This is a genomic window from Pseudomonas psychrophila HA-4, assembly GCF_000282975.1.
In the GTDB taxonomy this organism is placed as follows: Bacteria; Pseudomonadota; Gammaproteobacteria; order Pseudomonadales; family Pseudomonadaceae; genus Aquipseudomonas; species Aquipseudomonas psychrophila_A.
The window spans coordinates 230,687-344,370 of sequence record NZ_ALJC01000075.1 but is presented as its reverse complement, the minus strand read 5'-3'; the positions used below and the strand labels follow the sequence as shown (position 1 = coordinate 344,370).

At 55.7% G+C, this 113,684-nt stretch carries 89 protein-coding genes, 2 pseudogenes and 1 riboswitch (1 of these 92 cut by a window edge); of the genes and pseudogenes, 41 read left to right on the top strand and 50 right to left on the bottom strand.

What is annotated here, in order from left to right; translation table 11 throughout:
* A partial coding sequence (locus B347_RS24880) for a GGDEF domain-containing protein (protein WP_019409725.1) occupies positions 1-666 on the top strand: 666 nt, incomplete at its 5' end.
* Positions 667-1,663: 997 nt separating this feature from the next.
* Here B347_RS24880 and B347_RS0110750 read toward each other — a convergent pair.
* On the bottom strand, positions 1,664-2,581 hold the full coding sequence (locus B347_RS0110750) for a LysR family transcriptional regulator (RefSeq protein ID WP_019409724.1): 918 nt from the start codon (positions 2,579-2,581) through the stop codon (positions 1,664-1,666).
* Positions 2,582-2,713: 132 nt separating this feature from the next.
* Between B347_RS0110750 and B347_RS0110745 the strand changes: the two genes are divergently transcribed.
* The 7 genes from B347_RS0110745 to B347_RS0110720 all read left to right on the top strand — a co-directional run bounded on the left by B347_RS0110745 (position 2,714) and on the right by B347_RS0110720 (position 7,829).
* Complete coding sequence (locus B347_RS0110745; protein ID WP_026014112.1) at positions 2,714-2,989, top strand: DUF2798 domain-containing protein; 276 nt, start codon at positions 2,714-2,716, stop codon at positions 2,987-2,989.
* Between the two features lie 312 nt (positions 2,990-3,301).
* Complete coding sequence (locus tag B347_RS0110740; RefSeq protein WP_019409722.1) at positions 3,302-3,655, top strand: hypothetical protein; 354 nt, start codon at positions 3,302-3,304, stop codon at positions 3,653-3,655.
* 185 nt (positions 3,656-3,840) lie between these two features.
* On the top strand, positions 3,841-4,878 hold the full coding sequence (locus tag B347_RS0110735) for a zinc-dependent alcohol dehydrogenase family protein (RefSeq protein ID WP_019409721.1): 1,038 nt from the start codon (positions 3,841-3,843) through the stop codon (positions 4,876-4,878).
* Positions 4,879-5,163: 285 nt separating this feature from the next.
* A complete protein-coding gene (hdeA, locus tag B347_RS0110730; protein ID WP_019409720.1) occupies positions 5,164-5,478 on the top strand; it encodes an acid-activated periplasmic chaperone HdeA in 315 nt (104 codons plus the stop codon).
* 195 nt (positions 5,479-5,673) lie between these two features.
* On the top strand, positions 5,674-6,186 hold the full coding sequence (locus tag B347_RS0110725; protein WP_019409719.1) for a hypothetical protein: 513 nt from the start codon (positions 5,674-5,676) through the stop codon (positions 6,184-6,186).
* A gap of 105 nt (positions 6,187-6,291) precedes the next feature.
* Complete coding sequence (locus B347_RS26565; RefSeq protein ID WP_157786884.1) at positions 6,292-6,663, top strand: hypothetical protein; 372 nt, start codon at positions 6,292-6,294, stop codon at positions 6,661-6,663.
* Positions 6,664-6,680: 17 nt separating this feature from the next.
* Positions 6,681-7,829, top strand: coding sequence for a PQQ-dependent sugar dehydrogenase (locus B347_RS0110720; RefSeq protein ID WP_019409718.1), 1,149 nt, complete (start codon positions 6,681-6,683; stop codon positions 7,827-7,829).
* A 54-nt stretch (positions 7,830-7,883) separates the two neighbouring features.
* Here the strand turns inward: B347_RS0110720 and eco are convergent, their stop codons facing one another.
* Positions 7,884-8,366 carry a serine protease inhibitor ecotin gene (gene eco, locus B347_RS0110715; RefSeq protein WP_019409717.1) on the bottom strand — a complete coding sequence of 161 codons (483 nt, stop codon included), beginning with the start codon at positions 8,364-8,366 and terminating at the stop codon, positions 7,884-7,886.
* 236 nt (positions 8,367-8,602) lie between these two features.
* Between eco and pgm the strand changes: the two genes are divergently transcribed.
* On the top strand, positions 8,603-10,243 hold the full coding sequence (gene pgm, locus B347_RS0110710; RefSeq protein WP_019409716.1) for a phosphoglucomutase (alpha-D-glucose-1,6-bisphosphate-dependent): 1,641 nt from the start codon (positions 8,603-8,605) through the stop codon (positions 10,241-10,243).
* 67 nt (positions 10,244-10,310) lie between these two features.
* On the opposite strand, the gene B347_RS0110705 is transcribed toward pgm, so the two are convergent.
* The 3 genes from B347_RS0110705 to B347_RS0110695 all read right to left on the bottom strand — a co-directional run bounded on the left by B347_RS0110705 (position 10,311) and on the right by B347_RS0110695 (position 12,235).
* Entirely contained in the window at positions 10,311-10,793 is a 483-nt protein-coding gene (locus B347_RS0110705) for a YbaK/EbsC family protein (RefSeq protein ID WP_019409715.1), read from the bottom strand.
* Positions 10,794-10,874: 81 nt separating this feature from the next.
* Positions 10,875-11,885: a zinc-dependent alcohol dehydrogenase family protein gene (locus B347_RS0110700; RefSeq protein WP_019409714.1), complete on the bottom strand. Its 1,011-nt coding sequence runs from the start codon at positions 11,883-11,885 to the stop codon at positions 10,875-10,877.
* A gap of 53 nt (positions 11,886-11,938) precedes the next feature.
* Entirely contained in the window at positions 11,939-12,235 is a 297-nt protein-coding gene (locus B347_RS0110695) for an ArsR/SmtB family transcription factor (protein WP_019409713.1), read from the bottom strand.
* Between the two features lie 207 nt (positions 12,236-12,442).
* Between B347_RS0110695 and hemB the strand changes: the two genes are divergently transcribed.
* Entirely contained in the window at positions 12,443-13,417 is a 975-nt protein-coding gene (gene hemB / locus B347_RS0110690) for a porphobilinogen synthase (RefSeq protein WP_019409712.1), read from the top strand.
* An 87-nt stretch (positions 13,418-13,504) separates the two neighbouring features.
* Positions 13,505-14,280: pseudogene (gene surE / locus B347_RS25440) on the top strand (5'/3'-nucleotidase SurE).
* On the opposite strand, the gene B347_RS0110680 reads toward surE, so the two are convergent.
* Positions 14,277-15,212, bottom strand: coding sequence for a LysR family transcriptional regulator (locus B347_RS0110680; protein ID WP_019409711.1), 936 nt, complete (start codon positions 15,210-15,212; stop codon positions 14,277-14,279). The pseudogene surE and the gene B347_RS0110680 sit on opposite strands and share 4 nt — an antisense overlap.
* Positions 15,213-15,533: 321 nt before the next feature.
* On the opposite strand from B347_RS0110680, the gene B347_RS0110670 reads away from it, so the two are divergent.
* Positions 15,534-16,826, top strand: coding sequence for a Wzz/FepE/Etk N-terminal domain-containing protein (locus B347_RS0110670; protein ID WP_019409709.1), 1,293 nt, complete (start codon positions 15,534-15,536; stop codon positions 16,824-16,826).
* Here the strand turns inward: B347_RS0110670 and modC are convergent.
* The 6 genes from modC to B347_RS0110640 all read right to left on the bottom strand — a co-directional run bounded on the left by modC (position 16,818) and on the right by B347_RS0110640 (position 20,646).
* Positions 16,818-17,906, bottom strand: coding sequence for a molybdenum ABC transporter ATP-binding protein (modC, locus tag B347_RS0110665; RefSeq protein WP_019409708.1), 1,089 nt, complete (start codon positions 17,904-17,906; stop codon positions 16,818-16,820). The two genes, B347_RS0110670 and modC, sit on opposite strands and share 9 nt — an antisense overlap.
* 2 nt (positions 17,907-17,908) lie before the next feature.
* A complete protein-coding gene (gene modB, locus B347_RS0110660; RefSeq protein WP_019409707.1) occupies positions 17,909-18,589 on the bottom strand; it encodes a molybdate ABC transporter permease subunit in 681 nt (226 codons plus the stop codon).
* Positions 18,590-19,357, bottom strand: a complete 768-nt coding sequence (modA, locus tag B347_RS0110655; protein ID WP_019409706.1) for a molybdate ABC transporter substrate-binding protein — start codon at positions 19,355-19,357, stop codon at positions 18,590-18,592.
* A gap of 110 nt (positions 19,358-19,467) precedes the next feature.
* Complete coding sequence (alkB, locus tag B347_RS0110650) at positions 19,468-20,124, bottom strand: DNA oxidative demethylase AlkB (RefSeq protein WP_019409705.1); 657 nt, start codon at positions 20,122-20,124, stop codon at positions 19,468-19,470.
* 6 nt (positions 20,125-20,130) lie between these two features.
* The gene (locus tag B347_RS26685; protein ID WP_019409704.1) at positions 20,131-20,307 is read right to left on the bottom strand and encodes a hypothetical protein; all 177 of its coding nucleotides are present in this window, start codon (positions 20,305-20,307) and stop codon (positions 20,131-20,133) included.
* 36 nt (positions 20,308-20,343) lie between these two features.
* Positions 20,344-20,646, bottom strand: a complete 303-nt coding sequence (locus tag B347_RS0110640; RefSeq protein WP_016780934.1) for a DUF1883 domain-containing protein — start codon at positions 20,644-20,646, stop codon at positions 20,344-20,346.
* A gap of 190 nt (positions 20,647-20,836) precedes the next feature.
* Here B347_RS0110640 and B347_RS0110635 point away from each other — a divergent pair, with 190 nt between their 5' ends.
* Positions 20,837-21,190 (top strand): hypothetical protein, encoded by a 354-nt coding sequence (locus tag B347_RS0110635; RefSeq protein ID WP_019409703.1) that lies wholly within the window; start codon positions 20,837-20,839, stop codon positions 21,188-21,190.
* A 115-nt stretch (positions 21,191-21,305) separates the two neighbouring features.
* A pseudogene (locus B347_RS26435) lies at positions 21,306-21,461 on the top strand (c-type cytochrome); the annotation flags it as partial.
* Between the two features lie 125 nt (positions 21,462-21,586).
* Here B347_RS26435 and B347_RS0110625 read toward each other — a convergent pair.
* The gene (locus tag B347_RS0110625) at positions 21,587-21,868 is read right to left on the bottom strand and encodes a hypothetical protein (RefSeq protein ID WP_019409701.1); all 282 of its coding nucleotides are present in this window, start codon (positions 21,866-21,868) and stop codon (positions 21,587-21,589) included.
* A gap of 26 nt (positions 21,869-21,894) precedes the next feature.
* Positions 21,895-22,083: a hypothetical protein gene (locus B347_RS0110620; RefSeq protein ID WP_019409700.1), complete on the bottom strand. Its 189-nt coding sequence runs from the start codon at positions 22,081-22,083 to the stop codon at positions 21,895-21,897.
* Between the two features lie 284 nt (positions 22,084-22,367).
* On the opposite strand from B347_RS0110620, the gene galU reads away from it, so the two are divergent.
* Positions 22,368-23,207, top strand: a complete 840-nt coding sequence (gene galU / locus B347_RS0110615) for a UTP--glucose-1-phosphate uridylyltransferase GalU (RefSeq protein ID WP_019409699.1) — start codon at positions 22,368-22,370, stop codon at positions 23,205-23,207.
* Between the two features lie 135 nt (positions 23,208-23,342).
* Positions 23,343-24,701: a glutathione-disulfide reductase gene (gorA, locus tag B347_RS0110610; protein WP_019409698.1), complete on the top strand. Its 1,359-nt coding sequence runs from the start codon at positions 23,343-23,345 to the stop codon at positions 24,699-24,701.
* 54 nt (positions 24,702-24,755) lie between these two features.
* On the opposite strand, the gene metH is transcribed toward gorA, so the two are convergent.
* Positions 24,756-28,466, bottom strand: a complete 3,711-nt coding sequence (gene metH / locus B347_RS0110605; RefSeq protein WP_019409697.1) for a methionine synthase — start codon at positions 28,464-28,466, stop codon at positions 24,756-24,758.
* 153 nt (positions 28,467-28,619) lie between these two features.
* Here metH and B347_RS0110600 point away from each other — a divergent pair, with 153 nt between their 5' ends.
* Both B347_RS0110600 and nfuA read left to right on the top strand, forming a co-directional pair.
* Complete coding sequence (locus B347_RS0110600; RefSeq protein ID WP_019409696.1) at positions 28,620-30,917, top strand: fatty acid cis/trans isomerase; 2,298 nt, start codon at positions 28,620-28,622, stop codon at positions 30,915-30,917.
* Positions 30,918-31,027: 110 nt separating this feature from the next.
* Positions 31,028-31,612 carry a Fe-S biogenesis protein NfuA gene (nfuA, locus tag B347_RS0110595; RefSeq protein WP_019409695.1) on the top strand — a complete coding sequence of 195 codons (585 nt, stop codon included), beginning with the start codon at positions 31,028-31,030 and terminating at the stop codon, positions 31,610-31,612.
* A gap of 94 nt (positions 31,613-31,706) precedes the next feature.
* Here nfuA and cobM read toward each other — a convergent pair whose 3' ends face one another.
* The 3 genes from cobM to B347_RS0110580 all read right to left on the bottom strand — a co-directional run bounded on the left by cobM (position 31,707) and on the right by B347_RS0110580 (position 33,440).
* Positions 31,707-32,453: a precorrin-4 C(11)-methyltransferase gene (cobM, locus tag B347_RS0110590; protein ID WP_019409694.1), complete on the bottom strand. Its 747-nt coding sequence runs from the start codon at positions 32,451-32,453 to the stop codon at positions 31,707-31,709.
* Between the two features lie 64 nt (positions 32,454-32,517).
* The gene (locus tag B347_RS0110585; RefSeq protein WP_019409693.1) at positions 32,518-32,943 is read right to left on the bottom strand and encodes a cobalamin biosynthesis protein; all 426 of its coding nucleotides are present in this window, start codon (positions 32,941-32,943) and stop codon (positions 32,518-32,520) included.
* A 110-nt stretch (positions 32,944-33,053) separates the two neighbouring features.
* Entirely contained in the window at positions 33,054-33,440 is a 387-nt protein-coding gene (locus B347_RS0110580; protein ID WP_026014111.1) for a response regulator, read from the bottom strand.
* A 187-nt stretch (positions 33,441-33,627) separates the two neighbouring features.
* Between B347_RS0110580 and B347_RS0110575 the strand changes: the two genes are divergently transcribed.
* The 5 genes from B347_RS0110575 to B347_RS0110555 all read left to right on the top strand — a co-directional run bounded on the left by B347_RS0110575 (position 33,628) and on the right by B347_RS0110555 (position 40,150).
* The gene (locus B347_RS0110575; RefSeq protein WP_019409691.1) at positions 33,628-37,098 is read left to right on the top strand and encodes a response regulator; all 3,471 of its coding nucleotides are present in this window, start codon (positions 33,628-33,630) and stop codon (positions 37,096-37,098) included.
* Entirely contained in the window at positions 37,099-37,914 is an 816-nt protein-coding gene (locus tag B347_RS0110570; RefSeq protein ID WP_019409690.1) for a CheR family methyltransferase, read from the top strand.
* Positions 37,911-38,519, top strand: coding sequence for a chemotaxis protein CheB (locus B347_RS0110565; RefSeq protein ID WP_019409689.1), 609 nt, complete (start codon positions 37,911-37,913; stop codon positions 38,517-38,519). The genes B347_RS0110570 and B347_RS0110565 overlap by 4 nt, the downstream gene beginning before the upstream one ends.
* Positions 38,510-39,706 (top strand): hybrid sensor histidine kinase/response regulator, encoded by a 1,197-nt coding sequence (locus B347_RS0110560; RefSeq protein WP_019409688.1) that lies wholly within the window; start codon positions 38,510-38,512, stop codon positions 39,704-39,706. The genes B347_RS0110565 and B347_RS0110560 overlap by 10 nt, the downstream gene beginning before the upstream one ends.
* Positions 39,707-39,772: 66 nt before the next feature.
* Positions 39,773-40,150, top strand: a complete 378-nt coding sequence (locus B347_RS0110555; RefSeq protein ID WP_019409687.1) for a response regulator — start codon at positions 39,773-39,775, stop codon at positions 40,148-40,150.
* Positions 40,151-40,176: 26 nt separating this feature from the next.
* Here B347_RS0110555 and B347_RS0110550 read toward each other — a convergent pair whose 3' ends face one another.
* The 4 genes from B347_RS0110550 to mexE form a co-directional block, all read right to left on the bottom strand.
* A complete protein-coding gene (locus B347_RS0110550) occupies positions 40,177-41,232 on the bottom strand; it encodes a HEAT repeat domain-containing protein (RefSeq protein WP_019409686.1) in 1,056 nt (351 codons plus the stop codon).
* Positions 41,233-41,464: 232 nt separating this feature from the next.
* Complete coding sequence (locus B347_RS0110545) at positions 41,465-42,874, bottom strand: efflux transporter outer membrane subunit (RefSeq protein ID WP_019409685.1); 1,410 nt, start codon at positions 42,872-42,874, stop codon at positions 41,465-41,467.
* Positions 42,871-46,050, bottom strand: a complete 3,180-nt coding sequence (locus tag B347_RS0110540) for an efflux RND transporter permease subunit (protein ID WP_019409684.1) — start codon at positions 46,048-46,050, stop codon at positions 42,871-42,873. Before B347_RS0110540 ends, B347_RS0110545 begins: the two co-directional genes overlap by 4 nt.
* A gap of 15 nt (positions 46,051-46,065) precedes the next feature.
* The gene (gene mexE / locus B347_RS0110535; RefSeq protein ID WP_019409683.1) at positions 46,066-47,310 is read right to left on the bottom strand and encodes a multidrug efflux RND transporter periplasmic adaptor subunit MexE; all 1,245 of its coding nucleotides are present in this window, start codon (positions 47,308-47,310) and stop codon (positions 46,066-46,068) included.
* Positions 47,311-47,680: 370 nt separating this feature from the next.
* Here mexE and B347_RS0110525 point away from each other — a divergent pair, with 370 nt between their 5' ends.
* A complete protein-coding gene (locus B347_RS0110525) occupies positions 47,681-50,611 on the top strand; it encodes an RHS repeat-associated core domain-containing protein (RefSeq protein WP_026014109.1) in 2,931 nt (976 codons plus the stop codon).
* Between the two features lie 87 nt (positions 50,612-50,698).
* On the opposite strand, the gene B347_RS0110520 is transcribed toward B347_RS0110525, so the two are convergent.
* The 4 genes from B347_RS0110520 to B347_RS0110505 all read right to left on the bottom strand — a co-directional run bounded on the left by B347_RS0110520 (position 50,699) and on the right by B347_RS0110505 (position 65,100).
* The gene (locus B347_RS0110520; RefSeq protein WP_019409680.1) at positions 50,699-55,048 is read right to left on the bottom strand and encodes a SpvB/TcaC N-terminal domain-containing protein; all 4,350 of its coding nucleotides are present in this window, start codon (positions 55,046-55,048) and stop codon (positions 50,699-50,701) included.
* Entirely contained in the window at positions 55,045-59,844 is a 4,800-nt protein-coding gene (locus B347_RS0110515) for a neuraminidase-like domain-containing protein (protein ID WP_237719117.1), read from the bottom strand. The genes B347_RS0110520 and B347_RS0110515 overlap by 4 nt, the downstream gene beginning before the upstream one ends.
* 28 nt (positions 59,845-59,872) lie before the next feature.
* Positions 59,873-62,776 (bottom strand): Tc toxin subunit A, encoded by a 2,904-nt coding sequence (locus B347_RS0110510; protein WP_019409678.1) that lies wholly within the window; start codon positions 62,774-62,776, stop codon positions 59,873-59,875.
* A 134-nt stretch (positions 62,777-62,910) separates the two neighbouring features.
* Positions 62,911-65,100: a TonB-dependent siderophore receptor gene (locus B347_RS0110505; RefSeq protein WP_019409677.1), complete on the bottom strand. Its 2,190-nt coding sequence runs from the start codon at positions 65,098-65,100 to the stop codon at positions 62,911-62,913.
* Positions 65,101-65,698: 598 nt separating this feature from the next.
* Between B347_RS0110505 and mtlD the strand changes: the two genes are divergently transcribed.
* Positions 65,699-67,840: a bifunctional mannitol-1-phosphate dehydrogenase/phosphatase gene (mtlD, locus tag B347_RS0110500; RefSeq protein ID WP_019409676.1), complete on the top strand. Its 2,142-nt coding sequence runs from the start codon at positions 65,699-65,701 to the stop codon at positions 67,838-67,840.
* A gap of 38 nt (positions 67,841-67,878) precedes the next feature.
* Here the strand turns inward: mtlD and B347_RS0110495 are convergent, their stop codons facing one another.
* Together B347_RS0110495 and B347_RS0110490 are read right to left on the bottom strand one after the other, a co-directional pair.
* Positions 67,879-69,264, bottom strand: coding sequence for an ATP-binding protein (locus tag B347_RS0110495; protein ID WP_026014107.1), 1,386 nt, complete (start codon positions 69,262-69,264; stop codon positions 67,879-67,881).
* Positions 69,261-69,971: a response regulator gene (locus B347_RS0110490; protein WP_019409674.1), complete on the bottom strand. Its 711-nt coding sequence runs from the start codon at positions 69,969-69,971 to the stop codon at positions 69,261-69,263. The genes B347_RS0110495 and B347_RS0110490 overlap by 4 nt, the downstream gene beginning before the upstream one ends.
* Before the next feature lie 311 nt (positions 69,972-70,282).
* Between B347_RS0110490 and B347_RS0110480 the strand changes: the two genes are divergently transcribed.
* The 3 genes from B347_RS0110480 to B347_RS0110470 are packed head-to-tail and all read left to right on the top strand — an operon-like array spanning position 70,283 to position 73,199.
* The gene (locus B347_RS0110480) at positions 70,283-71,368 is read left to right on the top strand and encodes an ABC transporter substrate-binding protein (RefSeq protein WP_050997500.1); all 1,086 of its coding nucleotides are present in this window, start codon (positions 70,283-70,285) and stop codon (positions 71,366-71,368) included.
* Positions 71,365-72,426, top strand: coding sequence for a FecCD family ABC transporter permease (locus B347_RS0110475; protein ID WP_019409671.1), 1,062 nt, complete (start codon positions 71,365-71,367; stop codon positions 72,424-72,426). Before B347_RS0110480 ends, B347_RS0110475 begins: the two co-directional genes overlap by 4 nt.
* Positions 72,423-73,199, top strand: a complete 777-nt coding sequence (locus B347_RS0110470) for an ABC transporter ATP-binding protein (protein ID WP_019409670.1) — start codon at positions 72,423-72,425, stop codon at positions 73,197-73,199. The genes B347_RS0110475 and B347_RS0110470 overlap by 4 nt, the downstream gene beginning before the upstream one ends.
* A 41-nt stretch (positions 73,200-73,240) precedes the next feature.
* Here the strand turns inward: B347_RS0110470 and B347_RS0110465 are convergent, their stop codons facing one another.
* The 3 genes from B347_RS0110465 to B347_RS0110455 form a co-directional block, all read right to left on the bottom strand.
* Positions 73,241-73,627 carry a cupin domain-containing protein gene (locus B347_RS0110465; protein ID WP_019409669.1) on the bottom strand — a complete coding sequence of 129 codons (387 nt, stop codon included), beginning with the start codon at positions 73,625-73,627 and terminating at the stop codon, positions 73,241-73,243.
* 25 nt (positions 73,628-73,652) lie between these two features.
* Positions 73,653-74,522: an AraC family transcriptional regulator gene (locus B347_RS0110460; RefSeq protein WP_019409668.1), complete on the bottom strand. Its 870-nt coding sequence runs from the start codon at positions 74,520-74,522 to the stop codon at positions 73,653-73,655.
* 166 nt (positions 74,523-74,688) lie between these two features.
* Complete coding sequence (locus B347_RS0110455; protein ID WP_019409667.1) at positions 74,689-75,408, bottom strand: murein L,D-transpeptidase catalytic domain family protein; 720 nt, start codon at positions 75,406-75,408, stop codon at positions 74,689-74,691.
* A 142-nt stretch (positions 75,409-75,550) separates the two neighbouring features.
* Between B347_RS0110455 and B347_RS0110450 the strand changes: the two genes are divergently transcribed.
* Together B347_RS0110450 and B347_RS0110445 are read left to right on the top strand one after the other, a co-directional pair.
* Complete coding sequence (locus tag B347_RS0110450) at positions 75,551-77,107, top strand: L,D-transpeptidase family protein (RefSeq protein ID WP_019409666.1); 1,557 nt, start codon at positions 75,551-75,553, stop codon at positions 77,105-77,107.
* Between the two features lie 42 nt (positions 77,108-77,149).
* Positions 77,150-78,235, top strand: coding sequence for an NAD(P)H-dependent flavin oxidoreductase (locus tag B347_RS0110445; RefSeq protein WP_019409665.1), 1,086 nt, complete (start codon positions 77,150-77,152; stop codon positions 78,233-78,235).
* 58 nt (positions 78,236-78,293) lie between these two features.
* On the opposite strand, the gene B347_RS0110440 is transcribed toward B347_RS0110445, so the two are convergent.
* From B347_RS0110440 to efeU, 12 genes are all read right to left on the bottom strand, one after another.
* Positions 78,294-79,901, bottom strand: coding sequence for an ArnT family glycosyltransferase (locus tag B347_RS0110440; protein WP_019409664.1), 1,608 nt, complete (start codon positions 79,899-79,901; stop codon positions 78,294-78,296).
* Positions 79,902-80,064: 163 nt separating this feature from the next.
* Positions 80,065-81,429 (bottom strand): UDP-glucose dehydrogenase family protein, encoded by a 1,365-nt coding sequence (locus tag B347_RS0110435; protein ID WP_019409663.1) that lies wholly within the window; start codon positions 81,427-81,429, stop codon positions 80,065-80,067.
* On the bottom strand, positions 81,426-81,833 hold the full coding sequence (gene arnF, locus B347_RS0110430; RefSeq protein WP_019409662.1) for a 4-amino-4-deoxy-L-arabinose-phosphoundecaprenol flippase subunit ArnF: 408 nt from the start codon (positions 81,831-81,833) through the stop codon (positions 81,426-81,428). The genes B347_RS0110435 and arnF overlap by 4 nt, the downstream gene beginning before the upstream one ends.
* A complete protein-coding gene (gene arnE / locus B347_RS0110425; RefSeq protein ID WP_019409661.1) occupies positions 81,830-82,174 on the bottom strand; it encodes a 4-amino-4-deoxy-L-arabinose-phosphoundecaprenol flippase subunit ArnE in 345 nt (114 codons plus the stop codon). Before arnE ends, arnF begins: the two co-directional genes overlap by 4 nt.
* Positions 82,171-83,820 (bottom strand): lipid IV(A) 4-amino-4-deoxy-L-arabinosyltransferase, encoded by a 1,650-nt coding sequence (gene arnT, locus B347_RS0110420; RefSeq protein ID WP_019409660.1) that lies wholly within the window; start codon positions 83,818-83,820, stop codon positions 82,171-82,173. Before arnT ends, arnE begins: the two co-directional genes overlap by 4 nt.
* Entirely contained in the window at positions 83,817-84,701 is an 885-nt protein-coding gene (arnD, locus tag B347_RS0110415; RefSeq protein WP_019409659.1) for a 4-deoxy-4-formamido-L-arabinose-phosphoundecaprenol deformylase, read from the bottom strand. Before arnD ends, arnT begins: the two co-directional genes overlap by 4 nt.
* The gene (gene arnA / locus B347_RS0110410; RefSeq protein ID WP_019409658.1) at positions 84,701-86,692 is read right to left on the bottom strand and encodes a bifunctional UDP-4-amino-4-deoxy-L-arabinose formyltransferase/UDP-glucuronic acid oxidase ArnA; all 1,992 of its coding nucleotides are present in this window, start codon (positions 86,690-86,692) and stop codon (positions 84,701-84,703) included. The genes arnD and arnA overlap by 1 nt, the downstream gene beginning before the upstream one ends.
* Positions 86,689-87,720 carry an undecaprenyl-phosphate 4-deoxy-4-formamido-L-arabinose transferase gene (arnC, locus tag B347_RS0110405; RefSeq protein ID WP_019409657.1) on the bottom strand — a complete coding sequence of 344 codons (1,032 nt, stop codon included), beginning with the start codon at positions 87,718-87,720 and terminating at the stop codon, positions 86,689-86,691. Before arnC ends, arnA begins: the two co-directional genes overlap by 4 nt.
* A 569-nt stretch (positions 87,721-88,289) precedes the next feature.
* Complete coding sequence (gene efeO, locus B347_RS0110400; protein WP_019409656.1) at positions 88,290-89,114, bottom strand: iron uptake system protein EfeO; 825 nt, start codon at positions 89,112-89,114, stop codon at positions 88,290-88,292.
* 43 nt (positions 89,115-89,157) lie between these two features.
* Positions 89,158-90,477, bottom strand: coding sequence for an iron uptake transporter deferrochelatase/peroxidase subunit (gene efeB / locus B347_RS0110395; protein WP_019409655.1), 1,320 nt, complete (start codon positions 90,475-90,477; stop codon positions 89,158-89,160).
* Positions 90,478-90,494: 17 nt separating this feature from the next.
* A complete protein-coding gene (gene efeO, locus B347_RS0110390; protein WP_019409654.1) occupies positions 90,495-91,688 on the bottom strand; it encodes an iron uptake system protein EfeO in 1,194 nt (397 codons plus the stop codon).
* Between the two features lie 8 nt (positions 91,689-91,696).
* Positions 91,697-92,539, bottom strand: a complete 843-nt coding sequence (efeU, locus tag B347_RS0110385) for an iron uptake transporter permease EfeU (RefSeq protein ID WP_019409653.1) — start codon at positions 92,537-92,539, stop codon at positions 91,697-91,699.
* Between the two features lie 174 nt (positions 92,540-92,713).
* Positions 92,714-92,912: riboswitch (cobalamin riboswitch) on the top strand.
* Positions 92,913-93,006: 94 nt separating this feature from the next.
* On the opposite strand from efeU, the gene cobW reads away from it, so the two are divergent.
* The 4 genes from cobW (at position 93,007) to B347_RS0110360 (ending at position 99,572) form a co-directional block, all read left to right on the top strand.
* Positions 93,007-94,077, top strand: coding sequence for a cobalamin biosynthesis protein CobW (cobW, locus tag B347_RS0110375; protein WP_019409651.1), 1,071 nt, complete (start codon positions 93,007-93,009; stop codon positions 94,075-94,077).
* Between the two features lie 3 nt (positions 94,078-94,080).
* On the top strand, positions 94,081-97,851 hold the full coding sequence (gene cobN, locus B347_RS0110370) for a cobaltochelatase subunit CobN (protein ID WP_019409650.1): 3,771 nt from the start codon (positions 94,081-94,083) through the stop codon (positions 97,849-97,851).
* Positions 97,852-97,914: 63 nt separating this feature from the next.
* On the top strand, positions 97,915-98,919 hold the full coding sequence (locus B347_RS0110365) for an ATP-binding protein (RefSeq protein WP_026014105.1): 1,005 nt from the start codon (positions 97,915-97,917) through the stop codon (positions 98,917-98,919).
* A gap of 110 nt (positions 98,920-99,029) precedes the next feature.
* Entirely contained in the window at positions 99,030-99,572 is a 543-nt protein-coding gene (locus B347_RS0110360; protein WP_019409648.1) for a VWA domain-containing protein, read from the top strand.
* Positions 99,573-99,647: 75 nt separating this feature from the next.
* Here B347_RS0110360 and B347_RS0110355 read toward each other — a convergent pair whose 3' ends face one another.
* Complete coding sequence (locus B347_RS0110355; RefSeq protein WP_019409647.1) at positions 99,648-99,914, bottom strand: hypothetical protein; 267 nt, start codon at positions 99,912-99,914, stop codon at positions 99,648-99,650.
* A 351-nt stretch (positions 99,915-100,265) separates the two neighbouring features.
* Between B347_RS0110355 and B347_RS0110345 the strand changes: the two genes are divergently transcribed.
* Complete coding sequence (locus tag B347_RS0110345) at positions 100,266-101,582, top strand: sigma-54 dependent transcriptional regulator (protein WP_019409645.1); 1,317 nt, start codon at positions 100,266-100,268, stop codon at positions 101,580-101,582.
* 412 nt (positions 101,583-101,994) lie between these two features.
* Here the strand turns inward: B347_RS0110345 and B347_RS0110340 are convergent, their stop codons facing one another.
* From B347_RS0110340 to B347_RS0110320, 5 genes are all read right to left on the bottom strand, one after another.
* Positions 101,995-102,516, bottom strand: coding sequence for an AAA family ATPase (locus tag B347_RS0110340; protein ID WP_019409644.1), 522 nt, complete (start codon positions 102,514-102,516; stop codon positions 101,995-101,997).
* Positions 102,513-103,076, bottom strand: a complete 564-nt coding sequence (pnuC, locus tag B347_RS0110335; protein ID WP_019409643.1) for a nicotinamide riboside transporter PnuC — start codon at positions 103,074-103,076, stop codon at positions 102,513-102,515. The genes B347_RS0110340 and pnuC overlap by 4 nt, the downstream gene beginning before the upstream one ends.
* Before the next feature lie 137 nt (positions 103,077-103,213).
* Entirely contained in the window at positions 103,214-104,428 is a 1,215-nt protein-coding gene (locus tag B347_RS0110330; protein ID WP_019409642.1) for a pyridoxal phosphate-dependent aminotransferase, read from the bottom strand.
* Positions 104,428-105,090, bottom strand: a complete 663-nt coding sequence (locus tag B347_RS0110325; protein ID WP_026014104.1) for an RraA family protein — start codon at positions 105,088-105,090, stop codon at positions 104,428-104,430. Before B347_RS0110325 ends, B347_RS0110330 begins: the two co-directional genes overlap by 1 nt.
* Positions 105,090-105,755 carry an RraA family protein gene (locus B347_RS0110320; protein ID WP_019409640.1) on the bottom strand — a complete coding sequence of 222 codons (666 nt, stop codon included), beginning with the start codon at positions 105,753-105,755 and terminating at the stop codon, positions 105,090-105,092. The genes B347_RS0110325 and B347_RS0110320 overlap by 1 nt, the downstream gene beginning before the upstream one ends.
* A gap of 105 nt (positions 105,756-105,860) precedes the next feature.
* Between B347_RS0110320 and B347_RS0110315 the strand changes: the two genes are divergently transcribed.
* Complete coding sequence (locus B347_RS0110315; protein ID WP_019409639.1) at positions 105,861-106,760, top strand: LysR family transcriptional regulator; 900 nt, start codon at positions 105,861-105,863, stop codon at positions 106,758-106,760.
* 111 nt (positions 106,761-106,871) lie between these two features.
* Positions 106,872-107,672, top strand: coding sequence for an alpha/beta fold hydrolase (locus B347_RS0110310; RefSeq protein WP_019409638.1), 801 nt, complete (start codon positions 106,872-106,874; stop codon positions 107,670-107,672).
* Between the two features lie 30 nt (positions 107,673-107,702).
* On the opposite strand, the gene B347_RS0110305 is transcribed toward B347_RS0110310, so the two are convergent.
* The gene (locus tag B347_RS0110305) at positions 107,703-108,014 is read right to left on the bottom strand and encodes a hypothetical protein (protein ID WP_019409637.1); all 312 of its coding nucleotides are present in this window, start codon (positions 108,012-108,014) and stop codon (positions 107,703-107,705) included.
* Between the two features lie 217 nt (positions 108,015-108,231).
* Here B347_RS0110305 and B347_RS0110300 point away from each other — a divergent pair, with 217 nt between their 5' ends.
* The 4 genes from B347_RS0110300 to B347_RS0110285 form a co-directional block, all read left to right on the top strand.
* Positions 108,232-108,888, top strand: a complete 657-nt coding sequence (locus B347_RS0110300; protein ID WP_019409636.1) for an STN domain-containing protein — start codon at positions 108,232-108,234, stop codon at positions 108,886-108,888.
* Complete coding sequence (locus tag B347_RS0110295) at positions 108,885-109,430, top strand: RNA polymerase sigma factor (RefSeq protein ID WP_019409635.1); 546 nt, start codon at positions 108,885-108,887, stop codon at positions 109,428-109,430. The genes B347_RS0110300 and B347_RS0110295 overlap by 4 nt, the downstream gene beginning before the upstream one ends.
* Positions 109,431-109,467: 37 nt before the next feature.
* On the top strand, positions 109,468-110,397 hold the full coding sequence (locus B347_RS0110290) for a FecR family protein (RefSeq protein ID WP_026014102.1): 930 nt from the start codon (positions 109,468-109,470) through the stop codon (positions 110,395-110,397).
* A gap of 183 nt (positions 110,398-110,580) precedes the next feature.
* A protein-coding gene (locus B347_RS0110285; RefSeq protein ID WP_019409633.1) for a filamentous hemagglutinin family protein crosses the window boundary here: on the top strand, positions 110,581-113,684 show its 5' end (the start). The gene runs 9,205 nt beyond the window's last position; the window shows 3,104 of its 12,309 coding nt (coding positions 1-3,104); it begins with the start codon at positions 110,581-110,583; the stop codon falls past the right edge of the window.

Sequence of the window (113,684 nt, the reverse complement as noted above, 5' to 3'; positions counted from 1 at the left end):
TTTAACAGGGAGTTGGTGTCCGGTTTTGTAGGGGCAAGTCCAGGTCCCAAGGAACCGATCTGGTTTGAAGGGCGCATCCAGGCCTTGGGTTTTCTGGTGAACGATGAGGAAGTAGTGCTCTGGGTCGCGAGTAATATTTCAGCCCGACACCACCTGGAAGTAAAACTGAGGGAGCTAAGTGATACCGATCAGCTAACCGGCCTTTATAACCGAAGAAAACTTGAGCACGACCTGGCGCTTCACTACGAATCATTAGCGCGGTTTTACATACCGACTTCTATCTGTATGTTTGATCTGGATAACCTCAAGCAAATCAACGACACAAAGGGGCATCACGTAGGGGATGAGATGATCCAAGCTGTCGCCAATATTTGTCGTTCTTCGCTGCGCATAAGTGATACCGCATGCCGCGTCGGGGGGGATGAGTTTGTGGTTGCTCTGCCCAATACTGCGCATGAGCAGGCTCTGCAGTTCGCCAAGCGTATGCATGATCGTTTTAATCAAGAGCTCTGCCAGTTTTCACTGGAAGGTACCGCCATCACTGCGAGCATTGGTGTAACAACAATGATGCTGGAAGACCAATCCTATGAGGATGCACTCAAACGGGCCGATCTTGCCCTGTATAAGGCTAAACACTTGGGCAAGAACAGAATTGTTTCGACCTGACGCGTTGAGCGTTAGCGTGTTTTGAACTGGGCTATTTTTTTGTGACGTTTTCAATGTATAGGGCTGAGACTTTAATGCGCTATTGACGACTACTGTTGGGGCAAGAGTCGTTTTTGGATAGTTATATTTCTTGATTTCGGTCTCATGCGGCTGACTCGACGTGCCGTCCTTAGAGCAACTAATAAGTGTGTGCTTACTAAAAGTTATAAAACAAAAAAGGTAGGTGTTTAGCCAGTGAGAGGGTGGGTCGCCTCCAACTCGCTCTCGGCCAGGTTCAACGCGTTATTGCGTTGCGGTTTGTGTTTGCGCCTTTAGCGTTGTGCTGTTAAATAATTGTTCAGAAAGTGTGCATGTGTTGGCGTGTGCTCTTTATTAGGGCAGTGCACTAACTAGTGTCCTTGATAGTGTTTTCAACCAAGAAGCGTCGAGCGTTAAAACGTAGATTTTTCACCGGTAAGCTGCAGGAACGGGCTAGGCACGGCCATGGGGCGGCATATTCTTTAATGGTGCCGATAGACGTGTGTCTATGCCTTTACATGGGGGGGATGGCCGGTTTTATTAGCGTTTAGCGACGGATACGGATTTTCTGCCAACTAATGTTGCTGTGAAATGTTCCGGTATCGCCTCTCAAAACAAACCGTGTCGCTCTGTAAAAGGCGGTAAATCTAGAACATTGTAAGCCGCGGATTTTGCGGTAGGCCCATACCCAACCGCGTTTAGGTTTGTTTTGCATTCTATCCGTCTCACAAGGGGATTGTCGTCTGTTCTTATGCTAGCGCCGGAAGATTACACTTACTAGTGTGTATCTAAACAAACTTGATCTATTTTTTCTGAGGGGATGTGAGTGCTGTGTTATATATTGTCTGGCTTTTTATGTGGCAACTAGTTTGGGCTGTTAGTTGCACTTATCTTAAATGCTATTAGTCGTAACCAATATGTGAGATTTCAGCGGGTTAAGGCGTAACTGAACTGAGCGTTAAGGTGGCGTCAAAATAGGTTAGCCAGGCCAGCGCAGGTTCAGGTGCTCGGTCAGGTAGTTGATGAATGCGTTCACTTTTGGGGTCATGGCTGCGCGGTCTTGAACGCAGACATAGATGTCTAGAGGCTCAGCCCCGGATTCTGTTGGCGCATGGCTGTGCAGCAGAGGGATCAGTTGGCCGGATTCAATGTACGGCGCTGCGATGTATTCAGCCAAGCGTGCAATGCCTGCACCGTGTGCAGCCATCTGTGCGAGCGCATCAATGTCGTCGCTGATAGCCGTTATGTTGAGTGCCGCGTAATAGTGTTGTCCATTGTTGAAAAAGCCCCAGCGAAGAAAGCGCCCGTCCAGTGGGTAGCGAAATCCTAGGCAGGCGTGTTGTTGCAGTTCTTCGGGTGCGGTTGGCCAGCCTGCGCGTTCGAGGTAAGCGGGGGAGGCGCAGACGATAAACGGTACTGATGCAATTTTGCGCGCAATAATGCCGTCTTCCAGTTGTGACTTGATGCGCAGGCTCAGGTCTAAGCCGTCCTGAATGTGATTGATTTTATTGTCGGTGGTGCTGAGTTCGAGAGTCAGGCGTGGGTAGCGTGTCGCGAAGCCTGCAATGAGAGGGGCCAGAACGTGCCGGCCAAAAGCTGAAGTCGATGCAATGCACAGTCGCCCTTGAAACTCGGCATCGGTGTGGCTAATGGCTCTGTGCGCTGACGCCAAGTCCGAAGTGATGCGCTGCACTTTTGCGTAATACACCGCCCCGTTTTCGGTGAGCGCCATACTTCGGGTGGTTCGTTGCAACAAGCGCGTGCCCAGGTGTGCTTCTAGGCGATGGAGGGTCTGGCTGACGGCAGCGGCACTGATGCCCAGGTTTTTCGCTGCGCCTGCGATAGAGCCAGCTTCAACCACTTTGATAAAACTGGTAATTGCCGCGAACAGATCCATGTGTTGATCCCGAAATGCAGGTATTCGTAAGATCTGCTTTATAAACAAACTTGAAACGGCCGTCTAGTTGAGTGTTTTGGTTCTTGTTACTGTGGGACTTCCCCGAAAAACAAAGACCTAGAAAGGCCCGAGATGGACTCTAAAAACACGTCAAACACTCTGTTTTCTAACCGGCCAAGGCTTAGTGCTCGCACATCCCCGTATGTGTTTGCGTTTTACATGTCCGCGATCATGGCCTTTTTGATGTCGCTGGTCATTACGGCCGCCAACACCGGAATTGATGCGGATTACCTAAGTAATACGTTGAATGCCTATCGACTGGCGATGCCTGTCGCATTTGTCTGCGTCCTTGTGGTGCGCCCCATCGTCGTCAGGCTCGTAGCCATGACGGTTCATCCGCATCCTTAACGTGCGGCGTGGTTGGACCAAGGGGAGTCAGGGACTCCGAAGGCAAGCACGCAACTGGCACGCTTATTTGGAGCCTGTTTGTTCGCGGGCGGGTTTAAATCAATCGTTTCAGGTTGCATTGCAACTCTTTACCCTCGGGGAAGGTCCGATAGAAGCGACCCATATGAGTGGTTTCTCGCCAGAACTGCTGCCGGCGGCAAGAGAAATAGTTGCGTTGTAGTGCAAGAGGGCGTCGGCTCAGTGATTGTTCTGGCTCGAGGCACAGAGATTTATTGGTAATAACGCGGCTTACAGCCGTTTCAAGGAGTGAATATGCCGTTTAAGGCAAAGCAACACGTTGGGCTATTTAGTCTGCTTGTAGCCGCTGCTGTTTTGGCAGGTTGCGCGCACAACACGCAATTCAGTGGCCAGTCAGTGACGGACCCCTTACTGCGCAAGGATGTTTACGCCACGGTTGAGAATCTGTTCTCGGCAATGACGCAATGCCGCTCAATCAGCGAGGTTAACTCCCGTATTGAAAGCATTGATCAGTCACCTGCAGGCGCTGTACAGAAAGCCACTGAGACGTGGCAAGTGTCCGGTTGCGGGAACACCAAGTCTTACAAGGTGGTGATGAAGGCCGATGCCAAGGGAGAGACTGACTTCTCAGTTTCGCCACAAAGCTAAACCCCCTAGTTGCTGTTGATTCAATAACGCCCTGTTGCCTGTCGGTTACAGGGCGTTTTTTGATCTGCAACAAGAGTGCTCAGGTAAAAGGCTGCTTAACTGCTTCAAGTAATTTGAGGGCTGCTGGTCGCGGAGTACTGATTGGCAGCCGCTGCTTATTCTTGAACTCTCAAAGGAAGGCTGTCATGAAAGCGCTTACCTATCAGGGCCCCGGTAAAAAAGACTGGGCCGAGATTCCAAAGCCCGTTATCGATAAACCGACTGACGCCATTATCCGTATTTTGCACACCACTATTTGCGGCACTGATCTGCATATTCTTAAGGGCGATGTGCCTGAGGTCACGGCGGGTAGGGTTTTAGGGCATGAAGGTGTTGGGGTCGTGGAGGAGGTGGGCTCTGCGGTTCGCAACTTTAAACCGGGCGACCATGTGCTGATTTCTTGCATCACCTCGTGCGGCAGTTGTGCCAATTGTCGCCGTCAAATGTATTCACACTGCGCCGACGGCGGCTGGATTTTGGGGCATCTGATCGACGGCACCCAAGCCCAATACGTACGCATTCCTCACGCGGACAACAGCTTGTACCCGGTCCCTGCGGGTGCTGATGAAGAAGCGCTGGTTATGTTGAGCGATATTTTGCCAACCGGTTTTGAGATTGGCGTTCTCGCTGGCAAGGTCAAACCGGGCGACAGTGTGGTGATTGTGGGGGCGGGGCCGGTAGGCATGGCTGCTTTATTGACAGCACAGTTTTACTCGCCAGCCATCCTCATCGTGGTGGACGGTGACGCCAACCGGCTTGAAGTGGCTAAGCGCTTTGGGGCCACGCATGTCGTCGATATCAATACAGAGAGTGCCGTAGAGCGGATTTTCGAGTTGACTGACGGGGTGGGCGTCGATGTGGCTATTGAGGCGGTGGGCATTCCCGCCTCCTTTGATACGTGCCAGTCGGTGATTGCTCCAGGCGGCAATATTGCCAACGTCGGTGTGCATGGCAAAAGCGTTGAACTGCACCTTGAAAAACTATGGATCCAGAACGTCAATATCTCGACAGGTCTGGTCAATACCAACACCACACCCATGCTGTTGAAGACACTGCAGTCGGGCAGGATTGATGCGGGGCAACTGATCACGCATCGCTTTGAGTTGAACGACATTCTCAAGGCGTACGAAGTCTTTGGTAATGCGGCCAAGGAAAAAGCCATGAAGGTGATTCTGACTCAATAACTCTTCAGGTTTGCGCCTTCATTAGTGCTTGGTTTTGATAGTGAAGGTGTGAGCCTGAAGCGTTTTGTTCGCCGTTTAATTGTTAAAGCGGGTGATGTGTTAGTTGCCAGCGTACGTGTGCATAGCCATTTCAATGGATTGCATTGTCGACGTTCCAAGGCTTTGATTTGCTTAGTCTTTGGCGGCCTTAATGGTCTGCGGTTTGACAGATCCGGTATCGCTATCTATGGTTTTCGGCGGCAGAACACACGTAACTTTCATCGTTGAAAATAGGGAAATGTTCATATGAAAAAGCACATTCTGATAATTGGCGCAGCAGGTTTGTTGGCGATGTCGACGCTGGCTCAGGCAGATACCAAGAAACCAGTATCGCAGTGGACTTGCGAAGATTTTCTATCCGTCGATGAAAGCTTTCGACCTACCGCTGTTGGCGTGGGCGAAGCCGTCAATAAAAGCGGCAAGGTAGAAGATGCTGTGCTGGACGTTGATGGCGTGGCCAAAATCACCCCGCTGGTGGTGACTGCTTGCGAGAAAGATAAGAGCACAGGCTTTGTGCAAAAGCTGAAAGACGAGTGGAGCAAGGTCAAAAAAGACGTGTGACATCCTCTCAGCCTGTACTTGCCTCAAGTACAGGCTCCTCCCTCTGTCGGCCTGATCGCTCGCTCGAGCAAAAACATCGGCACCTTTCTTGAATTTCCTGCGCTGCTCGCCCTCTACATAAAGACCTGCCCGCATTGTGCGGCCGGGTGACGTAGTAAACTGCCTTCGTTTTATCTCTTTTTGTTGGGGAATTTTATGTTAATCAGGTCATTGGCAGAGCTTGATCGCATTCGTGACGAATGTAAGTCCATGGTCACCAAACGCTCGGCCGTTTCGGCTGGGGCTGCGGCTATCCCGTTGCCAGGCCTTGATCTGGGCACTGACGTGGCGCTGCTCGTAGAGATGCTGCCCGCGATCAACAGCAAATTCGGTCTGACCCCGCACCAAATCGAGCAGATGGACTCGCGCTCAAAGCGCTTGATTGTGGTGGCGGTCAGTAGCATCGGCAGTGAGGTGATCGGCAAGTTCATCAGCCGGACGCTTGTCATGTCCTTAGTGAAAAAAATGGGCACCAAAGTGGCGACCAAGTCAGTGGTCCGCTTCGTCCCGTTTGTGGGGCAGGCTGTGGCTGCGACCATCAGCTTTGGGGTGATGAGAATGGTCGGTAACGGGCATATCGAGGACTGTTATCAGGTGTGCCGCCAAGCTTTGCTGGAGGAGGCCAGGCAGTCGACCGTGATAGTCATCGGACCTGAAACCGACGCTTAGTACTCATTAATCTCCCCGCTTATTGTGTGCTCGCTGAATTAAAAACGAACCGGATTGGCAAACTGCACTCCAAGCGTTACAGGTTTTATGAAAATGGAGCATGTGATGATCCGCTCGAAATTCAGTGTTTTAGGGGGGTTAGTGCTGTCTGGCTTGGCCGCTCACGCAGCGGCCCAAGCGCAACCAGACGCTTTCACAGGCGAGCATGACCGCTTACCGGCCACAGCATTGCTCGCGCAGAACTCGCTAACGCCCAGCGCAACGCCAAACGACAATGCCATTCGGCGCATAAACCCCAGCAGTCGTCAGGGCACCGGCCCGGATCCGGCCACAATGCCTGGATTACCTACCGAGCCACGTGCGGCCAGGCCTTCTATCGAAAATGGGCAAATCGGTAATGGTTACCCACGAAATCCGCCGATTCCCAAAACCCTTCAGCCCACTGCACCCTCGCTACAGCCTAGGGATCAGCGTTAATCGAAAAGGACAATCGGATGTTGAAAAAAACGCTTCTGGCCACGTTACTGGCGTCTTCATGTTTAACGCTCACGGCTCACGCCCAGACAGGGGCTGAGCAGTCATTCAAATCGGACCTCGGAACCGTTACCGCCACCAGGGTGGCTCAAGGACTTGATCATCCTTGGGCATTGGCTTTTTTGCCTGACAACCAGGGCATATTGATCACTGAGCGCCCCGGCAACCTGCGCTGGGTGAGCCCGCAAGGCAAAGTGTCTGCGCCTTTGTCGGGTGTGCCTCAGGTCTGGGCGCAAGGTCAAGGTGGTTTGCTGGATGTGGTCTTGTCCCCGGACTTTGCTGAAGACCGGATGGTGTATGTGTCATTTGCCGAAGGCGGTAAAGAGGGTAAGGCCGGAACGGCCGTTGGCCGGGGGCGTTTATCTGCCGACTTGAGCAAACTGAACGACTTTGAAGTGATCTTCCGCCAAGAACCCAAACTCTCGACCGGCAACCATTTTGGCTCTCGTTTGGTATTTGATCGCGATGGTTACCTGTTTATCGTCTTGGGTGAAAACAACCAGCGGGCGACCTCCCAAGACCTCGACAAACTGCAGGGCAAAGTGGTGCGGATTTACCCGGACGGGCGTGTTCCGGATGACAACCCTTTTGTCGGTCAGGCAAATGTGAGGCCTGAGATTTGGTCGTATGGTCATCGCAATCAGCAGGGTGCGGCCTTGAATCCTTGGACTGGCACGCTCTGGACGCATGAGCATGGACCCAAGGGCGGCGATGAAATCAACCTGATCGAGCGCGGCAAAAACTACGGCTGGCCGCTTGCCACTCATGGCATTGATTATTCCTCAGCGCCTATCCCGGAAGCCAAGGGTAAAGTGGTTGAAGGCACTGTCGGCCCCCATCATGTCTGGGAGAAGTCGCCGGGTATCAGCGGGATGACTTTCTACGATGCAGAGCGTTTCAAACCTTGGCAGCACAGCCTGTTTATCGGTGCCTTGGCTGATAAAGATCTGATTCGGCTACAACTGGATGGGGACAAGGTGGTGCATGAAGAACGCTTATTAGGCGGCTTGAACGCGCGCATTCGCGATGTTCGCCAAAGCCCGGACGGGTATGTGTATGTGCTGACCGATGAAGATAATGGCGAGCTGTATCGTATTGGCTTGCAATAGCGGGTGCTGAAAGCGGCCAGACTGTTGTCTGGCCGCCCACTGTTTTTACACGGGTTATTCGCGAGCGGCCTGTTTGACCTGCTTGGAAGCCGACCAGACCCGATAGCGCACTTCAATGTCCTTAGGCACATAGAGCACTATCGGCAACTTGCTGTTGTAACGCAGCATAAAACCATCACCGACCACCGGTACAAAATCCGGGTGTGGCTTACCATCCGGGCAGGCCATCTTGGTGCTTAAAGGCCCGCTTACTTTATTCAGGCGGTACATCGGGTAGCCCCAGCCCTTGAGGGTTTTTTCTTCTAGCTTGCCGCTCAAACGCTGCTGATTGCAGTCAACCTGGAGCGTTTTGCCCGCAATAATCTGGACCTTGTAGTCGTCTTCATTCTTTTGCGAGGGCAGGTGAATAACCTGGCGGCTGAAACCCGCCTCGGCTTTAGGGTAGGGCGCCACATCTTCCAGTTTGGCGGCGTTGGCCACGCTGCACAGCGTACTCAACGAGAGCGTCAGGGCCGCGCTGATAACGAGTGGTTTCATGCTGCTTCCTTTTCCAGAGCTTAAAAATATGCATCCTTTGAATCTTTGCAGACGCACTAAATTGACGCATTTTTGCCATGGGCGGGAACAGGATGCAAATTCCGCCGTCAGACAAGTTAGAAATTTCTGACACGAATCAATTGATACGTAGTGTCAGGACATTTGCTTCGCGCCAATCTCAAAGTGCCAGTAAACTGCTTTTTTTCCTCCGAATCATTTATTTCCCGAGGTTTTGCATGACACTCAGTCCTCTTGCGGGCAAACCGGCTCCAGCACAATTGCTGGTAGACATTCCGCGACTGGTGACCGCTTATTACACCGGTCAACCCGATGCAGCGGTCACCACTCAGCGTGTCGCCTTTGGTACCTCCGGGCATCGTGGCACTTCGTTTGAGCTGAGTTTCAATGAGTGGCATGTGCTGGCTATTAGTCAGGCCATTTGCCTGTACCGACAGTCCAAGGGTATCAATGGTCCATTGTTTATTGGCATCGATACCCACGCACTGTCGACACCGGCGGGCGCGAGTGCGCTGGAAGTGTTTGCCGCCAATGGCGTGGACACCATGATTGCCGCAAACGACGAATACACCCCGACTCCGGCCGTTTCTCACGCGATTATCTGCTACAACCGTGGCCGCACGTCTGGGCTAGCCGATGGCGTGGTGATTACCCCGTCGCATAACCCGCCGGAAAGCGGTGGCTTTAAGTACAACCCGCCGAATGGTGGCCCGGCAGATACCGATGTCACCAAATGGATCGAAGCCAAGGCTAACGAACTGTTGGCGGCAAAGCTTGCCGGGGTCAAGCGCATAAGCTACGAGCAGGCGTTGAAAGCCAGCACTACGCATCGCCACGACTACCTGAACACTTACGTTGCTGACCTGAAAAACGTGATCGACATGGACACCCTGCGCGGTGCCAACTTGCGCCTGGGTGTTGACCCACTGGGCGGTGCGGGCGTGCGTTACTGGTCTGCGATTGGCGAGCAATACGGCCTGAATCTGGAAGTGGTGAACACCTCGGTCGATCCTACCTTCCGCTTCATGTGCATGGATTGGGATGGACGCATCCGAATGGACCCGTCCTCCAGCTATGCGATGCAAGGGCTTATTGGTCTTAAGGATCGTTTCGACGTGGCGTTTGCCTGCGACCCCGATCACGATCGCCACGGCATTGTGACGCCATCTGGCGGCCTGTTGGCGCCGAACAACTACCTGGCGCTGTCGATCGACTACCTGTTCCAAAATCGTCCGCACTGGCGCGCTGATGCGGCCGTGGGCAAAACTGTGGTCAGCAGTGGTTTGATTGACCGTGTTGCTGCGCGTTTGGGCCGTCGCTTGTACGAAGTGCCGGTGGGTTTCAAATGGTTTGCCGACGGTCTGTTCGACGGTTCACTGGGTTTTGGTGGCGAAGAAAGCGCTGGCGCCTCGTTCCTGCGTCTGGACGGCAGCGTTTGGTCGACTGATAAGGACGGCTTGATCCCGTCGCTGCTGGCCGCAGAAATGACTGCGCGCACAGGCCGTGATCCTTCGCAGCTGTATCAGAGCATGACCGAAGAGCTGGGCCTGCCATTCTCGACCCGCGTTGATGCCAAGGCCACCGCGCAGCAGAAAGCCTTGCTTGGCAAGTTGTCGCCGGAGCAAGTCAAGTCGACGACGCTGGCGGGTGAAGCGATTACCCAAATCCTCAGCCATGCGCCGGGCAATAACCAAGCGATTGGCGGGCTTAAGGTCATGACTGAAAACGGTTGGTTTGCTGCTCGCCCTTCGGGCACCGAAGACATCTACAAAATCTACGCCGAGAGCTTTATCGGCGACGAGCACCTCGGCCGTCTGGTTGAAGAAGCTCAAGTGTTGGTCGATAAAGCCATCAGCTAAGGCAGCGCGTTATAAAAGGCTGGCCCCGCAATGGGGCCAGTCTGGCTTTATCCCATTGAGGCTCGCGCTACACCGCGCACGGGGCTTCGATTTCCTGACATGCATCCACCCACTGCGCATTGACCAGTTCTGCCATGCGTATCGGACAAATGCGTACCGCGGTGTGAGTGTCGCCCGCGGCGGGCATCACTTGCGTAAAGGCTTGCAGGGAAATATCGCAATACACCGGCAGGTCAGTGGCCAAACCAAAGGGGCAGACACCCCCGACCGGGTGGCTGGTCAGGGCGACTACAGTCTCGGCATCGAGCATCTTGGCTTTGCTGCCTAGCGCGTTTTTAATCTTCTTGTTATCAATGCGCGCATCGCCGCGCGCCACCAGCAGCACATTGCGCTCACCGACTCGAAAGGCCAGGGTTTTGGCGATTTGACCGGGCTCAACCCCATGCGCTTCAGCCGCCAAGGCAACGGTAGCGGTGCTGGTAGTCAATTCGATGATGTGCAAATCAGGGGCGTTGGCGTTGAAGAATGCGCGTACCGACTCAAGGCTCATTGGATTCTGCTCGCTGGGCAAAACCTTGAATTTAGTAAAGCTGACGGCGCACTGTCAATGCGCCATCGGTTGGGGACAGGTTTAGATGTCCAGTACGATCTTGCCGAAATGCTGATTGGTTTCTTGGTATTGGAAAGCCGCAACCATCTCGGTCAGCGGGAAGTGACGATCAATGACCGGGCGCATGCCAGTGGCATTGATGGCACGCACCATGTCTTGTTGCTGGGTGCGGCTGCCGACCAATACGCCTTGCAGGCGTACTTGCTTGATCAATGCAGGGACGAAGTTCATTTCGCCCGCCACGCCGCTCAAAATGCCAATGATCGAAATATGCCCGGCTACGCGCACGGCAATCATCGACTGTTCGAGCGTCGAAGGGCCGCCGACTTCAATCACATGGTCCACTCCACGGCCGCCCGTCAATGCGCGCGCAGTCTCGCCCCAGTTCGTGTCTTTGCGGTAGTTGATCACCTGATCAGCGCCCAGCGCTTTCAGACGCTCGAGTTTTTCGTCGCTGGAGGAGGTGGCGATGACCGTTGCACCGGCCATTTTGGCGAACTGCAACGCGAAAATCGACACACCGCCAGTGCCTTGAACCAGAACAGTATCACCCGGCTTGAGCGCGTCATCGGACATCAGCGCACGCCAGGCGGTCAGGCCGGCCGTGGTCAGCGTAGCGGCTTCAGCGTGGCTGTAACCGGTTGGCGATAAAGTGAAAGACGTGGCCTTAGCAGTTACGTGCTCACGGGCGTAGCCGTCAATGCCGTCGCCCGGAACGGTGCCAAAACCTTCGACCAACGGAGTGCCATCGATCCACTCCGGGAAGAAGGTGCTGACCACCGAATCACCGACCTTGAATTCGCTGACCTCGGCGCCCACTGCAATCACTTCACCCGCGCCGTCGGCCATGGGAATACGCTGCTCAGTCGGGCCCCACATGCCGCTCACGACAGCAAAGTCATGGTAATTAAGCGAGTTGGCGTGTAGGCGCACAGTGATCTCGCCACTCGCCGGGGCACGTACGTCGCTGTTACCAACCAGAACATTGTTATAGCCGCCGCCGGGCTGGACGAAGATGGTTTTAGTGCTCATGGGATCCCTCATATTTTTACATTGCGCGAAATAACGAAATGATTGATTAAAAATTACAACTCGATTTTCAGCCTAGCGGCAAAGTCAGCGATCGCCTGTTCATTACGTCGGTAGTACGTCCACTTACCGATGCGCGTCGTCATCACGAAGCCAGCACGTTGCAAAATGGCCAGGTGTGCAGACGCGGTAGAAGGGGATAGCCCGGCTTTGTGCTGCAAATGGGTCACGCACACGCCAATCGCTGGATCACCGTGATCCTGAGGCGGGAAATGAGTGAGCGGGTCTTTGAGCCACTCCATCATTTGCATGCGAGTGTCATTACCCAGTGCTTTGAGCTGTTCAAGAATCATGGGCGGCGATATTACGCTTTTTAACGAAATGATCAACGTGCGATGCGACTGGATTCTTTGTCGCTGCTGCCCGCGACAACCCGCCGCAGGCGGGCCGCAAGTTTTGCAATTGTAGGATCAATCCTGTATTTGTGGCGCCATTGAGCCTGGGTCAAGGCTCGTCTGCTTATGCCGTTCGTTTTATGAACCTGCCCATCAGGAACCATGATGCCTAACCAGTTCCCCTCCGTTCGTCCCCGCCGTCTGCGCCGTACCCAAACATTGCGCGACATGTTCCAGGAAACCGAATTCAGCCTGAATGACCTGGTATTGCCGATTTTCGTTGAAGAAGAAATTGACGATTTTGTGCCTATTACCAGCATGCCGGGTGTGATGCGAATTCCTGAGTCGAAGCTGGCTGGCGAAATTGAGCGTTATGCCCGCGCCGGCATCAAATCGGTCATGGCGTTCGGTGTGTCGCATCATCTGGACGCGACCGGTAGCGACTCATGGCGTGAAGACGGGTTGGTGTCGCGCATGGCCCGCATCTGCAAAGATACTGCCCCAGAAATGATCGTGATGAGCGACACCTGTTTCTGTGAATACACCTCTCACGGCCATTGCGGCGTGATGCATGACCATGGCGTGGACAATGACGCAACCCTGATCAACCTGGGCAAGCAAGCAGTGGCTGCGGCGGCGGCGGGCGCGGATTTCATTTCGCCATCAGCGGCCATGGACGGTCAGGTGCAAGCGATCCGCAGCGCCCTGGACGCCGCCGGGTTTATCGACACCTCGATCATGGCGTACTCCACCAAGTTTGCTTCGGCGCTCTACGGACCGTTTCGCGAAGCGGGCGGCAGCGCACTCAAAGGTGATCGCAAGTCGTACCAAATGAACCCGATGAATCGCCGCGAAGCCATCCGCGAGTCGTTGCTCGACGAGCAGGAAGGTGCTGACGTGCTGATGGTCAAGCCCGCTGGCGCGTATCTAGACATCATTCGTGATGTGCGCGAAGCCTCGCGCTTGCCATTGGCGGCGTATCAGGTGAGCGGTGAGTACGCGATGATTAAGTTCGGCGCATTGGCCGGGGCCATCGACGAGGGCCGTGTGGTACGAGAAAGCCTGGGTTCGATCAAGCGCGCTGGCGCTGACATGATCCTGACGTATTTTGCGATGGACCTTGCCCTGCAAGGGATTTGAAATCAGCAGCACGCGTCTAACCGTTTAGCAGTATCCATGGCGCTGCGGTGTGAGTCGTAGCGCAATCCCTAAACAAGGAGATTAGGCATGCACGGCGCTCGACTCGAACGTATTTTGATCACCAATGACGATGGCATTGATGCGCCAGGCCTCGAAGCGCTTGAGGCCGTGGCGCGTGAACTGGCGGACGAAGTCTGGGTGGTTGCACCCGATCATGACCAGAGCGGGATTTCCACGGCCATCAGCATTCATCACCCATTGCGGGTCACGGCGCGCGGCGCGCGGCGCTTTTCAGTCTCCGGAACACCGGCCGATTGTGTCGCTGTTGCCTTACGCCAACTGATGGATGCACCGCCACAATTGTTGCTGTCGGGCATAAACAAAGGCGCCAATCTGGGGGTTGAAACACTGTTCTCCGGAACCGTGGGGGCCGCAATGACCGGCCTGTTGATGGGGATTCCGTCAATCGCCCTCAGCCAGTTTTTTACCCGCCAGACTCCGTGCGCTGGGACACGGCGCGTACGCTGGCACCCGGCGTTATTCGTCAGTTGCTGGGCAAAGGCTGGGAGCAATCGGCCTGCCTGAACATCAATTTTCCAGACGTGCCGGCAGCCGATGCTGGGCCCTTGCAAATAACACGTCAGGGTATTGGTCGTATGGACGGGGTGAATGTACATGAGCGCGAGGACTATCGAGAGGCCTACTACTATTGGCTCAGCATCACTCGCCATGGCCATCCCGAAGCCCAGGACACTGAAACCCAGGTGGTCACCCAAGGCGGTATTTCAGTGACACCCTTGGAGTTTGATCGCACCGCATTGAGCGTGCGCGAGCAGTTGCAACAGGCCATTGCGCCTGACTAGGCCCAGTGCGCCGGGTCATCTGCAATGGCCTGGTGCTCTTCTAGCATTAGCGGGATTTCGGTTTTCAGGAATTCGACCCAGGTTCTGACCTTGGCATCCAGAAAGCGGCGTGAAGGGTAGAGCGCATAGATGCTTTTTTCATGCAGGCGGTGATGCGGCAACAGGCGCACGAGCGCGCCGCTCAAATAAGATCCCATGGCCACATAATCAGGCATTAGGCACACGCCAAGCCCCGACTCTGCTGCTTTGGCCATGGCCTCGGCAACATTGACGCGAAATACCTCGCCCGGACGAATCGATTGCTCGCCTTGTTCGTTGCGAAACGTCCAACTGTCCGTGAATAACGGGTCAACTAGATGCAGGCAGCGGTGCGCGTTTAGCTCTTCTGGTGTGAGCGGTATTCCGTGCTTTTTCAGATACGAAGGGGCTGCACTGATCACGCTGTAAATACTGCCCAGTTGCTGGCCTACCAACTCAGAGTCGGGGAGTTGGGCAGACAGTGTTATCACCACATCATGGCCTTCTTCCAGTAAATCGGGCTGGCGCTGAGACAGGGTCAAGTCGACGTTCACTTGAGGGTACAGGTCCGAGTACTTGGCTATCAGGGGTGCCAACAACTGAATACCGATACCCGTAGTGGATTGCACCCGCAAATGACCGCGTGGAATTAGGTGTGCGCCACCGGCTTCAGCGTTGGCGTCATCGACTTCTCCCAGAATCAGGCGGCAACGCTCCAGATAACGCATGCCGACTTCGGTCAGTGCCAAACGGCGTGTGCTGCGTTGCAACAACCGCGCTTGCAGTGAAGATTCCAATTCAGACAGTAAGCGCGAGGTTTGGGCAGTGGAGTATCCCAGCGCTTGGGCGGCTGCGGTAAAACTACCCGTTTCGACCACACGCACGAAAACCCGCATTGCCTGGAAAATGTCCATGCTTGTTATGACTCCACACGTCAGCGTGTTGTTTTGTGAGGGCGATGATTACACAGACCGTAGAAACGCCATGATTATTCTTTTACTTTTTGTATTGATATTCATGGAAAACAACAGGTTGAAGCTGTTTTAGGGCCAAATCAGCGTTACACATTGATCAAGATGCCTTGATTTTGTCATCGTATGTGCTTGATTCTTAAGTGCCGGGATCTTTTCCTACATTAATCTGTCAAAAATCTACCCTAAGTTGGTCAGTGTATTAACCTCAAGCAGTGTCAGAGGGCAATTGGCCAGATGTTCAACTTATAAGGCGTCTATTTTTTGAAAAGCAGTGAACATCCACAGTCCAGTCCTGCCAGCCCGGAAATTGATCTGGTAGATCTGTTTCACTCACTTTGGCAACAAAAAAAGCTAATTCTCGGAACCTCGGCGGTCGTAGGCGCCATTGCCTTGGGCTACGTGTTGATTAAGCAACCCACTTACCAAGCCAGCACGGTATTGCGCCCTGCGGAAATTAACGAGTTGGATGCACTGAATCGCTCCGAGGTTTACAAGCTGCCGCCAGCAGAAGCTTTGCTGAAAGTGGGTGCAGCGCTCGATTCTTATGGGATTCGACTCGATTTCTTTCGCAGCCATCAGGAGTTGTTTAAGCCGCTGGAAAGAAGTGGTCTGTCACCAGAGCAAAGCTTTGAGTTGTTTAACCGCGACTCGATCAACTTGACTCAAATCGACCTCAAACAACCGGATGCTTTAAGCCCGTCTCTCAGGTTAGAACTGACCTACCCGGGCTCAGTCAACGGGGTCGAGATCATCAATGGTTTTGTTGATTATGTGATCAATAACCAGCGCGCACAGATCAGCTCTGACCTCAAGACCATCATTAATAATCGTCAGAAGGAGCTCAAACAAAAAATCAATGCTGCGCGGTTAGGGTATCAGTCAGACAAAGAGGCCAAAATCGCCACGCTGGTGGAAGCTGACGCTTTGCAGCGCGTTAATTTGACGGATGAGTTACAGGCGTTGCGCCTGCAACTTAAAGCCGCACGAGAGGCGCGTATTGATGAGCTTAACGAAGCGATCACTATTGCCAGTTCATTGGGTATCACCCGTCCGACAACACCTTCTGCGATGGGAGATGATCGTTCAGGGTCTAACCGTGTCATCCGCACCGAAATAACCTCGCAAGATACGCCGTTGTACTTTTTGGGTACTCAGGCCCTTCAAGCTGAGCGTGCGGTGCTGTTAGCGCGAACGTCTGACGACTTTACCGATAAAAGGGTTCAGACGATCAACAAAAAGCTCAAATTGCTTGAGGTCAATCGCCAGGTTGAAATGCTGGGCAAGCGCGCTAACGAAGACGTTTATCTCAAGAACATCGAGCCTTTGCGTGCGGAAATAGTGCGCCTGGACAATTTGAACACCGACATGAGTCAACTCGGCTTGGTCAGTATTGATCGCAAGGCCCAGACCCCAATCAGCCCAATCAAGCCTAAAAAGACCCTGACTGTGGTGCTGGGCCTGTTCTTGGGCGGTTTGCTGGGGCTGAGCATTGCCACCGTGCGTTACTTTAATAGTCGACGCCGTGAAATCACTCAGGCCAAGCGCTCAAGCTAAAACAGCGACTGATTTGATCTGCAGCCAAATGGTTTGTCCGGGCTGCAGGTCTAGCTGGTCACGTGAGTAGCGGGTGATACGGGCCAGTAAGGCTGTGCCGGCGATGTCGAGGCGAACCAGCACATGGGCTTGATTATCTGCCGCTGTTTCACCGATCACAGTGGCCTGTAGGCTGTTGAGGATGCTGCTGTGCTCATTGCGGTTGAGGCTTAGGCTGATGTCGCGGGCCTGTACTTTCACGCGCAAGGTCTTACCGATTGCCAACGGAGCATGGGCAACCCTTATGCGTTGAGCGCTGTGCGGCAGTTGCAGGGTCAACAAGTGGTAACGCGCATCGTAGTCACAGACCTCGCCCTGTATCACCACGCCCGCGTCGTCACCTTGCGACAATGGTAAGTCCAACCTAGCCAGGGTTTCGCCGATGGGGCCGCTCGCCAGCACCTTCCCCTCGCTCAGCAACACAATATGGTCTGCCAGCCGCGCCACTTCATCTTGTGAATGGCTGACATACAACACCGGAATATCCAGTTCTGCGTGCAGTCGCTCTAGATACGGCAGGATTTCAGCCTTGCGCTGACTGTCCAGCGCGGCCAATGGTTCGTCCATCAGCAATAGTTTTGGGCTGGTCAGCAAGGCGCGGGCGATACCGACCCGCTGGCGTTCACCGCCTGACAAATGATTAGGCGCGCGTTCCAGCAGATGAGTAATGCCAAGCAAGTCCGCGGCGTGCGCGAGCTCAACACGTCGCTGTTCACGCAGGATACGTCGCAGTCCGAACTCAAGGTTTGCGCGCACCGATAAATGAGGGAACAGGCTCGCCTCTTGGAAGATGTAACCCAATGAGCGTTTATGAACCGGGACAAACAGATTGCTTTGGCTGTCTTGCCAGACTTCGTCATTGATCTGTACGAATGCTTGATTCGCGCGCTCCAGGCCGGCAATGCAGCGCAAACAGGTGGTTTTGCCCGATCCAGAATGGCCAAACAGCGCTGTCACGCCTTTGCCAGGCAACTGCACGTCCAGGTCCAGTGAAAAACCGGAATAACTGAGCTGCAGCCGAACATTGATCTGCGCACTCATCTTCAACTCCATGTGCTTTGAGATTTACGGCTTGAGTACAGTGCCAACAGCACCAGAAATGAAAACACCACCATTGCGCCTGCCAGCCAATGTGCTTGCGCGTATTCGAGTGCTTCAACGTGATCGTATATTTGCACCGATACCACGCGTGTTTTTTCCGGAATGTTGCCGCCGATCATCAGCACTACCCCAAACTCTCCGACGGTATGGGCAAAACCCAGAATCGCAGCGGTGATGAAGCCAGGGCGTGCCAGCGGTAGGACCACGGTAAAAAAACAGTCCCAGGGGTTGGCCCGTAACGTGGCCGCGACTTCAAGGGGTCTTGGGCCTATGGCAGTGAATGCGTTTTGCAAAGGCTGTACGACAAAAGGCATTGAATAAATCACCGAGCCGATCACCAGCCCGGCAAAGCTGAAGGTCAGCGTACCTAAGCCCATAGCTTGGGTCAGTTGGCCGACATAACCATGTGGCCCCATCGCCAGCAGCAGATAAAAGCCAATCACCGTAGGGGGCAACACCAGTGGCAGCGCCACGATGGCCCCGATGGGACCGCGCAACCGCGAACGGGTATGCGCGAGCCACAGGGCAATCGGAGTGCCGATCACCAACAAAATAACCGTTGTCAGCGATGCCAGTTTGAAGGTCAGCCAGATGGCGGCAAAGTCAGCACTCGAGAGCGGCATTTACAGCTGATAACCGTACGATTTGATGATTGCAGCGGCCTTCGGGCCTTTGAGGTATTCGACCAGCGCCTTGGCAGCAGGGTTGTTCTCGCCTTTTTTGAGAATCACCGCATCTTGCTTGATCGGATCGTGCATGGCCTCTGGGACGATCCAGGCGGAGCCGCTGGTGAGTTTGCCGTCTTTGTAGATTTGCGACAGGGCCACAAAGCCCAGTTCGGCGTTACCTGTAGAGACAAACTGGTAGGCCTGAGTAATGTTCTGACCCTCAACGATCTTGTCTTTGACCTTGTCGGTCAACCCCAGCTTTGCCAGTACTTGGGTGGCTGCTAGGCCATACGGTGCAGCTTTGGGGTTGGCGATGGACAGGTGCTTGAACTGGTTTTCCTTCAGAACCTTATCAGTATCGTTGATGTAGCCATCGTTGGCCGACCACAACGCCAGGGTGCCGATGGCGTAGGTGAAGCGAGAACCAGGGACAATGTCGCCTTCTTTTTCGAGCTTTTCGGGCGTGGTGTCATCAGCGGCTAAAAAAACTTCAAACGGAGCGCCGTTTTTAATCTGGGTGTAAAACTGGCCAGTGGCGCCGTACGCGGCGATCAGCTTGTGGCCGGTGTCTTTTTCAAAGTCGCTGGCGATCGCCTGAATAGGCGCTGTGAAGTTGGCTGCGACAGCCACTTGCACGTCATCAGCCTGAGCCGCAGTAAAAGCAAAGCATCCGACCAGTGCTGCGAGCGCGGAAGGGGCAAAGTGTCGAGCGCGAAGATTCATGGCGTAACTCCATTTCCATTAGAAGCGAGGGCTGCCCGTCTTTATTGATTAACTGTTGGCCGGGCGCTAGGAAGATAGTCGGTATATAAAAAAATATACAGCCCTTTACCTCAACCTGCTTTGCGCAAGGTGATGTTGATCCGTTGCTCGCCCAGTACAGGGTGTTGCCCCGGTTTTATAGGGAGCACGCCATGGAAGCGTAGGCGGTCAAGGCCGCCCCAGACCACGACATCGCCATGAAACAGGGAAATACGTTGTGCCGGGTCACTGCGCTCAAAGCCGCCAAACTGGAAAATGGCGGGTAGCCCAAGCGAAATTGAGACGATAGGGGCATCGTAGTCGCGTTCGTTTTTATCTTGATGCAACGACATTTTTGCGCCGGGCGCATAGGTATTGATCAGTCCTGCATCCGGCACGAACCCCTTGAAGCCGGCAGCACTGGCGGCCGCTTCGGCTACTGCCAGAAAAGCGGCCGGCATGCGAGGCCAGGGCGCGGCGCTCAATGGATCAATGGCGCTGTAACGGTAACCGTTGCTGTCAGAGGTCCAACCCAAATCACCGCAACTGCTTAAACGCGCCGACATGGTAAAGCCGCCGGGTGTCTGCATGTGTCGAAAGGGTGACTGGATCAAAAGGGTGTTTAAGGCAGTTAACAGGGCCTCAGCCCAAGGCAGGGCAAACCCGCGAAGCACGAACGTCTGGGTGCAGATACGTTCTACCCGGGCGGGTTGTTGCAGGTCTTCTTCGCCAAACAGATCGAGCGTCATGGAGGCTTAAAGCGCTTTACTGACCTTGATGTCGGTGATGACATCACGCTCATCATGAAGCTTGGCAAGCGCCGCTCGCGCTTCCTCTACGGAGTCGGTTTGCAGTTGGGCAAACTCAAAGCGCCGTACGCCGTCGAGCTTGTAATTGATGACGTATTTAGTGGTATTGCATGTAGTGTCCACAATAATTCCTGTCTGTGAGAGTCGCAGGCGTCCGGCTTAGCGCAGTTTGGAGCTTGAACGACGCACGATCTTGATGGTCGGTTTGAAGGACGGCTTGCGGGTCACGCTGATGGCGCGCGTGGTCACGGTATCGATAGTGATATTCCAGAAACCGGTGCTTGGCGCAGTAATGCGGGCTGGGAAGTCTTTGAATGCGCCACCGTGGTAGGAGTGACGGCCGCCATTTTTGAAGCTGCGAAAGTGTGCATCGCTCATCAGGCGGATGTTGCAGGGCTGGGAGCATTCGATCACGACAATGTCGTCTTCGTTCAGGTGCTCGCGCTGGTGGATAAACTTCATGGGTGCTCCAAAAGGGGGGCTTTTGCTAAAAAATCAGCAAGATAGCATGTGCTTGGCCGGCTATTATGCCGTCATGCAGGTGAGTCTGACGTAAAAGGCAGATAATTCGCCACTATTGAATATTTATTCCCTCTGATCGGGGAGAAATCTTGGAGATCTACTGTCGTAGGATCTTTAGCGGAGGAATTGTATGAAGTGGGGCGTTTTGGTGGCGATGCTGGTTTTGGGCGGCTGTGCTTCAGTGACAGATATTGAAAAGACTCTGCCGACCCTGAGTGTCATCTCGGGCAAGAAACCTGATGCCTACGCGCAATGCTTGGTGGAACAACTGTCCAAGACTCGAAAAGCGCCACAGATCGAGCCGCATAAAGATGGCTTGAGGATCATCGTTCCGCAAAAGTTGACGTCTAATCCAACGGCGGTCATTGACATTGAAGAGCGCTCTGGTGGCAGCAGCATCAAGGTATTCGAAAGCATGTCCAATGTGCCTGTTCGTCCGGGAGACATTCGCAAGGCCGCAACACACTGTATTTCGGGTGAATAGCGCAACGATTTAGCGTACAGGCGCAAACCTCTGCCAACATCTACCTGCGGGGCGGGGCACAACCGGGAGCACTCGCCTGCGTGGCTTGCCACGGGGCAGCCCGATGATGCAGCAGCTGGGCAAAGCCAACAGTTTGAACGATGGGCAAGATTGGGATGTCGCGGCGTATATCAATACCCATGAGCGGCCTCAGGACTCGCGCCTGACAGAGGGCTCTATTGAGAAAACCCAAGCTAATTTTCATGCCAATGATGGCGTAAATGCGTACTGACAAACCATTGATGGCGTGCTGATTGGGGTCGGGACCCCTTAATAAAGACCTGTGGGGGGCGAGCTTGCCTCGTGATCTTTTATAAAGATCGCGAGGCACGCTCCGGTAGTTGTAAGTCGCCAGTATTACTTGCAGACGACGGTGATGGTCCTGCTGTTGAAATTTCCAACATCCACGCCCAGTGTCTTATCGCGGTCCATTACCGCAGTTGAGCCATTAGAACCTACGATGGAGTAACCCGTTCCGGCACAAGAAGCGTCAGCCTTTTCGTAGCACTTATCCCATGACATGGCTTCGCCAGAACAGTCTATGCTCAGTCCCTGCTGGCCATCAGCCAAATAGGTATTGGACGCTGTGGCACAGCCACCCAGTGCCAGAAGTGCAAGCAAAGCTAGGTATTTGTTCATGCGGGCAGTCTTCGCGAAGTTGAGAATCAGGATTTACTGTTACGACGACGCGCAGGAGGTTCAGGTTGGTCCTGAAAAACCGAAGCGACTTCGATCGCGGCGTGTTCTGAAGTGAAAGAGCCGGCCACTTTTTCTCCTGATGAATCGACAATCCACCATTCGCTAGGGCTGACATTTTTTATCAGATAACCGTTGATACTGTTTTCGGCTGACATCGAAAGTGAAACCTTAGTAATTGAAAAACGGCGGCAATAATAACGTCAATCAAGGTCTTTAGGCTTGTGAAGTGGCAGTTTGCCTTAATCTATTCAGAAGACAGGCAGACGCATTAATAGGTTCATTTGAGTCGTCAGGTAGTTGAAAAATACGTAATTAATGAACTTGTTGGCTAAAAATTTATCTAGGTTGGCATCAGTTTGCTATCTGGGGCATTGTAAGCTCGATGCCGCCTGATTAGACTGCGCCAAAATTCGAACGTACAGCCCTTTTAAGGACTCATATGATCAAGAAATGCTTGTTCCCAGCAGCCGGTTACGGCACTCGCTTTTTGCCAGCGACCAAGGCCATGCCAAAAGAAATGCTGCCGGTGGTGAACAAGCCACTGATCCAGTACGGCGTTGAAGAAGCACTGGATGCTGGCTTGACCGAAATTTCTATTGTTACCGGACGGGGCAAGCGCGCGCTGGAAGACCATTTCGATATCAGCTATGAACTGGAAAACCAGATCAAGGGCACGGACAAGGAAAAATACCTGGTCGGTATTCGTCGCCTGCTGAGCGAGTGCTCGTTCTCCTACACCCGTCAAACCGAAATGAAAGGCTTGGGCCACGCTATTTTGACTGGCCGCCCACTGATCGGCGACGAGCCGTTTGCTGTAGTTCTTGCAGACGACCTGTGCGTCAACCTGGACGGCGACGGTGTGCTAATGCAAATGGTAAAACTGTACAACCAGTACCGTTGCACCATCATCGCGATCCAGGAAGTTGACCCACAAGAAACTAACAAGTACGGCGTAATCGCTGGCGACCTAATTGGTGACGACCTGTACCGCGTGCGCAACATGGTTGAGAAGCCAGCACCGGAAGATGCGCCTTCGAACCTGGCCATCATTGGGCGCTACATCCTGACCCCGGATATTTTCGACCTGATCAAGCAGACCGAACCGGGCAAAGGTGGCGAGATCCAGATCACTGACGCGCTGATGAAGCAAGCTCAGAACGGCTGCGTCATTGCATACAAATTCAAAGGCAAGCGCTTTGACTGCGGCGGTGCTGAAGGCTACATCGAAGCCACTAACTTCTGCTTCGAAAACTTCTACAAAACTGGCAAGGCTTACTAAATAGAGCCAGTTGTTAGAACGCTTAAAGAGAAAGCCACCTTCGGGTGGCTTTTTCGTTTTTTGCCCTCAGCACGTTGTTGGCGCTGGTCAATCGCGCTGGAGCGATTATGCTGTTGGCCTGCCTAGGAGAGAGAAATGGCCTACGAATTTGATTTGTTTGTGATTGGTGCGGGGTCGGGTGGCGTGCGCGCTGCACGCTTTGCTGCGGGCTTTGGTGCCAACGTCGCGGTAGCTGAAAGCCGTTACTTGGGTGGTACCTGCGTCAACGTGGGTTGTGTGCCTAAAAAGCTGTTGGTGTATGGCGCGCACTTTGCCGAAGACTTCGAGCAAGCGTCTGGTTTTGGCTGGAGCCTAGGTGAAGCGAATTTTGACTGGGCGACTCTGATCGCCAACAAGGACCGCGAGATAAATCGCCTGAATGGCATTTACCGCAACCTGCTGGTTAACAGCGGTGTGACGCTCATAGAGGGGCATGCCAAGCTGACCGGGCCCCACGAAGTTGAAATTAATGGTCAGCGTCATACGGCCAAACACATCTTGATTGCCACGGGTGGCTGGCCGCAGATCCCTGAAATCCCTGGCCACGAGCACGCGATCAGTTCCAACGAAGCGTTCTTTCTCAACGAGTTGCCAAAGCGTGTACTGGTAGTCGGTGGGGGTTACATCGCGGTGGAGTTCGCCGGGATTTTCCACGGCCTAGGTGCCCAGACCTCTCTGTTGTATCGCGGTGACATGTTCTTGCGTGGCTTCGATGGTGCGGTGCGCAAGCATCTGCATGAGGAACTGACCAAGCGCGGCATGGACGTGCAGTTCAACGCCGATATTGCGCGCATCGACAAACAAGCAGATGGCAGCTTGAAAGCCACGCTCAAGGACGGTCGCGAGCTGATCGCTGACTGCGTGTTCTACGCCACAGGTCGCCGCCCAATGCTCGACAACTTGGGACTGGAAAATACCGACGTCAAACTCGATAAGCGTGGTTTTGTTGAAGTCGATGATCTGTACCAGAGTGCCGAGCCGTCGATTCTGGCGATTGGCGATGTGATTGGTCGCGTGCAACTGACGCCAGTGGCCCTGGCTGAAGGCATGGCTGTCGCGCGTCGCTTGTTCAAGCCTGAGCACTATCGCCCGGTCGACTACCGCATGATCCCAACAGCCGTATTCAGCTTGCCAAACATCGGTACGGTCGGGTTAAGCGAAGAGCAGGCGATTGAAGACGGGCACACGGTGCAGATTTTCGAAAGCAGCTTCCGTCCCATGAAGCTGACGCTCACGGAGTGTCAGGAACGCACGCTGATGAAGCTGGTGGTCGATGCCGACACCGACAAAGTGCTGGGCTGTCACATGGTCGGTCCAGAGGCGGGAGAAATCGTGCAGGGGCTGGCAATTGCCTTGAAGGCAGGCGCAACCAAACAGCATTTTGACGAAACCATTGGTGTGCACCCAACGGCGGCAGAAGAATTCGTCACCCTGCGTACCCCCGTAAAACGCTAACAAAACCTTGTAGCCGCAGCCTGCGGCAGCGGCTACAAGGGAGGGGTGTATCACTCAGTTGTCGTAACCCAGATTTGGCGCCAACCAGCGCTCTGTCACGCTCAGTTCTTGGCCTTTGCGAGCGGTATAGCTGTCGACCTGATCCTTGTCGATCTTGCCTACGGCAAAGTATTGCGCTTGTGGGTGCGCGAAATACCAGCCGCTCACCGCGGCTGCCGGGAACATGGCATAGCTTTCCGTTAGGAACACTCCACTTTTGCCCGCCCGCATTTCTTCGGCTTCAGGGTCGAGCAACTTGAACAGCGTTGCCTTCTCGGTATGGTCAGGACAGGCCGGATAACCGGGAGCAGGGCGGATACCGCTGTACTGCTCTTTGATCAGGTCTTCGTTGCTAAGGTGCTCGTCCTTGGCATAACCCCAGTAGTTCGTCCGCACTTGTTGGTGCAGCCATTCGGCACATGCCTCGGCCAAGCGGTCAGCCAGCGCTTTGACCATGATTGAGTTGTAGTCGTCACCCGCATCCTGATAAGCCTTGGCCACTTCTTCAGCGCCGATACCTGCGGTGGTGATAAATCCACCCACGTAGTCGGTGATACCGCTGTCTTTTGGCGCGACAAAGTCGGCCAGAGAGAAATTGGGCTTGCCGTCAGTCTTGATGATTTGCTGGCGCAAGTGATGCAATCGGGCTAACGGCTTGCCGTCATCACCGTACAGTTCCAGATCGTCATCGTTCACTTGGTGGGTAGGCCAGAAGCCGAAGACTGCCCGTGCACTGATCAGTTTTTCGTCAATGAGCTTTTTGAGCATTTCCTGTGCGTCGGCGTACAGCGCGGTAGCTGCTTCGCCTACCACGTCGTCGGTCAGAATTCGCGGAAACTTGCCAGCCAAATCCCACGATATAAAGAACGGCGTCCAGTCGATGTACTCGGCCAGCACCTTGAGGTCGATGTTGTCCAGCACCTTGGTCCCGGTAAACGCCGGTTTGACAGGTTGGTAGCTGGCCCAGTCGAACTGTGGCTTTTTGGCAATCGCCGCTGCGTAGCTCAAGCGCTCGGTACGGGCACTGCGGTTTGCGGTACGTTCGCGCACCTCGATGTATTCCAGACGGGTTTTCTCGACAAACCCGGCTTTCAGTTCCTTGGACAACAACTGCGTAGCCACACCCACGGCGCGTGAGGCGTCGGTAACGTAGATCACAGCATCATTCTGATACTTGGGCTCGATTTTCACCGCCGTGTGCGCCTTGGACGTTGTGGCGCCGCCGATCATCAGTGGCAAGTGGAAGTCCTGACGCTGCATTTCACGGGCCACGTGAACCATTTCATCCAGCGAGGGCGTAATCAGGCCGGAGAGGCCGATGATGTCGCACTTCTGTTCTTTGGCCACTTGCAGGATCTTCTCTGCAGGCACCATCACGCCTAGGTCGACGATGTCATAACCGTTACAGCCCAGCACCACGCCCACAATGTTTTTGCCGATGTCGTGAACGTCGCCTTTAACGGTGGCCATGAGGATCTTGCCCTTGGCCTCTGGTTTGTCGCCTTTTTCCAGCTCGATAAACGGAATCAAGTGCGCCACGGCCTGTTTCATCACGCGGGCGGACTTCACGACCTGAGGCAAGAACATTTTGCCTGCGCCAAACAGGTCGCCAACGATATTCATGCCCGACATCAGCGGGCCTTCGATCACTTCAATCGGGCGGCTGAACGAGAGGCGCGAGGCTTCAGTGTCTTCAACGATGTGGGTGGTAATGCCCTTAACCAGCGCGTGTTCAAGGCGCTTGTTGACTTCCCAGCCACGCCATTCTTCAGTCTCGGCTTCCTTGACGCTGCCATCACCCTTGTACTTATCGGCAATCGCCAGCAGGTTGTCGGTGGCGTCAGGCGTGCGGTTTAGCACCACATCCTCTACGGCATCACGCAGTTCGGTCGGGATTTGGTCATAAATCTCCAACTGCCCGGCGTTAACGATACCCATGGTCAGGCCGTTACGAATGGCGTACAGCAGGAACACCGAGTGAATGGCCTCACGCACCGGGTTGTTGCCACGGAACGAGAACGACACGTTTGATACGCCGCCCGAGGTCAGGGCATACGGCAGTTCATCGCGGATGTAAGCGCAGGCATTGATGAAGTCCACAGCATAATTGTTGTGCTCTTCAATACCCGTGGCCACGGCGAAGATGTTCGGGTCGAAGATGATGTCTTGCGGCGGAAAGCCAACTTCATTGACCAAAATGTCATAGGAGCGTTTGCAGATTTCTTTTTTGCGCGCTTCGGTATCCGCCTGGCCAGCTTCGTCGAAGGCCATCACCACGACAGCCGCGCCGTAACGTTTGCACAGCTTGGCGTGGTGAATGAACTGCTCGACACCTTCTTTCATGCTGATCGAGTTAACGATGCCCTTGCCCTGGATACACTTGAGGCCGGCTTCGATCACGTCCCATTTCGAGGAGTCGATCATGATTGGCACACGCGAGATGTCCGGCTCACCGGCAATCAGGTTGAGGAAGGTAACCATCGCCTTCTTCGAGTCCAACATGCCTTCGTCCATGTTGATGTCGATGATTTGCGCACCGGCTTCAACTTGTTGCAGGGCTACTTCTAAGGCTTCAGTGTAATTGTCCTCGCGAATCAGGCGGGCGAAGCGGGCCGAACCGGTGATGTTGGTTCGTTCGCCGACGTTCACAAACAATGAACTGCGATCAATGGTAAACGGCTCAAGGCCCGACAAACGGCAAGCTTTGGGAATGTCCGGGATCTGGCGCGGCGCATAAGGCGCAACGGCCTGGGCAATGGCGTAGATGTGATCCGGGGTGGTGCCGCAACAGCCGCCGACAATGTTGAGGAAGCCGCTTTGAGCGAACTCTTCAATGACTTTGGCTGTTTCGCTAGGCAGTTCGTCGTATTCACCGAATTCGTTAGGCAAGCCAGCGTTAGGGTGAGCAGAAACAAACGTGTCGGCCTTGTTCGACAGCTCTTCGAGGTACGGGCGCAAATCACTGGCACCGAGTGCGCAGTTGAGGCCGACCGAAATCGGTTTGGCGTGGCTGACGGAGTTCCAAAACGCTTCTGTGGTCTGGCCCGACAGTGTGCGGCCGGAGGCGTCGGTGATGGTGCCGGAAATCATGATCGGCAACTCAACGCCCAGCGCTTCAAAAACGCCTTGTACGGCAAAAATCGCAGCCTTGGCGTTCAAGGTGTCGAAAATGGTCTCGATCAGAATCAGGTCAGCACCGCCTTCGATCAGGCCTTTGGTGGCCTCGGTGTAGTTCTCAACCAGTTCGTCGAAGGTGACGTTACGGTAGCCAGGGTTGTTTACATCTGGGGACAGCGAACAGGTCCGGCTGGTAGGGCCAAGCACGCCCGCTACAAAACGAGGTTTATCTGGTGTTTCAAGGGTCTTGGCGTCGGCCACCTTGCGCGCTAGGCGAGCGCCTTCTACGTTTAATTCGTAAGCAAGGGCCTGCATGCCGTAGTCAGCTTGTGAAACTTGTGTGGCGTTGAAGGTGTTGGTTTCAAGAATGTCGGCGCCGGCATCTAAGTAGGCTTTTTCAATAGAGCCGATCACGTCTGGCCGGGTCAGGATCAGAAGGTCGTTGTTGCCTTTGACGTCGCTCGGCCAATCAGCAAAACGTGTGCCACGATAGTCGTGTTCCTCCAGGCGGTAGCTTTGGATCATAGTGCCCATGCCGCCATCGAGAATCAGGATGCGCTCTTTGAGGGCTTGCTGAAGTGCTTGGATACGAGCGCTGCGGTCAGACATAGGACTACCTGTTAGAGCCATGCAAAAGATGGCAAATCATAACAAACCTGCGCCTAATTTGAGTGCTGGAAGATTTGCATGAATTCAGCTCATGTTGAAAGGCGTGTAGCACGGGTAGAATCGCGGCATTTTTTAATATCAGGACAATGGCACATGTTTTTTCGCCTACTCACCGGCGCCGTGACGCTGGTGGTGTGTACTACAGCGCTGGGCCAAACCCCGCTGGCGAGTTCGGCTATATCCTACACACGTGATATACAGCCGATCCTTACCGAAAAATGCGTCGCCTGCCATGCCTGCAACGACGCCGCCTGCCAGCTCAACCTGGGGAGCGCCGAGGGCACGACCCGTGGCGCCAGTAAAGTGCCTGTCTATAAAGGTGACCGAACGACTGCGGTAGAACCGACGCGGATTTTCTACGATGCCAGCGGCCCTGCTGAATGGCGCCGCAAAGGTTTTTATTCAGTGCTGGACGCGCAAGGTGCACAAGCGGCCTTGATGGAACGGATGCTTGAGCTGGGTCATAACACCCCACTGACGCCCAATGCCAAGTTACCTGCTGAAATCGTCCTGGGTCTGAACAGAGAGAACGCTTGCCCGGCGCCGGGTGAGTTCGATGCTTACGCACAAAAGCACCCCAAGGAAGGCATGCCGCTGGCCGTGACCGGCCTCACCGACACGCAATACCAAACCGTGCAAACCTGGCTCAAGCAAGGTGCTCCGGTTGATCAGAACGCCATCAAACCAAGTGCAGGCGAAGCCGCGCAGATAGCTGAATGGGAAGCGCTGCTCAATCGTCTGGGCTCAACTGAGGCCTTGGTGGGTCGTTGGTTATACGAACACTTGTACCTGGCCCACACCTATTTCGATAACGGTGTTCCAGGGCATTTCTTCCAGTGGGTGCGTTCGCGTACTCCGAGCGGGCAGCCGATTGACCTGATCGCCACCCGCCGTCCGAATGATGATCCGGGCACCACGTTCTATTACCGGCTGATGCCGGTCCAAGGCGTGATCGTGCATAAAACCCACATCACCTACCCGATGGGCAAGCAAAAGCTGGAGCGCGTCAAGCAGCTGTTCTATAGCGGCGACTGGCATGCCACTTCGTTGCCGGGTTACGGGCCGCGCAGCCGTGCCAACCCGTTTGAAACGTTTGAAGCGATCCCGGCAGTCGCGCGCTACCAGTTCATGCTCGATAACGCCGAGTATTTTGTACGCACCTTTATTCGCGGGCCGGTGTGCCGTGGGCAAATTGCCACGGACGTGATTCGTGATAACTTCTGGGCCCTGTTCCAGGAGCCTGCGCATGATCGCTATATCACCGATGCTGCCTATCGAGGCGAGGCCACGCCGTTGCTGGCGATGCCGGGGCAGAATGATGACGTCGGCAGTATTCTTTCGCTGTGGCACAGCTTTCGCGACAAGCGCAATGACTACGTAAAACTCCGTCAGGACACCTACGCCGATATGCCGCCGCCGAGTTGGGCAACCCTGTGGGCGGGCAATGACAACGCATTGCTGACCATTTTTCGACACTTTGACAGCGCCAGCGTGACCAAGGGCTTGATCGGCGAAGTGCCGCAGACGATGTGGCTGTTCGACTTCCCGTTGCTGGAGCGCACCTACTATCAGTTGGCGGTCAATTTTGATGTATTCGGCAACGTCTCGCATCAGGCCCAAACGCGCTTGTATTTTGACTTGATCCGCAACGGCGCTGAGGCCAACTTTTTGCGCCTGATGCCAGCAGACTCGCGCTCCAGCATCCTCAGTGACTGGTACCAGAACAGCGGCAAGCTGAAGCTGTGGCTGGACTATCAAAAAATCGACACCAGCACGCCGACAGGGATGATCCTAGACCCGGTTAACCCTACGCGTGACTTTGCCCTCAAGTTGATTGAGCGGGCTGGCACCCTGAATGCGAACCCGGATCCGATCAACCGCTGCACCGGCGCCTATTGCTCGCGGACCACTATTGCTCAGGAGTTCCAGTTCGCCGAACAAGCGCTGAGCCGCCTAACTGCGCGTCCGGCAGCGGGGTTGGCTGTTATCAGTCAATTGCCAGAAGCAACCATGCTGCGCATTGAAGGCAACAACGGTAAGCGTGAGATGTACAGCATGTTGCGCAACCGTGCCCACAGCAACGTGGCCTTTATGCTCGGCGAGGCGTACCGACTGCAACCTGGGCTGGATACACTGACTATTTTCCCGGGTGTACTTAGCAGTTACCCGAACTTCATGTTCAACATTCCGACGGCTGAAGTTGAGGCGTTTGTCGAAGCGATGGAGCAGAGCAAGGATCAACAAGCCTTCGACACGATTGTCGAGCGTTGGGGTGTTCGGCGCAGCAACCCGCAGTTTTGGCAGTACTTCCATGACATCAACCAGTACATCAACGAAACCGATCCGGTTGAAGCGGGCGTTCTGGACATGAACCGCTACGAAAACCTGTAGGGGGCCAGGAATTTTGAATAAGAAAGGGCAGCTTTCCTGACAAAAATACTAGGACTTTGTCAGGCGCGCCGATTGGCGTAAACTGCCCCACATGTCTGCGAGGAGATTCCATGAGCGCCATAACCATTACCGACGCCGCCCACGATTACCTGGCTGATCTGCTGTCCAAGCAGAACACGCCGGGCATCGGCATCCGCGTCTTTATCACCCAGCCCGGCACCCAGTATGCTGAAACGTGCATAGCCTACTGCAAGCCGAATGAAGTGAAACCTGAAGATACTGCCATCGGCCTAAAAAGCTTTACGGCCTGGATCGATTCGTTCAGCGAAGCGTTCCTGGAAGATGCAGTTGTGGATTACGCCACTGATCGCATGGGTGGTCAGTTGACCATCAAGGCGCCCAACGCAAAAGTGCCGATGGTCAATGCTGATAGCCCGATTAACGAGCGCATCAATTACTACCTGCAAACCGAGATCAACCCCGGTTTGGCCAGCCACGGAGGTCAGGTCAGTCTGATCGAAGTGGTTGAGGACGGCATCGCCGTGCTCAAATTCGGTGGTGGTTGCCAAGGCTGCGGTCAGGCCGACGTGACACTGCGCGAAGGCATTGAACGCACGCTGCTGGAGCGCGTGCCGGAACTCAAGGGTGTACGTGACGTGACCGACCACTCGCAGAAAGAAAACGCCTACTACTGAGTCATCAGTAACAGGGTGTTCACTGCGCAGTGAATAAAAAAACGGTGCCCCGTGAGCACCGTTTTTTTATGCCTGCACTTTGTCGCGAGCTGGCTCAAGGCCGATACAAATGCGCATGCCCGGCGTGATACAGCGATGATTCCGAAAACGTATCACTGGCCAGCACCCGACCCACCAAAATCAGCGCTGTACGCTTGAAACCCTTGGTCTGAACTTTTTCCAAAATATCCCCCAACGTGCCTTGCACCCAATCTTGGTCCGGCCAGCTAGCGCGATGGATCACCGCAATCGGGCAATCGCTGCCGTAATGCGGAGTCAGTTCGCGAATGATGTTTTCAAGGTTTTTAACCCCTAAGTGAATTGCCATGGTCGCTTTGTGCTGCGCGAGGCTGGCCAGTTCCTCACCCGCAGGCATGACGGTTTTTTCCGCATAACGGGTCAGGATCACCGTTTGTGAGATGTCTGGCAGGGTCAGCTCTGCCCCCAAAATGGCCGCGCAAGCCGCGGTGGCGGTTACTCCGGGGATGATCTCAAACGCGATGTTTAGCTCACGTAGGCAGCGGATCTGTTCGCCAATCGCGCCATAGAGGCTTGGATCGCCGGAGTGCACGCGGGCAACGTCCTGGCCTTTATCCTCAGCGCTTTTAATCAGTTCGATGATTTGCTCAAGGTGCAACTCGGCACTGTTAACCACCTGTTCCGCTTGATGGCCTTCCAATACGGCTGTGGGGACCAACGAGCCGGCATAAATAATGACTGGGCAACTGCGGATCAAGCGCTGACCTTTGACAGTAATCAACTCTGGATCGCCGGGCCCGGCGCCGATGAAGTAAACAGTCATGGCAGTCTCTGGAAAAAGTCTAATTAGAGCGGTTCTTGAAAAGCGCTCATAGTGAAGCGAGGGATTATCGCGTTACTAACCCGCCGCAAGCCAATGCAAAGGTTGCTACTGACGACTTTTGTCGTGTTATCAGTAATCGTGCAGGTTCATTGCCAAGTTGTTCGGCCATAGCCAATGCAGCACTTTCAGCGACACCCCAGCAACCTGAGTGTTCGAATGCGATGGCCGAACGGTGACTGAGGCGGGGCTCATAGGCCATCAGTTGATCGGCGCGAAATACTGCTAACGGTAGGCTTAAATGCGCCGCTAACTGAATCAGTCCCGGCTCGTTTTGCTTGATATCAAGGCTGGCCAGCGCTCGAACATCGCTTAATACCAGCCCCGCGCTCGTCAGTGAAGAGGTAATCAGTGCCAATAGGTCGTTGCAGCTAGATCCTCGTCGGCAGCCCAAGCCAATCACCAGGATTGGCGCTGTGCGGGTGAGCGTCATGCTGAGTAAAAACCTGCAGATTTACGGCAGACAGGCACAACGACGCAGTCATTAGGGGGAGTGGACATAGCCTTGCCTATGAATTAACGGTGGGCATTTTAAACCCAAGGTCAATTTACGGCTACGGTAGAGGGCGTCGCGCGAAGCAGGTTGTTTACCTTTTCGCGAAGTTGATCGATAGAAAAGGGCTTGCCAATGACTTCCATACCGTCAGCGACCTCAAGGGTTTCGGCGTAGCCGCTGGCAAACAGGATTGGCAGATGTTGATGCAGCTCACGGGCTTTTTGCGCCAATGCCCGGCCGTCCATATCTGGCAACCCGACATCAGTCATTAGCAGGTCAATGCGCTGGCTCTTGTCTTCAAGCAATTCCAGTGCGCGTTCGCTGCCTTCGGCTTCAAGTACGTTGAACTCCAGCTCTTCCAGAACGTCAACGATAAGCATACGAACAATGGCATCGTCTTCGACCACAAGGATGGTGGAGGGTGTTGCGGACATAATCATGCTCTCGCTAAAAATTTAAACCTGCGCTCAATAACACCTGCGCCAGCGGGTAAGGATAGCGTTGCGCTACTTTTGTGTGCGTATTTTTGTAAGAAAAATCTTCATTACGTGCAAGAAAATACAACTATTGCGCTGGATTCCTTCAAACTCCAGACATTTATGACGTCCACAGGCCAGAAATATGAACTCACCTGCATCCATTGATGAGCGAAGTTTTCGCAAGCTACTGACTCGCAACGTTGGCTTGCCCTTGGCTGTCGGTGTGCTAAGTGCCGTGTTGTTTGTGGTCATGATCAGCTACTTGCTATCAGTTATTAAGTGGGTTGAGCACAGTGATCGAGTGATCAGCAATACCAATGATGCGGTGAGGCTGACGGTCGATCTAGAAACGGGCATGCGCGGCTTTTTGATTACCGGTGACGAGCATTTTCTGGACCCGTATGCAGTGGCCAAGCCGCAAGTCATGGCTCAGCTTCAGGGTTTGCAAGCTCTGGTCAGTGATAACCCGCAACAGGTTGATCGGCTCAAGCGTATTGAAGCTTTGCAAAACGAATGGGCGACGTATGCTCAGACGATGGTCGATATGCGCCGTCAAGCTGGCGATTACCGTGAAGCGGTGCAGTCTGGGCGTGGCAAGAACCTCACTGACCAAATTCGTCAGCAATATGACGACTTCATACAACTGGAGCAGCAACTGCGAGTTGCCCGCAACAAAGAGGCCAGCACCACGACGATTTTCTGTGTCGGGCTCTATCTGCTTTTTGTCTTAGGTTTGAGCGGCTTTTTGGCATTTGTGGGGCGACGGGATTTAATAAGCCTTTCAAAAAGTTATCAGCATAACTTCGAGTTGCAGTTGAAGGCGGCGCAGCACCTGGAACGCCAGGCATGGCTGCGTAACGGGCAGACCGAACTGGCAGAGCAGGTGCTCGGTCGTCTGACCCTCAACATGCTGGGACGCAATATCCTGCAGTTTTGCGCCCAATACCTAGGCTCGGTGGTCGCTGCGATGTATGTCCGTGAGGACCACGGGGGGCTAAGACGTATTGCCAGCTATGGGGCTTCGCGCGAACAAGAAGCACGTAATGAGTTGATTCACGATAACGAAGGCATAGTTGGGCAAGCTGCTCAGCAAGAGCAGATGATTCGTCTAGACAATGTGCCTTCGGACTACCTCTTTAAAGTCAGCTCTGGGTTGGGCGAGGGAGCACCGAACAGCGTGCTGGTGATACCGACCAGCGACGATGAACGGGTTAACGGGGTGATTGAACTGGGCTTTCTCAGGCCGCTTGAAGACCGTGACATTGAGTTGTTCGAGCTGATTGCCGACAACATCGGGACCTCCATCGAGGCCGCACGTTATCGCCAACGTTTGCAAGAGGTGCTGGCTGAAACCCAGCAACTCAATGAAGAGCTGCAAGTTCAGCAAGAAGAGCTCAAAACGGCCAACGAAGAGCTTGAAGAGCAGTCGCGGGTTCTTAAAGAGTCGCAGACTAGCCTTGAGGCCCAACAGGCGGAGCTTGAGCAGACCAATGAAGCGCTGGAGGATCAGCGCGATGCGATGACTCGCAAGAACAGCGAGCTTAATCAGGTTCGGGTGCAACTTGAAGAGCGTGCCGAAGAGCTACAGCGTTCTAGCAAGTACAAGTCTGAATTCCTCGCCAATATGTCCCATGAGCTGCGCACGCCGCTGAACAGTTCGTTGATTTTGGCCAAACTGCTGTCAGAAAACCCGCAACAAAACCTGACAGGCGAGCAGGTCAAGTTTGCCGAGTCAATTTACTCAGCGGGCAATGATTTGCTCAACTTGATCAACGACATTCTGGACATTTCCAAGGTTGAGGCCGGCAAGCTTGAGGTACGCCCTGCGAACACCAGCGTGGCGCGCATGATCGACGGGTTACGTGCTCTGTTCCAGCCTCTGGCGATCGATAAATCGCTGGCTTTAAATGTCGAGTTGCAGCCAGGCACCCCATCCTTGATCTATACCGATAGTCAGCGTTTGGAGCAGGTGCTTAAAAACCTGCTATCCAACGCGATCAAGTTCACCGAAAAAGGCCAGGTAAGCCTCACGGTTTCGGGTCATCCGGGCAATGCGATAGCGTTCACGGTGGCCGATTCTGGGATTGGTATTGCGCCCGAACAACAGGAAAGTATTTTCGAAGCCTTCCGTCAGGCAGATGGCACCACCAATCGTCGATATGGCGGAACCGGGCTTGGCTTGTCGATCTCGCGGGATCTGGCGACCTTGCTCGGGGGCTCCATCAGCGTCAGCAGCGTACCGGGACAGGGCAGCATCTTTACCCTAATCGTGCCGGAGCAGTTTGTAGAAGATGCCGAACCCCACGCACCGCTACCGGCCAGTGCTGCAACACCTCCTGTTGCAGCCAAGCCGCTCGCATTGCTGCCACCTGATGCACCGTTGGCTATACCGCGTTTTGCAGATGATCGGGAAAAAGCCCCTTTCGCTACGCGTTGTATTTTGGTGATTGAAGATGAGCCCAACTTTGCGCACATCCTCTTCGATCTGGCCCATGAGTTGGGTTATCACTGCTTGGTCGCCCATGGTGCGGACGAAGGTTTCAGTCTGGCTGCGCAGTTTATTCCCGATGCCATTTTGCTCGATATGCGCCTGCCCGATCATTCCGGGTTGACGGTGCTACAGCGCTTGAAGGCGTTGGCGCCGACCCGGCACATCCCGGTGCATGTGATTTCTGTTGAAGACCGAGTTGAAGCCGCGATGCACATGGGCGCCATCGGGTATGCGGTTAAACCAACCACCCGTGAAGAGCTCAAGGCAGTCTTTGCGCGCCTGGAAGCCAAACTCACACAGAAGGTCAAGCGCGTCCTGTTGGTTGAGGACGATGACTTGCAGCGCGACAGCATTGCCCGCTTGATCGGCGACGATGACATTGAAATCACGGCCGTGGGCTTTGCTCAAGAGGCGCTTGACCTGCTGCGCAGCAATATTTACGACTGCATGATCATCGACCTCAAACTGCCAGACATGCTGGGCAACGATTTGCTCAAGCGCATGTCGACCGAAGACATTTGCTCGTTCCCGCCGGTCATCGTCTATACCGGGCGCAACCTGACCCGCGATGAAGAGACTGAACTGCGCAAGTATTCGCGCTCGATCATTATCAAGGGCGCGCGCTCGCCGGAGCGTTTGCTGGACGAAGTGACATTATTTCTGCACAAAGTTGAATCTCAGTTGTCCCATGAGCGCCAAACGATGCTTAAGACCGCCCGCAGCCGCGACAAGGTCTTTGAGGGCCGCAAGATACTGCTGGTGGATGACGATGTACGTAATATTTTCGCCCTTACCAGCGCCCTAGAGCACAAAGGCGCGATTGTGGTTATTGGGCGAAACGGGCGAGAGGCAATCGAGCGTTTAAACGAAGTGCCAGATATTGATCTGGTGTTAATGGACGTGATGATGCCCGAGATGGATGGCTACGAAGCCACTGTCGAAATTCGCAAGAACCCGCGCTGGCGCAAGCTGCCGATTATCGCGGTCACGGCCAAGGCGATGAAAGACGATCAGGAGCGCTGCCTGCAAGCTGGCTCGAATGATTACCTGGCGAAACCGATTGATCTGGATCGACTGTTTTCACTGATCCGGGTTTGGCTACCGAAAATGGAACGACTTTAAGTGCAACGAAACACCGACATCGAGTTACGGCTACTGATCGAAGCGATCTATCTCAAGTACAGCTATGACTTTAGGGATTACTCCGGCGCCTCGATCAAGCGCCGGGTGCAGCATGCTTTGCGCCAATTCGACTGCAAGACCATTTCGGCCTTGCAGGAGCGGGTGCTGCATGACCCGTTGGCTTTTATGCAGTTGTTGCAATTGCTGACGATTCCGGTGAGTGAAATGTTTCGCGATCCAGAGCACTTTTTGGCGATTCGTCAGGAGGTGGTGCCGATTCTCAAGACCTACCCGTCGTTGAAAATCTGGGTCGCTGGGTGCAGCACCGGCGAAGAAGTGTACTCAATGGCCATTTTGCTGCGCGAAGAAGGGTTGCTTGACCGCAGCATTATCTATGCCACCGACATTAATCCGCGCTCGCTGGAAAAGGCCAAGCAAGGGATTTTCTCGATGGAAAATATTCGCGCCTACACCCACAACTATCAAAAGTCAGGTGGCCAGCGCTCGTTTGCCGATTACTACACGGCGGCTTATGACTACGCGATTTTTGACAAGAGCCTGAGCGATAACGTGACCTTCGCGGATCACAGCCTGGCAACCGATAGTGTGTTTTCAGAAACTCATTTGATATCGTGTCGTAACGTACTGATTTACTTCAATAAAACTCTGCAAAACAGAGCATTTGGGCTATTTCATGAATCGTTGTGCCATCGCGGTTTCCTAATGCTGGGAAGTAAGGAAACTCTGGATTTCTCGGATTACAGCAAACAGTTTTCGCCTTTGCTCCAGCAAGAACGGATCTATCGAAAGCTATGACAGTCAAAGACGTTGATATCACCAGTTTGCGGCCCGTGAACGCCATCGTTGTAGGCGCTTCTGCGGGAGGTGTTGAGGCATTGTTGACGATTTTTGCTGCTCTGAAGCCGGGTTATCGACTGCCCATTATTGTGGTGTTGCACTTGCCGGACGAGCGTCGAAGTCAGTTGGCCGCCGTGTTTGCCCGGCGTCTGCCGATACCGGTCAAGGAAGTCGATGACAAAGAGCCGATTGTGCCGGGTACCTTGTATTTTGCGCCTCCCGGCTACCATGTTTCCGTGGAGCGCGATCGCAGTTTTTCGTTGAGTCGGGAGGAAAGGGTGCATTACTCGCGCCCCTCGATTGATTACCTTTTTGAATCCGCAGCCGACGTGTACCAACACGCACTGGCTGCGATCTTACTGACGGGTGCCAATCAGGACGGTGCGCAGGGGTTGGACACGGTCAAGCAGCAAGGCGGTTTGACCATCGTCCAAGACCCTGACGAAGCGTTGGTATCGACCATGCCGCAAGCGGCGCTGGATCGCTTCCAACCCGATTGCATCCTTCCTTTGCACGGTATCGCCCGTTTGCTCGTTGAGCTGGAAAGAATCGAATGCAACTAAGTGATATTCAAGCCAAGCTGCTGATCGTTGATGATCTGCCAGAAAATTTATTGGCGCTCGAAGCGCTGATAAAACGCGAAGATCGCACGGTATATAAGGCCTTGTCTGCAGACGAGGCGCTTTCGTTGTTGCTCCAGCATGAATTCGCAATGGCTATTCTGGACGTGCAAATGCCGGGCATGAACGGCTTTGAGCTGGCCGAGCTGATGCGCGGAACAGATCGCACCAAGAACATTCCGATTGTCTTTGTCAGCGCGGCAGGGCGGGAGATGAACTACGCCTTTAAGGGCTATGAGAGCGGTGCCGTCGACTTTTTGCACAAGCCGCTCGACATTCACGCGGTCAAAAGCAAGGTCAATGTGTTCGTCGATATGTATCGGCAAAGCAAGGCCATGCAACAGCAGGTCGAAGCGCTGGAGCAAAGCCGCCGTGAGCAAGAAACCTTACTTGTTCAGCTACAACAGACTCAGATTGAACTTGAACATGCCGTACGCATGCGTGACGACTTTATGTCGATTGTCTCCCATGAGGTGCGAACGCCGCTCAACGGGCTGATTTTGGAAACCCAGCTGCGCAAGATGCACCTAGCGCGCAATAATGCGTCCGCGTTCACCATGGACAAGATGCACGCCATGGTTGAGCGTGATGAGCGGCAGATCCAAAGCCTGATTCGTCTGATTGAAGACATGCTCGATGTGTCGCGCATACGCACTGGAAAACTGTCGATTCGTCCAGGCGAGTTTGATTTGTCACGGGCTGTGGCCAATCTGCTGGAGGTTTTTTCTCCGCAAATCAGTGCCGCACAATCGAGCGTCAATTTCACCGCCGATCAGCCGGTGGTCGGGCAGTGGGATGAGTTCAGGATTGAACAGGTCATTTCTAACTTACTGACCAATGCCTTGCGTTATGGTGCCAAAAAGCCGATTGATGTGACGGTGTATACCGAAGATGACTTTGCCGTAGTAGCGGTGCGCGACAATGGCATTGGCATCAGTAAAGACAATCAGCAACGGATTTTTCAGCAGTTTGAGCGGGTTTCTGGCAGCCATGTGGTGGCGGGACTTGGTTTGGGGCTGTTTATTTCGGAGCAAATTGTCGCTGCCCACAATGGCAAAATTACCGTGCAGAGCGAATTGGGCGAGGGCGCCTTGTTCACCATCCACCTGCCGCTGGTACAAAAGACATAAATTGGCCGCAACCTACGGTCCTGACCGCGGTCGTATTGGCAGCAATTGTCCGGAATAAGGTTTCCCATGAGTGAAGATGCGCAAGATGTTGTTTTGATTGTCGAAGACGATCCCTCGATCCTGATGGTCCTGAGTGCCTACCTATCAGGTGAAGGCTACAGAGTATTGCAGGCCGAAAATGGTGAGCAGGCGTTCGAAATTTTGGCGAGCAAGCCGCACCTGGATCTTATGGTCACCGACTTCCGTTTACCGGGTGGCATTTCGGGGGTTCAAATTGCCGAGCCCGCCTTGAAACTACGACCCGATCTCAAGGTGATCTTTATCAGTGGTTACCCGGCAGAAATTCGTGACACCGGCAGCCCGATTACCCGCACCGCGCCCATTCTGGCTAAACCGTTTGACCTCGACACCCTGCAAGAGCAAATCCAGAAGCTACTTGCCTGAGCTCGCTCGTACCGGTGAAGGGTTTGTCACAACCCTTGTTGCAACGCCGGATCGTCCGGGTTTTGTTGTTCCAGTTGCGCTAAAAGAACTTGTACATTCTGGAGTTGGCCGGCTTCTTTCCAGTAGCGAATCAGTAACAGACGCGCTTTGCGATTGGCCGGCTGGCGTTGCAGCAGCTCTTCAAGCTGACGCTGCGCGGGTTCCAATTGCTCAAGGTCATGCAGGGCGATTGCCAGTTTGTAGCGGTATTCACTGTTGTCCGGCTCCAGCTCAACGGCCTTGGTCAGGCCCAGCAGGGCATATTCGGTCTGTCCGTGGTTGAGCAACCAGATCCCGAGTGCATGTTGTAAGTAAGCAGAGTCGGGGTGTGCCTCTAGCTGCCTGGCCAAAAGTTCGCGTGCCTGGTCGGTCTTACCACGCTTGTCCAGTAGGTCAATTTGGGCCACCACGGCTTTGAGGTTCTCTGGATCCAGTGTCGTGACTTTCTCGAGTGCCGCCTGCGCTTCGTCCAGTTGTCCTTCATGCAGGTACAAACGCGCAAGCTGGCCTTGCGCTTGCGGGTCGTCGGGCTGGGTTTTGAGGTTGCGCTCGTATTCGTCGACGACTTGCTGCAGTGGGCCGAAGTACAGGCCTTGCTCATCGGGCGACAAGCCCAGCAGCGCGCTTGCCGCGGCGAAACGCACGCTTTGCTCGGGGTCTTCTAGTAGCGGGCCGAGCAACAGCGTGCGTTGAGCGTTTGGCACCAAGCCTGCAATGCTCTGAATCGCCGCCTTACGCACGAGAGGCGAGGCGTTTTGCAAATCGGCATCAGCCAGCTTCAACGCTTGTGGGCTGGGGTAGTTGGGTAATTCGGCATGCAGGCTGGCGCGGCGAATATCTGACAGGTCTGTACGTGCCAATTGTTGGTAGAGCACACGCGCGGCGCCAGGCATGCCGTTATGCGCTTGCTCAAGGGCCTTTGAATAACTGTGATTGATGGCAGGTGGCGTGATGGTTGGGGCAGGGCGCATCCAATACCAAAGGCCGACTGCGATGAGTGCAGACAACAGGCTGACAGCAAGGTAACGGCGAGGCTGGGACATGCAATATCCAGAAACAGGCGTACGGATGAGCTGCAAGATTGGGACAGTAGGCGTCTTGAGTCAAACGGGGTGAACAATTGAGCTAAACGTGTAGCCGCTGACGCAGCCTGCGCCAGCGGCTACAGAGTGTCAGGATGTGCAGACAAAAAAAGCCCCGCGACCGAATGAGCGCGGGGCTAAAAATTGGTTGGATGCGACCAACCAAAGGAGCTCGTTAAATCATGCTGCTAGATCAATGCGCGCTAGCGACCGTCTCTGCCTGCCAGCCACCGCCCAAGGCTTTGTAGATCGCCACTACGCCTTGGTACATCTCAACCTCGGCCTGGGCCTGGCTGTCTTCGGCGGCCAGGCGCTCACGCTGGGCGTCAAGCAATACCAGGAAATCAACGGTGCCTTCGCGGTAGCGAATCGCTGCCAGGTCCGCTGCGGCCCGGCTGGACTCACTTTGGCGAATCAGCGAGACCAGACGCTGCTGACGTTTGCCGTAGTCGCTAAAAGCGTTTTCTGACTCTTCAAGGGCCAACAGCACTTGCTGCTCGTAGCTGGCCAATGCGCCATCGGCTTCGGCGTCTGCACCGCGCAAGCGTGCCCGCACGCTGCCCAGGTTGAATGCAGGCCAGGTAATGCTCGGGCCTAGAGCCCAGGCGCTGGCGGCCGCCGAACCGATTTGCGATCCGCGTCCTGCTGTAAAGCCGAGGAAGCCGCTGAGGCTGACCCGTGGGAACAAATCAGCCTTAGCCACCCCAATACGTGCTGTAGCCGCTGCCAGTTTGCGTTCGGCACTCATGATGTCTGGGCGCCGTTGCAGTAAGTCCCCAGGGTTGCCGATGTTCAGTGCCTTGGCGATAGCCGGCAATTTGGCCGGGCTCAGGTCAACGCTGAGTGTGTCAGGGCGCTCGCCCAGCAAGGTGGCGATGCGATTGCGTTCGCGCACTTGCTCGGCTTGCAGTTGCGGCACGCTGGCCTCAACCGCAGCCAAGCGGGCGTCAGCGCGCATCACGTCCAGTTCGTCACCGACGCCTGCATCACGCAGGCTAACGGTGATGGCTTTGGAGTCCTGTTGGTTTTTCAGGTTGTCGAGTGCGATGTGCTCGCGAAGTTGCGCACCGCGCAGTTTTCCGTAGGCGTCGACCAATTCGGCAATCATCGTGACTTGCAACTGGTACAGATCAGCAGCAGCGGATTGCTCATCAGCGTCGCTGGCTTCAAGTTCGCGCTGGATGCGACCAAACAGGTCGATTTCCCACGCCATATCCAGGCCCAGATCGTAGCGCTCACTGTTGACACGCTTTTCAGTGGTGCCCGGCACCTGGCCTTTGCCTATATCGCTGCTGGCACGGCTAGTGATGGTAGGCATGGTTTCAGTGCTGACGTCATCACGAATGGCCCGAGCTGCACGCAGACGAGCAAAAGCCACGCGCAGTTCACGGTTGCCAGCCAGTGACTGAGTCACTAGCTGGTTTAGGGTCGGGTCGTCAAACTGCTGCCACCAGATCCCTTCAAAATGAGCCCGGTCAAAGCCCTTGAGGTTATCAGCGCTGATGTGTGCGGGTTCCGTGGCCGGGGTTTTGTAATCGGGGCCAACGGCGCAGGCACTCAAGGCCAGCACCAGCACGCTCGGGAGGAAAACTTTAAGGCTCATTGTTGCGACTCCAACTTGAGGTGCCTGGCCGCTTTGCGCGCTTCGCTGCGCTCTACATAACGACGGATCAGCACATAGAACACTGGCGTCAACAGCAGGCCGAAGAAGGTCACCCCTAACATCCCGGAGAACACCGCAACCCCCATCGCGTGGCGCATTTCTGCACCGGCACCGCTGGACAATACCAATGGCACCACGCCCATGATGAAGGCGAAAGATGTCATCAGGATCGGCCGTAGACGCAGGCGGCAGGCTTCCAGCACCGCAGCCAGCGGGCTCATGCCTTCTTCCTGCTTATCCTTGGCAAACTCGACGATCAGAATCGCGTTCTTACAGGCCAGTCCCACCAATACGATCAAGCCAATCTGAGTGAAAATGTTGTTGTCACCGCCCGATGCAATCACCCCTGTGATGGCCGACAACAAGGTCATCGGTACGATCAGGATCACCGCCAATGGCAGGCTCCAGCTTTCGTATTGAGCGGCCAGTACCAAGAAGGCCAGCAATACGCAGAGCGGGAACACGAACAATGCGGTGTTACCCGACAGAATTTGCTGGTAGGTCAGGTCGGTCCATTCGTAGGTCATGCCGTTCGGAAGCTCTTCCTTGAGCAGTTTCTCGATGGCTTTTTCGGCCTGGCCAGAACTGTAGCCGGGTGCTGCCGCACCGTTGATTTCAGCGGTGATGAAGCCGTTGTAGTGCATCACGCGGTCCGGGCCTGAGGTATCGCTGACCTTGATGAAGGTCGCCAGCGGGATCATCTCGCCCTTGTTGTTACGCACTTTCAGTTGACCGATTTGATCGGGCTCCAGCCGGAACTGTTGCTCGGCCTGAACGTTGACCTGATAGGTACGACCGAAACGGTTGAAATCGTTGGCATACAGCGAACCCAGATAAATCTGCAGGGTATCGAAGATGTCACTGACCGCCACGCCGTGGGTCTTGGCTTTTTCGCGGTCGATAGCCGCATCGACCTGTGGCACGTTCACGGTGTAGCTGGTGAACAACCCTGCCAGTTCAGGCACATTGTGGCTCTTGGCTATGATGTTCATGGTTTCTTTGTACAGCTCGTCGTAGCCCAGGTTGCCCCGGTCTTCGATTTGCAGGCGGAAACCACCGATGGTGCCCAGGCCTTGTACCGGCGGCGGTGGGAAGATCGCCATGTAGGCTTCTTCAATGCCGCCGAATTTGCCGTTTAGGGCTCCGGCAATCTCGCCCGCCGACATGCCCGGGTCTTTGCGCTGATCAAAAGGTTTAAGCGTCACAAACACGATGCCGGAGTTCGGGCTGTTGGTGAAACCATTGATCGACAACCCCGGGAACGCTACTGCACTTTCCACACCTGGCTGTTTCAGGGCCAGATCAGACATGCGCTTGATCACGTCTTCGGTACGGTCCAAGCTCGCAGCGTCAGGCAGTTGAGCGAAGGCCACCAGGTATTGCTTGTCTTGCCCCGGTACGAAACCGGTTGGCGTGTTGGAGAAACCGAAGAAGGTCAGCACCATCAAGCCTGCATAAAGCAGCAAGGCGATACCACTGCTGCGGATCACTCGGGCAACAGTCGCCACATAGCCATGGCTGGCGCGCTCAAAGAAACGGTTGAATGGACGGAACAACCAGCCGCCAAAAATTTTGTCGAGCACCTTAGAGAAGCGGTCTTTCGGGGCATCGTGACTCTTGAGCAACACCGCCGCGAGGGCGGGCGACAGGGTCAGCGAGTTGAAGGCTGAGATCACCGTCGAAATCGCAATGGTCAAGGCGAACTGTTTATAGAACTGCCCAGTCAGCCCGGAAATGAATGCGGCCGGGATAAACACCGCACACAGCACCAGCGCTGTCGCAATGATCGGACCGGTCACTTCACGCATGGCCCGCTTGGTCGCGTCCACCGGGTTGAGTCCGAGTTCGATATTTCGCTCGACGTTCTCTACCACCACGATCGCATCGTCGACCACGATCCCGATGGCCAGCACCAGCCCGAACAGCGACAGAGCGTTGAGCGAGAAGCCAAACATGTGCATCACGGCAAACGTACCGATCAACGACACAGGTACAGCGACCAACGGAATGATCGACGCACGCCAAGTTTGCAGGAACAGAATGACCACCAGCACCACGAGAATCAGTGCTTCGAACAGGGTGTGAACCACCGCCTCGATGGAGCCACGCACGAAGATCGTCGGGTCATAAACGATGCTGTAGTCCATGCCCTGTGGGAAGTTCTTCTTCAACTCGTCCATCTTGGCCCGAACTTCGTTCGAGATTTCGATGGCATTGGAGCCCGGACGCTGGAAAATCGGGATCGCCACTGCTGGCTGGTTATTCAGCAAGGAGCGCAAGGCGTACTGGCTGGAGCCTAATTCAACGCGAGCGATGTCTTTCAAACGAGTGATCTCACCGTCATCGCCTGCGCGAATGATGATGTTTTCAAACTCTTCTTCTGAAACCAGACGCCCTTGAGTGTTGACCGACAACTGGAAGCTGGTGGCATTCGGAGCTGGCGGCGCGCCCAAAGCACCGGCAGCGACCTGACGGTTCTGCTCGCGAATGGCCGTGACCACATCAGTGGCAGTCAGGTTGCGCGAAGCCGTTTTGTTCGGGTCCAGCCAAACGCGCAGCGAGTAGTCGCCCATGCCGAACAACTGCACGTCACCCACGCCGCCTAAGCGTGCCAGCTCATCCTTGATGTTGAGGATCGCGTAGTTAGACAAGTACAGCATGTCGTAGCGCTGGTCCGGGGAGGTCAAGTGCACAACCATGGTCAGGTCGGGCGAGGCCTTGTCCACCGTGATACCGATGCGCGTCACCTCCTCGGGCAGCTTGGGCTCGGTACGGGTAACGCGGTTTTGCACCTGCACCTGCGCGTTGTCCAGGTCGGTGCCCAGTGCAAAGGTGATGGTCAAGGTGATTTTGCCGTCAGCGGTGGACTGCGAAGACATGTACAACATGTTTTCAACACCGGTGATGGCTTGCTCCAAAGGCGCCGCCACCGTTTCGCCGATTACTTTGGGGTTGGCACCCGGGAAGTTAGCGCGCACGACCACTGTGGGCGGAACCACTTCTGGGTATTCACTGATGGGCAATTGAAACAGCGAAATGCTGCCGGCAATTAAAATCAGCAGCGAAAGTACGGCGGCGAAGATTGGCCGCTGAATGAAGAACTGGGAAAAATTCATCGGAGTTGTCGTCCCTTAACCGCGAGGAGTCGCAACACTGGCCAGCTTCGCCGCAGAGTGTGCGGGCGTTGCAGGGGGCAGGTTGCTGGCTTCCAGCGCTTGACGTTGTTGTGCCAGTGCGGCGAGGGTTTTTTCAGTGGCCATCGGGATCACTTCAGGGGTGACCGGTGAGCCGGGACGAACCCGTTGCAGCCCCTTGACGATAATCGTGTCGTCTTTGTTTAAGCCGCTGCGAACAATGCGTAGACCTTCGATTTTCGGACCCAGGTCTACGGTGCGGTAGGTGGTGTTGTTATTGCCATCCATCACCAGCACGAATTTTTTGCCCAGGTCGGTGCCGACTGCTTCGTCATTGATCAAGACCGCTGCGTAGGTGCCGCTGCCGACCAGTTTGAGACGTGCATACAGACCTGGAGTGAAGCTGCCATCAGTGTTATCGAACACCGCACGCCCACGAATGGTGCCGGTTTTAGGGTTGACTTGGTTGTCGACAAAGTTCATCTGGCCCAAGTGCGGGTTGCCATCTTCGTTGGTCAAGCCGAGATAAACCGGAGTGGTTTGACCGCGTTTGCCATCGCGGGCGAGTTGGCTGTACTTGAGGAAGACACGCTCGTCAGCATCGAAGTAGGCGTACACCTTGTCAGTCGACACGACGCTGGTCAGCGGCGTCACGTCAGCCGTCACGATGTTGCCCGCGGTGATTTCAGCGCGGCTCACGCGGCCACTGATCGGGGACGTAACGCGGGTGAAGCTCAGGTTGAGCTTGGCCAAGTCAAGCTGGGCCTGAACCGCAGCAACACCGGCACGGGCAGCTTGGGATGCAGTGGAACGCGAATCAGCCAGTTCGGCGGAGATCGCGTTGCTTTGGCGCAGACGCTCGCCACGCTGGGCTTCGTTTTCGCTGCGGGTTGCATTGGCGCGGGCTTGTTGAAGTTCGGCTTCGAGTTGGCGGACTGCAGCCTGGAACGGACGCGGGTCGATTTGGAACAGCAGATCGCCTTTCTTTACCAGCGCGCCGTCTGTAAACGCGACTTGGTCAATCTGGCCTGATACACGTGGACGAATCTCAACGGTTTCTGGCGCTTCGAGGCGGCCTGTGAACTCGTCCCACTCGTTGACGGGCTGTTCAATGACCTTAGCCACACTGACTTTTGCAGCAGGCGCTGGAGCAGTCGCTTGTGGAGTTTTGCCGCATGCGCTCATCACTACGATGGCCAAGGCCGCGAGTGGGAAGCGCAGATGTTTAAGTGACTGTTCCATGGGGGGGAGTCCGCCAATCTATTGAGATGGAGCGGATAATGCTGGCGCGCGTGGCGGGGCACGAATCGAACCTGACGAAGGTTAATATCATTCAGAATGATACAAAGCCTAAGCAAGCCCTCTAGCCTGCGCTTTTTGTTAGGGCACTATCAATTAAATCTGTACCCACAACGGGTTTAAGTCTGTTGCTTGAAAGGTAATGATTGTTGACCGATGTAGGTTCTCGGGGCATTGCGGGTAGGGTTTTCCTCCTTGGACAACCGTAAAAGCACCGCACTTATTTAGATACATATAACCGAGAGCACGCCCGCATATTTCAAGACCTGATCACTACGCTTTTTGAATCATTGTGTAAATCAGGTCACCTTTTATGTCGTCTTTACATCGTTACACCCCGTCATTAACGGCCATCGACCCACGGGGCCTAACCTTGCGCACGGTGGGCTATCACCGAGCCCGTCAACACGATGAGCCCCGTACCCGGGTACAACGCCAAGTGTTTGGTACTACCGGTTTGTTGCACCACCAATGGGACGCCCGGCTGCAGGCGTTGCATGACATGGACAGCAGCGTGCAGGCCAATCAAAGTCAGCGCCATAGCCTTACGGGACGCGTGCTGCGCACTCACAGTGTGGACGCCGGGTGGCGCATTGCTCTCAGCGGCACTGCAGGTCAGGTGTTGAAAGGCTGGGATAGCCGTGGGTCACAACAACGCTATGAATTTGACTCATCACTCAGGCCAGTCGCGGTGTTTGAACAAGCCGTCGATGAGGCACATGAGCGTTGTATAGAGCGCCTGAGCTATGCCGGGATGAACGCAGAGCACGCAGATCGCAATCGATGCGGGCGCCTCATTCGTCACGATGACTGCGCTGGCTCCGTGATGCATGAGCAATACGGATTGTTGGGTGCCATAACCCAGCACACCCGTGTTTTTTTACGCCAGGAAGTGACTACCGACTGGTCTCAAGACATAAGCCTGCGCGATGCGCAGCTGGAGTCCGAACGCAACATCAGTGCTTGGCACTACGACGCCTTGGGCAGTCTGCTAGAGCAAACCGATGCCAAGGACAACCGCCGACAATCCCGGTACGGGCCTGAAGGCGAACTGACCCAGACTGTTCTGGTATTCAATGGCGGCGCGCGAAAGGTATTGCTCGATCAACGACGGTACAACGCGCAAGGGCAGGTCGAGTCCGAGCGGGCGGGCAATCAAGTGCTCACGGTGGCGACCTACGCATCTATAGATGGGCGTTTGCAACGACTGGTGGCGTACGCTGATGGGCAGAGTAAGGCACCCTTGCAAGACCTCACATATACCTATGATCGCGTAGGTAATGTGATCAGCATCCGGGATGCCGCGCAGCTGACTACGTGGGCCAGTAACTCTAAAATCGAGGCCACGGCGACCTTCTACTACGACACGCTTTACCAATTGATCAAGGCGACGGGCCGGGAGCGCGCCCAGCAGGTCAACGGCCCTACGTTGCCCGCGCTGGTATTGTTTGGCGCAGCGAACAGCACCCTGATGCGCAATTACACCCGTCATTATCATTACGACGAAGGTGGCAATTTGATGCAGATGCGGCATGTACCCTCTACGGGGCCGGGTTATACCCAGAGTATGAGTATCGCGGCTAACAGTAATCGCAGTGTGCTCGACGAACTCGGTACGCTTGCAAATCTGGATAGTAGCTTTGATCAGAACGGCAATCTGCGAGCCCTTGCCCGTGGGCAGGTCATGAGTTGGAACGTGCGTAACCAACTGGTACGGGTCACACAAGTGTTGCGCGAAGACGGCAACCACGACGAAGAAACGTACTGTTATGACGGTGCCGGGCAAAGGGTCTTGAAGCGGCGCGTTAGCCAGGCAAAAGCACAGCAATTGCAGGCTGAAGTTCGGTATCTGCCAGGGCTCGAACTACACCGTAATCATGCCAGCGGCGAATGCTTGAGCGTATTGTCAATCGAGGCCGGTTACATGCGAGTCAGAGCGTTGAAGTGGGAGCGCGAGCGCCCCTCTGGGGTTGACGACGAACAACTGCGCTTCAGCCTGTGTGACGCCACTGGCAGCAGCAGTCTTGAGCTTGATGAGCAGGCTGCGCTGTTGAGTCAGGAAGGCTATTACCCGTTTGGCGCGACGGCGTGGTGGGCGGCAAAAAACCAGGTCGAAGCGATGTTCAAGACGCTGCGGTATTGCGGCAAGGAGCGCGATGCAACCGGGCTTTACTATTACGGTTTCAGGTATTACGCACCGTGGTTGTTACGCTGGATAAGTGCCGACCCGGCAGGCGATGTGGACACCCCCAATCTATACGTGATGGTCAGCAACAACCCTGTCTCACGGGTCGACCCCGCGGGGCTTACACAAGTCAGCATGGTAGACCGTGCCGTGTTGGGGCTTTCGGTAACCGGCATTCTTGCTTTTTTAGGATTCGCCGGAGGTTGGTTTCTCGATTCTTCAGTGGAAGGGGCCGCGGTTGGTGCATTGATTGGTTTTGGGCTGACATTCATGGCGTTGCGCGAAGGATATGGAAATTACCGACGCCGTGCACAGCCACCTACCGCCGCCGAACTTGAGCGCCAAACCGCCGAATGGCTCACACGCGAAGCGATAGGCTTAGCCGAGCGCCGAGGATTAAATAGAGTTGAAACAGACGCGCTGGTTAATTTTATTTATGCACATCGTCATCAGCACGCAACTGAAGGCTTTTCAATCCGAACTTACAACACCGATGCTGGCGCCGTTTTTGGGTATGTTGGGCCTGCGAAGGCTGAACGGCGGTTAGCAGGTCTTATCGAAAAAGGGACCCCTACCCTCAAGGAAATAAGGCGCTTGGGGTACAGCACCATCGAACTTCGGACTCCTGAGCGCAAGCGTGCCTCAGCCCCTTCAATACCGGTGCGAACATCAGCTTCGGGCTCAGTCAGTCAATTTGAAACACAGGCGACGACACAACTTACAAGGCGTAAAACCGGCAGCGTGGGGGCACAAGAGCAGGGTGGCGAGCATTCAACCTTGTCTGTAGAGGGTCCTCAGGCGCGCTTCAACATTGACGAAACAGCGGTTGAGCATTTGATGCAAGGGCGTGAAGGTCTCAGTATCGGCATTGCAATTGGCCATGTCATGGAAGGCCGTTTTGCGGCTGTTCGATGGCATCAGCATCGTGATCGACTTTGGTCTGCGGACTTGCACGGTTATCCAGGCTCAACCGGGCGAGGTGCTCATCGGCTTATGTTCGAGCACCTGAGCGGGCGTGGTTACCGAGTAGTGGGTGTCCGTGATCCCCATCGGCGCTGAAAGATACTTATCAAACCTGTGGTCGCTGGTGAACCAGGCGGCCACAGGTACGTAGCCAAGGCTACGGTCTTGTTACGCGCATGCTCATCAAGACGCGGTGGAAGGAGGCTCGTAAGTATCGTTTTCGTCTTCGCTGATGGTGTACCACGTGCAATAGGTTTGGCGGCTCATATCGCCGCTGGCATTTATGGTTTTAATGAGTCGCCCCAGTGGGTCGTAAAACAGTTGGTCACTGTAACCACCTTCGCGAAGTGACGCGTCGTTGATGGAGTGCCAATGATCGGCAAAGTAGGGACGATAATTGCGAATCGCCAGGCCCTTGTTGTTGTATTCGACTCTGGCGCTGACTCGCCAGCGTTGGCTGCTTTCAAGCGTTAGTGGTCTTCCTGTGGCGTCCAGTTTCAATACCCCACCAGGATCGACCTGATAAGCAGGTCCGGGCACTGTTTTCTGCTTGTTTTGCAGTACTCGACCGGAGCCATCGCTGGAAGCCACGCTGATTCTAATGATCGGTTCAACGTCACCCGTATCTGTGCTGTAACGATCTGCTTGCAACACGGCAACATGCACCGGCTCGCGTTTTTGCATCCAGCTAAAGGGGGCGTAAAAACAGGCGCTGGCGGCTTTCATCAAAGCGTCTGTGGGGTTGGCGATGGCCATCTCAGGAGTGTCATTGGCCGGGCGAACATAGTTGTCGAGTGTCTCAAACCCAACCGCTTTACCTTCTTCGCGCCCGTAAAAACTGGTCGCTAATAATTGGCCAAAAGCGTTATAGCGTGCTTGCTGTACGGTGCCTTGTGCATCGGTGATGTGTACTGGCATCAAGGAGCGATAATCGTACACCGCTGTGGTTGTACAGCCATCAGCCGTCTTGACCCAGTTCAACAAGCATTTATAGGGGTCATGTCCGACAACCGTGACACCGTGGCATTGAGTGGCGCGAAAATAGTTGGCTCGGTAAAAACCGGCGGCATCGTCGTACACCGCAAACCCTAGCTTGAGCGACCACAGAGTGGTCTTCGCGCTTTGCTCTGGCACGTTTGGTCCAGGATCTGGTAGGAACAGTGTCATGGGGTGATAGTGTGCACGGACCAGTTCTTTCTCTAGGTCATAGGGCCCGGATCCCGGCATGTGGGGCACATCTTCATAGACTGCTAGCGCGTGCTCGTCCAGTTCGGCGCTTTCAAGGTGATGGGGCAAGGCCTCAAAACTGGCTTGGCCGGCAGGCAACGATACAGTGCGGTGCGCAAGGCAGTAATACTGCACCGATGCCCCTGCTAATACCCATTCGGCATTCGCACCCACTGGGTTATCAGGCGTGTTGGCAATGAAATGCTCGTAGCTAATATGGCTAAGCGAGCCTTTTTCGAGTACCAACGCGTTACTGCGCTGGCGATAAGGCAATCCCAGACGCCATCGCTGAGGGGCGTCTAGATGTATGGGCTGAGCCCGGATCTCCGTCAAGTAGTCAGCTTGTTGAGCTGGGTCATGGGTATCTCGCCACCATTTTTGCTGATGCGGATCACTGAACGGTGCCGCATCAGTTACCCGCTTGCGGCGTGCGTAATTAACCGTCATCCCATGCAAAAGACTGCCGTAAGCATCCCTGGCAAGGTTGAGGGTATGGCTACAGGCAGGGTCATCAGGCTCACGCTCATATCGATAGCTGACGGACTCAAGGGGCAACAACAACACTGAGTCAGTTGACCCAAGCTGCCGTACCAGATAGCGCTGTTGACTGACTGTGTAAGGCACGGCAGTGGCAGCAGGATCGTCAGCGGCATAGATTTCTTCGCGCAGTGGTGAGCCACTGAGGGCTTTTTTCATTGCGTGTACGTCCGCAGCGCTGGGAGTCAAAATTAACCTGTCTTGGAGGTTGCCAGGCTCCAGGCGGCCCAACAGTGTTAGCCCAAGTGTTTGGGCACTTTTATCGGACTGGTTGTAGTCCGAGCGAGACATATCGAGGTCCTTGCCGGTGTGAAACCAAGCTTTGCGCAGCAGTGCTCCGGTATGGCCAGCTTCAAGCGCTTGGTTCGGTCCGGTTTGGGCATCTGTCTCGATCAATAGCCCAAACCCCTGAAATTTCCGTTCGCCGGGGTCGTAAAAACCTTCGCGATACTGGAAACGCTGAGCTATTTGGTTACCGCTGATCAAATCGAATTGCTGTTGCTGGGTGACCACGTGCAATGGAAATGGCAAGCCGCTGATCTGTTGCTTATTGGCTTGGTGGTGTTCACGTTTTTCATCCAGCCATTCCTGAGCACTGCTGCGGTAATTCAACTCACCTCTGGCGCCCATGTGGTTCTCGGTGGTCGTCAGCAAGTAAGGTTTTTGGCTGACGAAGTCGTAGCGCCAATGCCGCGTTGCCCCTTGAGAGGTGGACATCACAAGGCTCGAACAGCCAAGGCCTTGCAAGTCGGCAGTCGTGACCTGGCAGAAACGGTCATAAAACACCCCGTCAGGCCACTTCAATTGAACGGGAGGTTGCAATCCATGACCAAAACGGCTCATGAAAATCAGCACCTTGTCGGGTTCCAAGTACAACAAATCGCTAGCACCAGAGCCGTCTAGGTCGGCAAGGAGAACACGCTCAGGGTCGAAGCTGGCGTAGGAAAACGGCAATGAAGCAAATTCAAATCCCTTACCAAAATGCCCGCCCCCTAAATTTGGCCAACATTGGATATGGTCATGGCGGATACGGATCAAATGTTGTTGGCCGCTGCCCAATAGATCGGTGAAGGCCACCAATTCGGTTGCGCTGTTTCCTGGTTGCGGGAGCGCAGCTTCATCGGGTATGTGCGGGATTACTTTGCCTGCTTCAAAGCCTGCCGTGCCCTGATTAATGTATATCCGCACACTGTGGCTGCCGATCAGAGCAAGGTCGTAGATCCCATTACCCATTAAGTCGACCAATTGGCTGGAGGGGTGAAAAAACTCTTGTGGGAATGCCGCAAATGGAACAAACCCCGACCAGCTTCGATTGCCCTTAAGGGTGAAAAAACCACTCATGCCTGGTTGTGCAACGATCCAGTCCAATTGGCCGTCACCATCCAAGTCACTCAGCGCTTGCACTGCGGCCTGGTTTTTATCGGCGACTGGAATGTTGGCCAAGAGTTGCGCCTCGCCGTAGCTTATGGCATCCGCCTTGGCTGGCTGTGTGGCTCTTATCGGCTCGCGGTAATACCAGCTTTTATCCGCCCGACTGAGTACGCCAGGCAGTCCATCGTTGTACAGATCGACCAATTGATAGCCCGAAGCATGGTCAGGAACGTTCAGCGCTTCAAAAGCCTGAAATTGCTTCGGTTCGGCCTTTAAGGTGAAGGGGCTGTAGGACAGTGTCAGGGGCGGCCACTCAGCAGGGGGGGCATCTGCGTCATACGCCTGGCTAACCAAGGTGCGTAATAAATTGCCAGCCCCCTCTGTCCAGCGGTATTGCAGCATCAGGCGTCGGACCAGCACTGGAGCAGGTCCCATGGCGGCTTCATCGGGGAAATAGTGAAACATCAGCACTTGGCGGCACAGGTACTGATGACCCAGCTCAAAGCCGTAGGCATAACTGAAGAACGGGTCTTGACGTGGCTGCCAGGGCCTCTGCTCGGCATAACTGGGTGTGTCGCGACGTCCGGCTGGGCGCTCCCCATAGTCGAGCACTAACTCAAAGTGCCATTGGTTGTCTGCTGGGGTATCAGTCGCCCACAGCATGAAATGCGTTTGAGCCTTGAGGTTGGCATAGCACACCCGTGCCAGATAACGTTGGGCACGAAAGTCACGGACTGCGGGCTGCGAACTGTGTTGTTCGGCGCTCTTGTAATGGTAATAAATCTGCTCACCGTGGGCACTCAGGCTTTCTTGAAGGTGCCATTGCACGACATGGTCAGGGGCGGCCGGATCTGCGCAGCGTGCTGCCGTGGTTTTGCCAAACAGATGGGTGTTGCCATCCGGGCTCTGGACCAGCCAGAAACCCGCCGGGTCTTCGCTTGAAGACCAATGTTCGATGCGCTCGAACGTGCTTTCGACACATGGCAAGTAGCGTAGAACCGTATGGGTTACACGCAGTTGAAAATCATTGTAGTGATTCACTGTGGTGGTGTTGAGAGCCCCTTGGGTTGTGCGCTCGGGGATCAACTCTGCCCCGGTATGGCTAATAAACTCGTCCTTATCGGTATACGTCGGCACGCCCTTGAGGGTGTTACGAACAATGGCGCCTGCCGATAAATCCCAGCCAATGCCGAATGGACCATTGCCCAGCGTGCTGCGATAACTGAGGCTCAACGCAGGGGTAAACGCGCGACCAGGAGAAAGAGGCAATGGCACATCGAACGATGCCTGTCCTGTCATGCCGACTGCGCCCCAGCCGGTACCGATGCTTTGAATGGCCCCACCGCCCTTGGGTAAGGATGGGGTCATCACCTCAATGTTGTTGGCGTGGGTTGTCATACTCTGGCTCCGGCGCTGGACGTATAGCGCACGTGCACAATGATGTCAGTCAGTGACTTAAGCATTGAGAGCTGTGTGTGATGATTAGGAAAATACAGTTGCCAACGAGATACCGCGCCGGTGTATTCGAAAGGTAAATAACGTAAGTCGTTATCGAAACTGAGAGTAAACAAGCCGCTGTCATTTACCCCAGACGACAGTGCAATTTGCTCGCGCACGTGCAGGTTTTCAGTGCTTTCATCCGCCTTTTCGCTGTGCTGGATCTTGTTGTAGGTTTGAGTCAACGTCGCCCTGATGTCCTCATAGGGCCCCAGCGTAGCCGGCAGTGACACACTGATGCTCTTGATTCTTCGCAGGTGATGCCCTGGGTAGTCCGCATCAAACAATGCTTGGGTAAATTCAAAATTCACAGTACCGGTACTTAACAGGTCTTCTTTGAGGACATCCCACGCTTTGTTCAACGTGGCACTGCTGTCTTTAGCGGGCAGTTGTCGCAGTGAAACGGTTTTGCGGATCTCCAGTGCGCGCACATTGTGTTGTAAGTAAGCAGCATCCATTTGCAGTAAGTTCAATTTGAGTGCTTCACCCGCAGAAAGTCCGCGGTATTGATTGTTCCAGTGGTTGCTTTGAATAAAAGACTGCTTCCAGTCTGCACGTTCGTATTGCCAGCATGCTTGAGCGGCAAGGCACAATGAGTGAGTAACGTCATAGGCCAGGAAGTAAAACGCAGACAGCTGGCTGTTAAGCCATTGATAGAGCTGTGCGTTACAGAAACGTTTACTGAGTATTTCGTAGGTCGACATGGCTTGGGCCAGTGCTGTTTCGGTGTGGCGCAGTTGCAGGCGGGTATTGGTCACTTGTTCAGCATAGGTTTCAAGCTGCGCATCAATATGGCCGAGCTCAAGTCTGGCTTGGTCCAGAGAATACTCCCACTCTTGGTTTCGGCGGTTGAACTGCTCGGTGCGATCAAGGTGGGTAGCGCTGGCGCGTTTTTCATGGGCTACGCCTTGGATGATTGCTTGTACAGCAAACATAGAACCTTCTAGACGCATGCCACCGTTTGAGGTGCCGAAAATATTGGGTAGCATCATTAACCCCCCTGCAACGGCTTGAGCGCCATAGGCACCCAACTCCAGATGGGCACTTTCCTGAAATTGCCGGCTGGCCTGAGCTTCTCCTAAGTTAATGCCTTCCAAAAGCTGTTTTGAGAAGTACTTAACCCGTGCCTCGACGGACTTGCGACCGGCGCGCAATGCCGCCTGGTTTTTCTCATCGATGAGCAACGCTTGAGATTGCTGTAATACCGAAATTTTGCTCAGGTCCCACGCTTGAGCGTGTTGAAGTGCCATATGTTCTGACTGATCCTTGCGTTCGACCAGTGACAGCAAGGTAGTCCCAAATTGAATCAGGTTTTCGGTCGCCGCCAAAGCGTGCGCCTGGATCACATGAAAACGGTAATGGCTGGCTTGGGCTTGTAATAAAGCCGCAGGTGGCGTGTTGCCTACATTGCCTGCTTGTAACGCTCGGGCAATAAAGGCTTGGGGGGATAGGGGCGATGCAAACAGCGACGTCTGGAGAGGTTTTCCGCTTAAGTCCAGATGATGGCGCAGGTTGTGCAATCGGCTTTCGATTTTGTCCCATCGAGCCATCAGACTCGGGTTTAACGGCCGACGTAAATACGAGGTGTCGGCCAAGAGTCCGGACAAATTCTCAACAGAGGGCAACCGGGTGACGCTTAGTTGCGTTGAGTCTTGGTTGCTTGCCTGACGTTCCTGGTTACGCAGTTCGCTGGACGGTTCCGAGCTGAGTTTGCCAAGGGTGATACTTGTCCATGGGTCAATCGAGGTGATCGTTGGGCGTGGCCCGAGTAGACTTTTGACGCGTACATACCAGAGTTTTGCTTCCGCGAGGCTATCTGCGGTTGTTTGGCGGTATGCGGCGTCGCCGCGGTTGATCAGAATGTCCAGGTACAACTGGAACAATGCCTGACGAAAGTGAACCGGAGCGCTCAGTGCGATTTGATTTGGATCGTGAGGGTTGTTCTGGGCGTAGCTAAGGTCGGACAGGGGTGCTGTTAGCACACTAAGTCGCCAGTGGCGATGGGGAACATTGCTAATGGATGCGTTATACGCCGGATCAAATAGGTAGTGCATCCAAGCTTGGGCCTCGGCATAACGTTGCTCCAAATTAAGGCGATGAGCAACAAGCCAGGGCAGGTATAGGAAGAGTTCCCAATAGTACCTGCCATGAGCCCCATGAAAATCTAAAGGTTGATCTGGACCGCCCTCTGTTAGCGACGGTTCGAGCCATGCGGCCGGGGTAAGGGTGAACAAAGTATCAAGACTGACGCTGGCTGCTTGAGTGAGTTTTTCGGCAAAACTGGTATTCATTCTGATCGGTGCGCGCCGCCTGTTTAATGCGGTGGCGTCACTGTATTTAATCGCTGATTCGCTGAAATCAATAAATTCAACGGCACCATATTTCTTCGATGTCACTCGCTGCAGGCGTGGGGCCATAGGAATGAGAGGGAGGGCATTTTTGTTCAGCGTGATCTGTGCGGACTTGAGGGCGTAACCCATAAGGTGAGATATGTCGCCCTGAACCTCTGTGTCATGGATTATCACACCGTGCAAAATGGTGATTGTAGAAAATGTGGAGTGTTCGTCTGAGGTTGACGTTTGCTCGACGATCGGGCGCAGTGTCTTGGGATTTATTTGTAATTGAACGTTTATTGTCTGAGCCGCTTTAAGATTAGATGCGCTGCCCCTAATGTATCGACGGGAGAAATCTGTTTCACCAATAAGTAGGGTGTTACTGCGCAGGATACGCGACGGCGTAGGATTTTCGGGTTGGAGCGGAAAAAGGATAATTTGTTTATAAGAACGCTCCAGCGGAGTGTTGACGGCTTTATCAAATATCAGTGTTTCGTTATTGCTCAAGTTGACAGTGATCGTGTACGACGGACTAGGGGTGTAGAAGAACTCATTGAATATGTCGATACCGATCTCACTGCCTGCTAACTGTTGCGTGGCTTCATAGCGATTATCCTCAATAGATTCGCTGCTCAATACATTGAAGTCCACTGAGAATTGTGAAAATGACGCCGTTGTGATGTGATTCGTGACAGACACGCTGGTGATACTTGTAGACGGGGATTTTAAGTATTTTAAAGTTATTAAAGATTCCGGGTGTAAGTCATAGAATGGCGCAGTAGATGCTGAAACGTTGATCGCGAGTTTCATCTTCATTTCTACGCCATTATCGCTGGCCTCGAATGTTAAACTCTTGTACTTATCAAAATCTGCGGCCAAGGTCGACGATATTTCAAGGGTGGAGGTAGTGGTGTTGAATTGTATGTCATGATTTTTGACAAAGTTTTGTATGCGATTTTGATAGTTGCCATAGTTCCAGTGATTTTGATTGAAATGTGGCTGATTATTGATCAGCTCATGAACGTTTGCAATCTGACTATGGGGTGTGTGAAAGTTAAAGTTTGAATGGTTGTGCTTGACGAATATGGACCAATTTCGCTCGGCTGTTTCTTTCTGAGAAGGCCATGTTAAATAGTCCTCGACTGTCCCAGAGGAATGTAAACGTTCGATACCAAACTGTAAATCGAGCCGTGCAGCTTGGTAAAAATCGCTGGAGAATGTGTTTTTTTTGTATTCGGCTTTATTTCGTATTGCTTGGATATTTAACCCCAGAAAAAGTGAGCCGGGCTGTGTTGTTGAATCCAAGGTGGCAATAGTGGTAATGGCAGAATATATTTCGTTGGTGTTTATTCGGAGCACACAGTATTCATCGATGCAGACTTGGGGCATGCTCCAGCTACCGTCATGTTTCTGAAAAATAAAACTTAGACTTACTTTTGTAAAGTTTGATTTTAGATAAGGTTCTAAACGTTTTTTATACTGTTTTTCATCTTCGTCGCGTTCACTCCAGGAAAAGGCGGTGTTTTGGCTCGCGGCTGATGTAGGGCTAATAATTTGAGCCCAAATAATAAATACACGGTTATTGAAATAGACTGGCCGAATACTACGGTCTGGTATGTTGGCCGAAGCCGGTAAAGGAATGGCTTTCCAATCCGACCAAGCAGAAGCTTCTGGAGTGTCTTGCTTAAAGTTACTCAGGTGATGTGTTGCCGGATACAGCGCGCGCTTAGACATATCGAGTGAGCGCCAGTAGTAAGTGTTTTCAGCTCTAGATTTACCCACGAAATAATACATGCTGTCGGCCATGCCATTGATGTCGCCATCGATGTAGCCACTCAGTGTTGTCAGATTGGCAATGTCTTCAAAGCGGCTCAGGTAGCTCTGAACGGCCGACAAAATGGTGCTGGGTTGAATGCGACATTGATTAATATCGTTTTCAAGTTGCTGGAAGTTTTCTGTCTTGTGGCTGCGTAATTCAGGGCTTAGATAGGTTGATGGAAAGTAGCGGACTTGCTGGCTGGCGTGCCACACCGAGTAATTGTGCAGTGTGTTGTGCCATTGGTTAAGTTGCGTTGCAGATATGCCCTCAATGTCATATCCGGGTTCAAGGCCCAACATGATTGCGTTGATATATTGTTGCAAGCTGGCTATTGCGCATGCCACTCGGCTGGTAGGCACCGCTTCACTGACCAGTACGTCCAACAACCAATAGTTATAAAGCTCATCGGCAGTTTTGATACCTTTGAAGTGTTTCAGGTTCGCCAGGACCTTGTCTGAAGGGGCCGCGTGGGTTATGTAAAGTGCGAGTTGAGCATCGCGCAATTTTTCATTGAGTTGTTGGTCGAGTGTTGGGGGCATGGTCATTCCTTGATCCGTTCGGAGATAAAAAACATTATTGTTCGTGTGTCGCAATGATGGCTTTGCCCACCAGCCCCCAATTATCATTTGAAACGTCGGCTTGTAAGTCAGTGGCAGTCAGTAGCACGTTTGCCGATAGACCCGTGGTGATGGCTGCCTCATGGCAACGCATGAGCCAATCCAGTTCCACCATTGAGCGTACGCGTTTGGTTTGAAGGCGATTGACCAGCACCGTGATTTCTTGAGAATCCCAGTTGAACATGGCGGCCAGTAACGAGTTGGTGGTCGACGATAGGTCACTAGACTCGCTAACGATGGCGGCAGGGTTTGATGTTTCAAAGAAGTCCAGCAGCATGTCCTGGGTTAGCCCATAGACGTTGATGCATTTGTGAAACTGCGTAAATAAATACAAGGTACTGAACGATAACTTGAGCATTGAGCCGGGAGCGTGGTCATCATCCAGCCAGTGTGGATTGAGCAATAACTTATGCAGCGCCTGACGAGACAGAGGCAACTGCAACGTGTTTTCAGCATCGGCCAGCAATAACAGTAAGTGCTTGAATAGGGGGGAGGGACTGGGGCGTCCTAATGCATTTCCAAACTTGTGTGCGATATGCTTGATGGTATGCCTCAATAAAAGCGGCGCTTCAGAAACGTGGGACGTGTCGTTGAAAAGGTGTTCGGCCTTATCTCTAAATGGTTGCAAAAGTCCATAGGCCGCTAATAAGAGTGGCTCAAGTTTGTTGGTGACTTCTGTCTTAAGCTGGTGATTGGTATCTGGGTTGGAACTCATCGTTACATAGGTCTTGACCGCGGCCGCCAGACCTCGCTTCAGTGTTTCCTCATTTGCAGTCAGTGGGAACTGTGAATGGACTTTCAACATCCCCTTAAGCATTAATACGCTCCATGAATACTGCAAAGGAGGCGCATCTGTTTCTGCTTGTGGAAGTTCAAGTGCGTCAATTTGTTCTTGAGGTATGAGTCGAGTTTGCAGGTCGTCGAATAGCGCGTTAATTTGAGCCAATTGCTCACTGATAATGGCTTTTTGCGGAGCGCTGTCGAACAGTAACTGATGGTGGATCTGCTGCACGCTGCTGCCGCTAGCGTTAATCCAACTTACCGCCCAGTCCATCTGCATCAGTACATCGAGGAAGTCCGCCGGAGTATTCTGACCCGAGCTTCGCAGGGAGGGTTTCACCAAGTTTTTCGTGTAGGCACCATCGCCGAGTAACTCGATGAGATGCACGCTCTCCATCACCGAGAGGCCAAATAGTCTGGCAATCCGGGCCTGTCGGTACAAGGATGAAAAAGTTTTCAGATTTCTGCCCAGCGCTCCCATGTGTTTGCGCGTCTGAGCCACCACCAAACCGAGTGAATCAGTGGTCGGGCTAAGGCCAAGTGCCGCACAGATCTGATACACCGTGGTGTGTGTTGACGGGTCGCCGGCATCCGGGTCCAAAGGGCTGCCATCCAGTTGCAAGGGGTGGTTAAGTAACTGCCTGCGGTTGAACACACGATCAAACAAAGAGTCGCTGTTGCCACAGGCGTGTACTGGCAGTCGGTACAGCAAGGCAGAAAACTCTTCAGCCTTGAGGCCGTAACGCAGGTTCAGATAACGGTATACACCCAACATTCGCAGGGTGTTGTCATTGATCAAAAGCTCATCGTTGGTGTTTTGCTCACACTGCATTGCGCTCCACAGCAGTGTGTCCAGTTGCGTAAACGAAATCCCTAGCCAACGTTGCAGGCGGATCATTCGCTGTAGCCGGTCAAAGCGCGCAGGCGAGGTGTTGAGCAGCACAACATTGCCAGTGGCGTCGGTTTCAAGGTTCAGACGCTTAGGGTTATCTGCTTGCGGACCATTAACGTAACGCGCGCCGGCCTGTTCGTTTTCTGGGTGTTCAAAGGCATTAAGGTTGATATGCCTGCTCATTTTGGGCTGGTATTTGTTGCGGGCCAGCAGCTCATCCACTTGATCGGTCGTCAGCCCTGTTTGCAACATAAAGTATGCGAGCTTTTTCAGGGTTTCTTCTTTACTGGCATAGTGGGTTTCGAAAAGCGCTTTACCGGGGGTCCAGAGTGGCGAATTCAACAGAGTTTGTTGCTGGGGACTTAACCCCGATAACAGCCGTTGAGCCTCGTACGCCGGGTGCTGAATTACGCCGTAAATGTTGTTTGAAAGGTTTGCGAGTGGCAGTTTTAGGCTTAAGCGGTAGTTCAGCTCACCCACGGCGGGTTTATTGCCTGTCAAACCCAGCAGGCATTGCTGATGTGCCAAATCAAAAGGCAGTTCGAAGGGAAAAAGAGTGACCGCCAGCGCCTCGTTCACCGTCTTGTTTTTGTAAATGCCGGTGTGTTCGTTGATATAGACGTTCAGGTGCTCGTTCAAGGTTTCATTAACGATGCTCAGCAGTGGTACTTCTTGGGTCAGACTTTGATTGTCGATGATCAAGTTCTTGAGCAAGGGCCGTCGAATATCTAACGTGATGCGATTGGATTTGTTATTTCCGCTGCTCTCCACTTGTTGCGCAAACAAGTACAAGGCCCGCAGGTAGGCCGCTGGTGAATCGAGTGCGGCCGGCGATGCGGCAGAGCAGTAGGTGTGCCAGTTTTCTTGGAAGAGAGCGGCGTAGGTAGGCCCTTGATACACCTCGGTCGCCGGGGTGCGTTTGACTCGCTGATTGTCGGAATGTGAAAGGTTTTGCTCTCGATGCAAAAAATCAAGCTGGGCGGCATAACCTGCGGCTAGGTCGTAGGCCTGGGCGCCATCGTCATCGCAGTGCACCGCCAGTTGCTCAACGAATTGGGTTTTGGATAGTCGGATGACGTCAAACACTGACGCAATATTGAGCAACCCCATGGCCGTTTTAAAGTCGACTTTTCCCGGGACGGGTAACTGTCCGGGTTCGGCTAGCGTGTGCAGCAAAGGTTGAGGCATGTAGATAACTCCTGAGCGCCAGGTGGTCATCCACCGGGCTTTCAGAAGCTAACAAGGACTTGATCCGTTATCGGCCAGACCAAGCCCATTGAGTGCTAGGAGATGTCGCTAAATGTTGAGGGGAGGGTGCGCGGTCAAAAGTTGATCGACGCACTTAGACGGGCTGTCATTGGCGCACCTTGGAACAGATAGTTATCCCCCATGTACTCGCCCACATCGCGCCAGTAGCGTTTATCAAACAGGTTGTCTACGGTCAGCCTGAACTCAGTGTCGTAACCCTCGACACGGGTGCTGTAGCGACTGCCTATGTTGAAGATTGCGTAGGCGTCTGCTTGAACGTCACCTAATTGGCTGGCGTATTTTTTGCCACTGTATTGCACACCACCCAGTAGTGACAGGCCGTTGATCCAGGGGAGGGCATAGTCACCGTAGAGACTTGCGCGCAAGGTTGGGACATTGAGGGTCTGATGCCCTTCGTAGTCCGCAGTTCCGCTGCCGGTGACCCGGGCACGAATCGCCGCCACACTGGCCGAGATCTGCAAGCGCTCGCTGGCCCAGCCACTGGCTGCCAGCTCCAGCCCCGTATTTTTCTGCTCGCCTTGCTGCTCATAGATAAATGATCCATCGGCTTGCGGGCGTGAGTACTGATACCCCTGACGAATCTGGAACAGCGTGGCGCTGAGGCTCAGGCGTCGCCAATCGTACTTGATGCCGGCCTCAATCTGGCGCGACACAGTGGGTGCGAGGATTTCAAAGTGATTGCTGGCGAACCATGGCGCTTCGCCCCCCAGCGACAAGCCTTTGCTGTAGCGGGTGTACAACGAAACATTCTGTACCGGTTTATAGATGAGTGCGGCCTGGGGCAGAAACTCATAGCGTTGGGTATGGCGGGTGGTGTCACCCTGGTTATTGAACGTGCGTTCATCCAAGCGCACTTCGCGCCCGCCCAGAAGGGTCTGCCAGTGCTCGTTAAAGGTGATCCGGTCATTGAAAAACACCCCGTATTGACGGCTATCGAGACGGCGATAGCTGTCATTGACCGGGCCGTCGTAACGCGCAAAGTCTTCAGGGTCACGGTTGATATTGCCGCTGCCGATCATCTCGTTGATCAGTTCGCGCTGGTCTACTACGCGCCTGAATGCACTGGTGCCAACGGTCAGTTCATGGCCAATGCCGCCGGTGTCGAATTGCCCACTCAGCGTGGCCTGAACCTCATCATTGCGCCGTGTGTCGTCAGGGCTGCGGAAGTCATAAATGTCGTAATCGCCTTGCGGGCTGAAGTAGTTGGGCACAGCCGCCATGGTGCAACTGTCCGAGCCATAACACCCCCAGGCAAACGAGCTGTAGTCGTCGATGACAACTTTGCTGCGCGAAGCGCTGAGGTTTGCTTTCCAGTTTTCGCTCAAACGGTATTCAAAATTGCCGTTGAGGTTGAGCGAATCAATGGTCACCGGTTTGGAGCCACTTTGGTGGGCCAGCAATTTCTTCGGTGAGGCGTGGTGCGGCAGTTCAGTGCCTCCGAGCAGTTGATAGCCCGGTACTGAGCGCTGTTCCTTGTTCTGGTACTCAACATCTAGTTGTAACAACGCATTGGGGCTGATGTCCCAGTCGAACGCCAGCGATACGAAATCGCGTTGGCCATTGGCGTGTTCGACGTAGGAATGAATGTCTTCATGGGCGACGTTGGCCCGCAGCCCGAATTGCTGTTCGCTGCCAAACCAGCCTCCGACATCGGCGGCCATATAGCCGCTGCCGCGATCATCGGTCGAGACGGTCACAGAGCGCACATTAGCGGGCCGTTTGGTGACGTAATTGACCAGGCCGCCCGGCTCGGAGACACCGCTTTGCAGGCCCGACAGCCCCTTAAGCAGCTCAACCTGTTGTTTGTTTTCCAGCCCTACGTTCTGTTCGCCTGTGATAGTACGGCCATTGATCTTGTAGCTGCTGGCCGAATTCAGCGAAAACCCGCGCACCACAAAGTTCTCGTAGTAGCCGATGGGCGCGTAGCTTTCACCCACCGAGGCGTCATTTTTCAGCACATCGCTGAGCAAACGGGCCTGCTGGTCCTTGATCAGGGTTTCGTTGAATACCGAAATTGCCGCGGGAGTATCAATCAACGGCGCGGGTTGAAAACCACTGACCCAGGCCGCGTCAGTCTGATAGTCGGCCGTATTGGAGCCGGTCACGGAGATTGCCGGCAGTTCGGTTTCAGCTGCCTGGGCGATTGAAACGCTACTACTCAGTAACATGCCGAGGGTCAGAACATTGAGTGCGAACCGTGGTGCGGACTCCTCCTCGTTAAAAGTCCGGTAAAGCATGTTCATGCAAAGCTCCTAAACCATGGCCGACCCGTGATAGACGAAAATCTCCGGGGCTTTTTTATGCGCGCCATCATACAGGCGGGTATTGACCTTGGGTTAATCGTGACGCGTGGAACTGCCCAGGTGATTTGTTTATCGCTATGTTGAGCACTGCGCAGCGATTCCATGTAATGAACCTGAATTTGGCCCATACCCTCTGCAAGCGCGTGTAGATCCGCCTTGATCTAGAGCCTCCTAGTGCGTTATAGCTAAAAAGGCATTCAATCGTATTACAGGAAATGACAAACCCATATGGATGGAATCACACGTATCAATCGCCAGTTCGGCTCACAGCCCGCATCCCTGATTGCGAGTTGTGGGCCTCACGTCAAACGCCGCATCAGCGCATCCACAGGGTTTATTTCTCGTCTCTTTGCACACGTTGTTTTGCCCCAGTTGATTCCGTATTTCTCGGGTAACTGCGCCAACTGGCGCCACTGTTACATCCCACCGCCTGCTTTGCGATAACTCGCCCAACCGGCGCGTCCACTGTGCGTTTCCAACAGTGCGTTCTGCTGCCCGGCTTTTTATCTGAACCTCGCGGTACAAGGAGTAACCCCCCATGATCTATTTCCAGGGCAAGAGAATCTTTAGTGTCATCTTCGACATGGATGGCACCCTGTTTGACACCGAACGCCTGCGTTTTAAGACGCTCAAACAGGCGGCCGTTGAAATTTTTGGTACACCTCTGAGCGAAGAAACCCTCATAGGCTCTCTGGGTTTGAGTGCTAAAAAAGCCGAGGCATTGGCCAAGGCAAATCATGGACAAAACTTCCCCTACGCTGAAGTCCGGCAGCGCGCTGATGAGTTGGAACTGAACTACGTGCGTGACCATGGCGTGCCGATCAAGGATGGCTTGCTTGAAGTGCTTGAGCGCTTGCGCAAGTACGGCCTGACCATGGCTGTTGCCACGTCCAGTCGGCGCGCGATTGCTGAGGAGTACCTGATCAACGCCAATGTGTTGAAGTATTTCGATGTCACCGTGTGCGGTGATGAAGTGACTCAGGGCAAACCGCATCCAGAAATTTTTCTAGCAGCGGCCAGCGCACTCAATTGTCAGCCGCAGCATTGCCTGATGCTTGAAGATTCTGAAAACGGTTTGCTATCGGCGATTCGTGCCAATGGCCAGCCGATCCTGATTGAAGACATCAAACCCCCGGCGCCTGAGGTCAAGGCGGGAGCCCTGAAGGCTTACCAAACCATGCATGGGTTTCTGGGCGATTTGAACGACTGCATGCCCGACCTTGGCACGCCTGAGCTGACCGAGAGCTTTCCGCAGGCCCTGAACCAGTTCAGTGTCGGTATTCATGGCTTTGGTGCCATGGGCGGCGGTTACTTGACGCAGATTTTCTCTCACTGGGATGGCTACACCCGACCGTGTGAAATTATTGCGGCAACCCGCTCACGGATGTTGCGTGAAACCATTCAGGCGTTCGGCCGATTCAGCGTGCGCTATGGCGCCACCTCATTCGACCAGACCATCGAAAACCTCAGAATGATCGACATGGACGACGCCGAAGCGGTGATTCGCATGTACGACACGGCTGAAATCGTCGGTCTGAGCCTTCCAGAGCCGGCCATACGCAATCAGGCACAGGTGATTGCCAAAGGCCTGATTCGCCGCTTCGAGCGTCGTGGTCGCGAACTGACCATCCTGATTGTGCTAAATAAAGTTGGCGGGGCGGATTTTGTACGACGTCATGTACACGCTCAGTTAGAACAGCTTGTGTTGCCGCAGATTGCACAGAAAATTCTCGACAACACCCATTTTGCGGAAACGGTGGTGAGTCGCATCGTCTCCAAAATCTCTAACGAGGCGCTGGTGCGGCAGTTGCGGATTAAGTCGAATATTTTCCAGAACAGCCTGAGTGAGCAACCCGCCACCCGCAAAATGTCGCCCAAGGTGCCAGTGCCAGAGTACGAGCGTCTGATCGCACGTTTTCGGCCCTTCGCCCAGTCGAGCAACGCCCTCAGCCAATTGCACTTGATCTTGTTCAACAGTGAATCGGACATGCCCTTGTATGCAGAGCGTTGCAGCAACCTGCTGGAGCGCCTGCGCCAAGTTAAAACGGTAGATGACATCACACAGACACAGGTCATCAAGAACCTGCTGTGGAACGGCCCGCACGCGATCATTGCTTGGTACGCCAGCCTGTTGGGTTATTCATGGTTGGGGCAGGGCATGGGGGACTCGCGTGTCAGCACCTTGGCTGAACGGCTGATTCGCCAGGAAGTTGGCCCCGCACTGGTGGCCGAAAACCCGCAAATGGCCGATGCCGTGTCTGACTTCTCGAAAACCTTTCTGGAGCGTTGCAACACCTCTTTCAAGGATCCGTGCGCGCGTGTCGGGCGTGACCCTCTGCGTAAACTGCAACGCAATGAGCGGATATTTCGCAGCATTGATCTGGCCAAAAAACATGGCATTGACAGCAGTGCCCTGCAGTTTGGCAGTGCTTTGGCCCTGCATTACGCACTCAAGTGCACCGACAAAAAAGACCAGGAAAGCCAATTGATCCGCCGGGTGTATGAGCAGGCGGGCAGCATAGAAGCGGTTCTGACCTATACCGGTAATTACAACGGGCGGCCGTATCCGGGGTTGGACCCGATCAAGGATGCGCCGCTGGTTGCCGCGATCAGTGAGGAGTTTCGGCGTGTAGAGGCGCGGGGCGCGCAGGTTGCGGAGTGTGTGTTGCCAGCAGCCTGAGCCTAATTAGCCCGCCTGCGATCATCGCAGGCGGGCGGCTACAGGTGGGCGCGTAGTGTCAGTACGGCATCCAGCCCGCCTTGCGCGCGGTTGTGCAGCACCAACGTTCCGCCATGCGCGGCCGCTACAGTCTGGGCGATGCTCAGACCTAGGCCGTACCCTCCGGTGGCGCTATTGCGCGAGGCTTCAAGCCGGTAAAAGGGTTCCAGCACGTGCGTCAGTTGTTCGGGCGCAATGCCTGGGCCATTGTCGCGGACAGTAATCGTCAGGTGCGCTGGCTGTTCATCAATGATCACCTGCACATCCCGAGCGTAACGCACAGCGTTTTCCAGCAGGTTTTGCACGCAGCGCTTGAGGCTGCGGGCATAACCAGACACTGGACGCGTCGCGTGCCCCATCAAGGTCACGTGCTCACCAATATCCTCCAAGTCAGCTTGCAAGCTTTGCAGCAGGGCGTTGATGTCGATATGTTGCCGGGCTTCGTTGATTTCGCCACTGCTGACGAAGTCCAGCGTGGTCGACACCAGCCCCTCCATGTCGGTTAGGTCTTTACGAAAACGCTGCTTTTGTTGCTCGTCATCGAGCATTTCAGTACGCAGCCGCAAGCGAGTGATGGGCGAGCGCAAATCATGCGATACCGCTGCCAGAAATCGCGTGCGCTCAGCCAGACTGTCCAGCAGCCGTTGTTGCATCAGGTTGAAAGCCTCGGCCGCCCGCCGCACTTCAATCGGCCCTTTGACTTGCAGTGGTTGACGCCCAATATCGTTACCCAGCGCTTGTGCCGCCTGCGCCAGTTCATTCAAGGGGCGGATGGCTAAGCGCACTGCGAACAGGGCGATGAACGCCAGCACAATAATGCGTGCAAGATAGATACGCCAAAAGTAGTCGAGCATCATGTCGACAGGAGACAGACTGGTCCAACCTTGGTCTTCCAGCGCTTGAACATGTAGCCAGCGACCATCTGCAAGACGTAACTCTAGGGTGAACTGACCCTCGACCGGGCGAGACCCGAACAAGGTATCGACCCCGGCTTTTTGTCCTTGGTCATCGAGCAGGGTCAGATTGAGCAATCGCAGCGGTGTCTGGGTGCCCGTCTTTTCATTGATCAGGTTTTTTAGCAGGTTTTCAGCTGCCAGGTCCTCGGGTGTCAGCCTGGGTTCTACGCTGGTTGGCGTGTTGAGTTGCTGCAATTGGAAGGCGGGAGTATTTAAACTTTTAAGCAACAGATCGGTGCTGTGCGGGTCAGTTTTTGACACACGCACAATATCGGCCAAACGGCTGGCAATCAGCCGCGTCGGGATCTCCAGCACCTGGCTGTGACGCACGTCATACCAAATGCTGCTGGTTGCCGCCTGCGCAGCCAGCATTCCGGCCACCAAAATGATCACCAGCCGCCCATACAACGTACGCGGTATTAGCCTCATGCTTCGTTCGTCACGTTGATCGAGGTGAGCATGTAGCCTTCGTTGCGCACCGTTTTGATCAGCTCAGGTGCCAATTGTTGGCGCAAACGGCTCACGCACACGTCAATCGAACGGTCAAAAGGCGTGCTGTCTTTGTCGAACACATGATTGAGCAAAAAGTCTCGACTCAGCGGCCGGTTGGGGTGCTGTAACAATAAGCGCAGCACGCGAAAGTCCGAGTTGCCCAAGCTGATCACCACCCCTTTAGCCGACAACACCTGCCGGGCGCGCGTGTCGAGGCGCCAACCGTCGAAGTTAACGAAGGGGGCTTCATCCACGCGGGCACGCTCTGGAAAACTCTGCGCCCGGCGCAAGACCACTTTGATCCGCACCAGCAGTTCGCGTGGGTCAAAAGGTTTGGGCAAGTAATCGTCTGCGCCGATTTCCAGACCGACGATGCGATCAATCAGGCTGCCGCGAGCAGTGAGCATGATCACCGGGATATTGGAGGTCACCCGTAGCGTGCGGCACAGGCTTAGTCCGTCTTCGCCGGGCAGCATCAGATCGAGCACGATCAAATCGATGACGTTCATTTCCAGACGACGGTGCATTTCCCTGCCGTCGCAGGCCGTCGATGTCTGATAGCCGGCATCGCGCAGGTACTCAGCCAGCAGTTGGCGGATGTCGGGGTCGTCATCAACGATTAATACATGATCTTGCTTGGACATGGGGGTTCGGATAGGCCTCAGGGTTCGCAGCAATAGCTGATTTCACGGGGTGTAGCCCGACGAAATGTAATGAAATGTTGTGGGTGACGTTTTTCGTGCATCAGCAATACAAAGTCTGGTGATCGGTTGCCATGGTGCTCATTAGAATGGTGAATCTAAATGCGATTCATTGTAGTTAAGGTGCGGCCGATTTTGCAGGACCTTCTGCGCATCGTACCGGGCATTACCTTTTTGCGCCGCTTGAGCGACGTGTGAGCCCTTCATTCAATGGGAGATTCCCTGTGTTCAAATCGTATTCGCGCGCCTGCGCAATGATAGTGGTTCTGCTCGCGGGTGGGCTCGGCGCTGTAACGTCGGCCTGGGCCAAAGACGTAACCGATGTGCTAGGGCGCGTGGTTGATGTGCCGGAACACGTGCAGCGCGTGGTGTTGGGTGAAGGGCGATTGATCTCGACGTTTGCCATTCTTGACCGCGACCAGCCGTTTAAACGAATCGTTGGCTGGCAGAACGACCTGCGCAAACTCGACCCCAATACCTATGCCGCCTATGTGGCAAAGTTTCCAGAGGTCAAAGACATTCCACTGATCGGCCAGGCGTCCGAGCAGAGCGTCAGTGCCGAGCAGATCCTGGCCCTAAAGCCTGACTTGGCGGTGTTCAGTATTTCCGGGCATGGCCCGACCGAGCACAGCCCAGTGGCCGATATTCTGGAAAAAGCCGGTATTGCAGTGCTGTTTGTCGATTTTCGCGTCAACCCGGTGCAGGGCACCCATGACAGCATGACGGCGCTGGGCAAGGCATTGGGGCGTGAAGCACAAGCTAAAGCGTTCCTGGATTTTTACCAACAGCACGTCAATAACGTCAGCGACACGCTGGGCGTGATCGACGACAGCCAACGTCCAAGCGTGTTTCTTGAATTGCTGGCCGGGGTGTGGGCCAATCCTGGCCATACCACGGGCAAAGGTGGCATGGGCGAGCTGATCAAACTGGTCGGCGGGCGCAATATTGCGGCAGGTGTGGTCCCCGGCGCGTTGGGCGATATCAGTGTTGAATACGCGCTCAAGGCTGACCCTGACGTGTACATCCTCACGGGCAATCAAAAGCCGGGGGTGATGATGGGCGCCGGTGTAGACAGCGCGACCGCGCAGGCTTCGCTGAAACAGGTTTTGACCCGCCCAGAGTTCAAAGATTTGCGGGCAATTCGCGAAGGCAATGTGCACGGCTTGTGGCATGACTTTTACAATTCGCCGTACAACATCTTAGCGATTGAAGCTTTGGCCAAATGGATTCATCCCGAGAAGTTCGCCGCACTGGACCCACAGCGCACGCTGGATGAAATTAACCAGCAGTTCCTCAGCATGCCGCTAGCGGGCCAATACTGGATCAGTGAGCAGAAATGACCGCATCCCTGAATCCCGCCGTGGTGGCTGCCAGCCTGGGTTATCGGCGCTTGCTGGCGCGGCGCGTGGCATTGCTGGTCGGGATCGGTATTGCGCTTATGGGGGCGGTGTTGCTTGACCTGTCCACGGGGGCTTCGGGGATGAGCCTCGGCGCTTTGGTCGACGGCCTGCTGCACCCGCAAACCTTGGCAGTGACTGACCGGGTGATCATCTGGAATGTGCGCCTGCCATACGCGCTGATGGCGGTATTGGTGGGCGCGGCGTTATCGCTTGCAGGTGCCGAAATGCAGGCCATCCTCAATAACCCACTGGCCAGCCCGTTCACCCTCGGCGTGTCATCGGCGGCTGCGCTGGGCGCCTCATTGGTCATCGTGTTCCCGGTGAGCAGCGCCTTGTTGAGCCGCGACTCCATGGTGGCGTTGTCGGCATTCGTGTTTGCCTGCGGCTCAATGTTCCTGCTGCATGGTATGTCGCGTTTAAGAGGCGCCGGAGTCGAAACCCTGGTGCTGTTCGGCATTGCACTGGTATTCAGTTGCAACGCGCTGGTGGCGCTGTTGCAACTGCTGGCCACCGAAGATGTGCTGCAACAATTGGTGTTCTGGAGCTTGGGCAGTGTGGCGCGGGCCAACTGGGACAAGCTGAGCATTTTGGCCGTGGTGATCGTACTGACGGTGCCTTTTTCGTTGCAGGCCAGTTCGCGCATGACTCTGTTGCGGATGGGCGAGGACCGCGCACAAAGCTTTGGTGTTGACGTGCGGCGGCTGCGATTTTTCTCGCTGTTGCGCATCAGCTTGTTGTCGGCCACCGCGGTGGCATTCGTCGGCACCATTGGCTTTATCGGTCTGGTGGGCCCGCATATCGCGCGCATCCTGATCGGTGAAGACCAGCGTTTCCTGTTCCCGGCCAGCGCCTTAGTAGGCGCGTTGTTACTGTCACTGTCATCGGTGGTCAGCAAAATCATTATGCCGGGCGTCATCGTGCCGGTCGGTATCGTCACTGCGCTGGTCGGCGTGCCGATTTTTGTGGCGTTGGTATTTAAGCGTGGTCGGCAGTTATGAGTGCCCAAGGATTGCAGGTCAACGATGCGCAGGTGACCTACGGGCGTCGGGTGGTGATTCGCGATGCTTCACTGCCCGAGTTGCAGCCTGGCACCCTAACGGCGTTGATCGGTCCCAACGGCGCAGGCAAATCGACCTTACTGCGTGGGCTAGCAGGCCTTGAAAACATCAAGGGTTCGGTCAGCTTGCAAGGTCGGCAACTGGGTGCGATGTCCGTGTCGGAGCGCGCCCGGTTAATCACCTACATGCCACAACACCTGCCGCCGGGCTTGGGGCTGAGCGTCATCGAAAGCGTGATGGCAGCCTTGCGCGTGGGCGGCGCCGGTGGCGATTACCTGGAACAAGGCTTTGGCGCCCTGCAACGCATCGGCATCGCCCATCTGGCGGATCACATGCTCAATGCGTTGTCGGGTGGTCAGCGGCAATTGGTCAGCTTGGCGCAACTGATTGCCCGCCGCCCGAGCGTCATGCTGCTGGATGAGCCCACCAGCGCACTGGACTTGAGCTACCAACTGCGGGTTATGGAGTGTGTGCGTGACATGGTTCGCCAGCACCAACTGATCGCTGTCATTGTCATGCACGACATCAGTTTGGCGGCGCGTTACGCCGACAACATCGCGGTCCTGCGTGAAGGCCAAGTCATGGATTTCGGCGCCGCCCACGATGTCTTGACGCCTAAGCTGTTTGCCGACGTGTACGGCGTTCAGGTTCGGGTCGAGCGCTGCTCGCAGCAGACCTTGCAGATACTGGTGGATTGTCCGCTACCTGTGTAGGCGCGAGCTTGCATCGCGCAGCGCTGATACCTAGCCTTAACTCAAATCCACTGGTCGTTAGGGGCTGTGCGCTCGCCGCCTTCATGGCCGGTGTTCAGCACGCCGCGAGGTTCGATCATCATCAGCTTGGCCTCAGTCCGCGCGCCCGTCCTGTGTTCAATACCGCGCGGTACCACGTACAGTTCACCCGGCCTCACGCGCACTGTGCCGTGGGGTAAGTCGATCAGCAGTTCACCCTCCAGCACAATAAATGCCTCATCGGTTTCAGGGTGGCTATGCCAAATGAACTCGCCCTCGATGCGCACGACTTTAAACTGGTAATCGTTCATTTCTGCGACAACCCGAGGGCTCCATTGCTGTTCGATCAGCGACGCCTTGTGCGTCAGGTTTACGGCTTCTAGGCGCAGCGCGTTATGTGGGGTCTTCATGGTGGACGCTCCTTCAAAGTGAAGGCTAATCCTGAGGCAAGTAGGGTAGGCGGTTCTTGTACGATCCTGCACGTTGGCGGTCGGCTTTGATACGCTCTAACCAACGCGCCGGTGAAACCCCGTAACAGCGCTTGAAGTGATGGGTCATGTGGCTCTGATCATGAAAGCCGGCCGCCAGCGCCGCATCCACCAAACTAAAACCATCGAGGATTAACCCACGAACTCGATCAAGCCGGCGCAAGGTGACAAATCGATAGGGGCTGGTGCCATACAACACCCTGAAGTCCCGTGACAGGCTCCAGCGCTCCCGCCCGCTGGCGTGCTCGAGCATTGGCAGGGTAATGGTCAGGTCCAAGTGTTCAAGCATGAAGTCCCGGGCCCGTTGTGTCGCGCGGTAATCCAGTTGCTTGCGCCCGCGAGGCTTGCCCGCCACCGCGCGCAGGGCCATGGCAATGTCGAAAAGAGCGTCCTGTTCTTCCAGAGTATCCAGCGGGTGCTCCATGGACTGCATAAATGGCTCGCACGCCCGGTACAGGCGCGGGTCGTGACACAGCCCTCCCGCGATGTAAGGCAACGGTTCGCCCCTGAGAACGTGTTGAATCAGGGCGGGGTCGATGTACGCCATGCGGTATTGAAAACCCGCCTCGGTACCGGCCATGCCGTCGTGCAATTCATCAGGGTGCAGCACCAGCGTGTTGCCGGGCATGCCGTGGCGCATGCTCCCGGTGTAGTGAAAGCTTTGCACGCCCGACAGCGTGCGCCCGATGGAGTAGGTGTCGTGACGATGCGGCTCATAGCCATGCCCGCCAAACCACGCCTCGATTCGCTCAACTTGACCGGGCTGCGAGTTTCGCAACACCCAGTCGGTCGGCAATTTTGATGCGCGTCGATCCATGAGCCTATGTCCACTAAATGGGGGGGGGTGTGATTAATACCGGCGCAAAGATTACCTGTTTATCGAGACGCGTGATTGGGTGTCTAGCACTTGCGCACGCAGCCTTAGCTGGCGATCTTTTAAACATTCAAAAGATCGCCAGCCAAGGCTGATCAATAGGGCTTACTCAGCCACCTTTGGCGGACACAATACTCGCCACCAAATGCGGTTTGCAGTTTAGGTAGGCCGAGGATTTCAACCAGCGCTGATCCGGGTACCAGGCAAACATGAACTGTCCACCCTTGAGCGTGTCTACCACCTTGCGTGCAACTTGCGGGCGTACCGCCGGGCAGCCTTGGCTGCGGCCGATACGGCCCTGACGCTGGCTCCACAACGGGTTCACATAGCTGGCAGCATGAATAACGATGTCGCGATCACGGGCGCGGTCGTTGATACCCGGCTCCAGTCCGTCCATGCGTAAGGAGTAACCGTTGGCACCTTGATAGCTTTCCTGGGTGCGAAACAAGCCCAGGCTAGACTGATAACTGCCTTCGCTATTGGAGAATTGCGTGGCGAAGTTTTCACCGGAATTTTGTCCATGGGCGACCAGATCACGCAGCACCAGGGTCTTTTTACGCAAGTCAAAAATCCACAGTCGTCGCGCTGTGGAGGGTTGCGAGTAATCAATCACGGCCAAGTGCTCGGCCTGGCTGGCGCCATTATTGATTGCGCATTGCATGGCGCTGAGGGCGCCTTTGAGGGCTTGGGGGTTGAGTTCGGGGGCCGCTTGGGTAAGGCTTGTGAACAATACCGGTTGAAAAGGGCTGGCGGTAGCGGCGAACACCGGGCTTGAAAATGCGCCCAGTGTTGCAGCGGCCAAGCAGAGCCGTCGCAATAAAATCAGCATAAGTTAAGAGTTTCCACCGTTGAGTTGGCTCCTGACATCCCGTCGTTGTAAAGGCGATCCTGTTTTAAGTGCTAGCCTGAAGGTGCCACGACACGTAATACAGTGACCCTCAACATAAAGGCCACGGACTGGAGTTAAGCAGTTGATCAAAAAACACGCATGTTACTTGAGCCTTGTCTTGCTCGCTGCGCCGCTGGTCGCACCGGCTGATGAGCTGCCAGTCGAGCCATCGAATCCGGTACAAGTGGCATTGACGCAATTGCCGCAGGCATGCCCGACATTAGCCACACGTATCAATGAGCCTTCAAAAGCCCTGTTGCAGGCTTTTTACCAGAGCCAGAATAACCAACTGATCTGGACCGACAAGGGGCGCGTAGCTGCCTTGCAAGGCGCCTTGCCAACGTTGGCTGACGATGGCCTTGACCCGAAAAACTACCCTTTGCCCAATACGCAGGACCTGTGTGCCGACATCGACACCAGTCTTCAGTACCTGCAAGCCTTGCAAGATTTGCACTACGGCCGTTTGTCGCAAGCCCGTTTCGAGCCGGTCTGGCACTCCAATGAAGTGACGCCAGACCGGAGTCAGATTCTGGCGATTGCCGGGCCGGGGCTGAACGATGTTGCCCAAGCGTTTGCCCAGGCCCGTCCGGGTTTTGAGCTTTACCAGAACTTGCGCAACGTTTATGCCCATCAACGTCAGCTACCGTTGCCTAAATGGCAGTCAATAGCGGATGGCGCCTTGGTGCGTCCCGGCATGCAAGACCCGCGAATCCCAGCATTGGCTCAGCGCTTGTTCAGTGAGGGTTATCTCGATCACATACCCGCAACGCCCAACAACGTGTACAGCAATGAGTTGGTGTCTGCGGTTAAAAGCTTTCAACTCAGCCACTCCTTACAGGCCGATGGGGTAATCGGTGCGGGCACCGTGAAAGAGCTGAACGTCACACCGGCGACCCGGCTTGAGCAACTGCGTATCAATCTGGAGCGTTTTCGCTGGATGGCCCAAGATTTCGAACCTTCTATCTTGCTGATCAATGTGCCGGCGGCGCAGCTGACGGTCTACCAGAATGGCTCGCCGGTGTGGCAAACCCGTACTCAGGTCGGGCGGGCGGATCGCCAGACGCCATTGCTTAAGTCGCGGGTCACACGCTTGACCCTGAACCCGACCTGGACCATTCCGCCGACTATTTTCAAAGAAGACAAACTGCCGCAGATTCGCCGTGACTCGTCCTTTTTGAGCCGCCATGATTTGCAGGTAATCGACAGCAATGGCCAGCCGCTATCGCCGCAGAGTATTGATTGGGATCGCCCCGGCAACATCTTGCTGCGCCAAGGCGCCGGGCCTCGAAACCCTCTGGGCCGGATCGTGCTGCGTTTTCCTAACCCGTTCTCGGTGTACCTGCACGACACGCCAAGCCAGGCCTTATTCAGCAAAGGCCCACGGGCATTCAGCTCAGGGTGTGTGCGGGTTGAGTCGGTGTTCCAGCTAAGGGATTTGTTGGTCACGCCGGCAGAAAAAACCCGGACGGAAGATTTGCTGGCCACCGGATTGACCCATGAGTTCCGCTTGTCCAACCCCATGCCGATCTTGATGAGCTACTGGACGGCGCAAGCCGATAAAAATGGCAAAGTGGTCTATGCCCCGGACATCTACAACCGCGACCCGGCGTTGATAGCCGCCTTGGCGAATAAACGTTGATTAGTGTCCATTTCCCTATGAATGATCCTAGAGAGCACTCCCATGCCCCAATGGCCTGACTCACGCTTTATCGACTTGGTAGGCATCACCAACCCCATCATTCAAGCGCCCATGCTCGGCGCCGGGGCAGATGTGATGATCGGAGTCGCGAAAGCGGGCGGTTTGGGGTCTTTGGCGTGTGCCACGTTGAGTCTCGACGCAATTCGGGCAGAGATCGCGGCCTTTCGCGCTGAGAGCGATCAGCCGTTCAATGTGAATTTTTTCTGTCACGCGTCCCCGGAATACGACGAAGCTCATGTGCAGCAGTGGAAGTCGCTGTTCAAACCTTATTACGAAGAATTGGGCGCCGACTACGATGCCCCGACCCCGGTTTCGAGCCGGGCGCCGTTTGATGAGGCCACCTGTGCGCTGGTCGAAGAACTGCGCCCGCCAGTGGTCAGTTTTCACTTTTCTCTGCCTGCCCCTGAACTGATGGCGCGGGTCAAAGCCAGCGGGGCGATCATTCTCAGCTCAGCGACCACCGTTGAAGAAGCACAGTGGCTCGAGCAACACGGCTGCGACGCGATCGTAGCCATGGGGTACGAAGCCGGTGGTCATCGGGCGATGTTTCTAAGCAACGAGTTGACCTCGCAGATCGGCACGTTTGCCTTGGTGCCACAAATCGTCGATGCGGTCTCGGTTCCAGTGATTGCGGCAGGCGGCATTGCCGATGCGCGGGGGATTGTCGCAGCGTTTGCCTTGGGTGCCAGTGCTGTGCAAATCGGCACCGCGTACCTGTTTTGCCCGCAGGCAAAAATATCCAAGCCACATTACCGGGCACTGCGCGAAGCCAGTGCCAGTGAAACGGCGCTGACTAACCTGTTCACTGGGCGTCCAGCCCGCGGGATTCTGAACCGGGTCATGCGCGAACTCGGCCCGATCAACCCCCAAGCCCCAGCTTTTCCGTTGGCAGGCGGAGTTCTGCTACCACTCAAGGCTAAGTCCGAGCCAGCAGGTTCCGCAGATTTTATCAATCTGTGGGCGGGGCAGGCGTTTCCCCTCAGTCCAGGACGAACAGCCGAGCTGTCGTCCTATGAACTGACCCGCACACTGCTGGACGATTACGCGGCACGTTCCATCGCTAAGTAACGGCTTTGAGCGACGTGGCTGCTGATGCGAATCAGCAGCCCGTTCACACAACACATCGTTACGGCAAATGCAGCAGCACGTAATCGTTCTTGTCGAAGCGTCCGCTTAAGGCTGGAACAGTGTCACCCAGCACAGTGCCTTTCAGTGCCTGGTAGTCCTTGCGGTCCATTACGATCCAGGAAGGTGCCTGCAACGCGCTCAGTTCGGCTGCTGATTGGGTAAACACGGGCAGCAAGTCGCGGTCCAGGTTGACCATAAACTTGATCGCCTTGGCGTCTTTGCCCATGCCATGCAATACCAGCGGCGCGGGGGCCTGATCGATCAGATGCAGGGTGTTGAGGGTGAAGTCGCGTGTGTCGTAGGCGCTGCGCTCTGCCGGTTCTATCACCAGAATGTAGCTGCTCCACATGGCCAGCACTGCACAAGCGGCCAGGCCGGTTGCACGCCAATGGGTCTTAAACAGCAAACCCAGCGCAAGCACTTGCAGCACACCTAGCACGACATAGATTGAGGTCAGGGCCGGCAAGTCGTCACTGATGCGCTTGCTGGCGACGATCAGGCCTGCAATTAGCAACGCGGGCAAAGCCAGCAAAATGGCTTGAATCATGCCGCGTAATGCTACGAATACTCGACCTTGCATGCCCACAAACGGGTAGGCAGCAATAATGGCGGCCATCGGCAGCATTGGCAGTAAATAGCGGGCTTTTTTCGCCTGTGGAACCGACAGGCCGATCATCACGATCAAGCCCGCGGCCGCGCAGTATTTGACCAAGTGCAAGGCAGTGTTCGACGGTTTACGTCCAGCGATTAGCACAGCCGCCAATACCACTACGGCCAACGGGTAGGCCAGCGCGTAGTTGCCCATGGAACTGGTGAAGTAATAAAAGGGGCCACTGGCGCCTTCGCTGCCGTCGATTCGGCCAGTGACCTGCATGCGAATCACGTCTTGTACAAAAGCCTCACCGCCGCTGAGCCAAGCCAGCAACAACAACAGGCCAATGCACAGCACCAGCAGGACCAGCGCCTGCACACCAACGCTGAACATACGGCGCCATTGACCGCTGAGCAGGTAATAGCTGCAAAGCATACCGGTCGGAATCACCAGCCCGATGGGTCCGCGGATGGCGAAGCCGAGTACCAGCAACACCAGTAGCCAGAAATGACGGCGTGGCGCACTGAAGTGATCGTGGGCATAGGCCAGGTAAAACGCGCCGAGGCTGACCGCCGCAAGCATTTGGTCCAGTGACACCGCACGGGTTTCAGTGATGAAGGTCATGCTTAACAGCAACAGCGCCACACTGAGCAAGGCCCAGGTGGTGGACTGCGGGGCAACCAGACGATAGATCAGGGTCACGATCACGGCGCTTGCAAATGCCGTGGGCAGCCACGCCGTCAGGCTGTTGACCTCGCCAAACGGCAAGGACAGCAGCCAAGTGAAGAGGGTAGAGGTGGCGTTGTAGTCGGCGTAAGGCTGACCGTAGGTGGTCGGGAAAAAGCTGGGGCCGTGGCGCAGCATTTCCTTGGCAAACATCACAAAGCGCGAGTCAAACCCAATCGCGGACTGGTGCATATCGCCCAGAATGAACAGCAGTAATGCCAGTGCACCGAGAAGCAGGGACTGTCGGTGCAGTGCTTTTAAAGCGCTAGGGGAAGGGTAGGCCGGCATGTCGAGTTTCCTTGACTCAATAGGGAGCGTGTAAGAAGGAGCGTGCTTGCGATGTGCGGATCTTTAAAAAGATCGCGAGCACGCTTGCCCCTACAAAGTAAACAGTCGAATTTCATCCATAAAAAACGCCGCCATTGTTGCCAATGGCGGCGTTGGTGAACCGTTAAACGGCCGTTGCGCCTTGCGATACCGGTAAGTTGCAAGACTCACCGCGCCCCATCGGGAAGTACTGCAAACCTGCACGGGTCAGGCGCTCAGCGTCATACAGGTTTCGGCCATCAAAAATCACAGGGGTTTTGAGGCGCTGCTGGATCAGGTCGAAGTCTGGCGCCTTGAACTGTTGCCATTCCGTGCAGACGATCAAGGCATCTGCGCCGTTGAGCGTCGATTCTGGGGTGCCCATCAGGCTCAGGCGCGGCTCGTCACCGTACAAACGCTGGGTTTCTTGCATGGCTTCAGGGTCAAAGGCCCGCACGTCTGCGCCCGCATCCCACAACGCCTGCATCAATACGCGGCTTGGGGCATCGCGCATGTCGTCAGTATTGGGTTTGAAGGCCAGGCCCCAGAGGGCGAAGGTTTTGCCTTTGAGGTCGCCTTTGAAAAAGGCATTGATGCGGTCGAACAGTTTGTGTTTCTGGCGTTCGTTGATCGCTTCAACGGCTTGTAGCAAATCGCTCGAGCAATTGACTTGCTGGGCGCTGTGGATCAGTGCACGCATGTCTTTAGGGAAGCACGAACCACCATAGCCGCAGCCAGGGTAGATGAAGTGGTAACCAATACGCGTGTCGGCACCGATACCCAAACGCACCGACTCAATGTCGGCGCCCAAGTGCTCGGCCAGCTCGGCGATCTGGTTGATAAAGCTGATTTTGGTCGCCAACATGCAGTTGGCCGCGTACTTGGTCAGCTCAGCGCTGCGCAGGTCCATGTTGATGATGCGGTCATGGTTGCGGTTGAACGGGGCATACAGGTCGCGCATCACGTCGCGTACTTCATCGCGCTCGCAGCCAATGATGATGCGGTCCGGGCGACGGCAATCACTCACCGCCGAACCTTCCTTGAGGAATTCGGGGTTAGACACCACGTCAAACTGCAACGAGCGGCCGGCCTTGCTCAGGGTGTTGTTGATGTGTGCGGTCAGCGCGTCACCCGTGCCAACCGGCACAGTGGACTTCTCAACCAGAATCACCGGTTCTTCACGGTGGCGAGCGACTGCGTCACCCACGGAGAACACAGCCTTGAGGTCTGCCGAGCCGTCTTCGCTCGGCGGAGTGCCAACAGCGATAAACAGCACTTGGCCGTGTTCAACGGCGAGTTTTTCATCGCTGGTGAAGCGCAGGCGCTTGCTTTCGAGGTTTTCACGAACCAGGCTTGAAAGGCCCGGTTCAAAAATGCTGACGTGACCTTGCTGTAACAGCTCGACCTTTTTCTGATCAATGTCCATGCAAATCACGTCGTGGCCGACTTCCGCCAATACGGTTGCCTGCACCAGGCCTACATAACCACTACCAAATACACTGATTTTCATGCGCTGTTCCTGGAACCTGGGGTACGTCGAGAGTTGATCGTCAGCACCCCTAGAATGACCAATGTCACCCCAAGGGTTTTTGAAAGGGTGAAGCTCTCTTGGAATACCGGCAGGCTGGCGGCCAGCAGGTAGACCAGAGCGTAGCTGATGCTGAGCAGAGAGTAGGCCCGACCCAATGGCAGGTCACGCAAGGCCAATAACCAACACAGCATCGACAGCGCGTAAGCCAGGATCGCGGCAAATACCACGCCCAGCGCTGACAATGAAACGTCCCCCTGGCTGATTGCGTTCAGCCATTGGGCGGGCTCCGGTAGGCGGGTCATGCTCCAGCGCATGCCCAATTGAGCACCGCTGACCAGTAAAACGCTGCCACAAGCAAAGGTAAATCCGCGGCGCAGGTTCATGCGTGTTGCCCCAGCAGAACCACACCGGCAATCACCAGGCCTACACCCACCCAGTGACGCAGGTCGATGGTTTCTTTAAACACGTAACGTGCAACCAAGGTGATCAGAACAAAGTTGAGGCTGAGCATCGGGTAAGCGATGCCCACTTCAAGGCGTTGCAACACCAGCAACCACACCAGCAAACCGAGGCCCAGACACAGCAGGGCCAACCACAGCCAAGGGGATCGCAGCTTGTGTGCGATGCCCGATTGCGGCCCGCGCCAGCTTTCGACTGCGAACTTCTGAGCCACTTGCCCCGCGCACGTCAGCATGCACGCCATCAGCAACAGGGCTAAGGTCATGGAGCGGTCTGCGGGTAAACCAAAATCACCATATTGCCTTCGTCAAAACGCTGGGCATCTTTGGGCAGCATGTCCATTTCATGGCTTTCATCGCTGTCCTTGACCCGCATCACAACACCTACCGGGCCTTTAAGGCGTGCGTCGGCAAGCCATTGCTGAACGTCTTCCAGACCAATGCTTTTGCCTTTGGCATCGTCATAGGTCAGGCCGTATTTGACCTCGCCTTGGGTGTTGTACAACGTCACATCAGGACGACGCAGGCGCCAAGACAGAGCTGATGCTGCGCCTAGGTCGTTACTCAACAGCGCGGTTGCAGGTTGCAGTGCATCGAGGTGATGCAGCACAAACTGGTCAGGCATTTTGTTGTGAACCACGCTGCTTGGCATGCTGGCTGGCAATACCAGTACCAGAACACCCATGGCGACGGCAGGCGCCGCCCACATCTTCAGCGGACGAACCATGGCCAGCAAGCCAGTGACGATCCAGGTCAGCAAGACCACGACCAGTAAACCCATGTGCAGCGGTTCGTTGTCGTAGAACGGCTTTTTGATCTGGAAGAAGATCAGAGCTAGCAACGCCACGGCGCCAATCAGCAGGTTGACCAGGCCGTTGAGGCGCAGCGACAGGGTTTTTGCTTGATCAACGCGGTCCATCAGCGCGTGGCCCAGCAACAGGGCCAACGGCAGCATGCACGGCATGATATAGGTCGGCAGTTTGCCCTTGCTCAGGCTGAACAAGGCCAGTGGCAGCAACATCCACATCAGCACAAAGATCACGCCGGTCTGACGCTTCTGGCTCCAGGCATCTTTGAGCGTGGCAGGCAACAGGGCTGCCCACGGCAAACTGGAAACCACCATCAGCGGCAGGTAGAACCACCATGGGCGACCGTGCTGGGCATCTTCACCGGCAAAGCGACGGATGTGCTCGTGCCAGAAAAAGAAACGCCAGTAGTCCGGTTCTTGTGCGTGTACCGCCAGTACCCAGGGCAATGACACGACGGCCGCAACCAGCATGGCGAGCAGACCGTATTTGACCAGTTCCAAGAAACGCTTTTGCCAGATCATGTAGGGCAGGGCGATCAGCACGGGCAGCAACAGGGCCAAAAAGCCCTTGGTCATAAAGCCCATGCCGCAGGCAAAGCCCAACAAAGCCCAACTGAACAGACGCTGGCGTGAGTCCTGGGTGTCGACCGCAAACCACAGTGCAACCAAGCTCAGGTTGACCCACAGGGTGAACTGCGGGTCGAGGTTGGAGTAACCGGCTTGGCCTGCAATGAGGCCGAAGGTCATGTACACCAGCGCGCAGGCGAAGCTCTTGCGCGGGTCATTCCACAGGCGGCGGGCGACCATGTAGGCCAGCAACACGCTCAGGCCTGTGGCAATCGCCGAGGCAATCCGCACGCCAAACAGGTTTTCACCAAAAATGGCCTGGCCGATAGCGATCATCCAGTAACCGGCAATCGGCTTCTCGAAGTAGCGTATGTCCATGAAGTGCGGGGTGACCCAGTTACCATCGACCAGGATTTGCTGGCCAATTTGCGCATAACGCGCTTCGTCCGGGATCCACAGGCCGTGGGTACCCAGAGGTAACAGGTAAAACGCAATAAAGGCCAAAACCAGCAGCGGAATCATCCAGCGTTGAGTCATGGCTGTTGCACTCCCAGCCAGCCTTCACGGCCGTCCAGCACGCCACGGCTCAATTGGCCAGCGGGCACGCTGTCAAGGTCGTTCGGGAGCAAGTCCCGCAGGGGCTGAAAGTGGATGTCGCGGGCACGGGCCTGCGTCAGCAATTGACGGAAGTCATTAGCCATTAGAATCCCTTCTACTTCTGCATGAATGGTGTACGCGTTCAGCTTTTGTGGGCTGAAGCGATCAAGAATGTATGAATTGAAGTCGGCAGCGCTTAGCTCTGGCCCGACTACTTCATCGAATGTGGGTAAGTCCACAGGGATTTGCGGCGCGCCCAGTCTGCCGTCGGCCAACCTTGGCCGAAACAGACTGTGCCCGCGGCAATCACTGTTGTAACGAAAGCCAAAAGTTTCTTTGGCCTGGACTACGCGTTCATCTGCGCGCCAACCGGCAGAGGCCGAACACTCGACCGCCTGCCCGGTAATATCGCTCAGCGTGTCAACACCTAAACGAATCTGCTCGATCAGTTGTGCCTCGCTCCAGCGCCCGGTGTTGGCTTGCCAGCCATGGTGATCCCAGGCGTGCAAGCCAACTTCGTGACCCGCGGCCAGAGTCTGACGCATCAAGTGCCCCAGATCCTTGCCGATCGGTTTGCCTGGCCAGGCGGTGCCGGCCAGCAAAATGTCCCAGCCGTAGAGGCTGGCAGCCTTGGAGCGCATCATTTTCCAGAAAAACTGGGGCTTGATCAGCCGCCATAAATGGCGGCCCATGTTGTCCGGCCCCACGCTGAAAAAGAACGTGGCTTTAACGCCTGCCTCATCGAGCAGTTCGAGCAACCGTGGAACCCCCTCGCGGGTTCCACGATAGGTATCGACATCAATGCGTAGTCCAGCCTGCATCAGCGTTTTTCCGCGATTTCAACCATGGCTTCACGCAGGAAGAAATCCAGAGTCTTGCCAATGGTTTCGCTCAGCTCGGTGGTCGGCGTCCAGTCGATCAGGCGACGGGCGTTTTCCACGCTTGGCTTGCGGTGGCTTACGTCTTGATAGCCAGTGCCGTAGAACGACTGGCTTTCAACATCGCGGAAACCAGCAAACGGCGGGAAGTTGTCACGCAGCGGGTGCGCTTCGAACTGGCGAAGCAACTCTACGCCCAGTTCACGAATGCTGGCTTCGTTTTCTGGGTTGCCGATGTTGATGATCTGGCCGTCACACTTGCCGTCTTTGTTTTCAATGATGCGTGCCAGGGCTTCGATGCCGTCAGCCACGTCAGTGAAGCAGCGCTTCTGTGCACCACCGTCAACCAGACGGATCGGGGTACCTTCCACGAGGTGCAGGATCAGTTGAGTGATGGCGCGCGAGCTGCCAACACGAGCTGAGTCCAGACGGTCCAAACGCGGGCCCATCCAGTTGAACGGACGGAACAGGGTGAACTTCAGGCCTTTGGTGCCGTAAGCCCAGATCACGCGGTCCAGCAGTTGCTTGGACACGGAGTAGATCCAACGCTGCTTGTTGATCGGGCCAACAATCAGGTTGGAGGTGTCTTCGTCGAAGTTCTGGTCCTGGCACATGCCATAGACTTCGGACGTAGACGGGAAGATCACGCGCTTGTTGTACTTGACGCAGTAGCGAACCAGCTTGAGGTTCTCTTCGAAGTCCAGTTCGAATACGCGCAGCGGGTTACGGGTGTATTCGATCGGCGTGGCGATGGCTACCAACGGCAGGATCACGTCACACTTCTTGATGTGGTACTCGATCCACTCGGTGTGGATGCTGATGTCGCCTTCCACAAAGTGGAAGTTCGGGTGGCTGCGCAGGCGGTCAATCGCGTCGGAGCCGATGTCCAGGCCGTACACTTCGTAACGGTCGTCTTGCAGCAGACGCTCCGAGAGGTGGTTACCGATAAAGCCGTTAACGCCCAAGATCAGAACGCGGGTGCGACGGGCCGGACGGCCGGATTCGCTGCCACGCAGACGCGAGCCGTCAACCAGACCCAGTTCGCGGGCCAGTTGCGGGCCGCTCAGGTACAGGCCGTTGTCGTTGCGCTGACCAGCGGTGATCACCAGCGAGTCTTTGCCGCAAGCGATACGCAGCGGGTCGCAGCTGATCACGTTGCCCGGTGCCTGACCTTCGTTGCCGGCAACCACTTCGCTGGCCCAAACAATCAGCTTGTGCTCGCCAACGGCGCAGAAAGCACCTGGGTACGGTTGGGTAACAGCGCGGACCAGGTTGAACAGTTCTTCAGCCGGGCGATTCCACTGCAGTAAGCCATCAGCTGCAGTGCGACGACCAAAGTAAGTTGCCTTGGATTCGTCTTGCGGGGTTTCTTTGAGCTTGCCTTCCGGCAGCACCGGCAAGGTTTCTGCCAGCAGTTTTGCAGCGGTTTCACGCAGTTTGGCGTGCAGGCTCAGCGCGGTGTCGCTGCGCTCAATGCTGATGCGTTCCTGGGCAACAATGTCACCGGCATCGGCGCGTTTGACCATGCGGTGCAGGGTAACGCCGGTTTCGGTTTCGCCGTTGACCAACACCCAGTTGGCTGGCGCGCGACCACGGTAGCGTGGCAGCAGGGAACCGTGCAGGTTGAACGCGCCTTTGCTGACGCTGTTCAGCAGTTCTTCGCCCAACAGGTTGCGGTAGTAGAACGAGAAGATGTAATCGGCATTCAGCTTGCGAATGCGCTCGATCCACAGTGGGTGGTTAGCGTCTTCCGGCGCGTGCACCGGAATGCCTTTACGGGCGCACAGTTGGGCCACAGAGCCGTAAAAGTTATTTTCTTTGGGATCGTCCGCATGGGTGAACACAGCAGCGATTTCATAGCCTGCATTGAGCAGGGCTTCGATGCCTGTGCAGCCAATATCGTGATAGGCGAAAACAACGGCTTTCAAACTCATGATTGGACCTGTGTCGAAGTAGAAGAGGACGAGTTGCAAGTAGAAGACGAGTTACTGGTTGTAACGCAAACAGTGGCCGGTTCGGCGCGCACGATCTTTTCGATAAAGAAGCGTGGGCGTGCGCGCACATCGCTGTACATGCGTCCTAGGTATTCGCCTAGCAGGCCCATGCCGATAAATTGGCCGCCGGTGAAAACAAACAGCACCGCAAACAGCACAAATGTACCGTCGCCAGCCCAAGTAGCGCCAAAGATCAGGCGCAGGAAAATCAACATAATGGCAAACACACCGCCCAGTAATGCCATGCTAAAACCGATGATGCTCAGCAGGCGCAGGGGGGTGGTGGTCATGCACGTGATCAAATCAAACATCAGGTTGATCAGGCGCATCGGGCTGTATTTCGAATCGCCGTGTTCGCGCTCAGCATGCTGCACCAGCACTTCGGTGGTGTGACGAGCAAAACTGTTGGCGAGAATCGGGATAAAGGTGCTGCGTTCACGGCACGCCAGCATCGCGTCGACAATCGAACGGCGATAAGCGCGCAACATGCAGCCATAGTCGCTCATAGCAACACCGGTGGAGCGTTGCACCGCAAGGTTGATCAGGCGTGACGGCCAGCGGCGCCAGGCGGAGTCTTGACGGTTATTGCGCACGGTGCCGACGACGTCATAGCCCAGTGCCGCCTGAGCGACCAGGCGCGGGATTTCTTCCGGCGGGTTCTGCAAGTCGGCATCTAGGGTGATCACGACATCGCCCTTGGAGTTTTCGAAGCCAGCCATAATTGCGGCATGTTGCCCGTAGTTGCGGTTAAGGATCACCGCGACAACAGAACTGCCTTCACGTTCAGCCGCGTCTTGGAGGATTTGCGCCGATTGATCCCGGCTGCCGTCATCGACCAGTACGATTTCATAAGGTTGGGTTAGCTGTGCACAGGCAGCCTCAGTGCGCCGTAACAACTCGGGCAGGCTCTGTTCTTCGTTGTAGACCGGAATGACGATCGACACGCACTGGATAGGGTAGGGTTTCAAAATTTTCGTTCCAGTCAGTTTCAATGGCACAAGATAACTTGTCTCAGAAGTCAGCCTGTTTAGGCGTTTTAGAGAGACTACGCCTACAGGCAGTAAAGCTTAAAACTGACGAAGGTAAAGTCTTCGAACTACGTTATCTACATGATTTTCTTGCAAACTATTGGGGATCTCCCATGAGCTGACGCATACGTTAAACGCACAATTGTGAAAAACCTATGAAAGTTGGGTCAAGTGTGTGTTTTTTCTTATAGCTAGACAGGTGCTATTCAGGAAGCAATGAATAGTGCCTAAACAGCGGGTTTGGTGACGAATAGCGGGGTCGTTACGATTGCGAATATTGACAGCAATTTAGCTAATTTAAACAGTGACGTACGTCAATGCTCGAACAAAAAGCAGATTTTTTTAACGTTATAAAATTTCTGCGCCAATCTGCAAATATGTGATGCCCGTCACATCGGTTTCTGGCGATATACAGCAATTCTGATCCCTTAAGCGAACGCCGGTCCTGTCGAAATCAACATGACCGCGCGTAACGCTTAAGTGAACAGCATTGCCGGGCGAGCGTTTTTTTAGTTCAAACCCAGCTTGCCGCGCAGTGTCGACAAGTCTTCGGCCAGGGTATTAACCGGGCCAACCAGTGCCTTACGGTCGTTATCTTTGACCTTGTCGTAGGTCTCGTAACCGCCATCTTTGGTTTTGTACTTGGCCAGAATCTTGTCAACGGTGGCGAAGTTTTTGTCGACCTTGGCCACAAAGGCTTTGTCGTTCTCAGCGATTTGCGTGCGGAACAGGTCAAAAATTTTCTTCGCGCCGTCTACGTTGCCCTGGAAGTCATACAGGTCGGTGTGGCTGTAGCGGTCTTCTTCGCCGGAAATTTTGGTCGCAGCAACTTCTTCCATCAGTGCGGCAGCACCGCCTACTACCTTCTCGGGCGGGAAGGTTAGACCGGCAACACGGGTTTGCAAGTCTTTGACATCAGCGTTGAGCTTGTCAGCCAGTGCGTCCAGGCCTTTGGTGCTGTTCTCGGAGAACAGGGTGTATTCAATGCGGTGAAAGCCGGTGAAGTCTTCAGCCGTCACGCCTTTTTCGTGGTCATCAACGCGGGAGTCGATGGAGGCATCAAGGTCACTGAAGAGTTCAGCAATCGGCTCAATCGACTCGTAGTGCACCCGGGTCGGCGCATAGAGCTTCTTGGCAGTGGCCAGGTCGCCTTTTTTGATAGCGTCGGTGAATTTCTGGGTTTCTTGCGCCAAGGTGTCGATTTCTTCGGTGACGTAAATCTTGTAGTCAGAAATAGGTTGCACCAGATCCAGGGGGGCAGTCGCCGCGAATACCGAGAGCGGGGTGTGCAGCAAACCTAGAGCGATGAGCAGTGCGAGCGGCGTCTTCTTCATGGGGCTGTATCCGGTGTGTTTTAGGTTTAGGTTGGGGGTGAGATCAAGTGCGGGTGAGCGGTGAAGCGGCATTGAGCAGCGAGCGCCCAATGAAATCCTGATCGTTGCGCACGCCCGGCAGGGTGAAGAAGTAACCGCCGCCAATCGGCTTGAGGTATTCCTCTAGGGGTTCACCGTTCAGTCGGGTCTGTACCGCGATAAAACCTTGGTTCAGATCGCGCTGGTAGCAGATGAACAGCAAACCCATGTCCAGTTGTCCGTTCTTGTTAACCCCGTTGGAGTAGTTGAACGGGCGACGCAAAATCAAGCTGTTGCTGGTTTGTGCGGTGCGTGGGTTAGCCAGGCGGATGTGCGCGTCCAGCTTTGTGACTTTGCCTTCGGGGTCTTTGCTGTAATCCGGTACATCGGTCTCGTGCTGGCCATCCATCGGCGCGCCACTGGCCTTGCTACGGCCGAAGATGCTTTGCTGCTCTTGCAGCGGGGTGCGGTCCCAGCGTTCAACGAAATTGCGAATGATGCGTACTGCTTGATAGCTGCCATCCACCGCCCACTGCGGCTCGTCGCTGTTCGGCTGGACCCAGACAATGGCGTTCATCTGAGTGTTGTTAGTAGAGTCCGGGTTGGCCGAGCCGTCACGAAAGCCCAAAAAGTTACGCGCGCTCTGCGGCGGTACGCCCGGCTTCGTGGGTGCCTGCGGCGGCACTGTGCCTTCTTGCTTCCAACGCACCAGCAGCAGGTCCGGCAGGTTCTTCACGATGTCACGCAGGGCGTGAATGTTGGTGTCGGCGGTGTTGGCGCAAAACTGCAGGCTCAAATCGCCGTGGCAGAACGCGGGTTCCAGCGCATCGTTGGGAAACCCCTGCATGCGGCTTAGACGCTTGGGCTTGACGCTGCTCAAGCCGAAGCGCTCATCGAACAGCGACTCGCCGACCGACACCGTCACCGTCAGGTTGTCCGGGGTCACTACCGGACCGAGAATGCCTGAGTCAGTTGGCGGTAACTTGGGGTCAACCTGGGGCACCGGGCCGCCTTTGGTCAAAAACACGATGCGCTCATTGAGGGTACGAAAGAGGCGCTCCAGCTCTTGGCGATCACTGGCCAGCACATCAAAGGAAACAAGCATGCCGGCAGCGGGGCGCGGGGTCACAATGCCGTTTTGGTGTTGGCCGTGAAACGGGTGATGGTCCTGGGTCTTGTCGCTGCTGGGCGCTTGGGTGACTTGCGCGTTAGCGCTGCCGCTGGCAGCCATGGCTGGGCAACTCAGGGCGCTGCCAGCCAGTGCGGCACCCGCCACCCCCATACCGAGGAGCACGCGGCGGCGTTGCAGATTGAATTCGCTAGGGCTGTTGTCTGAATCGCTCATGATCGTCTCGTCTGCAATTACAGGCCGGAAAGGCCGAGGGCTGGGTCGATTCCATCGAGTGCATCGGCCAGAGCCTTGGCCTTGTGACTGATTTCTTGACGCTGGGCTGCACTCACCGTGTCGTACGTGAGGTAGCCTTTTTCGGTTTTCAGGCTGCTGAGTTCGGCGTCTAGAGCGGAACTGGCGGCATCAATTTTGCCGAGGATGTCGGCATTGTTTTTAGCCAATAACGGGCGCAACAGATCGACCACCTTGCGCGTGGTTTCAAGGTTGGCGGCGAAACCGTTCAGGTCGATGTGGCTGTAGCGTTCTTCTTCGCCGCTGGCGGCATGGGTGTCCGCCAGGTTGTGCAGGGTGCGCGAAACAGTATTGACCAACTGCTCGGGCGGCAGGGATTGCGCCAGCAACTGTTGCTTGAGCAGTACCGCATTGGCTTGTAATTGCTCGGCAATCGGCGCCAGGCCTTGGGTGCTGCGTTGCTCAAACAGACCGTATTCCAGGCGGTGGAAACCGCTGAAACCCGGGTCCTGTTCGCGTTTTTCGAAGTAGTCGGCACGGGCGTTGATCGCGTTGTCCAGTTCAGCCAGGCGTTGCGCGGCCGGGGCCAGGCGCTGATACGCCTCGCGTGCGGGTACATATTGAGCCTGCGCCTGCTGCACGTCGCCGCTGGCAATCGCTTGCGACAATGCGTCAACGGCTTGGATCAGCGCGTTGCCCTGGCTGCTCAAGTACACCCGGAACTCCGACAAGGGGCCGATGAACGCCACCATTGATGGGCGCGCCTTGGCGCTGGCTTCCGATTCAGCAGTCGGTGTTACATGCAGGGTGCCGCGCGGGTTGCTGAGCAGGCCGCAGGTAATGGCGTAATCACCGGGAGCAAGGTTAGCGTTGATCACCTGACTGAGGCCGGGAGCAATGTTCTCGCGTTCTTCGATAACCAGCACGCCGTCAAGGATTTCCCATTCGACGGCGCGCTCCGAGGCATTAACGATACGGAAACTGTTGAGGCCGGCGGGCACGGTCAGCGCGTTCGGTTCGCAACTGTGAGGGTGAATCGTCACGGTAATTTCATTGCTGTGTACCTTGCGTTTGGCCGCAGCCAGTTGCGAGGCGTAGTAGAACAACCCGCCGGCCGCGATCATTACGATCACCGAGCCGGCCACTGCCCAGCGCAGCGCGCGTGGGGGAGTACCGCTTGCAGGGTTAGACATGCAGGACCTTATGAGTTTGTCACTGAAGAGGGTTGGATGGCCTTGGGCGGTGCCGGCGAACGGAAGAACATGACCAGCGTGACCACCAGATAAAGCACATAGGCGCCGATCACACTGACAGTGGGTTCGTCTTGATAGCCGAACATCCCGGCCAGGATCGAACCCAGCGGGCCGTCCATCGGCAGCGCGGCGCTAATGTCGAAGACCACATCTTGCAGGTGGTTCCACACCCCGGCTTCATGCAGGGCTTGCACCGAATTGGCCAAAATACCGGCGGCGACCACCAGAATGAACAGGCCGGTCCAGCGGAAGAACAGGCCCAAGTTCAGGCGCATGCTGCCGCTATAAATAGCAAAGCCTACGCAGATCGCCAGAATCAGCCCAAGCAGGGCGCCCAGTGGTGCGGCCGGGCCTTCGCTTTGCTGGAACACCGCGAGCAGGAAAAAGACAGTTTCCAACCCTTCACGAGCCACTGCGAAAAACACCATGGCAATCAGTGCGGTGACCTGATGTTTGGAGCCGGCGAGGGCGTGATCCAGAGAGGTGTGCAGAGAATGCTTGATCGAACGGGCGACCTTGCGCATCCAAAACACCATGGAGCTGAGAATGCCAACGGCGATCAGGCCGACGATGCCTTCGAACAGTTCCTGCTGCTTTTGCGGGAATTCGGCGCTCATCAGTTCCAAGCCGCCGCCGACCAACAATGACAAGGCTGCAGCGAGGAAAACCCCGATCCAGACCGCAGGCATCCACTGCCCACGCCCGGTTTGCTTAAGGTAGCTGGCAATAATGCCGACGATAAGCGCGGCTTCAATACCTTCGCGCAGCATGATCAGAAATGGAACCAGCATGGACAGAACACCGCGTTACGAATTGGTAGTGCCAATTTGTAACATATTGATACGTATTGCCAAACAAGAATCGATTTCATTGGCTGAACGGCGGCTGAACGAAGGGATGTCGTTGGCACACCGGGCTCAGACGCCTCAGCACAGCGCCAACATTGACCTGTTACAAAGCACTGCGTAGCCTTGCACGTTCGAGGTTCTTCGCAATGCGAAGCTAAGACGGGAACGCGGTATGCCGCGGCTGCCCCCGCAACTGTGAACGGTCAATTACCCTGCTATGCCACTGCTTGATACGCGGGAAGGCGCAGGGTTTGGAGCTGCCAATGGCAGCTCCCTAACCGTAAGCCAGGAGACCTGCCTCGTGTCAGATTCTTATTTCAACCGGGCGGGGTGATCCGGTGGCGAATGTTTACCGCTCTTATGAGGCGGTCGTCGTCCCGTATGCCCGCCGCTTTACCAAAGGGCATCCGATGAAAACACTGGCCAAAACTCCCGTCACTATCGTTACCGGCTTTCTCGGTTCGGGCAAAACCACCTTGCTCCGTCACATGCTGGACAACGCTCAAGGTCGCCGCATTGCGGTTATCGTGAACGAATTCGGCGAGTTGGGTATCGACGGCGAAATCCTCAAACAATGCTCTATCGGCTGCACAGAAGAAGAAGCCAACGGCCGCGTCTATGAGCTGGCCAACGGCTGTCTGTGCTGCACGGTGCAAGAAGAATTCTTCCCGGTGATGCGCGAACTGGTTGCCCGTCGTGGTGACATCGACCACATCCTGATTGAAACCTCGGGTCTGGCGCTGCCAAAGCCGCTTGTTCAAGCGTTCCAGTGGCCAGAAATTCGCAGCGCCTGCACCGTTGACGCCGTCATCACCGTGGTCGACAGCCCGGCCGTTGCGCGCGGCACCTTTGCCGCCTTCCCAGATCAGGTGGATGCCCAGCGCAAACTCGACCCTAACCTGGACCACGAGTCGCCGTTGCACGAGTTGTTTGCCGACCAACTGGCCAGCGCTGACTTGGTGATCCTCAACAAAGCTGACCTGATCGACCCTGAAGATCTGGCCAAGGTCCGTGCTGAAGTGGCTGAAGAACTGCCACCTGCGGTGAAAATCATCGAAGCCAGCAGCGGCCGTCTGCCACTGGACATCTTGCTGGGTCTGGGCGCCGGTTCCGAAGACCATATTGATAGCCGTCACAGCCACCACGACCATCACCACGATGGCGATGATGACCACGACGATCACGACCACGATGCCTTCGACTCCATCTCTATTGAACTGCCACAAGCAGAAGAGCGCGTGCTGCTGGACGCCTTGACGCAGTTGGTCGTCAAGCACGACATCTTGCGGGTTAAAGGCTTTGCGGCCATTCCTGGCAAACCGATGCGCTTGCTGATTCAGGGCGTGGGTACGCGTTTTGACAAGCACTTCGACCGCGCCTGGGGCCATGACGAAGCCCGCACCACCAAATTGGTACTGATCGGCCAGGACCTGGACGCCGTACTGCTTGAGTCCACCCTGCGTGCAGCGTTGAGCGTTTAAACCATGCATTTGCTCAGGACCCAGCCCGGTGGCTTTGTATCGGACGACAACATTGCCGACTTAGGCCAAACCCCCGCCGAGCTGGTGATCCTGTGCAGCGGTGATTCAAGCTTGGCACTGCTCGCGGACGCCGCGCAGCAGTTGCCTGAAGATTATCCAAGCCTGCGTCTAGCAAACCCGATGCAGGTGCAAAACCATGGCTCGGTCGATCTGTACGTCGACCAAGTGCTGCAACACGCCACAGTAATTCTGCTGTCCTTACACGGCGGGATTGGTTATTGGCGCTACGGCATTGAGCGCCTGATGCAGTTGGCCGAGCGCGGCGTCACGTTGATTCTGGTACCAGGCGATGACCGCCCTGACCCGGAACTGAGCGCCTTGAGCACTGTGCCCGCCGAGCAGGCTGAGCGCCTGTGGCACTTTTTGCGCCAAGGTGGGCGGCATAACGCCCTGCAACTCTATCGCTGCTTGGCCAGCCAATGCCTAGGCCGCGATTACGCATGGGATGAGCCGCAGACCTTGCCGCGCACTGCGATCTACCACCCACAGCACGCCAGCCCCGAACTCAAGCACTGGCAGGCCGACTGGTGCGCCGGGCAGCCGGTGGCGGCGCTACTGTTTTATCGCTCGCACTTGCAAGCGGCCAATACCGCGTTTGTCGATGTGTTTTGTCAGCGTTTGCAGGCGGCTGGGCTTAATCCTTTGCCGATTGCAGTCGCCAGCCTTAAAGAGCCGGGCTGCCTGACGGTGGTTCAAGACCTGCTCGATGAGGTCGAGGCCGGGGTCATTCTCAATACCACCGGTTTTGCCCAGTCCAGTCCCGAAGCGCCGCACTTGCGCCCGTTCCGGCGCAATATCCCGGTGATTCAGGCGATTTGTGCCCAAGACAACGAACCCGGCTGGCGCGACAGTGAGCAAGGCCTTGGCCCGCGTGATCTGGCGATGCACATTGCCTTGCCCGAACTGGACGGGCGAATCATCAGCCGTCCCATCAGCTTTAAAGACCTGGCCTGGCGCAGTGAGCGCAGCCAGTCGGATGTGGTGTGCTATCGCGCCCAGCCTGAACGTATGGACTTTGTCGCCGAACTGGCGCGGCGCTGGGTTGAACTGGCCTGCGTGGCGAACTCGCAAAAGCGCATCGCCCTGATTCTGGCCAACTACCCGACCCGTGATGGTCGCATCGGTAATGGCGTGGGGCTCGATACGCCAGCCGCTGCGCTGAATATCCTGCGGGCCTTGCAGAAGCAGGGTTATCCGCTGGACGCTGAGTTGCCAGCGTCTGGCACCGCATTAATTCAGGCTTTGTTGGGTGGCGTCAGTAACGACCTCGACAGCCTTGACCTGCGCCCATGCCATCAGAGCATGGGGCTGGACGAGTATTGGGCGATGTTCAGCCAGTTGCCCGAGGCCAATCAGCACGCGGTCAATGAGCGCTGGGGCGCGCCGCAAGAAGACCCGATGTTTCGCAGCGGCCGTCTGATGGTCGCCGGGCTGCGTTTTGGTTTGACCTTTGTTGGCATTCAGCCAGCACGTGGTTATCAGGTGGACGCTAGCGCGGTCTATCACGACCCGGACCTGGTGCCGCCACACGCGTACTTGGCGTTTTACTTCTGGCTGCGCCACACCTACGGCGCCCACGCCGTGGTGCACGTTGGTAAACACGGCAACCTGGAGTGGCTGCCGGGTAAAGGCGTCGGATTGTCGGAGCAGTGTTGGCCCGACGCGATTCTCGGCCCCATGCCGAATGTGTACCCGTTTATCGTCAACGACCCGGGCGAGGGTGCGCAGGCCAAGCGCCGCACTCAGGCCGTGATCATCGACCACTTGATGCCGCCGTTGACCCGGGCTGAAACCTACGGCCCGCTGCGCGATCTTGAACTGCTGGCCGACGAGTATTACGAAGCGCAATTGCTCGACCCTCGCCGCGCCCGAGAGTTGCAGCGCGACATTCTGAAGTTGGTGCGTGACACCCACATCGATCGTGAGCTGCAACTGGACGAACACCTCGACAGCGACGCCGATGCGGCGATTTGGTTGCCGCGTCTGGACACCTACTTGTGCGATTTAAAAGAGTCGCAAATCCGCGATGGGCTGCATATTTTTGGTGAGTCACCGGCCGGGCGGCTACGCATCGACACCTTGCTGGCGTTGCTGCGAATTCCCCGTGGCGATGGTCGTGGTGCTCAGTCAAGCCTGTTGCGGGCGTTGGCCAAAGCCTTTGAATTGGGTTTCGATCCGTTGGATTGCGCACTGGCCGAGCCTTGGGTGACGCGGCAGCCGCCCGAATTGCAAGCCGTTGACGTGGAGCTATGGCGCACGGCGGGAGATACCCGCGAACGACTGGAATTGTACGCCGCGCAGTTAATTGAGGAGGCGCTGGAAGGTCGCTTGCAATTGTCCGATGCCGAACAGTGGGCCGACGTGCGCTCCATTTTCGACGCATTGCTGGCGGTTGTGGCGCCGCGTCTGGATGCCTGCGGCCCGGCCGAGATGCAGGGTTTGCTCGATGCTTTAGGGGGGCGTTTTGTGCCTGCGGGGCCAAGCGGTGCGCCGAGCCGGGGACGGCTGGACGTGCTGCCCACCGGGCGTAACTTCTTCTCGGTAGACGTGCGCAACTTGCCCACGACCACCGCCTGGCGTATCGGCTTCCAGTCCGCCAACCTGATTCTTGAACGTCACCTGCAAGACCATGGTGATCATCTGCGTCAGCTTGGACTCTCGGTCTGGGGCACGGCGACCATGCGTACCGGGGGCGACGACATTGCTCAGGCCATGGCGCTAATGGGCGTACGCCCGGTATGGGCCACCGGCAGCCAGCGCGTGGATGACTTTGAAATCTTGCCGGTCAGCCTGCTCGACAGGCCACGGGTCGATGTGACCTTGCGCGTTTCGGGGTTCTTCCGCGATGCCTTTGCCAACTTGATCCGCCTGTTCGATGCGGCCGTCCAAGCGGTGGCTGCGCTGGACGAGCCCGATGATTTAAACCCGCTGGCCACTAAAGTGCGCCGTGAGCGCGAACAGCTTGAGCGCGACGGCATGGCCCCGGAGCTGGCGGCGCGTCAGGCGGGCTGGCGTATTTTCGGTGCTAAACCCGGAGCTTATGGCGCAGGCGTACAAAACGCGATTGATGGTCGCTTGTGGCAAAGCCGCGAGGACCTGGCCGAGGTGTATCTGAACTGGGGCGGCTACGCCTATGGCGGCGCCGATGAGGGCACGGCGGCGCGTGACCAGTTTGCCCAGCGCCTGAGCCAGGTGCAGGCGGTGGTGCAGAATCAGGACAACCGCGAGCACGACTTGCTTGATTCCAACGACTATTACCAGTTCCAAGGCGGGATGCTGGCGGCAGTCGAAAGCCTGAGTGGCACAACGGCTGCCAGCTACCATGGCGACCACAGCCAGCCCGACTTGCCGAAAATTCGCACCCTCAAGGAAGAGCTGAACCGGGTAATCCGTTCGCGGGCGGCTAATCCGAAGTGGATCGAGGGGGTTAAACGCCATGGCTACAAGGGCGCATTCGAGATGGCGGCAACCCTCGATAATCTTTTTGCCTTTGACGCCACCACCCAGTTAATCGACGACCACCAATACGCGTTGTTGGCCGATGCTTACCTGCTGGACCCAGACACCCGTGAATTTGTACAACAACACAACCCGCATGCGCTGCGCGACATGACCGAGCGTTTGCTTGAAGCACAGCAGCGCGGGTTGTGGAGCGAGCCGGGCGACTACCGCCAGGCGTTGGAAGATCTGTTGCTGGACATCGAAGAAGACTGAGTAACGTTGTGGCCGCTTCTTACGGCAGCAGCCACAGGAATTTGATTATTGGAAACCAAACACATGACGGACACCCCCCATTTCCCGCTGTCGGCGGTGGTCGGCGCGGACTCATTGAAACTGGCGCTGTGCCTGACGGCGATTGACCCGAAAATTGGCGGTGTGTTGATCGAAGGCCCGCGCGGCATGGCCAAGTCGACCCTGGCGCGTGGCCTGGCCGATGTGCTCGCCAGTGGTCCGTTCGTAACGTTGCCGTTGGGCGCAACTGAAGAACGCTTGGTTGGCACACTTGATCTGGACGCGGCGCTGGGCCAGGGCAAAGCGCAATTCAGCCCCGGTGTATTGGCCAAGGCCGATGGCGGGGTGTTGTACGTCGATGAAGTTAACCTGTTGGCCGATCATTTGGTGGATGTGTTACTGGACGTCGCCGCCAGCGGCATCAATGTGGTGGAGCGTGATGGTATTTCCCATCGCCACCCGGCGCGGTTTGTGCTGATCGGCACCATGAACCCTGAAGAGGGCGAACTGCGCCCGCAACTGCTCGATCGTTTTGGCTTGAACGTGGCCATGAATAGCCAGCCTCAGCCGACGGAGCGCTCAGAAATCATCCGTCGCCGGTTAGCCTTTGATGCCGAGCCGCAGGTTTTTTGTGCGCGTTGGGCCAATGCGCAAGACGCGCTGCGTCAACGTTGCCAGCAGGCGCGAGATGGCTTGCAGCAGATTGAACTGGATGATCAATCGCTGGCCGTGATTACCGAGCGTTGTTTCGCTGCGGGTGTTGATGGCCTGCGTGCCGACCTCGTCTGGCTGCGAGCGGCGCGGGCGCATGCGGCCTGGCGCGGTGCAGGGGCCATCAGCCGGGATGACATTGACGCGGTCGCCGAGTTTGCCTTGCGTCATCGTCGTCGTGAGCAAACCCCGCAAGCGCCCACCCCCGAGCCACAATCACCTGCGCAATCGGCAGGCAATTCTGCCAGCTCAGGGCAGGGGCAATGGGGTGAGTTACCGGCGCAACCGCAAACCATGGGTGCGCGTCGAGAAGTGCCGAGCTGGCCAAAAAAGCCCTAGGCATTCGCCCTCGATCAACTGCGGGGGCGGATGCCAAACCCGGGACGGGGACACTCGAACACGGCAATCAGGGCGCCAGTCGCCGTGCCGACAGTGGCGCGATTGATTGGGTGCACACCCTGCTGCGTGGTCGCCCGAAAGCGCGCAAAGACCTGGCCCATAAAACACGCAAACGTGCAGTTCAAGAACTGTGGCTGGTGGTGATTGATGCTTCTGCATCAACCCGCAGGCATCAGGCATTGAGTGATGCGAAGGGTTTGCTGGCGCAACTGTTCGACGATGCTTATCGCCAGCGGGTCAGGGTGGCAGTGATGACCGCGAGCGGCCGTGCGCCGCAATGGCACGTGAGCGGTGCCAAGGCTTCAAAAGCGCTGGACCAGTGGCTGGAGACGTTGGGGGCTGGCGGTGGCACGCCATTGCTGGACGCGTTGCAGGAAGTCGCACGCTGGCTTGAGGTGCGTCGCAAGCAATTTGCCCATGAGCAACAACGGTTTCTATTGGTCACCGATGGACGCTTAAAAGAGCTGTCGTCGTTGCCTAGACTGGACTGTCCGGGGCTGCTGATTGATATAGAAAGAGGGCCGATTCGTTTGGGCCGGGCCCAGCAAATGGCTACAGATATGGGGATTGAATATCAACATATCGACGCATAACCCACTGTAGGGGCGAACTTTTAACGATCAAAAGATCGCGAAGCAAGTTCGCTCCTACGGGAGGGTGTATGGCTATTAAGCGGGCATGACCCACGGTTGAAGGGCGTACCCTTCGTTGCTCAACTCGGTGCGGGCTTGTGCTAACAGGTGTTCGAGTTGGGCGGCATCGGAGCAGGCGCTGCGCGGGATCTGCTTGCGACCGATGCGGGTGTTGGTGCGGTCAATGACTGTCAGGCTTAATTCGCCGTGACCGTCTTGCGCTGCCCAAGCAACACATTGAAAAGGTTCAAAGGCGTGGCCGGCGATCAAAAGTGCTTCGTTGAAACGGAGCGGGGCGTTCATAGGGTCATCTCTCATGGGTGCCCATCAAATGATTAACCGTCGGCTGGGCGTACCGTTCGGTTGGTTACTTGTACTGATGCCTCCAAAGCCGGTTCAGGTCACACAGATACGTGATTTTTTTAAAAAAATTTTTATCAGCTGGATTTAAATCAATTCTGCTCGATCTGCACGTATCCGTTTAAGTGGCCGATAAACCCGTTGTTCATCTGTTCGCGTTGGCTAATGTCATATTGCTATTGCGCTTATAAATAAACGGTACAAGTCCCCACCACACTTGTTGCTACTTTTACGTCATTCTCCCCAACACTATGTTTCTAAAACTCTTTTTATTTTCGACGCCAAGGATCAGTCATGTTCGCACTCTCCTCACCTCGACGCCTGTTAGTGGTAGATCCGTGTGAAGATTGTCGCCAGCTACTACCAGAGCTTCAACGTATTGGCTGGTCGGTGGACAGTTGCAGCCTGGAGTCGGTCATCAATCGCTCTGGTGATGTTGGTTTGCTCAGGTTGTTGCCTTCGCACCTGGAGCGTCCCGAAGCGGTTAAAGAAATGATCAACCGCAGCGCAATTGAATGGATCGCAGTGCTGAGTGCTGATGTTTTGAAAATGAAAAATGTGGGTGACTTTGTTTACGAATGGTTTTTTGATTTCCATACCTTGCCGTTTGATGTGTCACGGTTTCAGGTCACGCTCGGTCGAGCGTTTGGCATGTCCCGTTTGCGCGTCCAAACGTTAAACCCTGACGATAGCCCTGCCCATGAACTCCTTGGTGAAAGCCGAAGCGTTCGTGACTTGCGAAAATTGTTGGGTAAGTTCGCTCCCACCCAATCGCCGATCTTGATCCGCGGCGAAAGCGGTACAGGCAAAGAACTGGTCGCACGTACCCTGCATCGTCAGTCCAAGCGTCATGATCAGCCCTTTGTCGCGATCAATTGCGGATCCATCCCGGAGCATTTGATTCAATCAGAGTTGTTCGGTCATGAAAAAGGCGCTTTCACTGGAGCCCATCAACGCAAGATCGGGCGTATCGAAACCGCCAACGGTGGCACGCTGTTTCTAGACGAAATCGGTGACCTGCCTCTGGAGTTGCAAGCTAGCCTGCTGCGCTTCCTGCAAGAAAAACACATTGAACGCGTTGGCGGCGGCAAGCCGATTGCTGTCGATGTGCGCGTTCTTGCGGCCACCCATGTTGATCTTGAAGCGGCCATCGCTCAGGGGCACTTTCGTGAAGACCTGTACTACCGACTTAACGTATTGCAGGTGCAAATGTCACCTTTGCGTGAGCGCCACGGTGACATGAGTCTGCTGGCCAACCACTTTTCGCGCCTCTACAGTCAGGAGACGGGCCGCCGTTCGCGCTCATTCAGTGAGGGCGCACTGATTGCGCTGGGCAATCACCCTTGGCCTGGCAACGTCCGCGAACTAGCCAACCGTGTTCGACGTGGACTGGTACTGGCGGAAGGGCGGCAAATTGAAGCCGCCGATCTGGGGCTGGAAGAGCAACCTACTGTCATGGGGACCCTTGAAGACTACAAAGTACGTGCGGAGCGTCAGGCCTTATCCGATGTACTGCATCGGTACTCGAACAACTTGAGTGTGGCTGCCAAAGTATTGGGCGTATCGAGGCCTACTTTTTATCGGTTGTTGCACAAGCATCAAATTCGTTAGTACCTGGCGTTTGTACTGCGGCAGCGATCAAAGCCGCGAGTGCAAATGCCAGAGGTTTTAAAGCGTCGATCGGTTGCATGTCAGACTCCGTTCTTTATCAGCAGGCTAAGCAGTTGGGCGTTCTAGTTGGAATATCGGGCTGATTAACACACAGCAAAACATATGCCGAATTTTATTTTCTTTTTAAGAACAACGGCTTGGAAAGAACCATTAACCGACGCACTCAAGAAGTGTATCAGTTCTGATATGGCTTAAAGCCACTAATGCATTAAAAGGCCCTGCCACAAATGAAGTGGCAACGGTCTTGTACAGTGTTTCAAGACTGTTACAGATTGCCGGAGCAATACCAGAACCTTGTATTAACAAGGCTCCACTGGGCGGTGAGTGTTTCAAAAATGGACACTTTTGCAGTTTAAGCCAGTAACTGTTCGACGGCGCCGAAAGCCTGTAATTGTCGAGCCTGCCAATCGCCGGTAATCACTTGCAGAGGTTGTTGATGCAGTTCCAGCCATTGCCGACTGGCATTAAAAAACAACTGCCGCTCAGCGAGAGAGGGCTGGCAGCGCTGGCCGTCTTGCGTCCACTCCACATCGTCGGGCGACAGCAGCAAATGTAGATCGTAATGACGGTTAAGCAACTCAGGTTCAAGCCAAGGCGGGCAGTCGCCAAACAAGGTCTTGCTCCAGAGCATATTGCTCAGCAAGTGAGTGTCCAGAATCAGTAACAGAGGTCGCAGGGCGCGGGCCTGATCTTCCCAGTCGAGTTGGCCACGAGCGATGGCTGGTATGTCTTCGAGACAGGTATCGCGTGCATTTTTTTCGATGAAATAACGCACGTATTCACCCACCAAAATGCCGCCAAAGTGTGCCTGCAATTGCTCCGCTAGCCAGCTTTTACCGCTGGATTCCGGGCCCGCCAGTACCACCACCTTCATGTGCGCAGTGCCGGGTCGAGGCGCCAGTCCCGCCATCCCTGAATGGCGATGACGGTGAACAATGCATACAGCCCGGCGGTCAGGTACAACCCTTTGTAGACAAACAGGCCGACGAAGATTACATCCACGACAAACCAAAGTGCCCAGCATTGCAGGCGTTTCTGGGCCATCCATAACTGGGCGACCAGACTAAAAGCCGTCAGCGCTGCGTCTAGCCAAGGTTGGGCGGCGTCTGTCCAGTGGGCCATGGCGGCGCCGAGCGCAAGGCTACCCACGCCCCCGATAGCCAAGCCGGTCGAAATTTGCCGCGCGTTCAGCGACGTGACCTGGCGGCCTTGATGCTGGGCGCCTGCACGGGTCCACTGCCACCAGCCATACAACTGCAGCACTGCGTACACCACTTGCAGCAGCATGTCGGAGTACAGCTTCACATCGAAGAAAATCCAGCTGTAGAGCAACACCATCACCAGCCCGATAGGCCAGCACCAAGGGTTTTGTTTGACTGTTAACCAAACGGCAATGACGCCTAGCACGGCGGCAAACAGTTCAAGCCCGGACATGGGTAATCCTTGGTGGTGATGAAGGGTCGGCGATTGTACCCGCAGCGCCTGCATTTGTGTGCCGTGACGTCCTCAAACTGGGTTTCAAATAAAAAGATCAAAAGATGGCGAGGCAAGCTCGTTCCTCAGATCAAGGCTCACGTCAGGGTGTTGCAGAACCCGCGAATCGCCTCGCAGGCACCCCGCAGTGACGATTCATCTAAGGCATAGGCGATACGAAAGTAGGGCGCCAGACCAAAAGCGCTGCCCGGCACCACAGCCACATTGGCTTCGTCGAGTAATGCATGGGCCACATCTTCGTCGCTGTGCAGTACGCGTCCTGCGGCTGTGGTTCTACCGATCAGTCCAGCACAATTGGCAAATACATAAAACGCACCGGCCGGGCTCGCACATTTAAGTCCGCCAATGGCATTCAACTGCTCAGCCAGGCTGTCTCGACGCGCCTGGAACACTGTTCGACTTTGCAGAATAAAGTCCTTCGGTCCCTCCAATGCCGCCAACGCTGCCTGCTGCGACACAGAACTGGCTCCCGACGTTTGCTGGCTTTGCAGTTTCTCCATAGCCTCCAGCAGCCAGCGCGGCCCAGTGGCAAAACCGATGCGCCAACCTGTCATCGCGTACGCCTTGGAAACGCCATTCATGGTCAGGGTTCTCGCCGCCAGTCGCGGCTCAACCTGGGCCAAGGTGAAAAACGCCTGATCGTCGAAAATCAGGTGTTCGTAGATGTCGTCGGCCAGGATCAGTACATGCGGGTTGGCCAATAGCACTTCGGCCAGCGCTTGCAGTTCATCGCGGCTGTATACCGCACCGGTTGGATTGGACGGCGAGTTTAAGATCAACCAGCGCGTCTGGGGCGTGATCGCTGCTGCCAATGCGTCGGGGGTCAGTTTGAATCCTGAATCGGCATCGCACGTTACGATCCGCGACTCCCCGCCACACACCTGAACCATCTCGGGGTAACTGACCCAATAAGGCGCCGGTACGAGAACCTGATCACCCTCGTTGAGCGTCGCAGCCAAGGCGTTGTAGATCACCTGCTTGCCGCCGCAGCACACGAGCGTGTCTTGCCAACTCACATCCAGACCGTTTTCACGCCTGTACTTAGCCGCAACAGCTTCGCGCAATGAGCGTACGCCAGCGACTTGGGTGTAACGGGTATGGCCATGTTCAATGGCTTGAATCGCCGCCTTGCGCACATGTTCCGGGGTATCGAAGTCCGGCTCGCCTGCGCACAGCGAAATGATGGTCGCGCCTTGCGCCCGGCGCTCTGCCACGCGGTCGATGATGCGATACGTGGCCGATGGCTGCGCGCTGGCCAAACGCTGGTTCAGACGCTGAATATCGGTACTCATCAGACTTTCCTTTGCACGCTGTGATAACCCAAGGCTGCTCGGGCTTGTTCAAGGGTTTTGCCTTGTGTGAGCAGGCTGCGAATCTGGGCTTCGACCGACTCAATCTGGCGGGCGCACGCCGCGACTTCTGCGGCCCGTGCTCGCGGCACAATCACCACGCCATTGGCGTCGGCCACCACGATGTCGCGGGCACAGACCCGGGCGCTGCCAATCGATACGGGCTGGTTGACTGACTGCACCTGCACGCGGTCTTTGCCTGTACGCATGAAACGGCCCTTGCTGAACATCGGGTAGCCGTCACTCAGCGCCTTGCTCACGTCCCGGCAAACACCGTCGATCACGGTCGCCGCGATGGCCCGGCTGCCCGCGTACTGGGTCATGATGTCGCCCCAGACCGTGCAATCGGTGCGCCCGCCGTTGTCGATCACCACAACATCGCCGGGGGAGACGTCGTCGATAAAGTCGCCGACAGTTCCGGGCGGCACGCTGGCCGAGACGTACTGCACAGTGAAGGCGGGGCCCACTACGACCGTGCTGTAGTTGTTCAGCGGCGCGATGCCAAAGCACTGGCCGGGCAGCCCAAGTTTGTCCAGCGCATCAGAGACGCCCGGTGTGTCCAGCCCCGCAAACAGGGCGACCAGTGCTTGATCTTGAGTAGTCATCATGCGTGCTCCGAGTGAATCGCATCGAAATGGCTGTCGTGCATGACGTCCGCGACTGAGCGCCCAGCACGTACCGCCAGAACCATGTCCGCTTGTCGGCGGTTGATACGCTCCGCGAGGTCGAGCACGTGCTCGATATGAGCGTGGGGGATGAACACCGTGCCGCAGTTATCGGCTATCACGTAGTCGTTCTCGCTGACATCGACGCCTGCCACGTTGATGGTGACGGCTGCGGCAATCTGCATCACCCGGTTGCGTGCGCTGATCATGGTGACCCCGCGCCCATACACCGGATAACCAATTGCTGCGCTGCCGTCGATGTCGCGGCTTAAGCCGTCGATAACAGTGCCGCGCACCTGTTTACGCACGGCGGCGTTGGCCAGAATATCGCCCCAGCATGAAATGCCTTCGAGGCCTCCGGCAATGACCAGCACCCGATCGTCGCTGTCGATCTGTTCAACCACCGGGGTAATCAGGTGCACCGAGGGTTCGGTGTCGAGCTTGGGAGCCAGCAACACGGTGCTGGCACGGCCGACGATTTTTGGGCAATTCCACAAGGGGCGTAAGCCCACGGTGGCGCCCGCCAGACCCAGAAAGTCGAGGGCGTCGGACACGGTATTGGTATCAAGTGCGGCCAGGCGGTCCAGCAAAGCAGGGTGCGTCATGGGGTAGCCTCTAATGTGACGGAGGCGCCCAGTGTTGATGAGCCAGTTTGATAGGTATATTACGAATAGCCGAAGCATTAGATACGTTAAACCTATGGAATATTTATGATCAATTTTCGTCTAATCCGTCACCTCTGGTTGTTCCTGGCGGTTGCCGAAGAACAGAATTTTGGCCGTGCTGCCAAACGTCTGGGCATGTCGCAGCCGCCGCTCAGCGAACAAATCCAGGTGCTCGAGCAGGCGCTCAAAGTCAAACTCTTTGACCGCTCGCGACGCGGCGCCAAGTTGACCCCGGTGGGCGCCGCAATTTTGCCTGCAGTGCGTAAATTTGCCGACCAGCTCGAACGTCTGGAGCTGGCCGTGGAGGAAGCCGTGGCGGGGCAGTCGGGGATGTTGACCATCGGCGCCATTTCCACAGCGATGTTCGATGTGCTGCCACGCTTGATCGAACAACTGAAAGTCGACTATCCGCACCTAACCGTTTCGGTACGGGAAATCGATAGCGTTGAGGCGATCCCGGCGCTTGAGTCAGCCGACATTGACCTGGCCTTCGCCCGTCTGGATGGCGACTTAGGCACCTCCATTAAATCATTGCCGTTACTGGAGGATCGCTTAGTCGTGGCCTTGGCAGCCGATCACCCGTTGGCGTCGCGCACGCGAATAAGCCTGTCCAGCCTGGCCAATGAGCCTTTGGTGATGTTTGCCCGCAAGGTAAGCCCGGTGTATTTCGACAACCTCATCGCGACGTGTCGGGACAGTGGCTTCTCCCCGCGCGTGCTGCACGAGGTGCGCTCGGTAGCCTCGCAAATTGCCTTTGTCAGCTATGGGCAAAGCATTGCACTGGTGCCGGCGTCATTGAAAAAACTGGCGCCTGCGAATGTGGTGTTTCGTCCACTTAGTCAAAAACTGAAGGTGGTGACGACGGCGGTGGCCTGGAATGCGGATCGGCCGAACCCGCTGATTGATGAAGTTATTGCTCGGCTACGCGCTAAGGCATGCGTTTAAAGGGGCTGATTTGATAGGTTTGGCGTATCAAGACCTTACTCAAAAAGGAATGTACATAAGGCTTAAGAGCCATGACAGTGAGGCCGTTTTTAAACTTTGCAGGTTTTATACGTGGCCTTTACCCAGTCCCAACTGCCTCTCACTGTAGAGGGTGTATCACTGAACATAGCGGCCATCCACCGCGAAGGTGAACTGACACCGATTGTGTTTCTGCATGGATTTGGCTCCACCAAGGAAGACTATGCCGACATCGTGTTGCAAGCGCAGTTGGCGGGTCATCCGTTTCTGGCTTACGACGCGCCAGGGTGTGGTGAGAGCGAATGTGATGATTTGTCGAGCATCTCCATCGGTTTTTTGCTGCAAACCGCGCTTCAGGTGCTTGAACACTACGGCATCGAGCGTTTCCACCTGGTGGGCCACTCCATGGGCGGGCTCACTGCGCTGCTGCTGGCGCATAAGTTCCCTGAACGAGTCGTTAGCTTCGTCGATATTGAGGGCAACATAGCCCCGGAAGACTGTTTTCTCAGTTGTCAAATAGTTAATTACCCGAGTGCTGATCCCCAGGTGTTTTTCTCGGCCTTTATCGAACGTGTGCGGCACGCACCGGCTTACGCCAGTGCCCTGTATTCAGCGAGTTTGCGACACAAGGTACGGGTCGGTGCGGTACGCGCAATATTCGAGTCGATGGTTGATTGGTCCGATAACGCCGATTTGATGGGCAAATTCCTCGGCCTAGAATGCCCGCGCATGTTCATGTACGGCGAGCAGAACGCCTCGCTGTCTTACCTGTCATCCATTGCGGCCGCCGGTGTACAACTGGCGCAAATTCCGGCCTGCGGGCACTTTCCGATGTATTCGAATCCGCTCGAAATGTGGCGCCGTATCTCAGGCTTCTACCGAGCGATTCTGTAGCCGTCGCCGCAGCGCAGCGGCCCAGGTTTTTCAAGGCCGCTGCGGTTTTACCGACGTGCCAAACGTGTTGCCCATGCGTACGCTGGTGGCCGCAGGCGTCGACAGCCCGATCTGATTCGGCTGGCGTTTCTCGACCGGAACGTTCATCGCGTCACCCTTCTTTTGCGTGGCTTTAGCCGCGTTCGAATCCTTCCCTAACTGCTGGCTCAAACAGCCGTAATCCGGGGCGTTGTAACCATCAACCTTGACCTCGGTGCAGCCTGTATCGGCGTCTTGGGCGTGGGCGATCAATGGCAAACCGAAACACAAAAATAGGCTGGCGAGGGCGGGGAGCAGTTTCATCAGGGCCTCCTTGCGGGCCATGGAAGGAGGGCCGCTGTGGAGCAAAAGTGTAGTGCAAGGTGTTGGTCGGCTGCGCGATGTTTTTTTGCCATCACTGTAACGTCAGATTCATAAATAGCCTTCAGGATGACGTTTTTGGTAGGACGCGGTAGCCGTGCAGCGACGCAAAGCAAAAGGCGAGCGAGGGGCATGGAGTGACGCAGCAAGGTGTCTGACTTTGCTGTTTGCACTGCTGTGGGCGCACCCCTTGCTGGCGGACACGGATGAGTCACCTTTGCTGGTGCTAGACCTACCCGCACAAAATCTGGAACACGCACTGCAAGCGTTCAGTCAGGTCACTGGCATGGCGATTCTGGTGGATCGCGAGTTAACCCAAAACAGGCGTTCCATTGGTGTGCATGGCCGCTACACCGCCCAGCAAGCCTTGGGCGTGTTACTGACCGGGAGTGGCTTGATGGCTCGATATGCCAGTAGTGATGCCTTCACGTTGCAAGTGCCTGAAGTCAGCCGTCCGATAGAAGGGCGGGGAGCCAAGGCACGGTTAGCGGCTGCGCGCATCAACAACAGCTACGCCGCAGCCTTGCAGCAAGCCATCGAGTACAGCCTCTGTCGTTCGTCGTTGACCCGACCAGGCAGTTTCCGCGCACTGATTCAGGTATGGGTCAACCGTGAAGGGTTGATCGAGCACAGCCGGCTAGTCAGTTCCACGGGTGACACGCAGCGCGACGAGATGCTGGTGCGCAATTTGAGCACCACCCGCGTCGAGCGACCGGCACCCAGTTCACTGCAATTGCCGGTGACGTTACTTTTGATGCCCGACACCACAGGAACACGCATGGAATGTACAGCAGGGACAGGAGCGGCGGGGTCATGAAAGAGACCGGGCACAGCACCATGGTCAGTTTGTTTCTGGCGTCTTACGAAGACTTCAAGGTGCGTTTGCGCAAGCGCCTAGGTTCCGAAGACCTGGCCTGCGACGTGCTGCACGAAACCTACTTGCGGGTAGACCGCATGGAGGTGCCGCCCAACCTCCTGCAACCCAACGCCTACCTTTACCGCATGGCCTTGAATATCGCCGCCGACCGTCGCCAGGCCGATGCGCGACTGTTGACTGGCAGCGAGATCTCAGACTTGTTACAGCCCAGCGATGAAGCCCTCGACCCGTCTCGAGTGGTTGGCGGCCAAAAAGAAATCCAGTCTTTGATCAAGGCGCTTTATGCGCTACCGCCGCGCCAGCGCAAAATCTTGCTGGCGGCGCGTCTGGAAGAGGCGCCACATCTGGAAATCTCCCAACGCTTTGGCATTTCTACGCGCATGGTCGAGAAAGAAATCAAGGCCGCTTTGGGCTTCTGCGCAAAGCGTTTGGAAAGAAAAGTCATTCAGCGGTTCGGTCCCGGGGCCGGAAAACCGTCTTAAGTCATGAGTCCCTGATAATCCGTGAGAATGTACGCGCTTGAATATTTTTAGGTTTCCTTCATCCCGGAATCTGTCAGACAGCCAATTGCGCGAAGAAGCCCGGGACTGGCTGGTTTTACTGACCTCGGGGCACGCGACAGTCGCCGACGCCAAGGCCTTGAAACTCTGGTGCGCGCAAAGCCCGGAACATGCCCAAGCCTTTGAACAGGCCAAGTTGTTGTGGCAGCAACTGGCGCCAGCTGTAGCAGACGTTCAACAACCACCGCGCAATGTGGGCCGTCGTGCGTTCCTTGGAGCGGCCATTGCCGCTTCGGCCGCGATCGTGATGGTACGGGTCTCTGTGCCGGGTGGTTTTGAAGGATTGACTGCGGACTACCGCACTGAAGTCGGCGAACAGCGAGGCGTGAACTTGAGTGACGGCATACACCTTGAGCTCAATACCCAAACTCGCATCAGCCGTCGCAGTCAGGGAATCGAATTGCTCGAAGGCGAAGTGGAAGTGCTGGCCAATGCCGCGCAACCGCTCAGAGTTCAAGCCGGGGCGGGCTGGTTGAGCAGCGCGCAAGCGCGTTTTAACGTGCGCAATACCGATAACAATGTCTGCGTGACCTGTGTTGAGGGTTCCGTTGCAGTGGACGTCGGCGGGCGCACTATTCGTTTAGACGGTGGCCGCCAACTGACCTACAACGCGGCGGGTGCTCAAGATCCGGTGGCGGTGGATACACAGGCGGTGGTTGCCTGGCGCGAGCAAATTTTGGTGTTCAACAATGCGACATTGGCAAGCGTTGTCAGCGAGATCAACCGATACCGGCCGGGGATGCTAGTACTGCTCAACAGCGAGTTGGGCAAGCGCCGGGTGCAGGCGCGGTTCAGCCTGCAACAACTGCCGGGTGTGGCGTTCATGATCCGAGATGCGTACGGCGCCAAGTGCACAGAATTACCGGGTGGGGTGGTGTTGTTGAGCTAAAGACCAATGGGTGTGTAGGCGCTGTGGCGCACTCACTCGATTCCAGCCTCCCTAAACGGTCCCTCCCTCTCGTCATCCATTGTGAATTTTTGATGACGGACATTCAGTCCAGCCCTCTGGAAACTGCCTATCTCCTATACGAAGCGCTTGCCCCACGGCGAGAAACGATGAGGAAGATTGCAGATGGCCCGTTGCAAACCACCGGTTAATCCAAATACTCGAGGCCCCGTCAGCCCGACGATCCTGCGGCTTAAGCCACTGGCCCATGCCATCGCCTTGCTGATGGTCGCAGGCAGCGCCCACGGTGCCACCGTGTTCAGCGCGGGCTGGTTCGCCGACAAGGGCGCGTCTCAAGCCGCCACTGCTGCGCGAACGCAGGCGCAGATGCCGAAGATCCCGTCACTGAACCAGCAGGCTAAGGCCAACCAACAGTTGCAACGGTCCCTGACCACTCTCAATAACAGCGTTGCAGCCATTGCTGCCCAACAAGCCGCGCAAGCTGCCGGGCGCCAAGCGGCGTTAGGCCAAATCTCAAACGTCCCCGATGGCCTTGGCAAAGGTGGCTTACAGGTCGATAACAGCCTGACTCAGGGCTGGACCAACGCCAAGGGTGCGACCCAAACGCAAGCCGGTGGTAAGACCACCGTGACCATTGAGCAGACCGCTGACAAAGCGATCCTCAACTGGGAAACCTTTAACGTGGGGCGCAACACCACGGTCGATTTTCAGCAACAGTCCAACTGGGCCGCGCTGAACCGGGTCAATGACCCAAACGCCAAACCGAGTGACATTCAGGGGCAGATCAAAGGCGCCGGTACGGTGATGATCATGAACCGCAATGGTGTGGTCTTCACCGGGACCAGCCAAGTTAACGTACGTAACCTGGTCGCGGGTGCGGCAACCATCACCGACGATCAGTTCACCCAGCGCGGGATTTATGTCGATGCAAACGGCTCTAAGCCGACCTTCACCGATGCCGCTGGCAAGGTTGAGGTGCAGAACGGTGCGGTGATTCAAACCCACGCCGCCACGTTGTCCACGGACTCGGGTGGCTACGCCTTATTGTTGGGCTCGGAGGTTGAAAACGCCGGCACCGTCATTACGGCCAAAGGGCAGACCACACTGGCCGCAGGCGACAGTTTTTATATCCGCCGTGGCGTGGGTACCTCGGGCAACCAGAACTCCACTACCCGTGGCAATGAAGTCGCCATTGGCTTGAAGGCCGGTAGCACGGCCGGCAAGGTCAGTAACAACGGTTTGATCATGGCCTCGACCGGCGACGTCACACTGACGGGTCATAAGGTCGAGCAAAACGGTGTGGCCCTGACCAGCACGTCGGTGGACACTCGAGGCACTGTTCATCTATTGAATTCGGTCACTGACAGCACTGGCACGGTCACCTTGGGCAAGGGCAGTACCACGGCCATTTTGCTGGAGGGCGCCGACGCCACTGCGCTTAACAGCCAACGTGATAACGGTCTGATCAACCTCAACGGCCGCCCGAACGCAGTCAACACCGCCACTGGGCTGTTTAACAACCTGAGCACCGTCACTGATCGTATCGACCAGTCGCGGATCGAGATCGTCAGCGGCGGCACTGTAGAGTTCAAGGACGGTTCCACCACCTTGGCCACTGGCGGTCAGGTTGCTGTGACAGCCACCCAGCGCAGTCTGGTTCGTGACGGGGCAATGATTGACGTGTCTGGTGCGGTTGGGGTCAAGGTGTCGATGGAATCCAACAATATCAAGATCAGCGTTCAGGGTAACGAGCAGCGCGATGCGCCGGTTAACCGTGAAGACGGCAAGCTGGCCAACAACGATATCTGGGTCGACTTGCGCGAATTGGTGTTCGTCCCGGCGGGTACCAACGGTTACGCCACGGATCGCTGGTACACCGCCGGTGGTTTGTTGGAAGTCGGCGGCTATCTGGGCACCCAAGGTCATAGCGTTGGTGAGTGGATGGCCCAAGGCGGGACGCTGACGTTCACTGGCAAGGAAGTGGTCACCGAGAAGAGCGCCCAATTAAATGTCTCGGGTGGCACGGTCGATGTGCAGGGCGGCTTGATTCGCCAAACCTGGCTCAAAGGCCCGGACAGTCATTTGTATGAGTTGTCTAAGGCGCCGGGCGACATTCTCTATACCGGGTTCTACAAGGGCTACGAAGACACCAACCAGCGTTGGGGGCGTACTGACTATTACTACAACCCCCTGATTGCTTCAAAAAGCCGTTACGAGGCCGGTTATACCGTAGGTCGTGATGCTGGCAAGTTGGTAATCGGTACCTCGAGCGCGGTACTTGAAGGTCAGTTGATCAGTGATGTGTTTCAGGGTGAGCGCCAGATCAAGACCCCGACGCTCAATATCGACGGCTATCAGCAGGCGCAAAAGGCTGCCGCTCAACGTGCGCAACTGATCATTGGTCAGTACATGCCCGTATTCAACACAAGCACCGGCACGTTGCGCTTCGGCCTAAACCCGGTCGCTGACGAGATTCTGTTCGAGTCCAATACGCAAAGCATTGCTGATGGCTTAAACCTAGAGACGGCGTTACCGACTGAGCGTCAGGGCAAAATTGTTCTCGACAGTGACCGCCTCAATGGATTTGAGTTGGGCGCAATCAAAGCCTCTGCCATGCAGCAAATCACCGTCAACGGCGCATTGAAAGTGGCCGATGGTGGCGAAATCACTTTATTCACCCCGAAAGTGGCTATCAACGCCAGCCTGACTGCCCACAGTGGCAGCATCAACGCGGGCAATATCCTTAACCAGCCCGATGTGAACCGCAGCTTTACCGTGGGCGATGCATTACTCAATGCACCGAGCGGAACCCAGGCGTGGATCAATGTGGCGCAAGGGGTCAAGCTCGACGCTTCCGGGCGCTGGAATAACTTGGCGCAGGACGGCGCCAACAACCCCAGCGTGGCGTATTTGAATGGCGGCAAGGTGTCGCTGCGCAGTAACGGCGATGTGATGCTGGCTGAAGACAGTGGAGTGGACGTGTCTTCTGGGGCCACGATTGGGCTGGACGGCAAATTTACCGGCGGCAAGGGCGGTAACGTGAAGCTGGCGGCTTACGGCAAGCTGGTGCTGGGCAGCGAGCTGCGCGGTTATGGAGTCGGCGGTGGCGGTACGTTGGCCGTGCAGGCTCATAAGGTGCAGATCGGTGAGCGCGCAAACGCGCCAAGTGCTGACACGTTGCAGTTGGCTGGTGACTTCTTCACTAAGGGGTTCTCGGCCTACGACATCACCGGCAACGAAGGGCTGCTGGTGACGGATGGCACACAGGT

What these genes read in the sequence shown, in the direction of transcription:
- B347_RS0110680 (WP_019409711.1), bottom strand. Translation starts at nt 15,212, where the DNA reads ATGGACATTTTCCAGGCAATGCGGGTTTTCGTGCGTGTGGTCGAAACG.
- B347_RS0110635 (WP_019409703.1), top strand. Translation starts at nt 20,837, where the DNA reads ATGAAGTGGGGCGTTTTGGTGGCGATGCTGGTTTTGGGCGGCTGTGCT.
- B347_RS0110520 (WP_019409680.1), bottom strand. Translation starts at nt 55,048, where the DNA reads ATGACAACCCACGCCAACAACATTGAGGTGATGACCCCATCCTTACCC.
- arnE (WP_019409661.1), bottom strand. Translation starts at nt 82,174, where the DNA reads ATGACCTTAGCCCTGTTGCTGATGGCGTGCATGCTGACGTGCGCGGGG.
- hdeA (WP_019409720.1), top strand. Translation starts at nt 5,164, where the DNA reads ATGAAAAAGCACATTCTGATAATTGGCGCAGCAGGTTTGTTGGCGATG.
- B347_RS0110295 (WP_019409635.1), top strand. Translation starts at nt 108,885, where the DNA reads ATGAAAGAGACCGGGCACAGCACCATGGTCAGTTTGTTTCTGGCGTCT.
- B347_RS0110325 (WP_026014104.1), bottom strand. Translation starts at nt 105,090, where the DNA reads ATGACTACTCAAGATCAAGCACTGGTCGCCCTGTTTGCGGGGCTGGAC.
- B347_RS0110745 (WP_026014112.1), top strand. Translation starts at nt 2,714, where the DNA reads ATGGACTCTAAAAACACGTCAAACACTCTGTTTTCTAACCGGCCAAGG.
- cobW (WP_019409651.1), top strand. Translation starts at nt 93,007, where the DNA reads ATGAAAACACTGGCCAAAACTCCCGTCACTATCGTTACCGGCTTTCTC.
- B347_RS0110700 (WP_019409714.1), bottom strand. Translation starts at nt 11,885, where the DNA reads ATGAGCACTAAAACCATCTTCGTCCAGCCCGGCGGCGGCTATAACAAT.
- B347_RS0110575 (WP_019409691.1), top strand. Translation starts at nt 33,628, where the DNA reads ATGAACTCACCTGCATCCATTGATGAGCGAAGTTTTCGCAAGCTACTG.
- arnF (WP_019409662.1), bottom strand. Translation starts at nt 81,833, where the DNA reads ATGAACCTGCGCCGCGGATTTACCTTTGCTTGTGGCAGCGTTTTACTG.
- B347_RS0110705 (WP_019409715.1), bottom strand. Translation starts at nt 10,793, where the DNA reads ATGAGCCTTGAGTCGGTACGCGCATTCTTCAACGCCAACGCCCCTGAT.
- nfuA (WP_019409695.1), top strand. Translation starts at nt 31,028, where the DNA reads ATGAGCGCCATAACCATTACCGACGCCGCCCACGATTACCTGGCTGAT.
- B347_RS0110540 (WP_019409684.1), bottom strand. Translation starts at nt 46,050, where the DNA reads ATGAATTTTTCCCAGTTCTTCATTCAGCGGCCAATCTTCGCCGCCGTA.
- B347_RS0110620 (WP_019409700.1), bottom strand. Translation starts at nt 22,083, where the DNA reads ATGTCAGCCGAAAACAGTATCAACGGTTATCTGATAAAAAATGTCAGC.
- B347_RS0110725 (WP_019409719.1), top strand. Translation starts at nt 5,674, where the DNA reads ATGTTAATCAGGTCATTGGCAGAGCTTGATCGCATTCGTGACGAATGT.
- B347_RS0110455 (WP_019409667.1), bottom strand. Translation starts at nt 75,408, where the DNA reads ATGCTGATTTTATTGCGACGGCTCTGCTTGGCCGCTGCAACACTGGGC.
- B347_RS0110355 (WP_019409647.1), bottom strand. Translation starts at nt 99,914, where the DNA reads ATGAACGCCCCGCTCCGTTTCAACGAAGCACTTTTGATCGCCGGCCAC.
- B347_RS0110555 (WP_019409687.1), top strand. Translation starts at nt 39,773, where the DNA reads ATGAGTGAAGATGCGCAAGATGTTGTTTTGATTGTCGAAGACGATCCC.
- efeU (WP_019409653.1), bottom strand. Translation starts at nt 92,539, where the DNA reads ATGCTGGTTCCATTTCTGATCATGCTGCGCGAAGGTATTGAAGCCGCG.
- B347_RS0110580 (WP_026014111.1), bottom strand. Translation starts at nt 33,440, where the DNA reads ATGTCCGCAACACCCTCCACCATCCTTGTGGTCGAAGACGATGCCATT.
- B347_RS0110510 (WP_019409678.1), bottom strand. Translation starts at nt 62,776, where the DNA reads ATGCCTCAACCTTTGCTGCACACGCTAGCCGAACCCGGACAGTTACCC.
- B347_RS0110305 (WP_019409637.1), bottom strand. Translation starts at nt 108,014, where the DNA reads ATGAAACTGCTCCCCGCCCTCGCCAGCCTATTTTTGTGTTTCGGTTTG.
- B347_RS0110625 (WP_019409701.1), bottom strand. Translation starts at nt 21,868, where the DNA reads ATGAACAAATACCTAGCTTTGCTTGCACTTCTGGCACTGGGTGGCTGT.
- B347_RS0110545 (WP_019409685.1), bottom strand. Translation starts at nt 42,874, where the DNA reads ATGAGCCTTAAAGTTTTCCTCCCGAGCGTGCTGGTGCTGGCCTTGAGT.
- pnuC (WP_019409643.1), bottom strand. Translation starts at nt 103,076, where the DNA reads ATGTCCGGGCTTGAACTGTTTGCCGCCGTGCTAGGCGTCATTGCCGTT.
- mtlD (WP_019409676.1), top strand. Translation starts at nt 65,699, where the DNA reads ATGATCTATTTCCAGGGCAAGAGAATCTTTAGTGTCATCTTCGACATG.
- B347_RS0110445 (WP_019409665.1), top strand. Translation starts at nt 77,150, where the DNA reads ATGCCCCAATGGCCTGACTCACGCTTTATCGACTTGGTAGGCATCACC.
- B347_RS0110465 (WP_019409669.1), bottom strand. Translation starts at nt 73,627, where the DNA reads ATGAAGACCCCACATAACGCGCTGCGCCTAGAAGCCGTAAACCTGACG.
- B347_RS0110345 (WP_019409645.1), top strand. Translation starts at nt 100,266, where the DNA reads ATGTTCGCACTCTCCTCACCTCGACGCCTGTTAGTGGTAGATCCGTGT.
- B347_RS0110330 (WP_019409642.1), bottom strand. Translation starts at nt 104,428, where the DNA reads ATGAGTACCGATATTCAGCGTCTGAACCAGCGTTTGGCCAGCGCGCAG.
- B347_RS0110750 (WP_019409724.1), bottom strand. Translation starts at nt 2,581, where the DNA reads ATGGATCTGTTCGCGGCAATTACCAGTTTTATCAAAGTGGTTGAAGCT.
- metH (WP_019409697.1), bottom strand. Translation starts at nt 28,466, where the DNA reads ATGTCTGACCGCAGCGCTCGTATCCAAGCACTTCAGCAAGCCCTCAAA.
- B347_RS0110525 (WP_026014109.1), top strand. Translation starts at nt 47,681, where the DNA reads ATGTCGTCTTTACATCGTTACACCCCGTCATTAACGGCCATCGACCCA.
- arnA (WP_019409658.1), bottom strand. Translation starts at nt 86,692, where the DNA reads ATGAGTTTGAAAGCCGTTGTTTTCGCCTATCACGATATTGGCTGCACA.
- modA (WP_019409706.1), bottom strand. Translation starts at nt 19,357, where the DNA reads ATGAATCTTCGCGCTCGACACTTTGCCCCTTCCGCGCTCGCAGCACTG.
- B347_RS0110550 (WP_019409686.1), bottom strand. Translation starts at nt 41,232, where the DNA reads ATGTCCCAGCCTCGCCGTTACCTTGCTGTCAGCCTGTTGTCTGCACTC.
- B347_RS0110320 (WP_019409640.1), bottom strand. Translation starts at nt 105,755, where the DNA reads ATGACGCACCCTGCTTTGCTGGACCGCCTGGCCGCACTTGATACCAAT.
- B347_RS0110365 (WP_026014105.1), top strand. Translation starts at nt 97,915, where the DNA reads ATGACGGACACCCCCCATTTCCCGCTGTCGGCGGTGGTCGGCGCGGAC.
- hemB (WP_019409712.1), top strand. Translation starts at nt 12,443, where the DNA reads ATGCCTAACCAGTTCCCCTCCGTTCGTCCCCGCCGTCTGCGCCGTACC.
- modC (WP_019409708.1), bottom strand. Translation starts at nt 17,906, where the DNA reads ATGAGTGCGCAGATCAATGTTCGGCTGCAGCTCAGTTATTCCGGTTTT.
- efeB (WP_019409655.1), bottom strand. Translation starts at nt 90,477, where the DNA reads ATGAGCGATTCAGACAACAGCCCTAGCGAATTCAATCTGCAACGCCGC.
- alkB (WP_019409705.1), bottom strand. Translation starts at nt 20,124, where the DNA reads ATGACGCTCGATCTGTTTGGCGAAGAAGACCTGCAACAACCCGCCCGG.
- B347_RS0110600 (WP_019409696.1), top strand. Translation starts at nt 28,620, where the DNA reads ATGTTTTTTCGCCTACTCACCGGCGCCGTGACGCTGGTGGTGTGTACT.
- arnD (WP_019409659.1), bottom strand. Translation starts at nt 84,701, where the DNA reads ATGCAGGCTGGACTACGCATTGATGTCGATACCTATCGTGGAACCCGC.
- B347_RS0110640 (WP_016780934.1), bottom strand. Translation starts at nt 20,646, where the DNA reads ATGAAGTTTATCCACCAGCGCGAGCACCTGAACGAAGACGACATTGTC.
- cobM (WP_019409694.1), bottom strand. Translation starts at nt 32,453, where the DNA reads ATGACTGTTTACTTCATCGGCGCCGGGCCCGGCGATCCAGAGTTGATT.
- B347_RS0110585 (WP_019409693.1), bottom strand. Translation starts at nt 32,943, where the DNA reads ATGACGCTCACCCGCACAGCGCCAATCCTGGTGATTGGCTTGGGCTGC.
- cobN (WP_019409650.1), top strand. Translation starts at nt 94,081, where the DNA reads ATGCATTTGCTCAGGACCCAGCCCGGTGGCTTTGTATCGGACGACAAC.
- pgm (WP_019409716.1), top strand. Translation starts at nt 8,603, where the DNA reads ATGACACTCAGTCCTCTTGCGGGCAAACCGGCTCCAGCACAATTGCTG.
- B347_RS0110460 (WP_019409668.1), bottom strand. Translation starts at nt 74,522, where the DNA reads ATGGATCGACGCGCATCAAAATTGCCGACCGACTGGGTGTTGCGAAAC.
- B347_RS0110740 (WP_019409722.1), top strand. Translation starts at nt 3,302, where the DNA reads ATGCCGTTTAAGGCAAAGCAACACGTTGGGCTATTTAGTCTGCTTGTA.
- B347_RS0110480 (WP_050997500.1), top strand. Translation starts at nt 70,283, where the DNA reads ATGATAGTGGTTCTGCTCGCGGGTGGGCTCGGCGCTGTAACGTCGGCC.
- B347_RS0110720 (WP_019409718.1), top strand. Translation starts at nt 6,681, where the DNA reads ATGTTGAAAAAAACGCTTCTGGCCACGTTACTGGCGTCTTCATGTTTA.
- efeO (WP_019409654.1), bottom strand. Translation starts at nt 91,688, where the DNA reads ATGTCTAACCCTGCAAGCGGTACTCCCCCACGCGCGCTGCGCTGGGCA.
- efeO (WP_019409656.1), bottom strand. Translation starts at nt 89,114, where the DNA reads ATGAAGAAGACGCCGCTCGCACTGCTCATCGCTCTAGGTTTGCTGCAC.
- B347_RS0110495 (WP_026014107.1), bottom strand. Translation starts at nt 69,264, where the DNA reads ATGAGGCTAATACCGCGTACGTTGTATGGGCGGCTGGTGATCATTTTG.
- eco (WP_019409717.1), bottom strand. Translation starts at nt 8,366, where the DNA reads ATGAAACCACTCGTTATCAGCGCGGCCCTGACGCTCTCGTTGAGTACG.
- B347_RS0110315 (WP_019409639.1), top strand. Translation starts at nt 105,861, where the DNA reads ATGATCAATTTTCGTCTAATCCGTCACCTCTGGTTGTTCCTGGCGGTT.
- galU (WP_019409699.1), top strand. Translation starts at nt 22,368, where the DNA reads ATGATCAAGAAATGCTTGTTCCCAGCAGCCGGTTACGGCACTCGCTTT.
- B347_RS0110340 (WP_019409644.1), bottom strand. Translation starts at nt 102,516, where the DNA reads ATGAAGGTGGTGGTACTGGCGGGCCCGGAATCCAGCGGTAAAAGCTGG.
- modB (WP_019409707.1), bottom strand. Translation starts at nt 18,589, where the DNA reads ATGCCGCTCTCGAGTGCTGACTTTGCCGCCATCTGGCTGACCTTCAAA.
- B347_RS0110475 (WP_019409671.1), top strand. Translation starts at nt 71,365, where the DNA reads ATGACCGCATCCCTGAATCCCGCCGTGGTGGCTGCCAGCCTGGGTTAT.
- B347_RS0110505 (WP_019409677.1), bottom strand. Translation starts at nt 65,100, where the DNA reads ATGAACATGCTTTACCGGACTTTTAACGAGGAGGAGTCCGCACCACGG.
- B347_RS0110565 (WP_019409689.1), top strand. Translation starts at nt 37,911, where the DNA reads ATGACAGTCAAAGACGTTGATATCACCAGTTTGCGGCCCGTGAACGCC.
- B347_RS0110515 (WP_237719117.1), bottom strand. Translation starts at nt 59,844, where the DNA reads ATGACCATGCCCCCAACACTCGACCAACAACTCAATGAAAAATTGCGC.
- gorA (WP_019409698.1), top strand. Translation starts at nt 23,343, where the DNA reads ATGGCCTACGAATTTGATTTGTTTGTGATTGGTGCGGGGTCGGGTGGC.
- B347_RS26565 (WP_157786884.1), top strand. Translation starts at nt 6,292, where the DNA reads ATGATCCGCTCGAAATTCAGTGTTTTAGGGGGGTTAGTGCTGTCTGGC.
- B347_RS0110560 (WP_019409688.1), top strand. Translation starts at nt 38,510, where the DNA reads ATGCAACTAAGTGATATTCAAGCCAAGCTGCTGATCGTTGATGATCTG.
- B347_RS0110490 (WP_019409674.1), bottom strand. Translation starts at nt 69,971, where the DNA reads ATGTCCAAGCAAGATCATGTATTAATCGTTGATGACGACCCCGACATC.
- mexE (WP_019409683.1), bottom strand. Translation starts at nt 47,310, where the DNA reads ATGGAACAGTCACTTAAACATCTGCGCTTCCCACTCGCGGCCTTGGCC.
- B347_RS0110695 (WP_019409713.1), bottom strand. Translation starts at nt 12,235, where the DNA reads ATGATTCTTGAACAGCTCAAAGCACTGGGTAATGACACTCGCATGCAA.
- B347_RS0110435 (WP_019409663.1), bottom strand. Translation starts at nt 81,429, where the DNA reads ATGAAAATCAGTGTATTTGGTAGTGGTTATGTAGGCCTGGTGCAGGCA.
- B347_RS0110470 (WP_019409670.1), top strand. Translation starts at nt 72,423, where the DNA reads ATGAGTGCCCAAGGATTGCAGGTCAACGATGCGCAGGTGACCTACGGG.
- arnT (WP_019409660.1), bottom strand. Translation starts at nt 83,820, where the DNA reads ATGACTCAACGCTGGATGATTCCGCTGCTGGTTTTGGCCTTTATTGCG.
- B347_RS0110440 (WP_019409664.1), bottom strand. Translation starts at nt 79,901, where the DNA reads ATGCCGGCCTACCCTTCCCCTAGCGCTTTAAAAGCACTGCACCGACAG.
- B347_RS0110735 (WP_019409721.1), top strand. Translation starts at nt 3,841, where the DNA reads ATGAAAGCGCTTACCTATCAGGGCCCCGGTAAAAAAGACTGGGCCGAG.